Source organism: Edaphobacter flagellatus, from assembly GCF_025264665.1.
GTDB classification, from domain to species: Bacteria; Acidobacteriota; Terriglobia; order Terriglobales; family Acidobacteriaceae; genus Edaphobacter; species Edaphobacter flagellatus.
Genome location: NZ_CP073697.1, coordinates 3,669,029 through 3,784,371 on the forward strand (window position 1 = coordinate 3,669,029; position 115,343 = coordinate 3,784,371).

The 115,343-nt window shown below is 55.0% G+C and carries 80 protein-coding genes, 1 tRNA gene and 1 pseudogene (1 of these 82 cut by a window edge); 45 read left to right on the forward strand and 37 right to left on the reverse strand.

The genetic code is table 11. The features are described 5' to 3' along the window. Positions 1–773 carry the 3' portion of a YihY/virulence factor BrkB family protein gene (locus KFE13_RS15395; protein ID WP_260703998.1) on the forward strand. 154 nt of this gene lie to the left of the window's left edge, so 773 of the gene's 927 nt are visible here — the last part of the coding sequence; the start codon falls outside the window, past its left edge; its stop codon occupies positions 771–773. Next, a complete protein-coding gene (locus tag KFE13_RS15400; RefSeq protein ID WP_260704000.1) occupies positions 760–2,940 on the forward strand; it encodes a PP2C family protein-serine/threonine phosphatase in 2,181 nt (726 codons plus the stop codon). The genes KFE13_RS15395 and KFE13_RS15400 overlap by 14 nt, the downstream gene beginning before the upstream one ends. 459 nt (positions 2,941–3,399) lie before the next feature. On the opposite strand, the gene KFE13_RS15405 is transcribed toward KFE13_RS15400, so the two are convergent. Together KFE13_RS15405 and KFE13_RS15410 are read right to left on the reverse strand one after the other, a co-directional pair. Next, entirely contained in the window at positions 3,400–4,389 is a 990-nt protein-coding gene (locus tag KFE13_RS15405; protein ID WP_260704002.1) for a DUF3011 domain-containing protein, read from the reverse strand. A 383-nt stretch (positions 4,390–4,772) separates the two neighbouring features. Continuing rightward, positions 4,773–5,651, reverse strand: a complete 879-nt coding sequence (locus KFE13_RS15410; RefSeq protein ID WP_260706981.1) for an acyl-CoA desaturase — start codon at positions 5,649–5,651, stop codon at positions 4,773–4,775. Between the two features lie 687 nt (positions 5,652–6,338). On the opposite strand from KFE13_RS15410, the gene KFE13_RS15415 reads away from it, so the two are divergent. Together KFE13_RS15415 and KFE13_RS15420 are read left to right on the forward strand one after the other, a co-directional pair. Next, entirely contained in the window at positions 6,339–9,506 is a 3,168-nt protein-coding gene (locus KFE13_RS15415) for a hypothetical protein (protein WP_260704005.1), read from the forward strand. A gap of 17 nt (positions 9,507–9,523) precedes the next feature. Continuing rightward, positions 9,524–10,585, forward strand: coding sequence for a VWA domain-containing protein (locus tag KFE13_RS15420; protein WP_260704006.1), 1,062 nt, complete (start codon positions 9,524–9,526; stop codon positions 10,583–10,585). Between the two features lie 15 nt (positions 10,586–10,600). Here KFE13_RS15420 and KFE13_RS15425 read toward each other — a convergent pair whose 3' ends face one another. From KFE13_RS15425 to KFE13_RS15435, 3 genes are all read right to left on the reverse strand, one after another. Next, positions 10,601–11,560: a quinone oxidoreductase family protein gene (locus tag KFE13_RS15425; protein ID WP_260704008.1), complete on the reverse strand. Its 960-nt coding sequence runs from the start codon at positions 11,558–11,560 to the stop codon at positions 10,601–10,603. 48 nt (positions 11,561–11,608) lie between these two features. After that, positions 11,609–11,764, reverse strand: coding sequence for a hypothetical protein (locus KFE13_RS15430; RefSeq protein ID WP_260704014.1), 156 nt, complete (start codon positions 11,762–11,764; stop codon positions 11,609–11,611). Between the two features lie 144 nt (positions 11,765–11,908). Next, a complete protein-coding gene (locus KFE13_RS15435) occupies positions 11,909–14,461 on the reverse strand; it encodes a glycoside hydrolase family 95 protein (RefSeq protein WP_260704016.1) in 2,553 nt (850 codons plus the stop codon). 303 nt (positions 14,462–14,764) lie between these two features. Between KFE13_RS15435 and KFE13_RS15440 the strand changes: the two genes are divergently transcribed. Next, positions 14,765–14,839 (forward strand) — tRNA-Asn (locus KFE13_RS15440). Positions 14,840–14,899: 60 nt separating this feature from the next. Here the strand turns inward: KFE13_RS15440 and KFE13_RS15445 are convergent. The 9 genes from KFE13_RS15445 to KFE13_RS15485 all read right to left on the reverse strand — a co-directional run bounded on the left by KFE13_RS15445 (position 14,900) and on the right by KFE13_RS15485 (position 25,072). Continuing rightward, positions 14,900–15,280 (reverse strand): site-specific integrase, encoded by a 381-nt coding sequence (locus KFE13_RS15445; protein WP_260704018.1) that lies wholly within the window; start codon positions 15,278–15,280, stop codon positions 14,900–14,902. Between the two features lie 47 nt (positions 15,281–15,327). Continuing rightward, entirely contained in the window at positions 15,328–15,606 is a 279-nt protein-coding gene (locus tag KFE13_RS15450) for a hypothetical protein (protein ID WP_260704019.1), read from the reverse strand. 49 nt (positions 15,607–15,655) lie between these two features. Then, positions 15,656–16,117: an NmrA family NAD(P)-binding protein gene (locus KFE13_RS15455; RefSeq protein WP_260704020.1), complete on the reverse strand. Its 462-nt coding sequence runs from the start codon at positions 16,115–16,117 to the stop codon at positions 15,656–15,658. Further along, entirely contained in the window at positions 16,114–17,454 is a 1,341-nt protein-coding gene (locus KFE13_RS15460) for an epoxide hydrolase family protein (protein WP_260704026.1), read from the reverse strand. Before KFE13_RS15460 ends, KFE13_RS15455 begins: the two co-directional genes overlap by 4 nt. Positions 17,455–17,604: 150 nt before the next feature. Further along, on the reverse strand, positions 17,605–18,201 hold the full coding sequence (locus KFE13_RS15465; protein ID WP_260704029.1) for a TetR/AcrR family transcriptional regulator: 597 nt from the start codon (positions 18,199–18,201) through the stop codon (positions 17,605–17,607). 19 nt (positions 18,202–18,220) lie between these two features. Further along, complete coding sequence (locus tag KFE13_RS15470) at positions 18,221–19,021, reverse strand: SDR family NAD(P)-dependent oxidoreductase (RefSeq protein WP_260704031.1); 801 nt, start codon at positions 19,019–19,021, stop codon at positions 18,221–18,223. 98 nt (positions 19,022–19,119) lie between these two features. Next, complete coding sequence (locus KFE13_RS15475) at positions 19,120–19,761, reverse strand: GNAT family N-acetyltransferase (RefSeq protein ID WP_260704033.1); 642 nt, start codon at positions 19,759–19,761, stop codon at positions 19,120–19,122. A gap of 284 nt (positions 19,762–20,045) precedes the next feature. Further along, positions 20,046–20,864: an SDR family NAD(P)-dependent oxidoreductase gene (locus KFE13_RS15480; RefSeq protein WP_260704034.1), complete on the reverse strand. Its 819-nt coding sequence runs from the start codon at positions 20,862–20,864 to the stop codon at positions 20,046–20,048. A gap of 398 nt (positions 20,865–21,262) precedes the next feature. Then, on the reverse strand, positions 21,263–25,072 hold the full coding sequence (locus tag KFE13_RS15485; protein ID WP_260704036.1) for a beta strand repeat-containing protein: 3,810 nt from the start codon (positions 25,070–25,072) through the stop codon (positions 21,263–21,265). Between the two features lie 379 nt (positions 25,073–25,451). Between KFE13_RS15485 and KFE13_RS15490 the strand changes: the two genes are divergently transcribed. The 3 genes from KFE13_RS15490 (at position 25,452) to KFE13_RS15500 (ending at position 29,865) form a co-directional block, all read left to right on the forward strand. Then, the gene (locus KFE13_RS15490) at positions 25,452–28,490 is read left to right on the forward strand and encodes a CHAT domain-containing tetratricopeptide repeat protein (RefSeq protein WP_260704064.1); all 3,039 of its coding nucleotides are present in this window, start codon (positions 25,452–25,454) and stop codon (positions 28,488–28,490) included. Continuing rightward, the gene (locus KFE13_RS15495; protein ID WP_260704065.1) at positions 28,487–29,083 is read left to right on the forward strand and encodes a hypothetical protein; all 597 of its coding nucleotides are present in this window, start codon (positions 28,487–28,489) and stop codon (positions 29,081–29,083) included. Before KFE13_RS15490 ends, KFE13_RS15495 begins: the two co-directional genes overlap by 4 nt. Before the next feature lie 89 nt (positions 29,084–29,172). Next, a complete protein-coding gene (locus KFE13_RS15500; RefSeq protein ID WP_260704066.1) occupies positions 29,173–29,865 on the forward strand; it encodes an HAD family hydrolase in 693 nt (230 codons plus the stop codon). Positions 29,866–30,137: 272 nt separating this feature from the next. On the opposite strand, the gene KFE13_RS15505 is transcribed toward KFE13_RS15500, so the two are convergent. Continuing rightward, positions 30,138–30,659, reverse strand: a complete 522-nt coding sequence (locus KFE13_RS15505) for an Hsp20/alpha crystallin family protein (RefSeq protein WP_260704067.1) — start codon at positions 30,657–30,659, stop codon at positions 30,138–30,140. Positions 30,660–31,344: 685 nt separating this feature from the next. Further along, entirely contained in the window at positions 31,345–32,628 is a 1,284-nt protein-coding gene (locus tag KFE13_RS15510; RefSeq protein WP_260704068.1) for a hypothetical protein, read from the reverse strand. Positions 32,629–33,106: 478 nt separating this feature from the next. Here KFE13_RS15510 and KFE13_RS15515 point away from each other — a divergent pair, with 478 nt between their 5' ends. The 4 genes from KFE13_RS15515 to KFE13_RS18705 all read left to right on the forward strand — a co-directional run bounded on the left by KFE13_RS15515 (position 33,107) and on the right by KFE13_RS18705 (position 38,651). After that, positions 33,107–36,541: a TonB-dependent receptor gene (locus KFE13_RS15515; RefSeq protein ID WP_260704069.1), complete on the forward strand. Its 3,435-nt coding sequence runs from the start codon at positions 33,107–33,109 to the stop codon at positions 36,539–36,541. A gap of 472 nt (positions 36,542–37,013) precedes the next feature. Then, positions 37,014–37,316 carry a hypothetical protein gene (locus KFE13_RS15520; protein ID WP_260704071.1) on the forward strand — a complete coding sequence of 101 codons (303 nt, stop codon included), beginning with the start codon at positions 37,014–37,016 and terminating at the stop codon, positions 37,314–37,316. Between the two features lie 146 nt (positions 37,317–37,462). Further along, positions 37,463–38,173, forward strand: a complete 711-nt coding sequence (locus KFE13_RS15525; RefSeq protein WP_260704082.1) for a heparinase II/III family protein — start codon at positions 37,463–37,465, stop codon at positions 38,171–38,173. Continuing rightward, positions 38,127–38,651 carry a heparinase II/III domain-containing protein gene (locus KFE13_RS18705; RefSeq protein WP_390891583.1) on the forward strand — a complete coding sequence of 175 codons (525 nt, stop codon included), beginning with the start codon at positions 38,127–38,129 and terminating at the stop codon, positions 38,649–38,651. Before KFE13_RS15525 ends, KFE13_RS18705 begins: the two co-directional genes overlap by 47 nt. Before the next feature lie 198 nt (positions 38,652–38,849). Here the strand turns inward: KFE13_RS18705 and KFE13_RS15530 are convergent, their stop codons facing one another. Continuing rightward, positions 38,850–42,512 (reverse strand): NHL repeat-containing protein, encoded by a 3,663-nt coding sequence (locus KFE13_RS15530; RefSeq protein WP_260704084.1) that lies wholly within the window; start codon positions 42,510–42,512, stop codon positions 38,850–38,852. Positions 42,513–42,783: 271 nt separating this feature from the next. Between KFE13_RS15530 and KFE13_RS18710 the strand changes: the two are divergent. The 6 genes and pseudogenes from KFE13_RS18710 to KFE13_RS15555 form a co-directional block, all read left to right on the forward strand. Beyond that, positions 42,784–42,918 (forward strand): annotated as a pseudogene (locus KFE13_RS18710) (IS481 family transposase); the annotation flags it as partial. Positions 42,919–43,134: 216 nt separating this feature from the next. Then, positions 43,135–44,415 carry a hypothetical protein gene (locus KFE13_RS15535; RefSeq protein ID WP_260704086.1) on the forward strand — a complete coding sequence of 427 codons (1,281 nt, stop codon included), beginning with the start codon at positions 43,135–43,137 and terminating at the stop codon, positions 44,413–44,415. Positions 44,416–44,805: 390 nt separating this feature from the next. Further along, the gene (locus tag KFE13_RS15540; protein WP_260704089.1) at positions 44,806–48,255 is read left to right on the forward strand and encodes a TonB-dependent receptor; all 3,450 of its coding nucleotides are present in this window, start codon (positions 44,806–44,808) and stop codon (positions 48,253–48,255) included. Between the two features lie 81 nt (positions 48,256–48,336). Further along, positions 48,337–50,388, forward strand: coding sequence for an alpha/beta hydrolase (locus tag KFE13_RS15545; protein WP_260704091.1), 2,052 nt, complete (start codon positions 48,337–48,339; stop codon positions 50,386–50,388). Positions 50,389–50,538: 150 nt separating this feature from the next. Continuing rightward, positions 50,539–51,873, forward strand: coding sequence for a right-handed parallel beta-helix repeat-containing protein (locus tag KFE13_RS15550; protein ID WP_260704092.1), 1,335 nt, complete (start codon positions 50,539–50,541; stop codon positions 51,871–51,873). Between the two features lie 528 nt (positions 51,874–52,401). After that, positions 52,402–52,761: a hypothetical protein gene (locus KFE13_RS15555; protein ID WP_260704093.1), complete on the forward strand. Its 360-nt coding sequence runs from the start codon at positions 52,402–52,404 to the stop codon at positions 52,759–52,761. Positions 52,762–52,922: 161 nt separating this feature from the next. Here the strand turns inward: KFE13_RS15555 and KFE13_RS15560 are convergent, their stop codons facing one another. Next, on the reverse strand, positions 52,923–53,402 hold the full coding sequence (locus KFE13_RS15560; protein ID WP_260704095.1) for a metal-dependent transcriptional regulator: 480 nt from the start codon (positions 53,400–53,402) through the stop codon (positions 52,923–52,925). A gap of 101 nt (positions 53,403–53,503) precedes the next feature. On the opposite strand from KFE13_RS15560, the gene KFE13_RS15565 reads away from it, so the two are divergent. From KFE13_RS15565 to KFE13_RS15580, 4 genes are all read left to right on the forward strand, one after another. Then, on the forward strand, positions 53,504–56,074 hold the full coding sequence (locus KFE13_RS15565) for a TonB-dependent receptor (protein ID WP_260704097.1): 2,571 nt from the start codon (positions 53,504–53,506) through the stop codon (positions 56,072–56,074). A 238-nt stretch (positions 56,075–56,312) separates the two neighbouring features. Continuing rightward, positions 56,313–57,092 (forward strand): SGNH/GDSL hydrolase family protein, encoded by a 780-nt coding sequence (locus KFE13_RS15570; RefSeq protein ID WP_260704099.1) that lies wholly within the window; start codon positions 56,313–56,315, stop codon positions 57,090–57,092. Between the two features lie 450 nt (positions 57,093–57,542). Further along, positions 57,543–57,890, forward strand: a complete 348-nt coding sequence (locus KFE13_RS15575; RefSeq protein ID WP_260704101.1) for a PadR family transcriptional regulator — start codon at positions 57,543–57,545, stop codon at positions 57,888–57,890. Beyond that, positions 57,887–60,607 (forward strand): ABC transporter permease, encoded by a 2,721-nt coding sequence (locus tag KFE13_RS15580; protein ID WP_260704103.1) that lies wholly within the window; start codon positions 57,887–57,889, stop codon positions 60,605–60,607. The genes KFE13_RS15575 and KFE13_RS15580 overlap by 4 nt, the downstream gene beginning before the upstream one ends. Before the next feature lie 277 nt (positions 60,608–60,884). Here the strand turns inward: KFE13_RS15580 and KFE13_RS15585 are convergent, their stop codons facing one another. Continuing rightward, entirely contained in the window at positions 60,885–61,274 is a 390-nt protein-coding gene (locus KFE13_RS15585) for an alpha/beta fold hydrolase (RefSeq protein ID WP_260704105.1), read from the reverse strand. Between the two features lie 536 nt (positions 61,275–61,810). Here KFE13_RS15585 and KFE13_RS15590 point away from each other — a divergent pair. The 7 genes from KFE13_RS15590 (at position 61,811) to KFE13_RS15615 (ending at position 73,619) form a co-directional block, all read left to right on the forward strand. Beyond that, on the forward strand, positions 61,811–64,111 hold the full coding sequence (locus KFE13_RS15590) for a TonB-dependent receptor (protein WP_260704107.1): 2,301 nt from the start codon (positions 61,811–61,813) through the stop codon (positions 64,109–64,111). Positions 64,112–64,237: 126 nt separating this feature from the next. After that, on the forward strand, positions 64,238–68,113 hold the full coding sequence (locus KFE13_RS15595; RefSeq protein WP_260704113.1) for a cobaltochelatase subunit CobN: 3,876 nt from the start codon (positions 64,238–64,240) through the stop codon (positions 68,111–68,113). A 197-nt stretch (positions 68,114–68,310) separates the two neighbouring features. Further along, positions 68,311–68,928 carry a cation transporter gene (locus tag KFE13_RS18715; RefSeq protein ID WP_390891585.1) on the forward strand — a complete coding sequence of 206 codons (618 nt, stop codon included), beginning with the start codon at positions 68,311–68,313 and terminating at the stop codon, positions 68,926–68,928. A gap of 710 nt (positions 68,929–69,638) precedes the next feature. Then, on the forward strand, positions 69,639–71,048 hold the full coding sequence (locus KFE13_RS15600; protein ID WP_260704114.1) for an amidohydrolase/deacetylase family metallohydrolase: 1,410 nt from the start codon (positions 69,639–69,641) through the stop codon (positions 71,046–71,048). A 156-nt stretch (positions 71,049–71,204) separates the two neighbouring features. After that, a complete protein-coding gene (locus tag KFE13_RS15605) occupies positions 71,205–71,633 on the forward strand; it encodes a DUF3299 domain-containing protein (RefSeq protein ID WP_260704116.1) in 429 nt (142 codons plus the stop codon). Further along, complete coding sequence (locus tag KFE13_RS15610) at positions 71,611–72,369, forward strand: ABC transporter ATP-binding protein (protein WP_260704118.1); 759 nt, start codon at positions 71,611–71,613, stop codon at positions 72,367–72,369. Before KFE13_RS15605 ends, KFE13_RS15610 begins: the two co-directional genes overlap by 23 nt. Next, a complete protein-coding gene (locus KFE13_RS15615; RefSeq protein WP_260704120.1) occupies positions 72,366–73,619 on the forward strand; it encodes an ABC transporter permease in 1,254 nt (417 codons plus the stop codon). The genes KFE13_RS15610 and KFE13_RS15615 overlap by 4 nt, the downstream gene beginning before the upstream one ends. 276 nt (positions 73,620–73,895) lie before the next feature. On the opposite strand, the gene KFE13_RS15620 is transcribed toward KFE13_RS15615, so the two are convergent. Then, on the reverse strand, positions 73,896–74,300 hold the full coding sequence (locus KFE13_RS15620; protein ID WP_260704122.1) for a MerC domain-containing protein: 405 nt from the start codon (positions 74,298–74,300) through the stop codon (positions 73,896–73,898). A gap of 122 nt (positions 74,301–74,422) precedes the next feature. Beyond that, positions 74,423–77,170: a TonB-dependent receptor gene (locus KFE13_RS15625; protein WP_260704124.1), complete on the reverse strand. Its 2,748-nt coding sequence runs from the start codon at positions 77,168–77,170 to the stop codon at positions 74,423–74,425. Between the two features lie 961 nt (positions 77,171–78,131). Between KFE13_RS15625 and KFE13_RS15630 the strand changes: the two genes are divergently transcribed. Further along, positions 78,132–78,959 carry a hypothetical protein gene (locus KFE13_RS15630; protein ID WP_260704126.1) on the forward strand — a complete coding sequence of 276 codons (828 nt, stop codon included), beginning with the start codon at positions 78,132–78,134 and terminating at the stop codon, positions 78,957–78,959. 638 nt (positions 78,960–79,597) lie between these two features. Here the strand turns inward: KFE13_RS15630 and KFE13_RS15635 are convergent. Next, positions 79,598–82,960, reverse strand: coding sequence for a TonB-dependent receptor (locus KFE13_RS15635; protein ID WP_260704128.1), 3,363 nt, complete (start codon positions 82,958–82,960; stop codon positions 79,598–79,600). Positions 82,961–83,217: 257 nt separating this feature from the next. Between KFE13_RS15635 and KFE13_RS15640 the strand changes: the two genes are divergently transcribed. From KFE13_RS15640 to KFE13_RS15650, 3 genes are all read left to right on the forward strand, one after another. Further along, on the forward strand, positions 83,218–84,660 hold the full coding sequence (locus KFE13_RS15640) for a sensor histidine kinase (protein ID WP_260704130.1): 1,443 nt from the start codon (positions 83,218–83,220) through the stop codon (positions 84,658–84,660). A 2-nt stretch (positions 84,661–84,662) separates the two neighbouring features. Then, complete coding sequence (locus KFE13_RS15645) at positions 84,663–85,358, forward strand: response regulator transcription factor (protein WP_260704132.1); 696 nt, start codon at positions 84,663–84,665, stop codon at positions 85,356–85,358. Between the two features lie 178 nt (positions 85,359–85,536). Then, positions 85,537–86,127 (forward strand): hypothetical protein, encoded by a 591-nt coding sequence (locus tag KFE13_RS15650; protein WP_260704135.1) that lies wholly within the window; start codon positions 85,537–85,539, stop codon positions 86,125–86,127. A gap of 156 nt (positions 86,128–86,283) precedes the next feature. Here KFE13_RS15650 and KFE13_RS15655 read toward each other — a convergent pair whose 3' ends face one another. From KFE13_RS15655 to KFE13_RS15665, 3 genes are read right to left on the reverse strand one after another with little or no spacing between them, the layout of a single operon-like run. Then, positions 86,284–86,736 (reverse strand): hypothetical protein, encoded by a 453-nt coding sequence (locus KFE13_RS15655; protein WP_260704137.1) that lies wholly within the window; start codon positions 86,734–86,736, stop codon positions 86,284–86,286. Positions 86,737–86,740: 4 nt separating this feature from the next. Further along, positions 86,741–87,007 carry a hypothetical protein gene (locus KFE13_RS15660; RefSeq protein WP_260704138.1) on the reverse strand — a complete coding sequence of 89 codons (267 nt, stop codon included), beginning with the start codon at positions 87,005–87,007 and terminating at the stop codon, positions 86,741–86,743. A gap of 21 nt (positions 87,008–87,028) precedes the next feature. Next, positions 87,029–87,310: a hypothetical protein gene (locus KFE13_RS15665; protein ID WP_260704140.1), complete on the reverse strand. Its 282-nt coding sequence runs from the start codon at positions 87,308–87,310 to the stop codon at positions 87,029–87,031. Between the two features lie 142 nt (positions 87,311–87,452). Between KFE13_RS15665 and KFE13_RS15670 the strand changes: the two genes are divergently transcribed. The 5 genes from KFE13_RS15670 (at position 87,453) to KFE13_RS15690 (ending at position 91,706) form a co-directional block, all read left to right on the forward strand. Further along, positions 87,453–87,914, forward strand: a complete 462-nt coding sequence (locus tag KFE13_RS15670; RefSeq protein WP_260704142.1) for a DUF935 domain-containing protein — start codon at positions 87,453–87,455, stop codon at positions 87,912–87,914. Between the two features lie 6 nt (positions 87,915–87,920). Then, positions 87,921–88,046, forward strand: a complete 126-nt coding sequence (locus tag KFE13_RS15675) for a hypothetical protein (RefSeq protein ID WP_260704144.1) — start codon at positions 87,921–87,923, stop codon at positions 88,044–88,046. Between the two features lie 188 nt (positions 88,047–88,234). Further along, positions 88,235–90,349 (forward strand): hypothetical protein, encoded by a 2,115-nt coding sequence (locus KFE13_RS15680; RefSeq protein ID WP_260704146.1) that lies wholly within the window; start codon positions 88,235–88,237, stop codon positions 90,347–90,349. Positions 90,350–90,594: 245 nt separating this feature from the next. Then, entirely contained in the window at positions 90,595–90,978 is a 384-nt protein-coding gene (locus KFE13_RS15685; RefSeq protein WP_260704148.1) for a hypothetical protein, read from the forward strand. Between the two features lie 113 nt (positions 90,979–91,091). Then, on the forward strand, positions 91,092–91,706 hold the full coding sequence (locus tag KFE13_RS15690) for a hypothetical protein (RefSeq protein WP_260704149.1): 615 nt from the start codon (positions 91,092–91,094) through the stop codon (positions 91,704–91,706). 66 nt (positions 91,707–91,772) lie between these two features. Here KFE13_RS15690 and KFE13_RS15695 read toward each other — a convergent pair whose 3' ends face one another. After that, entirely contained in the window at positions 91,773–92,390 is a 618-nt protein-coding gene (locus tag KFE13_RS15695; protein ID WP_260704151.1) for a zeta toxin family protein, read from the reverse strand. Further along, positions 92,390–92,686 carry a hypothetical protein gene (locus KFE13_RS15700; RefSeq protein WP_260704160.1) on the reverse strand — a complete coding sequence of 99 codons (297 nt, stop codon included), beginning with the start codon at positions 92,684–92,686 and terminating at the stop codon, positions 92,390–92,392. Before KFE13_RS15700 ends, KFE13_RS15695 begins: the two co-directional genes overlap by 1 nt. An 849-nt stretch (positions 92,687–93,535) precedes the next feature. Between KFE13_RS15700 and KFE13_RS15705 the strand changes: the two genes are divergently transcribed. Next, positions 93,536–95,122 (forward strand): glycosyltransferase family 39 protein, encoded by a 1,587-nt coding sequence (locus tag KFE13_RS15705; RefSeq protein ID WP_260704162.1) that lies wholly within the window; start codon positions 93,536–93,538, stop codon positions 95,120–95,122. A 91-nt stretch (positions 95,123–95,213) separates the two neighbouring features. On the opposite strand, the gene KFE13_RS15710 is transcribed toward KFE13_RS15705, so the two are convergent. Beyond that, positions 95,214–95,534, reverse strand: coding sequence for a cupin domain-containing protein (locus tag KFE13_RS15710; RefSeq protein WP_260704165.1), 321 nt, complete (start codon positions 95,532–95,534; stop codon positions 95,214–95,216). A gap of 218 nt (positions 95,535–95,752) precedes the next feature. Between KFE13_RS15710 and KFE13_RS15715 the strand changes: the two genes are divergently transcribed. Then, on the forward strand, positions 95,753–96,937 hold the full coding sequence (locus tag KFE13_RS15715; RefSeq protein WP_260704167.1) for an NAD(P)-binding domain-containing protein: 1,185 nt from the start codon (positions 95,753–95,755) through the stop codon (positions 96,935–96,937). 105 nt (positions 96,938–97,042) lie between these two features. Here KFE13_RS15715 and hrpB read toward each other — a convergent pair whose 3' ends face one another. Beyond that, on the reverse strand, positions 97,043–99,334 hold the full coding sequence (gene hrpB / locus KFE13_RS15720) for an ATP-dependent helicase HrpB (RefSeq protein ID WP_260704169.1): 2,292 nt from the start codon (positions 99,332–99,334) through the stop codon (positions 97,043–97,045). Between the two features lie 227 nt (positions 99,335–99,561). On the opposite strand from hrpB, the gene KFE13_RS15725 reads away from it, so the two are divergent. The 3 genes from KFE13_RS15725 (at position 99,562) to katG (ending at position 104,293) form a co-directional block, all read left to right on the forward strand. After that, a complete protein-coding gene (locus KFE13_RS15725) occupies positions 99,562–101,274 on the forward strand; it encodes a 30S ribosomal protein S1 (RefSeq protein ID WP_260704171.1) in 1,713 nt (570 codons plus the stop codon). Between the two features lie 173 nt (positions 101,275–101,447). Continuing rightward, positions 101,448–101,894, forward strand: coding sequence for a Fur family transcriptional regulator (locus KFE13_RS15730; RefSeq protein WP_260704173.1), 447 nt, complete (start codon positions 101,448–101,450; stop codon positions 101,892–101,894). Between the two features lie 119 nt (positions 101,895–102,013). Beyond that, entirely contained in the window at positions 102,014–104,293 is a 2,280-nt protein-coding gene (katG, locus tag KFE13_RS15735) for a catalase/peroxidase HPI (RefSeq protein WP_390891586.1), read from the forward strand. Between the two features lie 120 nt (positions 104,294–104,413). Here katG and KFE13_RS15740 read toward each other — a convergent pair whose 3' ends face one another. The 7 genes from KFE13_RS15740 to KFE13_RS15770 form a co-directional block, all read right to left on the reverse strand. Then, the gene (locus tag KFE13_RS15740; RefSeq protein WP_260704186.1) at positions 104,414–106,741 is read right to left on the reverse strand and encodes a molybdopterin cofactor-binding domain-containing protein; all 2,328 of its coding nucleotides are present in this window, start codon (positions 106,739–106,741) and stop codon (positions 104,414–104,416) included. 12 nt (positions 106,742–106,753) lie between these two features. Beyond that, positions 106,754–107,272: a (2Fe-2S)-binding protein gene (locus KFE13_RS15745; RefSeq protein WP_260704187.1), complete on the reverse strand. Its 519-nt coding sequence runs from the start codon at positions 107,270–107,272 to the stop codon at positions 106,754–106,756. After that, a complete protein-coding gene (locus KFE13_RS15750) occupies positions 107,257–107,976 on the reverse strand; it encodes a hypothetical protein (protein WP_260704189.1) in 720 nt (239 codons plus the stop codon). The genes KFE13_RS15745 and KFE13_RS15750 overlap by 16 nt, the downstream gene beginning before the upstream one ends. Beyond that, the gene (locus KFE13_RS15755) at positions 107,973–108,302 is read right to left on the reverse strand and encodes a PadR family transcriptional regulator (RefSeq protein ID WP_260704190.1); all 330 of its coding nucleotides are present in this window, start codon (positions 108,300–108,302) and stop codon (positions 107,973–107,975) included. Before KFE13_RS15755 ends, KFE13_RS15750 begins: the two co-directional genes overlap by 4 nt. An 80-nt stretch (positions 108,303–108,382) precedes the next feature. Then, complete coding sequence (locus KFE13_RS15760) at positions 108,383–109,036, reverse strand: cytochrome c3 family protein (protein ID WP_260704192.1); 654 nt, start codon at positions 109,034–109,036, stop codon at positions 108,383–108,385. A gap of 110 nt (positions 109,037–109,146) precedes the next feature. Then, positions 109,147–110,718 (reverse strand): GMC oxidoreductase, encoded by a 1,572-nt coding sequence (locus KFE13_RS15765; protein ID WP_260704194.1) that lies wholly within the window; start codon positions 110,716–110,718, stop codon positions 109,147–109,149. A 36-nt stretch (positions 110,719–110,754) separates the two neighbouring features. Beyond that, entirely contained in the window at positions 110,755–111,471 is a 717-nt protein-coding gene (locus KFE13_RS15770; RefSeq protein WP_260704196.1) for a gluconate 2-dehydrogenase subunit 3 family protein, read from the reverse strand. Between the two features lie 357 nt (positions 111,472–111,828). On the opposite strand from KFE13_RS15770, the gene KFE13_RS15775 reads away from it, so the two are divergent. Continuing rightward, complete coding sequence (locus tag KFE13_RS15775; RefSeq protein ID WP_260704198.1) at positions 111,829–113,415, forward strand: flavin monoamine oxidase family protein; 1,587 nt, start codon at positions 111,829–111,831, stop codon at positions 113,413–113,415. Between the two features lie 18 nt (positions 113,416–113,433). Continuing rightward, the gene (locus tag KFE13_RS15780; protein ID WP_260704205.1) at positions 113,434–113,916 is read left to right on the forward strand and encodes a Rid family hydrolase; all 483 of its coding nucleotides are present in this window, start codon (positions 113,434–113,436) and stop codon (positions 113,914–113,916) included. Positions 113,917–113,993: 77 nt separating this feature from the next. Here KFE13_RS15780 and KFE13_RS15785 read toward each other — a convergent pair whose 3' ends face one another. Beyond that, entirely contained in the window at positions 113,994–115,250 is a 1,257-nt protein-coding gene (locus KFE13_RS15785) for a dipeptidase (RefSeq protein WP_260704207.1), read from the reverse strand. Positions 115,251–115,343: the final 93 nt, after the last annotated feature.

Below are 115,343 nucleotides of genomic sequence, written 5' to 3' on the forward strand. Positions count from 1 at the left end.
TGACCCTTAGCCGTCGCGTCTTTCACTCCCGCAACATGGAACAGGTCGTCGGAGAGAGGATGCGCGGGTTCCTTCCTCTCGGGCAGGATTTCGTCATGCGGAACATGCAGTTGCTTGCGCATCCTCGAAAAAATGTTCAGATTCTCTCGCTCGTGATGCTGCTCGTCAGCTCTACCGGCGTCTTCCTGCCGCTCGAGGTGGCCCTCAATCGAGTCTGGGGAGTAGGGAAGAACCGCAACTACCTTCATAACCAGATCGTCTCGCTGGGGCTGGCTTTTGCTGTGGGGGCGCTGGCGTTGATCTCCATTGCCCTCACCTCCAGCTCGAGCGTGGTGCTGCCAAAGCTTTTCTTCGGACATACTCAGGGTTTCGCTTATGGGCTTGTTGCGGCATGGTTTCCTAAGATTTGCGCTGCCGGGGCAAGCGTATTTCTCTTCTTTCTGATCTACTGGATTCTCCCCAACCGCAGAATACCGGCCCGGGCAGTTCTCCCTACCGCGCTCATGGCTGGTCTTCTGTGGGATGTGGCAAAGTACCTGTATGTCCGCGCGCTGCCCTGGCTGGACTTCCAGTCTGTCTACGGGCCGTTCTATATCTCGGTGGGGTTGATGATGTGGGCATTTCTTACCGGCCTGTTGCTTCTGGCTGGTGCGCACGTCTCGGCAACACGCTACACCCTGCGGCTGGCTCGGCAGGTAGAGTACGAGGAGGCACGGAAGACTCAGATGGAGGCTCAGGAGCAGGTGAAGGAGAAGCGCAATGGAGACCGCTAGCAAGTCACGCTGGTCTGAATGGCGTCCTCCATCCGGCCTTGCCGGGGCCGTCTTCTGGCTTGCCGCCTGGTTCTGTCTTCTGTTCCTGTTGCGCATGATTCCCGGATCCGTCGGGACATTTTTTACCGTGATTCAGTGGCTGGTCGGTATTGCACTTGCCGTCACGGTGATTCCCCTGACCTTCCGTTTTGTCCGTCGTCGCATGCTGTGGAGCCTGCGCAATAAGCTGGTGCTCACCTATCTGCTTATCGGACTGGCGCCTGTCGTTCTCTTTGTCGCCTTTGTCCTGATCTCTGCCTACATTGCGGCAGGACAATTTGCGATTCATCTCGCCGACTCTCGTCTGCAGGAAGAGCTGGCGCAGATGAGCAACGACAACTCCCATCGTATTGGCATGGCTGCTCAGCTGATCGAAGGCGTTCCTATTCCGTCTCCGCGAGCATCTTTCGGTACGGACCAGACAATAGTTACGACCGCGCGTCCTCGCCTGCACCGCGAAAGTGTTGTCTACGTGAACGGGGCTCCTACGCAGACTGATATTTCCACGAAGGGCAAGACTCCACTTGGCTTGCCTGCGTGGGCCGCCGAACTCAAGGGAGGACAGTTTCAGGGATTGGTCCTCGATGGTGGAGAGCTCTTTCTTACGGTGGTCAATCAACGCAAGCTCAGCGATGGGCGGCTTCTGAGTCTTGTCACCAGCCTTGAGGTCGATACTCCGGTGATGGATATGATCGCCGCCGGGCTCGGTCGCGTGCAGCTTCGTCCCGAAGACAGGCTCGGCTCAGCGGATACCAATTCAAATGCAACTCCCAATGCCTCCCGCCCGAAGAGCGTCCGGTTTCGTGCTCGCGATCAGGTCGGTAATAAAAATGCCGCTTCTGTCATGGGAGGAGAGCAGCCTCCTGCTGTCAACTGGACCGACATCCAGGTCAACTTCCTCTCCACGGTCGGTGTTACCGATTGGGACACAGGCGAGCATGACACGATTCCTATCAAGGTAGACTCTCGTCCTTCGCGCCTCTACAACCAGCTCTTCGGCGCATCGCTTGGCGGAATCGTTACGAACGTTTACCGCATTGGCCTTATCGTTCTTTGTGTCGTCTTCGGCCTTATCGAGCTGCTGGCTCTTATTATGGCCATTCGACTTAGTCGTACGATTACCACTTCCGTCGCCGACCTCTACGGCGCAACGCAGAAGATCGACAAAGGCGAGCTCGACCATCGCATTGGCGTCACTCGCGAAGACCAGCTCGCAGATTTGAGTCGCTCCTTCAATAAGATGACTGGCTCGCTGCAGCGGCTGATGCATGAGCAGAAGGAGAAAGAACGCCTTCAGAACGAGATCTCCATCGCGCAGGAGGTGCAGGCCAACCTGTTTCCACGCCAGATCACCAGTCTTCCCACGCTGGAACTGCATGGTATTTGCCGGCCAGCACGTTCTGTCTCCGGTGACTACTACGACTTTCTTGTCTTCCATGAAGCTGCGCACAATGGTCATTACAATCGTCGCGAGACCGGTGTTGGCATCGCGATTGGAGACATCAGCGGAAAGGGAATTTCTGCGGCGCTGCTGATGGCCACGTTGCACTCTGCGGTTCGCGCTTACCGCTTTGCCAGCGAGGAGCTGGTTTTTAGCGAGTCGGTTGTCGACGGGTTGCTGGCGAGCCGCGATGAGCGCGGAGGTGATTGTGACGAGCTGTTTCAGTCGCCGGGCAGAATTCTCTCGCTGCTGAATCGGCATCTTTATCGGAGTACGCAGCCGGAAAAGTATGCGACGCTTTTCCTTGCTCACTACGATGCGGGGAACTCTACGCTTACTTATTCCAATGCGGGTCAGCTTCCTCCGCTGGTGCTTGGCAGAGATGGTACTGTTCGCCGTCTGGATCGCGGTGGAACTGTCGTTGGCCTGATGGACGGAATGCGTTATGAGGAAGATCGCTTCAAGATGCGTTCCGGAGACATTCTGGTGGCTTATTCGGACGGTGTAACGGAGCCCGAAAACGACTTTGGCGAGTTTGGGGAAGAGCGTTTGATGGAGGTCGTCAGCCGATATCGCGACCAGCCGTTGCACGTCATTTCGAACCAGGTGATGCAGGCGCTCGACGCATGGATCGGGGCGGATGAGCAGCCGGACGACATCACCCTTGTCCTCGCCCGCCAGGTCTGACCCCCCTCCCCCCCCTGGCTTTTTCATAACCCTTTTCTATTCAGTAATTTGCCGTATTTTGTGTGCGCAAAATATTGAATGCAGGGGAGTTAAGTATCAAAATCCTGAATCTAAAACAGTTAGCCCCGGCAAGAAGCCGGGGCTATTTCGTACTGATTTAAGTGTAGCAAAGTGCAGGGAATGAATCGGCAACTTTATTTGATGATTAATTGCTTTGGAATGATAGGGGAGTTAAGTATCAAAATCCTGAATCTAAAACAGTTAGCCCCGGCAAGAAGCCGGGGCTATTTCGTACTGATTTAAGTGTAGCAAAGTGCAGGGAATGAATCGGCAACTTTATTTGATGATTAATTGCTTTGGAATGATAGAGATGCGATTTTTAAGGGGCTTGACAGGAGCTTTTGCCCCAGAATCCGAGCCAACCGGGCTTCGGGATCGAAGCCCGGTTGGCTGCCGAGATCAGCGTGTGGTCTGAAAGTCGGCGCGGCAGCCCTTGTCGACCCAAACCTGATTGTTGTTCCAGCCCCAGGTCTGGTTCTGGATGCAGGGTGAGCCGCTGCGCTGGTTCGTGAGAACGACATTGCGCGGGTTCGTTCCATTGGGGAAGTTGCAGAAGCGGCGTCCGCCGTCGTCGGAGGAGCAGGTAATGTTGACGCCGGCACCGTTCTTCCAACCGTTGCCGAATCCCCATCCATTCCCATTTCCATTCCCGTTGCCATTTCCGTTGCCTACGGAGAAGTCGGCACGGCAACCTTTGTCGACCCAGATCTGGTTGTTGTTCCAGCCCCAGGTCTGTCCCTGGATGCAAGGCGAGCCGCTGCGTTGATTGACCATCTGGACGCCGCCGCGTGTATTGGCGCTGCAATAGTTGCGTCGACCATCGTCGGAAGAGCAGGTGATGGTCTGGCCGTTGTTGCCGCCGCCATTCCAGCCACCACCGTTCCAACCGCCGCCGTTATTTCCATTGCCTACAGAGAAGTCGGCGCGGCAGCCTTTGTCGACCCAGATCTGGTTGTTGTTCCAGCCCCAGGTCTGCCCTTGAATACAAGGTGAACCGCTGCGCTGATTGACCATCTGGACGCCACCGCGTGTATTGGCATTACAGTAGTTTCGTTTGCCGTCGTCGGAGGAACAGGTGATGGTCTGGCCGTTATTGCCGCCGCCATTCCAGCCGCCACCGTTATTGCCTACAGCGAAGTCGGCGCGGCAGCCTTTGTCGACCCAGATCTGATTGTTGTTCCAACCCCAGGTCTGTCCCTGGATGCAGGGTGAGCCGCTGCGCTGGTTGATCATCTGCACACCGCCACGCGTATTAGCGCTGCAATAGTTGCGTTTGCCGTCGTCGGAGGAACAGGTGATGGTCTGGCCATGCGCGGGAATGCTGCTGAGGACAGCGAGAGCCAGAAGGGAAAAGATGAAGGTGGACAGGAACCGCAGATTCGAACGCATAACGCCTCTTTCGTGGTTAATAGTGCACAGCAAATGAGACAGGGCCTGTGACCAGCCACTGAAACATACGCTTTTGGCTGGGCACTGTCGAGTGGGATGCAGGTTGGCGGGAGGAGGTATATATCGGCAAATGCGCATTTTATTGCGCATAGGAAGAGGACGTTAAATGCAGAGGGCGCGGATGGATTCCGCGCCCTCTGAGGCTTTATTGGCTGGGATGCAAAATGCGGGGTTCCTCGCTTCGCTCGGAATGACACCCTCATCTGCTATAGCTACCCGTATCTTCTACCGTTCGTATCTTCTATAGCTAGCCGTTTGTATCTTCCACCGTTTATATCTTCTGAAGCCGTTTGTATCTTTCGTCTATATCGCTTGTATCTTCCCTACATTCCGGCAGGCTTTGGATTGGCCGGATCGAACTTTGCGATCTGGATCTTTTTGGCGAGCCCGAGCTTGGACATGACCCAGATGCCGTAGTAGTTGATGTCGAACTCGTACCAGGCGAGTCCGTGACGCGCGCTGACGGGGTGGGCATGGTGGTTGTTGTGCCAGCCTTCGCCGCCGGTGAGAATGGCGACCCACCAGGAGTTGCGGGAGTCGTCGTGGGTTTCGAAGCGGCGCGAGCCCCAGAGGTGTGTGGCTGAGTTGACGAGCCAGGTGGCGTGCAGGCCGAGGGTGGTACGGAGGAAGGTTCCCCAGAGAACCATGCCGAGGGCTCCGACGACGCGGTGGCCGGGCGCCGCGAGAGCAGCGCCGAGGGCGATCTGAAGGAAGCCGGCGACGGTCAGCGGCAGCCAGTGGAACTTGGAGAGCCAGACGTGCATGGGATCGCGGGTGAGGTCGGGAGCGTAGCGGCCGAGGAGAGCGGTTTCGGAGTGCAGAGCGCGGCCGGAGATGATCCAGCCGGCGTGTGCCCACCAGGTGCCGTCGTGCGGGGTGTGCGGGTCGCCGTCGTGGTCGGAGTTCTGATGATGGACGCGGTGGGTGGCGACCCAGAAGATCGGTCCTCCCTCGAGCGCCATGGTGCCGCAGGCGGTGAGGAAGTATTCCATCCAGCGGGGGGTCTTATAGCCGCGGTGCGTGAGCAGGCGGTGATAGCACATGCCGATGCCGACATTGATTGCGAAGAAGTACATGACGACGGCGACAGCGAGATTGGTCCAGGAGAAGAAGAACAGCGCGGCGATGGCTCCGACGTGGAAGAGGCCCATGGCGATGGCGGTGATCCAGTTGATACGGCCTTCCTGGTGCTCGCGTCCCATGCGGAGGTCTTCGCGGACCTTGCGGCGTGTGCGTTCGGCGGCAGAAGTTGTGGTCTGCGTTAGATCGATGGCGGGATTCGCCTGGGAGATTTCTTCAGGGGTGATGAGGGAGGGGCTCATGTGTCTTTGTCCGCTTCCTTGGAGCGTCTATCCTGAAGCTAACAGCGGTGCGGCCGGAGTGGGTGTAAGACTTTTGTAATGGCTGATGGCGTTCGATTTACAGGCTGGGATGAGGCCAGAGTTGTATTGCGCGGCGGGGCGAAGCTGTGCGCTGGGAGGGAGAGGAACGCGGGCCGTGGGCGAGGGCGGAGGGCTGAGTTTTGAGGGCGGCTGGAAGCGCAACGAATCCGGTGCGATCTGCCATCTTACGGAGTGCGGAATGCGGCATTTGAGGACGTAGAGCAATGCAGTCGCGTTTCCCGAAGCGCATTTTTTTTATATTTTCTTGACATTCTTCCTGCAAAACCTCTGGTGCGGAGCACGGGGTTTCTATATAGTTGTCGGGCAAAACAAAACCACGGGACATGAATTTCGAGGCGCGGTTCAAGGCTGGAGTTAGGGTTGCTTGCCCTTTTTTCCGGGGTCGCTTCGGCCTGGTTGGACAGAGACAGAGGTTGTAAGAATCATGCCTCGATAAGTCGGCATGGAAGTGCCGCAGGTCTCAAGGGTTCTGACGAGGTGTGTGCGATGAAGTCCCTTCTTCGTTCTCTCGCAGTCCTTTCAGCAGGCATGTTCTGCCTGCTCTCCTGCTCGCGTGTGGCCTGGACGCAGACGAGCTCCACGACGTCAACTCATCGCATTCCGAAGGCTGTGCCGGCGGGCCGGTCGGTGTCGCGTGCGACGGATGGCATTCTGATTCCTGGGCCGCTGCGGTCGTTTCTGCGCATGGCGGGCATCAGCCAGAAGATCTCTCCAGACGATGTGCTGCCGCTGCTTGCACGCAATGTGTATATGCAGGGATATACACGTGCGCAGCCTACGGAGTTTCTGTTGCTGGTTGAGCGTTATGTGCAGCAGGCGCGTGAGCTGCAGATTCTGGCAGGTTCGCAGGGCACGATACACGTGAAGGGCTGCGAGGATGTGGGCACGCTGGTGCAGATACTGGGCTATCGGGTGACGGGAAACTGTCAGCAGAAGAGCCTGACGCTGGCGACGTCGAATCCGGATAGAGCGTTTCTGACGATCGATTCGGGATTTCCGCTGGTGACGCTGGAGGAGTCGCTACAGAAGGGCGTGCCGTTCGACTATGTCTATCCGTCGACGAAGGTGCCGGTGCTGCTGCATGAGTCGGACTGGCTGAGCATCAGCAGGAAAAAAACGTCGAGCGACCTGATTGATCTGTTGATGCGTGAGCCCGAGGTGGCGCGGTTGTACTGGGCGATGGCGCGCAACGATAGCGAGACGAACGATGCGCTGGCCAGGTCGGCAGGGTTGTACAAGCTGTCGTTGTCTGCGCCGGTGCTGGATTTTTACGGTAGCCAGATTGTGATTCGTTCGGGGAAGGTGCTGGTTCCGGGAGGAGATGCGGCGGAGCCGGTATGGAAGGAGCTGGTGGGAGCGAGCCCGGAGGCTTCGGGGGATTTTGTCCTGAAGCTGATCACGAAGGACAATGGCTGGCTGGCTGCGTATTTTGACGCGCTGGCGCGGGTGAATCAGAGACAGCGCGAGCACCTTACAGAGCCTGGGCGTTTGAAGCATGTGTATGAGGCGTTTCGTTCGCCGGACATCGACCCGGGTGCAACGGCGAGCGTGTTTCGTAGAGCGCCCGGGCTGCTCGTGCTGTTTACGCGGGTGGGATGGGATGCTGATGGACAGCCGCATGTGCCTGGTGGTGTGGCGGTGTGGAAGGACATCCTGAATCAGAAGAGTGATTCGAAGCTGGTGCATACGTGGGCGAAGAGGTCGCATAACTGGACGACGGGCGATCAGGTGCTGGAAGCGATGGCCTCGCTGTCGAGGCTGGAGTCGGATACGGGGCCTCTGCAGAGCTATCTGACGATGTCGGAGATCGATGCGGGGCGTCCGGCGGAGAGGAGGCTTTCGGCGGAGACGGTGCGGCTGCTGGCGAGCCGGTTCCAGCGATTTGGAAGCTGGTACATGCTGTTCTCGGAGTTTCCGGAGCTGACGGATGAGTCGATCACGCGATTTATGAATGTTGCCGATGCGATTGGAGGCATCTCGAATCAGACGTTGCGCGGCAATGCCGTAGGAGCATTCCAGGCGAATGTCGGGCTGTGGCAGATTATGGCGCGGCAGGGTGAGATTCCGAAGGCCGAGCTGAACAGCTCGTGGCAGAGCATGGTGGGACCGTTCGCGCAGATTGGATCGCCGTCGCAGTTGTTTGATGTGACGCGGGCTTCGCTGAGCAATCTGCTGGTGGCAGCGGCAGGCAAGCCGACAGTGACACAAGATGAGGTGGTGGAACTGCTGGCAGGGCCTGTGCAGCAGGGAGCTGAGGCGCAACGAACGCATCAGGAGATCGCGGATCGTATTCGCAACGTGCTTGAGGACCAGCGGCTGGTGTCGCTGGATACGCTGTTTGGTTTGGGCGATGGGTTTAGCGCCATGGCGGGCGGAGCGCCTGCTCCGGCGAACATGCTGGCTTTGGCCGGCGGGTTGCGCGAGTTTGAGATGCCGCGGCCGATCTTTACGAACAACGAGAAGATCACGTGGGCTCCAGGTGTTTATACGACGCATCATGCCGAGCTGCAGATCAAGACGGATCTGACGAAGATCATCAAGAGCTCCGGCAATAAGGCACAACTGGATGCGGCGCGAGGACAGCTGACACCGTTTTTGCGCGACACGCTGGTAGGGCTGAACTATGCATACTACGAGCCGCCCGGCGCGCAGGTGCTGCATAACAATTCTCTCTTTGTGCGATCGCACGATTTTTCGGGAATTTCTGTCGTGACTTCAGAGCGGTACTGGCAGGCTCCAGAGCTGATGGGGGTAGGTACGCCAGCAGGCGGAGGCGCGTACCTGATGGGTTCGCTGGCCGACCTGCCGTATGCGTTGGCATCGACGGAGCAGGACTTTATCGCTCCGGAAAATGTGCAGGCGTTGATATGGAAGGAACTGGTGCCAGACCTGATGGTTTCGGCAACGGTGCCGCGATGGTGGAGTGTGACGCCGAGCGAGCTGCATGCAGTAGCGCTGTATCAGCGATCGGGCGAGGAGCTGCTGTCTGCTGCGGCTGCGAATGCGGAACTGCGCGGGCAGGTGACGACCATCCTCGCGGACAGAATGGCTCCGCAGCGTCTTGAGGCGCTGAACCAATCGCTGGCGGATGGTGAGGATGCGGTGGCGGTGTTGTCGCAGACCATGCCTGCAGACACGTTCTATCTGGCAGCAGAGTTCCGGCGGCGGTATCCGGCACAGGCAGCGTCGTACGGTACAGCGAGTAAGCAGTTGGAAGCGTTGCGAATGCAGGACCCGGAGGAGACTTCGCCGGAGAGACTGGCGCGCGATTTTGGCGTGCCGCATCCGGTACTGACGCGCAGCTATGCGTCGGAGCTGCTTTATGTGAAGCCGTTCCCATCGTTTGGCGGAGAGTCGAGCCGGCTGTTTGGCGAATCGTGGGAGTCAAACAATCTTTACTGGGCACGGCTGGTGGATGAGAAGGGATATGCACCGGCGACGCTGAATCATCTGGTGCCGGAGCTGACGCGGAGGATGACGGCGAAGATCTTTGCCACTGATCTTGAAGACTGGCCAGCGTTGAATCGAGCGATGCACGAGGCAGGGGACGAGTTTCTGCAAGGCAAGATCGCTCCGCTGCCGACTACTACGAATTCGGCATTACGCAGCACAGAAGAGATGCGGCCCGAGTCCGCGATTGGAGGAGTACGGTGAGAAAATCTGCTTTCCCTATGCTTCTATTGTTATCCCTGGTGTTGCTGAGCGGACCGCGGAGAACTGCGGCGCAGGATGATTCGCGCATCACGGTCAACGTTGTGCTGGTTCAGTTGAACATTGCCGTCACCGATCGGAAAGGAAACTATGTGACCGGGCTGAAGCCGGAGGATTTTGTCATTACGGAAGACAAAATTCCGGAGAAGATCGCGACGTTTGAAGAGGGCAATGAGCCGACGACGCGTTTGGTGATGAGCGGACCGGAGGGCAGGATGATCTCGCAGCCGGTTATTCCGGAGTCCGTAAGACAGAGTGAGAATGGAACGGCGGTCACGACTGGGTCGGGGCAGGGGATTACGGGTGCGAACGTGTTTATTCTGTTCGACACGAGCAACTATATGTATCGCGGCTTTGTGTTTGCGCAGGATTCGATTGCAGATTTCATCCGTTCGCTGGAAGGCGTAAGCAGCGTGGCTTTTTATTCGTACAGCCGCGATCTATCGCGTGCCGTTCCGCTAACGCCGGAGCGACAGACGGTGCTGCGGGGTGTGCGGAGCACGGTGGCGGGAGATGATGCTGCACTTTACAACAGTCTTTTGCTTACGGTGAAGGATGCGGCGCGCTTGACGGGCCGCAAGGCGATCGTGGTGTTTTCGAACGGGCCCGACAATGCGAGCCTGGTGCCGCCGGAGGATGTCGCGGAGCTGGCGCAATCAACGGGGACGATCATTTATATGATCAGCACGCGGGATGCGCAGGCCGAGCCGATCTCGACGGCGGTCTTCGAGCGCATGAGCAAGGCGACGGGAGGCAAGGCATATTTCGCGAAGAGCTGGAAGGATGAGAAGGACGCCTTTGCATCGATTCGCGAGGATCTGGCGCATCTGTATTCGCTGAGCTATTATCCGGCGGCGAATCCGAACCGTGGGTGGCGAAGCATCTCGGTGAAGCTGGTGGGCGAGGCTGCGCAGAAGTATCGCATTCGTACGAGAGATGGGTATCGCGTGCTGAAACCGGCGCAGGTTGCGACGGCGGGACCGGCTCCGGTGGCGGCTTCGTCGGAGGGGATCCCGCAGTAGCAGGTGAGGAAGGCGTCAGGGTTGAAAGATGAGGCGAGTGTGCTCGCCTGAAGTATTCCAGAGCGCTTCGACATCTTTGAGTGCGACGGGCCGAATGTTTGCCTGAAAGGGCTGCGCTGCCGAAGCCGCGAAAAATTCGGCGAGAGAACGAAAGATTTCTTCCATAGAAGCGCTGCCGAAGCCGCTGCCAAGAAGCTCGAGCCCGGAGCTGCGCAGTGTTGCCGCAGGCAATGTGATGGTAGGGCCAGCGCTGCCGCCGATCTGAACGTAACGCACACGCGGGGCGCTGTGCTGCAGGCCCTTACGCGCGATGGCTTCCAAGACGGCTTCTGCGGGTTCTCCCCAGAGATAATCGAGGACGATGTCGATTCCTGTTTCGGTCCACTCTTTGCGCAGAGCCTCGATGAGGGCGTTGCGATCCTGTTGCAGCGAGATTACGGAGTCGGCGCCGAGGGAATGCAGCGCATCGAAATTGACGTTGCGTCCCACGGCGACGATGTGGCGTGCACCGAGGCGCTTCGCGATCTGGATGGCCAGTTGGCCGGCAGAGCCGGTTGCGCCGAGGATAAGAACACTTTCGCCGGAAATAAACTTTGCTCGTTCTTTGAGAGCTACCCAGGAGGACATTCCCGGGTTAGCGGTTGCGGCAACGACATTGCTGTCGCAACTGCCGGGCAGGGGAACCAGAAAATCTTTGCGCGTCACGGTGCGCTCGGCAAAGGAGCCAAAGGGGCTGCGTGCCACGCCGAAGTAGACGCGAGTGCCGTCCTCAAGATGGCCTACGCCATCTACGCCGGGGACGAAGGGAAGTACACCGGTGCTGCCATAGTGGCTTCCGTTTGCGAGCGATTTAACGATGGGGTGAAGGCCGGCAGCGACGACACGAACGATGAGCTCGCCTTCTGCGGCAGTGGGATCGTTGAAGGTGGTATAGCGTGGCGGCGTGCTGAAGGATTCGACGACGGCTGCGTTCACTGGAAGGCTCTCCCTTGAGACATCTTCTGATGTCGTAGAGCCTGCAGTCTACTCGCCTTCTGTGAAGTAGCAGCGCAGGAGGCCGCAGGCGACGGCCATGAGAGCTCCGACCAGCATCAGGATGGGAGCGAGAGATGCCTTCTCGATGATGTACGGGAGCAGGAAGAGGGCTACGCCTGCATACATCAGGACCGTCAGAAGCATTCTTGCTGTTTGGCGATGCACGCCGTCGGGCTCCCGAGTCATATTCGGAGTCATCCGAGGATGAAAACTCCGTCCGGACATATATACCCGTAAGGTTTGACGTATCGCAAGATGGTTTTGCGCGAACGGCGGTTGGCTGGTGCGTCAGGCAAACCGGACGGTGAAGGTTTCGCCGGCGCGCATGGGAAGAATGAGCTCGCCGGGGTTCTCGCTGGGTATGGGTTGGGTGGTGGTAGGCGAGATGGAGGCGATGTGCTGTCCCTTTGGAGCCAGAATGTGGTGGGTGAGGTCGAGGCGTGCGCGCAGGGTGGCCACAGTCGCTTTGCCGTTCTCCCATTCGAGGTCGATCTCAAGGCCGCCGCGTGCGCGCAGGCCGCGGAAGGTGCCGGTGCTCCAGGCTTTAGGGAGTGCGGGCAAAAGTCGGATGATGTTTGCCGGAGACTCTACACCGCGCTGCATGGAGTTGCCTGATCCTCCAGCATGCGATTGGAGGAGCATTTCGACCATGCCTGTCGGGCCGCCGAGGTTGCCGTCTATCTGGAAGGGGGAGTTTGGTTTCACCCCGCAGATGTCGAAGAGATTGCCGCGCGTGGAATCGGCGAGGAGACGCGTAAGGCTTTCGTAAGCGGCTTCGCCGTCTTCGAGGCGAGCCATGCAGCAAACGATCCATGCACGAGACCAGCCGGTGCTTCCACCACCAGCGGCGAGTCTGCGATCAAGCGTGACACGTGCGGCCTTTGCCAGCTCCGGTGTTCGATGCGGCGTGATCTGGTCTTCGGGGAAGAGCGCGAAGAGGTGAGAGATGTGGCGGTGGCCGGGCTCGTTTTCTGCGTAGTCGGCCTGCCACTCCTGAAGATTGCCAGCCTTGCCGATCTGAAAGGGAGGGAGCTTGATGAGGGCGAGGCGCGCGCGGTTGTGCAACTCGGCGTCGGCGGTAGCATCCCACTCTGGCGTGGTAGCCAGGACAGAGGCGGCTTGCAGAAGACGTGTGAGTACGGCACGCACGATCTCGATATCCATCGTGGGAGCCATGCAGACATTGTGCGCTGTGCCGTCGGGCAGTTTGTACTTGTTCTCGGGCGAGCAGGATGGGCCCGTCACAAATTTTTCGGTGGCAGGGTCGGTGACCATGTAGTCGAGAAGAAAGAGAGCATTCTCTCGGAGGACAGGGTAGCCGCGTTCGCGCAGGAAGGTGGCATTGCCGGTGTAGTCGTAGTGGTCCCACAGATGCAGCGAGAGCCAGGCGGCGCCCATGGGCCATACGCCTCCGCCGAGAGCATCGACGGGGACGCAGTCTCCCCACACGTCGGTGTTGTGATGGGTGACCATGCCGCGTGCGTTGTAGTAGTGCTGCGCTGTGGTGCGGCCGGGAGTTCGTGTGTGGTCGATGAGATCGAAGAGCGGCGCATGGAGCTCGGAGAGATTTGCTCGCTCGGCCAGCCAGTAGATCATCTGAATATTGATGTTGATGGTGTACTTCGATCCCCAGGGCGGATCGACCGATTCGTTCCAGATGCCTTGCAGATTGGCGGCTATCGTTCCGGTACGGGAGCTGCCGATCAGCATGTAGCGGCCGAACTGGAAGTAGATGCCAAGTAGTCCCAGGTCTTCGCCACCGGCTTTGATTTTGGCGAGGCGTTTGTCCGTTGCGATGCCGGCATTCGGATCGGCAGCTGGATTGGTGCTTCCGATCGTGATCGAGGCACGACGGAAAAGACGCTGATGATCGGCGATGTGCCGCGCGCGCAGGTCGGCATACGGTCTGGCCGCGGCACCGAGAAGATTGTTGGTGACAGCCTGGTGCATGGCAGCTTCGCCTGCCTGATAACGCAGGTTTGTCGCGCAGTCGATGAAGAGCGTGACCGCCGTTGCTTTGGAGACGGTGAGTGCACCTTCCTGTGTGGAGGTGGTTCCGTCGGTGGAGACGGCCAGTAGCTCGGCATAATATTTGACGCCAACTTGCCGCTCTTTAATGGGAAGTCCCGGGTTGTCGTTGACGGGAAGCGCTTCGCCGGAGAGTGTCAGGCGATTTTGTGCAATGGCCGCGGTCTTGAAGTTGGCAGGTCGATCCAACGTTGCGCGGAAGCTGATCTTACCGGGGCGGCTGGCGGTGAGGCGGATGACGATAGCTTGATCGGGCTGCGAGGCGAAGACCTCGCGACGGTAGTTGACGTCTTGATGCGTGAAGGTGGTTGTGACGATGGCGGTGTCGAGGTTTAGCTCAAGCCGATAGTTGGCGGTGTCGGTTATATCGCCGAAGTCGAGATGAAGATCACCGAGCGTCTGATAGCAGGGAAGACGTCGTGGAACAGCGAGGAAGTCTGTGAGAACCAATGCCTCGGCTTCAGCGATGCGGCCTGCAAAGAGGAGCTGGCGCATCTTCTGGACAGTGATATTGCCGACGGGGTTATTGCGATCGCGCACCTCGCCGTCCCAGATGGACTCTTCGTTGAGCTGAATGCGCTCCTTGCCGGGCTGGCCAAAAACGCAGGCTCCGAGACGTCCGTTTCCGACGGGCAGAGAGTCTGGCCAGGATGCGGCGGGTTGATCGAAGAAGAGTTTGTATGGAGTGGACTCATCCTCTGTTGCCTGACCCTGCGCGGCCTGCATCGCCCAGCCCAGTGCGCCGGGCTGCGTGGCAGCAGCCGCTGCGGCGGAGGTCGCCAGAAATCGGCGACGGGTGGTGAGGTTCTGCATGATTCAAGCTCCTGAAGTTGGATCCGGTGACGTGCTTCCGGATGATATCTGCAAGTAATGATAGAGCCAGCAAGTGGAGACAGCTCTGAAGATCATAAGCAGACTGCACGGATCATTCTAGGCTGAGTGCGTGCTTTTCAAGATTTTTACTGTCGAAAGTAAAATATCAAATGTGGAATTCTGCTGTCGTGAATGTTACTGATCCTAACCATCGGGAAGGCTTGTGATGTTTTGACCGTAAGGCAGCAATTTGCTATAACTGAATACATCGTAGCGCGTTTCCTCAACGGGCTCTAAAGATGTTCCTGAGTAGCTCAATGGCAGAGCATTCGGCTGTTAACCGAAGGGTTGTAGGTTCGAGTCCTACCTCAGGAGCCAAATAAATCAAGCAATTACAAAACCTCCTCTCCTAGACTTCACCAAATTTCACCAAATTGCTTACGCACCTCGCGATGGAACAGGGAGTAGTCTTATATTCCGCCCTGTCAAGCCCATCGCTCCGACTGCCGGAGACCAGCCTTCCAGCACCGTCGTCGCGTGAGAGTTCACAGCGCGCATCACGTTCTCTTCAACCACCTGCACATACACATTGCCAGTGGTTGTGATGCTCGCGTGACGGAGAGCGCCTTGCGTATCCTTGAGCGTCCCGTGGCCTGAAAGATGGGTGCCCAAGGAACGCCGCATGACCTGAAAGGTCACGAGGTGTTTGGGAATCCCCAGCCTGGCTGCAATCGGACGAACCCGCCAGTTGAGGAAGTTCTTGGCGTGGCGGGGAACGGGTTGTCCTTTTCGCTCGCCGCGTCCGAAGGTCGGAAACATGAGCGCCTCCGGAGACGGATCTGGACAAATCTTTCGCCACGCTTCGATCACCGGTCGTACAGGTTCAGGAACGGCGATCGAGCTCGACTTGCCCTCGTCTTCGTTCGCCCTTCGTAGAGCTGCCCTTCGACAGCAATGCCGTAGGGCATGAGCGAGACACCCGTCCAGGACTTCCATTGCAATGCCATAGCCTCGCTGGCGCGCGGTCCGCTGAAGATGCCAACCAACATAAGACATAGATCACCGAGGTCTCCGATCGCACCCAACAACAAGAGCATCAGGTCGACCGTTAACACCGGCTTCTCTGAAATCTTTGTTATCGGCATGACGACATCTTCTCCCGGGTCCTCAGCCAGGAATTTCTGCTACAGCGACTTAGTTCCACTGATCAAAGGGATGACGATACTCTTGGCTGATGGTTGATCCGGATCGGAATAGATACTCCTGTACTGTTGTGTGATATCTCTTTATCTCGCGTGTTCTCTCTTCATCTGCAAGGATGCGGATTGCGCCGATCTCCCACCTGGCTAACGCGACCCTTGCCCAATATTGGTCGATTGCCCGGTGCATGGAATCGAGATCGAGCAGACTGCCGACCACCACTTCCGCCCCCATGTCGCGCAACACCTGCGCGCGTTCGTCTTCAGTTCGCACCATCGCTCGTACCATCTGGCCTTGCCTCAACAGCAGCTCGGTGATCGTGCGCCCTACGCCGCCGATGCGTCCTGCCGCACCGGTAACTAAGATTGGACTTGCCATCTTTATCTCTCCCATGTGTTCACTTGAAATCTGATAAGGATTCCGGTTAATTACGTGACAGCCCATGGCTACCTTCACGCTTTGCTTCGCAATGATCTGAAGCCGGCGCGTAACTCTTCTGAATAGAGCGTCGGCTGTTCCCAGGCCGCAAAGTGCCCTCCTTTGGGAAGCTTATTGTAGTGAATGAGCTTGGGGTACGCTTTCTCCGCCCAGCTGCGCGGAGCGGTATAAATCTCGTCCGGAAAGGCACTGACGGCAACGGAAACGGTGGCACCCTTGACGTCGAAAAACCCTTTCTTCGCCGTGGAGCTATAGTCCCAATAAGATCGCGCCGCAGATACCGCCGTGTTCGTCAGCCAATAGAGCGTGATGTTGTCGAGGATGTCGTCTCGCGTCAGACCTTCGGTTTTTCCGTCGAAGGCGCGCGTAATAAGCTCCTCGCTGCGTGCATCGTGATCGATCATCCAGGCTGCAAGTCCAATAGGCGAATCCATAAGACCGTAGAGCGTCTGGGGACGGTTGCTCATCTCGATGGCGTAACCGAGTCCTTTCTTGTAGAAGAAGTCGAGCTGGTCCCAGGCGTGCCGTTCTTCGGTAGATAAGCCAGCCGGCGCTGGTTCATGGTTATTGAGTGCTCTGGCAATGTCGGCCGGAACCGTCCCGGGCATGTTTGAGTGAAGGCCAAGCAGTTCCGGAGGTGCCTGCACGCCAAATTCGTCGGCGACCTGCGCCCCCACATCGCCGCCTGCAGCAACAAAGTGCGTATATCCCAGACGCTTCATTAACGTCGTCCAAGCGCGCACAATGTGGGCGATGTCCCAACCCGTAGTCGTCGGCTTGCCCGAGAATCCGTAGCCGGGCAGCGACGGAATCACAACGTCGAATGCATCGGATGCGCTGCCGCCATGGGCGGTCGGATTCGTAAGCGGATCAATGATCTTCAGCTGCTCGATGATTGAGCCGGGCCACCCGTGCGTGACGATGAGTGGCAACGCATTTTCATGTTTCGAGCGAACGTGAATGAAATGAATGTCGAGGCCATCGATCTCGGTGATGAACTGCGGCAGTGTGTTCAATCTTGCTTCGACCTTGCGCCAGTCGTACTCATCTGCCCAATACTGCGCGACCCTCTGCATGGTGTGAAGCTGGACGCCTTGCGACGCATCGGCGACACGTTCCTGCTCAGGCCACCGAGCCGCTTGAATGCGCCGGCGCAGTTCCGTAAGTTCCGCTTCCGGAACGTTCACATGAAACGGGCGAATTGCAATATCTCCGATCTGGCCCGTGTGGGCAGCGATCGGTTGGGAGTCTGCGAATGCCTTGCCGATCATTACCTGACTAAACGTAGCTCCCAGACTCAGCATTGAGCTGGTCTTGAGAAAGTGACGGCGTGATTTGTTGCTTAGTTCTTCCATAACGGTGTTCTCCTTTGAGTAGCTTTTGGAGAGGGGTACTCGCCCTGTTTTTGCGCGAGGCTTCGCATCCAGCTTTGCAGCCGGTTGCCATGGGCCCAGGCTCAAAGCCGCTACTACCGGCCTATATCGACTGGGAGATATGGTGCGAGGTCAGGCTTTCGAGTGTTTCTTCAGCAATTGATCGAATGCGATCTGCATAAAGAGTTCCAGCGGAGCGTCGCTTGCTTCCGCCTGCGAACGCAGTACCGCTCCTTCCCAGCTATTGAGCAGAAAACCCGCCAGCGATTCAGGGTCTGTACCCGCAGGCAGTTCCTTCTGCGCGACCGCTTGCTCAATGACCGTAGCAATCGTGTGCTGCCAGTGCGTAAACGTAGCACTGATCTGTTTTCTCAGTTCTGGATTCGCTGCCGCAATCTCCAGACTGAAACGGCCCATCATACAGCCGGGAATAGCTCCTTTCTGGCCATAGTACTTCACGAGATCCGTGAAGTACTGCTTCAGACGTTTGAGTGGCGCCATCTTCGAGCCCATCAAGACCGAGTCGGCATGCGCAGCCTCGCGCTCGGTATATCTCCCGAGCGCTGCCGCCGCAAAGTCTTCTTTGCTCCCGAAGTGGTGGTAAAACGAGCCCTTCGGCACATCCGCCGCCTTCAGAATCTCTGCTACACCAGTAGCGTTGTATCCATGCTGGTGCATCAGCTTCAGACCTATGTCAATCAGGTGATCCCGCGTCGATTTCGTTGCCATAAAGACTCCTCTTGTGAGATCAGGCCTGGATGCCATACCGGGCTGCGGGCTTCCGACGCGAAAGGTTTGGGCCAAGAGCTTTGCGCGCCGAATCGTACTTCTCCCAGTCGGTGGGATCCGGTAGAGCCGGAATGGTAACCAACTCATGCTGATCGAGACCGGCGAGGGATGCATCGACCATATCCTCAGCGGCCATCACGATCTCGCTCGGCAGGTCCTCCACCGGACGACCGGCCTTCGCCCAGAAGGGTGTTGCCGTTGCGCCGGGCAACACAACCTGGATAGTGACACCTGTGCCTTCCAATTCGGTTTTCAACGCTTGCGTAAAGTTCACGACATACGCCTTGGTACCGCTGTATGTGCCGTTCAGAAGGTCTGGCGCAAGAGCCACGACGGAAGCAATGTTGATCAGCAGACCGTTCTTGCGCGTTACAAAACCTGGTAAAGCGGCAAGAGCCAATCGTGTTAGTGCAGTGACATTGAGATAGATCATCGATTCGAGATCGTCGATGTTCGAATCAAGAAGTTTCCCTGCGCTGCCCAGGCCCGCGTTGTTTACCAGTGCAGTAATTGCAGAGTCGGTACGCAAACGCTCAGCGATCCTCCGAACATCTTCCGCCTTCGTTAGGTCGGCGGCGATCGTTTCGATGCTGCGACCGGTGGACTTCAATCGTGCGGCAACCTCGGAGAGTTTCTCCTGGCTGCGAGCCACGAGAATGAGATCGTAACCGCGCTTGGCAAGGCGATCGGCGTAAACTGCGCCGATGCCGGTGGAAGCACCAGTGACAAGAGCGGTGCCTTTCGATGTGAATGCTGACATGGTGTTGAACCTCCTAGATTCCCGAGGTATTTTCCCTCGCACTTGAATAGATTAGACCGGTCGGTCTATGGATGCATAAAATTGTTTATTGTTAGAAGTTAGGCGTCGAGATTGGACACTCGCTCTTCCAGCATTTTTCGAAGAGCAACTTTGGTTGCTGGCCAGTCCCTAAACGTGAAGGAATAGTTCACGGTGTCGCGAACGAATCCGTCGCGCATAATTGTGTGGCAACGCAAGACTCCGTCACGTATAGCTCCAATTCTCTCCATGGCACGTTGCGATCGAACATTTCTGATATCAGTATTTAGCTCAACTCTGTTCGCCAAGATCCCTTCGAACGCGTGATTGAGCATTAGATACTTAGCCGCAGTATTGATGTGCGTCCGTCGGTATGGCGCACCTAGCCAAGTTTTCCCCAACTCTAGCCTTTTGTGTTCCGGCACGACGCGATAAAAACTCGTTGTCCCGACTGCCGATTGACTCGCTTCGTCGATGATGGCGAAGTTCAGCTCTGTGCCTCGCCTGTTGGCGTCCATTGCCCCGCCAATCCATGCCTCTAATTCGTCCCTCGATTCGAGGTGGGCAAAAGTCATGTAGCGCCAGATGTCCTCCTCTGTCGACCAACGATAGAGCTGTTCGAGATGGCTGTAATCGACGAGAGAAAGGCGCACCGAATAACCCTGGAGAGTTACCGGTTGCAAGGGCCATTGAAATAGCGACTCAGAATTTTGTGTTGCCACGTTGGACTACCTCCAGTCTTGCTCAAACCACGTTGCTTGTGTACTTCCAGATGTCGGGGGCACTCGGACCACTCTATCGGGATCTGCCTTTGCGAAAAAGAAAGATACCTCTCTGATAGACAGGATCAGGTCGCGTACGGGAGAGGTTGGAAGCGGTGGAGATTCCGCTGAAGAGTACGAACCAATCCCAAAGTTGTTGCCAGAGGCTTTTGTTTTCGCCTGAAGGCATCTCACTTCCCCCCAATTTTGTTCGATTTATTCAAAGCTCTGCAGGCACGTAGTGTTCACGCTAAGCGCTGCAACTCAGCTCCGACCTCATAGCGTGCTGCAGGTTTCCGATGAGAGAGGTTAGGTCCGAGCGCTTTGCGGGCCGCTTCGAAATTGTTCCAATCCGCGATGTTTGGCAGAGCGGGAATCGTCACTACCTCGTGTTGATTGAGGCCGGCAAGAGCCGCGTCGACCATGTCTTCAGCACTCATCACGATCTCGCTTGGCAGTTGCTCTACTGGCCGACCGGCCTTTGCCCAGAAAGGGGTTGCGGTCGCGCCGGGCAGGACAACCTGAACAGTGACTCCCATGCTTGCAACCTCCTCATGCAGCGCTTGCGTAAAGTTCACAACATAAGCTTTAGTACCGCTGTAGGTCCCATTCAGACGCTCCGGCGCAAGGGCAACCACCGAAGCAATATTGATCAATAAGCCGCGCTTACGAGCTATAAAACCCGGTAGAGCCGAGAGAGCCAACCGTGTTAGCGCCGTCACGTTGAGGTAGATCATCGACTCCAGATTGTCGATGTTCGAGGCGAGAAGCTTGCCGGCACTACCGAGGCCGGCATTATTGACGAGCGCCGTTATTCGAGAATCGCTTCTCAACCGTTCGGCGATGCGTTCTACATCGACCGCATTCGTCAGATCCGCCGGAATGGTCTCGATGGTGCGGCCGATAGACTTCAATCGCGCGGCAGTCTCGGAAAGCTTCTCGGCGTCGCGTGCAACGAGGATGAGATCGTAGCCACGTTGGGCAAGGCGGTCGGCATAGACCGCACCGATACCGGTCGACGCGCCAGTGATAGGAGCAATATCCTGATGTGTTGATTCAGACATGTATGCTGCCTCCCGGGTGAACGAAGCTTTTCACCCGCGCCTTGATAAGAAGCACTTGCGGTGCCAAAACCCGTCGAGCCGCTAGTACGCACAAAATGAGCAGTTTAGAGTTTTCCGCCCTGTCGAAGATGTGTTGCGTGTTGCAAATGTTGAAAATATAAGTCGACAGAAGCTATCGCAGAGAAGCTCCCACTCTCTGCCCTACGCCGCCATCCGCTCTGTCCGTGGACGAATAGCCAGAACGCTGCATGGCGCATTCTCCTCTAAACCGGCTACCGTACTCCAAAGGCGAGAAATATGGGTACTATGTTGCCGAAGCCCGATGATAAGTAGGTCTGCATGGCTCGAGCGAAGGAAAGAGCATCGACGTGTCTTTGATGTTGCTTATGGCAGCTTGATCAATTAGTTGAGGTAAGAGTGTAACTAGCCGTGCGTGAGAGGCTCCCTGAGGTTGCGGTGATAGTTACGATGGAGGTTGTTGTCTTCGCTCCTGATCCGCCGCAACCTGAAATAGAGTAAAGCGCACCGGCGGCCAGGACTGTCCAGAGGCTCGCAGAGAGCAGACGCCGTGAACGTCCGCGGATCAACAACCATGCTCCGATGCTAAGTGTGAATACTATTCCGGGTGTATAGCGTTGTCCAGGCCCGGAACGGGTTGCAGCAGATGATGTTGCGCTGAAGGTGACGGTCGTAGTCGAAGCTGCACCGCCGGAAGGCGTTACTGTTAACGGGCTGAAAGCGCAGGAAACCCCTGAAGGTAGCCCGGAACAGGAGAAGGCGACGGTTGAGTTAAAGCCGTTGGAAGGTGTGACGGTAACAGTGGCGGAAGCCGGCGAAGATTTTGTCTCAGTTCCACTTGCGGAACTGAGAGAGATTGCAAAGTCGGAAACAGGCGCGGTGATGGTAACGGTGACTGCGGTTGAGGTCGAAGCGCCAAAGGTTGTTGTCCCAGCGTATTTTGCTGTGATGCTGTGGGATCCGGCAACAAGCGAAGACGTGCTGAACGTCCCTTTCCCCGTTCCATCGAGTGTCCCGGTTCCCAATGTGGTGGTGCCATCGAAGAAGGTGACTGTACCTGACGGTATAGCGCTGCCTGAAGCCGCGGTCACGGTTGCCGCCAATGCGATGCTGGTTCCCGTCACGGTGGAAGTGGGCGAAGCGCTCAAGGTTGTTGTTGTCGCAATAGACGCCGCATTGACTGTAATGGAGACGGCAGATGAGGTGCTGCTCGCGAAGCTGGTATCTCCACCATAGACGGCAGTGATGCTGTGGCTTCCACTGGCCGTCAGAGCGGAAGTGGCAAGCGTGGCTGTGCCGGAGGAGAGCGTGCCGGTACCCAGACTGGTTGTTCCGTCGAGGAAGGTGACGGTGCCGGTGGGAGTTCCAGTACTGCCGGAGGCCCCGGTGACGGTGGCGGTGAGGGTAATGCCGGCGCCGGGGTTAATGGTCGTCGCGGACGAGCTGAGCGCGATTGTCGTAGCGTACTGGGTCACTTTCGGCGCAACGATATTGAGCAGAACGGTCTGGCCGACGAGGATGTCCGGCTTGCCATCTTTGTTGAGATCGAGCGCAGTAGCGGTTCCGGAAGTGGCGATAGAGATAAGGTCTTTTGGAATGATGTTGCTGTTGTATGGAACCGAAGTAAAGGTGCCATCCCCGTTGCCGTAGAAGAGGCCGCCGAAGTCATTGGAATCGAGTAAGGCGAGGTCAATTTTGCCGTCGTTATCGAAGTCAGCGGAAGCAAGACCGCTGGAGCGGATGGCGTCGCCGCCTGCGAGGTTGGCGAACTTTGGAGTGGCGAAGGTGCCGTCTCCGTTGCCGAGGGCGATGGCGAGTTGGGCCTGCGAGGAAGACGTCTCGGTGAGAGCAGCGATATCGAGCTTGCCGTCTTTGTTGAAGTCGGCGACGGTAATTTGTCCGAGATAAGTTGTGGTGATGGCAGATACAGGGGCGGCGAAGGTTCCATCCGGCTTGGCGAGAAAGACCTGCACATAGCTGGTGGTCACGCCTACTCCATTGACGACTGCAAAGCTGCTACTGCGGGCGACGATGTCGGTGAGGCCATTGTTATTGACGTCAGCTGTAGAAGAGATCTGCGGAAGGTTTGCGCTGCTGGTGAACGGAGTGCTGCTGGTAGCAGTATAGGTGAGGGCGATAGCGCCAAAGGTACCGTTTCCGTTGCCAGGAAGCACGGCTATGCCGCGGTTGAAGCTGCCGGTAGTGCCGCCGGCGGTCTCGTCGAAGACGGCGGCTAGATCATTTTTGCCGTCATGGTTGAAGTCGGCGATGCGAAGACTGGTGATGCTCGTAGCGTTGTCGTAGGTGGACGCGATCTGTGGGAATCCGGTAGCGGTTGCGGCCGCGAAGGTTCCATCGCCGTTGTTCAGCGCGACAAAGTAGACGCTGTACCCACGGTAGTTGGAGACGTAGACGGCGTCGGCCTTGCCGTCGCCGTTGATATCGCCGAGCGCGTAGCTGCTGGGAGTGAGGTTGGAGGTGTTTTCGGTGACGGGCGAGGTGAACTCACTGACGGTGAAGGTCACGGATGTGGGCACGGTGATGGTGGAACCCTTCGTGAAGACTCCGCTGGCCGAGCCGAGCTGAACAGTGAAGACGGTGTTCTGGCCGTTAACGGTGCCGCTGGTGGGAATGATGAGGTCGGGATAACCGTCGCCGTTGACGTCGGCGAGATTGGCGCCGGTGTAGGCGCCCGGCGCAACGGGCGCACCGACAAGGGTGCCGTCGCCTTTGCCCATCAGGACGTAGGCTGCGGCGTTGGCGCTGTCGTCGCCGGAGAAGAAACCTGAGTTCGAGAGACCGCTGTAGATGTCGAGGTTGCCGTCGCCGTCGAGATCGGTGGCGGTGACAAAGCCGGTGTTGGCGATGGAACTGTAGGAGGCGCCGGGGGCGAAAGTACCGTCACCTTTGCCAAGCCAGATGGAAATGACGTTGCCGGTGTTGAGGACGAGGTCCATCTTGCCGTCTTTGTTGATGTCGCCAGCGGCAAGGTTGGGGCCTTTTCCGGATGTCGCGGTGGCGTAAGGGAAGGCGGGAGTGGAGACGGGAGTGAAGGTGCCATCGCCTTTGCCGAGTAGGACAAGACCGTTGGAGCAAATGATGTCCTTCTTGCCGTCGCCGTTCACGTCGGCCGTGATGAGGTTGACGATCGGCGTGGATGTGGGTGTGGAGCTGCCGGGCAGAGGCGCAGAGAAGCTCTGGGCCGCGTTGAAGGTGCCGTCTCCCTTTCCGGTGAGGACGGAGATGTTCTGGTCATCGGAGGCGACGATGAGATCGGGTTTGCCGTCGTTATTGATGTCGTCGACGACGGCGGCAACGGACATGCTACCTGCGGTGGGATAGGAGACGGGGTTCTGGAAGGTGCCATCGCCATTGCCGATGACGACGGAGACGAAGGCGCTCGAGGCGTTATAAGCGTTGACGACAAGGAGGTCGCCATTGCCGTCTCCGTTGAAGTCCGCGGTGGTGAGTGCGGTGGCGTTGGGGAGCGAGGTTAGAGCATTGAAGCTTGCCGTTGTGAGATCGCTGCTGGGGGTGAGGATAAAGACGGCGTTGCTGCTGGTGTTTCCTGCGATGGCAGCAAAGACGTAGGCGGAGTTGGCTTTCTTGGGCAGAACGACGGCGGGACGTGTGCTTAGGCCGCCTGGTGCTGCTCCGCAGCCGAGAGGGTAGGTATCAGGAGTGGTCGTGAGCTGGGCGAGCTGGTGCAGTGTGCGCTCATAATTTGTTGTGATTCCACTGATGGAGGCTCTGCCGGTGAGAGCAGAGCTGCCGGTGGCGAGATTGAGGGAGCAGTCCGCGGCACGGTTCATGAGGAAGTAGTTGCCGGAGGGCTGGGTGATTGCCGTGAAGTTGCCAAGAAAGCTGGCGGTGCCGGTCTGTGATCCGTCACTGCCTGTGAGTTTGGCAGTAAGACCCGGACGTGCGTTTCCGAAGGGGAGAGCGTAGCCGAGTCCGAAGGCAGTGAAGATACCCAGACGAACGGTGGGTGAATCCGAAAGATCGATGACATCGTTCTTGCCGCAGCTTCCACAGCCTTCGTCGCCCATGATGATGTAAGAGAGGCAGGCGAAGAGAAGTGCCGATGCGATGCGTTGGCGGCGGCTTATATGGGCCGTCGGCTGGAAGTATCCGGACAAGGCGCGGGACAGACCGGAAGAGCGCAGGCAAGAGGTTAGTCGATTGAGCATCCACCTAACTCCACTTCTATGAAGATTCACAGCAAACACTCTGAACCAGGTTGCTGGAGACGCTAGCCGGCAACATAAGGTCCAGAGCACAGACCCACATCCCTGCGGGGTACAGTTGGTTTTCCGCTTCTACAGTTGAGTGATGGAAAGACAGAAAACATCACGCAATTTTCTTTATGCCTCTTCGGAAGGTTGATATGCTGGCTGCACTCTCCCTACTACCCAAGCGAACGGGAAAATTTGTATGGAGCCCCACCGTAGTTTTGTTATCTCCGTTATTTTGTTTGCCATGGGAGCCGGGATAGGACGGTCGCAACCGATGCCGCTCCCCGCGACGAGCCCTGTTTCGATTGCTCTTAGCCCGGGACAAAGGCAAATCTTGGAGATCAGGGGCGAAGCGAATGGGCTTGCAGTAATAGAGGTTCGCCTCGAAGGTGGCTTGGTAGCTCTGCAATCTCCGGATGCACCGAAGAGGCTGCTCGATCTTGGCCGCGGAGGCCATGCCATCTTTGCGGTACCCGTATCGGCAGAAGGAACAGCGGCTCTTGAGCTTAGTTCTGCGGAACAACGACGTGAGGCGCGGGTAACCGTCTCGGATGTAACGAGCAACCACACCCGTGAAGAGCAGGAGCATCTGCACGTTGCAACTGTCGCCTTCGCCCGGGCGGATAGCGCGCGACGGCACCAGGCTGGAGCACCTGATGCGGTAACGGCACTGCGAGAGTACGACCGTGCTGCAAGCGAGGCAGAGGCAGCCCAGGATATTTCCTTTGTCCGCTGGGCGATGATCCAGAAGGCACGCTTTCTGATCTATCAGCAGAGCACCTTCGTTGAAGCACGGGATCTACTCTTGCGAGCAGCCGTACTGCCGCTTGATAGAGACGAAGCCACGTTGGCTCTTACCTATAAAACGCTGAGTACAGTCAACAATTTTCTGGGAGATCTACCGGCAGCTGCAACTTCGGCGGAACAGTCGCTGGCGTTCTATCGCAAGACAGGCGACGTGTACTGGCAGGGAATCGTTCTCGGCAATCTGATCTCCACGTATGGTGATATGGGGCGCGAGGCGGAGGCAATCGCTGCGGGCAGGGAAGCCTTGTCGGATGCAGAGCAGACCCAGGACATGGCTGGCGTGGTCTTTTGTCTCACGGAGCTGGCGAGCCTCTATCGCGAGCAAGGCGAGTACCAGCGCGCCTTCCAGGCATTCCGCGACGCCTTGGTATGGGGGGAGAACATCCACTATGCCCCGGATGTAGAAGCCGAGATCGAAAAGGAACTCGGGGTCTTCTACGCCGACATGGGGCTGTGGGAGGAGGCTCAGGCCCAATTGCAACTCTGTCTTCAACATGCGACTGCAGACGGACCTACCGCTCTAGGTGCGCGCGGTGTGCTGGCTCGCGTGCTGGAGAAGAACGGCAATAGCGCGGCGTCACTGCGCGAATATCAGGCCGCAATCTCGATAGCCGGTAAGCTGCAACTGCAACCCGAAGAGGCGATGTTGCGTCTTGAACGCTCATCCGTACTGCTTCGCGCAGGCAACATCGCGGCAGCGCGAGCAGATACTTCAGCCGCCGGAAAACTTGCTGAGACGCTCGGTATTCCAGCTCTAACGATTCGCGCAACACTCGCGGACGCCTCTATCGAAGCGCAGAGCTGCACGGTATCGGCAAAAGCCTCCTGCGATAGTGCAGTGCAGGACTATGAGAGGGCGCTATCGCTGACTGAAAATACAGGAGAACGAGAAGAAGAGGCCGTCGCATACGCCGGTTTGGCTCGAACGTATGTGTCTCGGCAGGATTATGACGACGCGTTGCGAATGATCGAACGCTGCCTTTATATCGTGGAACATTCTCGCGCAAGTCTGGCGAGCCATAGCCTGGCGGCGAGCTTCTTAACCGAACGCCGCGATCTGTACGACCTCGCGATCGAGATCACCATGAAACTTGCTTTGCAACATCCCAATGAGAGATATGGCGAGACTGCGTTCCTGTATGCCGAACGTGGGCGAATGAGAAACATGCTGGATGTGATCAGCGAAGAGGGCGAGGCCTCTGGTCAACCTGGCCCTCCGGATCTTCGAAGACGTATCCTTGCGAATGACCATCAGATCGAAAATCAAAAAGCTTTGCTCCTGACAAAGAGCGGGGAAAAGAATGCAGCCATCGCGCTGCGCAAACTATACCTGGAACAGGATGCACTGGACGCTGAAGCACGAAGACAAGGAATCTGGTCGCAACAACAAAAAATAGTTGCAGATCCAGATCGAATCGCATCGACGGAAGATGTCCAGCGATTGCTCTTGCGTCCTGATACGGCCTTGATCGCGTTCTCTCTCGGGGCAACGCAGAGCTATCGATGGGAGATTACGCAACGCACGATACACGTTTCGATACTTCCCTCAGCCGCGGAACTTCGCCGGTCGATCCTGCCTTTGCAGCGACTGCTTATCGCGCGAAGCATCGATCTCCACCCCGGCGAAGATGCCGCGCAATATCATTCGCGACGCGATGCATTCGATTCGACAAGAGAACGCGGCCTTGTAGATGCTGGCCGAAAGCTATTACCACAATTACCTCAGAATATTCGCCATCTCTACATCGTCGCTGATGGGCCGCTTTCGTCTCTTTCGTGGAATGCTCTACGGATTCCCTGCGGAGCACGCCGGCTCTGTTACGCCATTGAACGGTTTGCCATTGCGTCGGAGCCTTCTGCTTCGGTTGCGGTTCAGCTGGCTCGGCATCCGACACGTACAGCCGGACAAAATATTCTCATCGTTGCCGACCCGATAACGCAATCGGGCCAGCCTGCGCCGCGATGGGCATCGTTTGCTCCGTTGCCTGGCACGCGCCGCGAAGCCGGCGCTATTGCGCGGCTTATTCCAGCAGAGTCGCTGCAGATCATTCATGGCGAAATGGCGACGGTCGATAATGTACGCGCCTTGTCAAAGAACCTGTCGATTCTTCACTTCGCCACTCACACGTTTTTGGTGCCTGGTCATCCCGAGCTGTCGGGAATCGCTCTGTCACCGGAGCGAGGAAAGTCTGAGGAAAAGAGCATTCTCTGGCTGCATGATATTCCTACGCTCCAAGCGCCATCGTTAGTGGTCCTAAATGGCTGCTCGACTCAGGGGCAGGGTTTGGGTGGCGAGGAATTGAGCGCTCTGACCCAGGCATTCCTTTATGCCGGCTCGCACGAAGTGATCGGAACTATCTGGAGCATAGATGATGAAGTCGCGGCTGTGCTTATGGAGCATTTCTACCGGGAGCTGATCTCGCGCCATAGGAAAGCCGTTGATGCCCTGCGTTCGGCGCAGCTTGGCTTGCTTAAGAGTGGGGCAAATCTCTCCGATTGGGCCGGTTTTGTTATCGATGGGGTTCCAGCTGAAACAGTAAACCCGCAGATGATAGGCAGAAGATGATGCAGCCCGAGCTTCTGAATGTTCTGCTCGAAGTGCTGGGGGAAACCCGGGAAGAAGCCGGCGCAGCGTATCGAGAGATACACGAACGGCTGACTCGTTTTTTTAGCCTGAACAATGGAAGTGATCCGCAGACGCTGGCTGATGAAGTGATGGACCGCCTGGCGAAACGAACGGTCAACGAACCTAAGGAAAAGATCATCTCGCCGCATGCTTTTGCGTTGGGTATCGCACGGCATCTGTTACAAGAAGATCAGCGACGGTATGCCCGAGAGACAAAGGTTGCACGAGACTGGGATGTTCGCTCTGGAGCCTCTGAGAACGATCAAGAGCAGCTACTTGAGGCGCTCGAAGAGTGCATGAGTCATATGTCCAAGGACAAGAGGAAACTACTCCTTGCCTATTACTCGTGGCCAGAAGGAAAGAAGATCGATCATCATCGCGAAATGGCTGATCGTCATGGACTGACGATGAATGCTTTGCGTAATCGCGTGATGCGTGCACGTTCCGAACTGGACAGCTGTGTGCGTAATCGTCAGCGTGATGTTTCACCGAAAAAAGACATAACTAAGCGAAGGACTGTGGGGGACCTCTGAAGGATTTCAACCAAAACGTGCGTCGTGACCTGATTGCGTATATCGGCAAGACAATGTCTGCCGAGCAACGCGAAAGCTTCGAGCAGAGGATGTTCGAGGATGCTTCGTTCTCGGAGGCAATCGAGGCGGTCGAGTTCGACCTGGTGGAAGGGTACGCAGATGGAACACTTTCAGACACAGAACGCCAGCAACTGAAAGCATGGGTCGATTCCTCTGCTGAACGCAGGGCACAGATTCGTATCGCTCAGAGCTTGCGTCGGTCTGTGGCGAGACGCAGGCAAGTGCGCCTCATGAAGGGAGTGGGATGGACTTCGGCAATCGCGGCCTGTTTGATTCTTGCCGTATCGTGGCCGCTGCTGCGCGCCCATCGTTCCTTGCTTTCGAAGGCGCCTGTCACTCACACAACCTCGACCCTTCCATCCATTGCTGAAAACGAGGATGTCATTTTGCTTGTGGTTGAACGTCTTCGCGATCGTGAGAAGAACAACCGCGTTACGACCTACACCATTCATGCCGACGCTCGCATCCGCCTGCAGGTGATCCTGCCTTCGGGCCACACTGAACCCGCCTACTCGATTCGCATCCATCCAATTGACGGGAGATCAAAGTCGGAACTTTATTTTGATGGCCTTATTCTGCAAAGCGAAAAAGGTATGACCTATCTTGATGTGACGTTGGCGCCCGAGTCGCTGAAATCTGGAACGTATGTAGCGGAAATCCGATCACGGAACCTGGTCTATTCTCAGATGTTCAGGGTTGAGTTGGCACAAGGCTCCCGTTGAACCATCGCATGACCATCCGGATGAAGCCGCTCGGAAATGGATGCTGACCCTAGGAAACCAGTCCATCATGTTGTATCGGATCGGCAGAGTCTAAACTTAATCAAGAACATGTATCTCGTGTACTTCTCTACAATCTTGAAGACGCAAGATCCCCTTTGTACTTGCGCCTTCCAGACCGCTGGAGACGGCAAAGCACTCCCGAAGGAGCGCTTTGCCGTCCTCATAAGGGTTTGGGTGAGATTGCTAGCGGCGTCGAGCTATACCAAAGCCTTTCAGGCTGCGTGGGATGCTTCCACTTGTTTAGGGGTCGCCTTCGAATTGCTGTCGGAGCCGATCTCGATCTTCAACTGCTTTGGCTTGGCGGCTTCTTTCTTCTGCAGGGTGATCGAGAGAACGCCATTTTCGTAGCTTGCTCGAGCGGAATCCGTCTCAATCGTAGCGGGTAGCGTGAAGCTGCGGACGAAGCTGCCGTACCGCCGCTCGATCCGGTGAAAGTTCTCTTCTTTTTCGTCCTTCACAAGCTTGCGTTCACCTTTAACCGTCAGGGTCTGGTTCTCTAGATTGATCTGGAGATCCTCCTGCGGAATTCCCGGCACTTCCAGTTTGAGTACAAGCCGGTTTGTGTCCTCATAAATATCGACTGGAGGGATGAAATTACCAGCACTGAGGCTTTCGTTCGGCATATCGCCGTTTGCGCTGGCGAAGTCGTTGAAGATCGAGTTCAACCTGTTCTGGAGTACTGCAACGCCCTCCAGCGGCGAACGGAACGGAACAAAGCGAGTCATCGTGGTCATAGCACTCTCCTTATAACTTCCTCAAAATAGGTTGTGAGGGCAATCCCTCACCTACATTATGACGTAAATCTTCTAAAAAAAAGTTGCAAGTAAATTGATAGAAAACAACTCATATTTTGAAGAAAATATGAACTGATCCACCATAGTCCGCTTGCGGCCACTGGGTGTCGTTCACTAGTGATCTCACTTTGCTTTTGGAACAACGATGTTTGCAGACGGGAGAATTCCCTGTCGAATCCGAGGAAGTGTTCGACGAGATTTGCCATCTCCTCTCGAACCGGCACAGAGTCTCCAATTATGGATCAGGAGGCTCATTCTCGATTCGACTTATAAGGCACTCCAAGTTTTGCGACAGCTAGGCAACACGCATCATCAACCTTGATGAGGAGGTCAGGTGAGAACAACCTTGGCCTCCGATTCAGTTGAATACACCAGTGCATTCGTGAATAAGCAGAGAAAGGTGTATGCCGTCATGAGAGATGGTCACCTCCGGCTTCCGAGGCTCTCTAATTTAGGCAATATCTCGTGTTCAGGATAGCGCTTCGGTTTGGTTCATGATTGGACCCTCTGCAGAACCCCTCTGTGCTTGCCCTTGGTCAGTAAGCAAATTCGAGGCGAATTACTTCAGCACTGTCGAGACAATCCACAGGGCCGGCGATCGTTGCCCCATGCGCGGCACCAATTTCTATGAGACGAGGCGATAGGCGACGATATTTGACTGCGTGACATTGCCGTTGAGACTGTCGGCCTCCAGCAGGACCTCAAAGTGTGGAATAGTGCCATCTGACCGCTGAATCTTACCGAGGAATTCGCTAAACGATTGATTGTTCAACAAAAAATCAACGGCAGCCTGCGTGCCAGGACTAGTGGTGCCTGCCACCAACAGCACATGCCCCTGGTGGTCCAGACTGGGTTGGAAATCAATGACGCCATAAACATGTCTTGTCGCCCCATCTTCGTTTTCGGTATAGAGTGCAGCTTCGCCGCTTTGGGGCGATTTATTGATCACCAGATTCTTATGTTTGTTCCAGTCGTACTCGACATAGAAGTTCATATTGTTAGCGAAGAGTTCAACCCAGGGGTTGGCCCGTGATCCGCCGATGAGGATGAGGTTGTTCTCCTTCGCATCGGTGATGCTGATGTCTCTGGCATAGCGAATCTCGGGCATCTGCTTGACCTCGGGCACACGCACGATTTTTGCAACAAGACTAAGGTCGGCCATGCTCGTGTAGTGGAAGAACTCAAGATCAGCTTGGCCGAAGAGCTGAAGGGCTTCCGACGACTGGATGTCCAACAAATATTCACGGTTTAGATAGCGTTGCAGCGAGACGGGTTTCTTCGTGACCTGCTCAACCAGAATCAGCGTGCTATCTGCTGGGACAATTATTGGATTGCGATGCGGATCGAAGACAGTACCCCAGAACTGGCTTTCTGGGCTTTGAAATTGTTTCCTGCTGTGCCGAAGCAGCAGGAAAGTGCATACACCTAACAAAATGAGAGATCCGGAAAGAATTGCCGCGATCACTCTATGCCGTCGAGAAATCTCAGCGAGTGGGGTTGATATTCGCTCCCCGCCAGAATCCGGTATTGTCTCGGCAAGAGAGCTCGCTTGCGTCAGAGCGAAGTCCCGATTCTGCTCAAACAGCGGAACATAGCTGCCCTTCGGAATGATGATGCGCAACGGCTCTTGCGCGCCAACAGTGCGAAAGTAATCATCCAGGCGTTGGCGCAGTTGGCGGGCCTGCGAACGGACGATGCTATCTTCTCCCGGATTATATGCAGAGGAACGGCCGAAGACTTCAACGCCGATTTGATGCTCGTTGATCTCGGTGCCGCGACCAGTCAACTCCATCTCGCAAATAAACTTCAGAAAATCACGAAGTCGTGACGATTTCTCAAAGAGTTGCGAGTTGAGCACTCTCACGCTCAACTGCCAGCGAGGGTCGTTCGGGTCGGGCAAAGCGGGCATCAGACACCCATCCTACACCCAGCGGTGTCTCGCGACTGGGCTCTCGACTGAAGAGCGGGAAAGAGCCTCAGGGTATGGTGCCTCCAACGTTTTCTTAAGGATTATGAGCCGCAGTAGGAGCTCTAAGCCGTGGTTTTTTTCACGCGATAGTCTCCGCATAACTCACGATCCTACGTGTGCACTGGCAAGTAACTGGCTGAAAATAAAGGGTTGTTATGTGGAAACCGTGAAATACGTTGTGTTTATTTTATGGGGGTGAAAATCTCGCCCAACTTCGCCAAAGGAAATAGCGTCATTGCCCAAATTCGCTGTCCTCAGTTCACTTTGGGATCGCAGCGTAGCAGGGTGCTGGTAAGCAAGGAGAAGGGGCGCAAATATGGCGATCGCGGGTCCAATTTCAGGAGGTATATCGATGTCGTTCGTGTTGCGTTCATTAAAGTCTGTAGGGCATCAGTCAAAGATCTTGCTCGGATGTTTTGTGTTGGCCCTGAGTTGTTCGTTGTCGTTTGCTCAGACCATTACGGGTTCAGTTACCGGCACTGTGATCGACCCTGGCGGGGCTCTGGTGAAGGGTGCCGCGGTGACGGCAATCAACATCGAGACCAAGGTGTCATTTCAGTCACAGACAAATGCCGACGGCGTGTACAGCATCAAATTCCTTCCCATCGGGTCGTATACGCTGGCAATCTCGGCGTCAGGGTTTAAAAGAGTAGACATAGCCCCGTTCAATCTCACGGCTGGCCAGGAGGCGCGATTCGACCAGACTCTCCAACTCGGATCGAGCAATGAAGTTGTGACGGTCACCGATTCAACTCCGCTCATCGACACGCAGGACGCTACGATGAGCGCTACCTTCGACGATAAGCAGATTACCGAACTGCCACTGATTTCGGACAACATCCTTGCTCTGGGAGCACTGGTACCCGGTGCGATTGCCCCCAACTCGTTCGACATATATCCAATTAGCAGCGGCTCCAATGCCAACAAGATGCTCAATATCAACGGCAACCCCGGTCAGACGACCGTCTCCATCTTGGACGGGCAGCAGATATCTTCCGCGGTAAACGATTCGCTGGATTACAACCCCAATCGTGAAGCGATACAGGAGTTCAAGATCCTCACCAACAATGTTTCAGCAGAGTATGGCAACGCTAACGGCGGCACGATTTTGATGACTACCAAGAGCGGAACGAACCAGTTCCATGGAACGGTCTGGGGACAGTTGGGAAACACTCTTTTGGACGCCAATACATATAGCAATAAAAGAGCCAATGCTATCAATCACCCAGCGATTCCTGCGACAAGGCCAGTGCTAAACCGCTACTTCCTTGGCGGTCAGATCGGCGGGCCTATCCTGAAGGACAGGCTCTTCTTCTTCGTTTCTTACAGGGCGGTTCGGTACAAATCAGATGCGACATCTAATCTGGTCGTCCCGGATACGGCATATCAGGGTAATCCACTACTGGACATGACTGGCGCAGCTGGCACAAAACCCGCTTACGATCCCACCACAAATAAGTTCTACACCATTACGAATCCGGCGGCCCTATACCTGCTGCAGCATCCTAACCTCTATCCAACCTGCAATCAGTGCAACCGCACAGGCTCCAACAATCTTGGTGGTTCTCTAGGTTACAACTTCAGTGGTTATCAGAAGAATAGTCTCAACGTCGACCAGGTGGATGCAAGGGGCGACTATCGAATAAACGATAGGAACAATCTCTCCATACGCATCTCAAGATTGCCCGACAATTGGACCCGCGTCACCCATATAGCGGCCCCGATCGTTATTCCGTATAACGGCAATAACCCATGGACAGGAGGAGTCGTCAACTGGTCGCACCAGATTAGTCCGAATCTGGTGAACGAGGCGCGCGCCGGCTTTGGCCGCTTAAGCAGCGATGGACCTCCGCTCGATGTCGATGGTGTGTGGGGCACCACCGGGAACGCAGCGCTCGGCATCCCTGGTGCCCAGAAATTTCCAGGCTTTGCCCAGATGAATTTCCAGGGCGCTGGTCCAGGTCTTACAAGCCCTGGTTCCGTAGGTACTGCCATATTAAGCAGAATCAACACGTTTGAGTATGGCGACAACCTGAGCTGGCAGTTGGGCCGACATTCCATCAAGATGGGCGGCAAGTTTATGCGGGTCCAGAACAATACTTTCTATGCCGGTTCGGCCGGTGCGCTAGGCTCTTTTACCTACACTGGAACGGCCGGGTCTCCCAGTAGTACAGGTAGCAACTGGGCCGACTTCCTTACCAACCAGGCATCGACCTATTCGCAGGGAGCGAACAGTGGAGCGTGGGGGCAACGCGAGTGGAGGGACGGTCTCTTTATCCAGGACGATTATAAGATTTTGCCTAACCTTACCTTCAACATGGGTGTGCGGTGGGAGTATGACCAACCCCGGTATGAGGCTCATGGCAGGCAGGCGAACGTAGATCCCATTACCGGTGTCGTCAGCATTGCTGGCCTCAATGGGGCAAGCCAGGGGTTGATCAATCCGTTCTATGCCGGGTTTATGCCGCGCGTGGGCTTTGCCTATACCCCTGGGTCGGAGCGTTTAGGCAATCGCTTTGTCGTTCGCGGAGGGTATGCCATCACCAGCTTCTTACAGGGTATCGGGGCCACTCTCAATCTTCCTCTGAATCCGCTCTTTGTCTACAACGCTTCACCCAGCCCGTCCCAACTAGCGCCGTTCCGGGTCCAGAACGGCTTTGGGACAGGTGTTCCTGGAACACTCACGGGCAGATTTCCGATCTTTGACAAACATTTGAAGCCGGCCATGGTGCAACAGTTTGATCTTGCTGTCGATTATCAGATCGACAAACTGTCTTCTATAAATGTGGTGTATGCCGGCCAAGTTGGCCACAATCAGGAAAACGTGTTTGCCGGAAACGCTCCCGCCTGCTCGGCCTTTCCTTTGATTGCACCTGCTGATCCAAACACGGCGGGAACCGGACCAACGTGTGTTCCTGCACTGCTGAATATCTTGCCTGGGGTCACTGCGGGTGGTCTTCAAGAGACCGCCTCGGAGGGCACCTTCAGCTACAACGGACTGCAGTCGCACTACCAGAGAAATATGTCTCATGGATTGCAGCTTAGTGCGAACTATACCTACGGCAAGACGCTGTTGAGCGGCAGCACCTCTTTCTATCCGCAGACTCCCAGTTGTATCTCTCGAGAGTGTGGAGAGTGGGGACGGGCGACTTGGGACGCTAGACATAGCGCTTCCGGCCAGGTTACCTATGACCTGCCGGTCGGACGAGGACGGTGGATCGGCACAAACTGGAATCCCTGGCTGGAGACCTTCATCGGAGGCTGGAAGGTAGCGATGACAACCAACTGGCACTCGGGTTTCCCACTCACAATCGGTTCAACCCAGTTCTACAATAACAACGGGGGGATGCCCACTAACTCTACGGTTCGCGCCAACCACTACCGATCGTTCCACGTTGTGAATCGTTCGTCGCAGAACTGGTGGGGGACGGACCCATCGGTAACGAAGCCCTGCTTGAATGCAGGAACTGCTTGGAATACCAGTAGTTCTTTCAAGGAAAGGTGGTCGCTCTATGGAGGAGCGAGTAAGCAATACACTCTCTACACCCAGAATGATAACGGCGTGTGCGCCTATGGCGAGCAGTTGTCGACCATGCAGGGTACTGCCGCCGTTGGCACCGAGCAGGCACCGGGCAATCAGGATGTGAGTGCCTCTGCCAGCAAGGTGTTCAGCCTCCCGAAGGACGAGACGCTGCAGTTCCGGGCGGATTTCTTCAACGTTCTTAACTTCACCGCGCTTGGCGCCCCTGGAACTAGTATCTCCTGCGGCAATAACTGCGCAAACTTTGGACAGATTACAAGTGCCGCAAACACAGAGCGCCGCGGGCAACTGGCGCTGAAGTACACCTTCTAGTCCCATCGTTGGATAGCCAAGGCCGTCGGAGTATCGTGCCTTTCAGCCTTGGCTGCTAACGCTGGACAGCCTTGTGCTAACTTCCGGGGACAAACGGGCTCGGGGTGATAGTGAAGCTGGAATGAAATGAGGCTGCAAAGGCTGCGGGGGTCTTTCCGCAGTCCTCGCAGCTCCTTTAGAGGGGATACTTCCATCCCCTCTTTTTTGCGTTAAACCGGGAGGTTCAATAGTGGCCATTCGTAGGTTCCGCAAGCAACATATTTCTCCGCTTATGTGCGTCGCAACTCTCTTTTCCTTGACCATGGGTTCCTCATCCTCTGCATCAGGCCAGTCTCTCGTTTTGCGTACATTGCGTTCGCAACATCCCAGACTGCTTGTCCTTGATGAGGATTTGCCGGGTATTCGGGCGTCAATTCGCGATGACAAGTTTCTTCGAAACAGCTACCAGAGCATTTTGGCCCGCGGTGAGGGCATGCTTTCCGTCCCGCCACTCGAATACACGATCGCGGGGCCAGAACATACTCTGCTTGCGACAGCCCGCGCAGTAGAGGATCGCATCTTTACTCTCGCAGGACTCTATCGTATTACCGGCGACAAGCGATTCGCCGAGCGTGCTCGGCAAGAGATGTTAGCGAGCGCGAATTTTCCTGACTGGTATCCGAAACATTTTCTCGATACCGCAGAGATGACTGCTGCGCTGGGAGTCGGTTATGACTGGCTGTACAGCTTTCTATTCGCGCGGCCATCGTCAGCAAAGGGATTGATCCCTACTTGAGGTACATCCGTCCGGGTGGAAAGCTGATTCGCGGAACTAATAACTGGACCCAGGTGCTCAGCGGTGGTCTGACGCTGGGAGCATTGGCGCTAGCCGATGAAGAACCTCTCCGCGCGAATGACGTCCTGGAAGACGACGCACGCCCAATGATGGAACAGATCATGAAACTCTTTGCTCCCGATGGCGGGTTTGAAGAGGGGCCAGTCTATTGGAACTACGCAACAATCTATAACGTCCTCTATCTTTCCGCACTGGATACGGCCTTAGGGAATGATTTTGGTCTGTCCCATTCCCAAGGCTTTGCGGAGACTGGAAGTTACCGAATCCAATCGATTGGGCCCACGCGTAAGAGTGCAAACTTTGGCGACGCTGAAGAGGAAGTCTTTCCTTCACCGCAGATGTTTTGGCTTGCAAAGAAATTCAATAGGCCGGAATACGCTCTACATGAAAGAGACTTAGCCTCGGCGCTTGGCAACAAGATGTCTCCGACGACAGCGTGGGAAAGCGGTCGATTTAGTATTTTTGCCCTTTTTTGGGGTACGGCCTCCCTGGGAGCGCATAGCGATTCTGAGCTTACTCTCGTTCACCGCTTCACTCGTATCAATCAGGTATTTTTACGTAGCTCATGGGCTGATAGTAACGCCTGGTACGTGGGCCTAAAAGGCGGTGATGCAAAAGCAAGCCACGGTCATCTGGATCTAGGTAGTTTTGTTCTCGATGCACTCGGACAACGCTGGGCAATCGATCTTGGCCCCGATAACTACGGTTTACCCGGATATTTCGGCCCACAACGTTGGGAACTATTACCGCATGCGCAGCGAAGGACACAATACACTCACCATCGATGGGAACAATGAGGATCTAGACGCTCATGGTGTTATCACTCAAGTTGGGAGCAATAGCTCTAAGCTATTTGCCATTGCGGACCTTAGCCAGGCATATAAAGGAAAACTAAGTTCTTGGAAACGCGGTGTGGCGCTGCTCGACGATGAGAAAATGTTGGTTCAGGATGAGATTGTGCCTGTCACAGCAACCGGAATTATCTGGAACTTTCACACGAGAGCACAAGTTAGACTCAGCCCTGATGGCTCTCTAGCGACACTCACTCAAAATGGATCTGTGCTTTACGCTCATATCCTCTCGCCAGCGGGTGTCCGATTTAGCGCTGAGGATACTAAGCAGTCTTCCGTCGAAGCAATCAACCGAAACGTTACGAATTTGACGCTTCACGTTCAAAGCGGACACGAAGCCATGAACATCGAGGTCCTTTTCACGAAGGACGCAACGAAGTCTTCGATAATCTCCCCTCCACTCACGGACTGGACCCCTCGCTAAAGTTGCGAAGCCATAACACTGGCAAATCGCCGGTTTCAGCGATGCTGCCGGCCCTTTATGGGAGAGTGCACCCTACACGACCTACATGGCGAACCGATGCCAACATACCAACGATAGCTCCTGGCTCAAAGATTCAGAGGTGTTCGATTTTTCCGAACACCCTCTGGATGGAATGCTCTTCAACTGTATTGCTGCCAGTTATTGAAGCTTTACCAGCGCAGCGCTCAGTGGCGGAATTGTGAATGTAACGGCATTCCCCACAACTGGCAACGTGTAGGGAGAGTTCACGGTAAAGGAGCCATCGGTGCCAATGGTGCTTCCTTGGATGCTTACGTCGCTTGCACTGGTGTCAGAAAGCACCGTAGTAATCTGAGCTGTAGTCAGGGGTGCGGTGGTATTTGGAATCGTGGCATTGGTCAGTATCTGCAACGAACCCGTATTGACCGCTCGTCCAGGAGTCAGCGTAATACTGAGTGCCTGCCCGGACTTGTTATCGACCACTACATTCAGAGTTGAACCGGACTGTACGGCATAGGCGCTGATGTTCGCACCCGACGTATTCCCATTAATAATGGTTCGCTGCATGTATCCGTTGCCGGTCTGGGCCGCGAGGACCATTCCGGACAAGATCGGCTGCGGGCCAAGGACCGTGTTTCCGCTGTTATAGATCGGCGAGTAAGAGACTGTATTCCCGCAGTGGAAATTTGAGCCGACCCCACCAAACTGGGCCATGGTGAACACATGGTCGATCGACCATAGCGCAGACGCGTAGGAGTTGCTTACACCGTGTGTGCCCCCGCTGTAGTAGCTGTTGGTCTCCGCCATGCTCCAGTGGGTATCGTTGGTGTATCCGTTGTACTCCAGCAGCGACGCTGTATTTTGCAGATTGGTGTCGGGATAAGAGATTAAGTCAGCAACGGTGTTGGGTGGAGTAGGGCTTGGAGCACCGCGGTAGTAGTGCTGCGTCAGCACGCCCTTCTGGTAAACGTCCGGCACGCGTGCCTGGGCAAAGCTTGGAAACATCCAATCGCCTGCGAACGCACCGCCAGCCAATGGGACGACAGGGAGCGAGTTATTGCTCAATGCGGCCTCGATCGCCGAAGCAACGTTCTTATAAGCGGTCTGGTAGTTAGCGTAGCTCCATCCGGAACCATAACCGTCGGGCTCATTTCCGATCTCAAACGCATACAGGGACGAGCCCAGCTTCTGCGCGACATAGACGGCCTCCGCGGCTGCATTAGCCTCCGCAGTCGCAGCGTTAGCGCCTGTCGAACCGTATGCCTCCAGCGGGATTCCATAGAGAACCTTCCATCCTGTGGCCTCGAGGAACCCAGCCAGGGCGTCTACGTCGGCCGGTGCTATCTGGCCGGATGTCTGCCCGGCACCTGCCGGTGTCCATACGGCGGTCTCCAACGATCCTCCGCCAATCCTCAGGATTCCGCCTGTGTTGGGCGCATGAAGCAGCTTGAAGAGATTGATCAAGGCCGTATCAGAGTTGGTCAACAGACGAATCTGCATCTGTCCCTTTTCATAGCTCAGGCTGTCGAAGCCGGAGGCATTCGCGACCCAGTCGCTCGCAAGCACAGTGCGATTGGTTGTGCTACCAACAGTACTGACGATTGGGTAGGGGCCTGTGGGCGGCACTACAGGCGTGGCGAAGCTATAGGTGACCGTGCTGCCCGTCGTGGATTGCGTGACCGTTGTATACAACTGGGAGTTCACCACGTTGATGCCGAGAGGCAGTGTTGAGGTTCCCGAGGCCAGCGCGGGCTCGGGGTTGGAATTAATCTGCGCCGCAGAGGGGGCCTGCGGTTCGGCAGGATAGCTGCCCGCTACTCCAGTCGCAAAGTACGAGAGGCCCTGCGCGATCGGGGTAACGACTGGGACGGCTGCGCCTACGATCTCTTCGAGCGACGGGCTTGTAGAGCTGCCCTGGTTGGCCACCCAGACGTTACCGGAGGGGTCGATAGCTAGGCCATAGCCGCTGCTGATGCCCGAGTGAGCAAACCCCGTCGAGCTAGCTGGCGAAAGCAGAGTCCCGCCGCTGCTGAACTCTGACACAGACGAGCTACCGTTGTTTGACACCCAGACATTGCCCGCGCCGTCCAAAGCAACGTAACGCGGAGCATTGAGGCCACCGGTGTAGCTGCTACCCGCGGTCACTGAGGTGATATTGCTGATGCTGTTGGTTCCGGATTGGCCATTCGCAACCCAGACCGATCCGCCCGCGCCCGTTGCCAAACCCCATGGTTCAGACATGGATCCGACACCCGATGATGTCCCGGTAAAGGTATTCAGGGTGGTACTCGTTGTCAGTCGGCAGGGATACGTCGAGGCACCGGCACAGGCGGTCATGTTGAGATTGGAGAGCTCGATGATCTGGGTGGAGGAGGGCTGGCCGCTGCTGCTCGACAGCCATAGATTCCCCTTGGTATCGAAGGCTATAGCTTCTGGATTGACGAAGGTGTTGGACGTGCCAGCTGTGCCTGGTGTGCTGCCGGCTATGGGAAATTCATAGGCGGGAATGCCGGTTGTTGAACCGCTGCTGGAAAGCGCAGTGCCGTTGGGAAACGCAATCACCGTATAGGCGGCGGTGGTGCTCTCCTGACTGAAGTACACGTTGTTGCTAGCGTCCACGGCTACGCCATACGGCGTCTTGCCATTGAGGTAGTAGCCACCCGAGCTCGTGGATGGATTGTATTGATAGTAACCACCGCCCGAACCCGCTACCGCGCTGAACCAGACATTGCCGCTGAGATCGACAGCGATGTCCTTGATGTTCTCTCCAAGCGTCTGGCTTCCGAAGGCGGTGCGAAAGACCAGCGGCACTCCAGTAGGACTGATCTCGGACAGCGCACCCGTGTACGTACCGGAACCGTTGCCGGCAACCCAGAGATTACCGCTGGCATCGACCGCCAGCTTGATCGGTTGTACCAGATTCGTAGTGGGGGAGCCGACGTACTGTATGCCCAGAGTCCAGTCCGTTGGCTGAGAAGGCAAGCCAGTAAAGGGCGGGGCAGAACCCTGCAAAGCATACAAAGCGGTGAGGTTCGCCGCAGAACCATTGGAGTTGTTGCTGGTAGGGTTCAGGCTCATGTAAACGGCTGCCTGCAAAGCGTCCGTCGGGAGAATCCCGCTTGAGGTCGCTACGCCCGTCAGCAACGTCAGACACGGTGTCGATCCCGCTCCGCTTGAGGCCACGCAGGCATCCAGAATATTGGCGATGGTGTTAAGCTTTGCAGACTCCGGTATAGCTGTGATGGAGCCAAGGCTGCCAGAGCCGGTTAGGGTAACTGAGGTCTGCGCGTCGCCAGTAGCGACATTCACCAGGTTGTTCACGGTGGCAAAGGCGTTGGCCAAACCGGTCTGGGGCTGCGTCCCGCTGGGCGCGCCGAAGCTGTCGATACTGGAGCTGCCGTAGGTAGTCGTGAAGTACTGCCCCAGTGCAAAAGCGGTGGCAGCCGTGGTGACTTCATTCACAACGAAGCTGGAGCTGGAACTCAGATTGCCGCAGGCTCCGAGCGGTGTCACCAGCATGATGGCGCTATTGCTGCTGGTACCCATTGCGCTACCGCCAGAAGCCGTGAGGTAGACGAGGGTACTGGAAGTGGGACAAGTGTAATCGCCGGTGATGCTGAAACTGCCATCTGATGCCGTTGTCACAATGGTAGAGCCCAACAGGTTGGCGCCGGCGGAGCCGTAACCGGTCGAACCGGTCGTCATCAGCTGGATGTCTGCACCAGATACAGGCTGTTGACCGCCGTAGACGTGGCCGGTCTGGGCGATAGCTCCCAAAGCCTGCAAAAGCACCAAACCGACAAACGTACGTGAGTAAATCTTACTTACACTGATTGCAGACATGTTGGCACCTCTTCTTGCTGGAAGTAAAGCCTAGATAATTTAGATGGTGAAATAATCCACTCTTACGAAGTCGGGTGAGCCTTTCACTCCAATGAATCTTCTGCAACGTATTTCACGGTATTTCACCTCTCACATTCTTGTTTTCAATCAGTTGAAACCATGTGTTTCACAGGATATGGCCCTTACCATCAGGCAGGAGGTATCGCAGAAGCAGAGCGGATGGAAGCAGATCGCGTGCTCAAGGCTGTATGAGCTTCTGGTTTATGCGTTGCGCAGCCGCCGCCCGCATAGTTGCTCCCACGCGACGCTCGAGCCGATCGAGAACGCGATCGTTGCGCTTCGGGCCAAGCATCCGTCCTGGGACGCGCGGAAGCTCAAGGCGAGGCTGGAGATGCTACAGCCAGATACGCCACGTCTTGACTCCCGATGTGCATCAGAAGAGATCTTCGATCAAAACAGCATGAGCACTCGATGGAGGGTAATTTACCTCCCAGATTTTTGCTCAAAGTGGTTTGACGGCGGTATCCTTCACTCTAGATGTGACATTTTTATTTACGATTTGGTGAGAGTTTTCGCGCAAGAGGGTCTCCCCTCTGGACGTTCCATGGCGGGAAGCTGAAAAATGAACAACAACGAGGTGGCGGCCGTCGACCGGGTGACGGAACAGGAAATACGTTTGCAATTGGAGCGGATTCTTCTGAGCCCGCCATTTCGCGGCAGCAAGCGACACCCCAGATTTCTTCGTTTTGTCGTCGATAAAACGCTGTCTGGGGCGGCTCAAGATATCAAAGAGCGCATTATCGGAGCTGAAGTCTTCGACCGCGATATCCACTACGACGTGTCGAGTGACCCAATCGTTCGCGTAGCCGCAGGCGAGATACGAAAACGCCTCGCTCAGTACTATATCCAACCTGGGCATGAGGTTGAACTTCGCATTGAGCTGCCTCCCGGTTCCTACGTTCCCTCGTTCTATATGCCGCACCGGGGTGATGACGTAGCCACAGACGAAAGATCAAAGCCGGATAGGGAACTGCAAGTAGCTTTATTGCCAGGCGAGGGTTTCTTCATCTCTGAACCGGCGGTTCCGGCTTCTGATTCTGCAACCAACACTGTAAATACCGTAAGACGCAATCGCGTCTTGGTAGCCATCGCAGCCGCTCTGGCTGTTCTGCTTCTTATTGCGTTGGGTTATTTTGTATGGTCGCGTGAGCACCGGCATGCCACGAATCTGGAAGTCTTCTGGCAGCCCCTATTGGGCTCGAATTCCGGCACCATCCTATGTATCGGTGATCTCAATTACCTTATTCAGGATCGATCACCGACTCTGCCCAGCGATATCAGCCGCATCCTCGCCGCTCACGATCATATCTCCGGCATAGACGCGGTAGCGATGGCGAGAATAGTGGGATTTATGGGCGAACATAACCGGTATGCCATCGTTTTCCTTGCCGATAACGCTACTCTCACGGATCTGCGCGGTAAACCGGCCATCCACATTGGTGCGTTCAACAATCACTGGACTGGAGAATTACTCTCGAGCTACCGTTTCCAGTTTCAACATGATGCCATCAATAAATTGGGAACAATCCGCGATACTCACAACCCTGCGCAAGCATGGACGATCGATCTACGATCACCACCCGCGGCTGTTCACAAAGACTATGCTTTAATAAGCCGCATCAGAAGTTCGATCACAGAGCAAGCAGAGCTTATGATTGCCGGAATCGGGCCAAGCGGGACTGTGGCTGCGACTGAATTTGTTACCAATCCCCGCTATTTCAATGAATTCACGAAGCTCGCACCCAAGGGATGGGAGAATCGCGAATTACAGATTGTGATTACGACGGACGTCATCGGTGAACGACCTGCCCCACCCCATGTCTTAGCCTTCGATGTTCGCTAATCCAATTTCAAGATAATTCTGCGGGATACCTGACCGTCATCCGTAATGAAATGCACGCAAAACCCATCTAGGGTCTCACTAGATACCTTCAAAAACATGAACGAATAATTGCCTTGAGGAGCAGGTTCCCTCTTAGCACAGAAAAACTGTGGCCAAGCGCATTGGAGGGATCGCCTGAAAATGGCTTATAGACCAGAGAAGGTAAGTTACCTCTCTCTGAGAGGAGATAAACCATTTTATTTCAATGACCTATTCTTTTTGGAGGGAAACCTACCGTTACGCACCTTCCGCAGATGTCCTTTGATCGCTAGTGTGGCAGCACTCTTTGAAAATTGGAGTTTCTCAAATCAGTTGAGTGCTGTAGATGAAGGCTTTGGAGAGGCAGGCTGCATGGATTTGAAGTCATTTTATTCCCTGGCCGTAGTATTTCTGGTTATTTGCGATGTGACAGGCTTTGCGCAGACCATCACGGGCGGAATGAATGGGACGGTTACCGATCCCTCCGGGGCAGTAATCGTTGGCGCACAGGTTACGGCGATGAATGTCTCCACGAATATCGGAACGACCACGAAGAGCAACAAGGACGGTCTATATAGCATTCAGTTCCTGACGGTAGGGCGGTACACCATCAACATTGTGGCCTCAGGCTTCGCTCCCTCCACCCTCGGGCCTTTCACTCTCGAAGCAGGTCAAGTGGCCAAAATTGATGCCAAACTGAACGTCACCCAGACAACCGCCAGCGTTTCGGTCAGCGAGGGTCTGGCACCTCTGCTCAACACTGAGAATGCGGAGCTTGGAACAACATTAGACCCCACAGCGATCGAAAGCATCCCCTTGCAGGATCGCAACTTCGCCACCTTGGCCCTATTCACTCCCGGAGCGGTTTCTACAAATCCGCAGAGCTTCACGGGAGGTTCTGCCATCGGACGCGATAATATTGGCGGTTCGTCCCTTTCGGTAAATGGCAACCGAGCGCAGACCAATAATTACCTGCTCAACGGAATTGAAATCAATGAGACGGTCAATAACACCACTGCATATAACCCCAGTCCGGATGCACTTTCGCAGGTACGCGTTGTTTCTTCCAATGCCCAGGCGGAATATGGCAACGTCAATGGTGGCGACGTCATTGCGCTCTTGAAGGATGGAACGAACAGCTTTCATGGCAGTGCGTTCTATTTTGTGAATGATTACAAGCTCAATGCGAATAGCTGGGCAAATAATTACACCGGAATCCCAAAAACGAGTTCTACCAGTGCAATCTTTGGCGGTACGCTAGGCGGACCGATTGTTCGAAACAAGTTTTTTTTCTTCGTCGACTATTCCGGCAACCGTTTCCATAATGGCGGCGTAGCAACGGCAACTGTAGCGGACGCCCTCATGCGACAGGGCGACTTCTCGGAATTACTCAATCCCGGCATTATGTGCGCTCCAGGTACGTCGTGCACGACAAACAAGCTCATCCAACTCTACGACTCGCAAAACGGCTATGCTCCGTATACGAATAATCGAGGAGTCCCGCTTACCAATCCGGTAGCGATTTACCTTTATTCCCATCCCAACATCTATCCACTACCCAATCATGCGCCAAGTCCTGGATCGCCTATCGCAAATAACTATGTGGGACCTACAAAGTCGCGCATCTATAACGACCAATTCGACGTTCGGCTCGATTACAAGCTCAGCGACAAAGATAGCTTCTTCGGAAGCTATAGCCAAAGCGTTGCCGGTAATACTCAGACGAATCCTCTGGTTATTACATTTCCCGGAGCTTCGACCTATCCGACACGAGGCTTCAGCATTAACTCGGTGCATACCTTCACGTCTTCACTGTTGAATGAACTCCGTGTTGGCTTCTTTCGCGTTGTCTGGAACCAGGGCGTTCCATATGATCCGACGGGCATCTTTGGGATGAACGGAGACTCCGTAGTCGGTATTGAGGGGAAGAATCAGGCCCCAGGCTTCGCGCAGCAGAGTGTCGGAGCGATTACCAATCCAGGAAACGGCGCTACTTATTCCAATAATGTGATGAACAACTTTACCTATGGAGATAATCTAACCTGGCAGAAAAACAGGCACGCCTTCAAGTTCGGAGTACAGTTCATCCGCTACCAGCAGAACATTATCTACAGCGGAGTGAGTGGCGCCGAAGGTGTGCTGGGCTATTCTGGCAACTTCTCATCTAATCCGCTTGTGACTAGCAATGCCAATACACCGCTAGCCTCAGGTTACTCACTGGCCGATTTCAATATGAATCGCGTATACAGCGTCGGCCGGGGCGCGGTTGCCGGCTTTGCCGGGCAGCGCCAATGGCGAGATGCCGTATTCGCACAGGATGACTGGAAACTACTTCCCAACTTCACTCTCAACCTTGGCGTTCGCTGGGAGTACGATCAGCCCATCTATGAGGTGAACAACAAGCAGTCGAATTTGAATCTACAGACTGGACAGTTAGAGATTGCTGGGCAGAATGGAAACAGCCGCGCTCTGTATAACTCGGTATGGACCAACTTTATGCCGCGCATTGGATTTTCCTACAATCCTGTGCCGCGGTTTGTTGTGCGTGGCGGGTTTGGCAGCACCATCTATATGGAAGGCACTGGTGCGAATCTGCGTTTGATCATCAACCCTCCTTTTCAGACCTCGATCAATTACACGGGAGCTCCACCCACCAGCGTTGCTAATACCGGCGCTTTTACTACGGCTCAGGTCGCTTTCTCATCGAATAGCGCAGCCTGTCTCTATGCAACGAACCCTTCCTGTGGTCAGACGATTCGCGCTTGGGATCCGGACCTGCGACCCTCCACGATTAATGAATTCAGTCTCACCACGCAATATCAGTTGAGCAATACGGCTTCTTTTCAAATTGGATATGTCGGCGAAACCGGCATTCACCTTATTAGCGCGAATAACGGCAATCAGCTTTCCACACCATGCTTTTCGGGATCAACTTTGCTGAACTACAACAGCGCGGCCTGCTTTGCAATCAACAAAGCCCCGTTTTATCAGTTGGTCGGCCAAAGCGGACTTGTACGAATTACTCAATCCGAAGGCATGATGAATTACAACGCACTGCAAACCACGTTCCGACAGCGTCTTTCGCATGGATTACAGTTCACTGCAAATTACACCTATAGCAAAGCCATGACCAACGCTACCGGCTACTTCGGAAGCAACCTGAACATCACGAATAACACTTCGTTCCCAGTGAACCCCGCAGATAGAAGTCTGGAGTATGGTCCTGCCCCCACGGATACGACCCACAGTGTTAACTTCCAGGTAGTCTACTCACTTCCGTTCGGGCGCGGACAGCGGTTTGGCGCGAATGTAAATCGCATTCTGGATTTGGCAGTGGGCGGCTGGCGGACGGCGGTCTCCGGTTATGCCTATACCGGTTTCCCAATCACATTGGTCAGCGGAACGAATAACTCCGGTGTCAACACACCGCAACAACGTGCATGGCACTACCGCCGACTTATGATCCGGCACCGTAATATCAACCAGTGGTTCGGCGATGATCCTTCGGCAACAGCCTGTAGCACAGCAGGCCAGGATAACGGCATCTGCGCGTACGGTGTACCTGCCAACGGTGTCATCTCCCCAGCGCGCCCATTCTCTGAGCGCGTTCCAGGATATCAGCAGTATGATGCAGCGGCCTTTAAGGATTTCGCGATCGTGAGAGAACAGAGGCTCTCGTTCCGTGTCGAAGCCTTCAACCTATTCAACATCGCCAGTTATAACAACCCTGTAGCTACCGTACCAAGTACAACATTCGGTCAGATTACGAGTACCCGCTCTGGCCCGAGGACCTTACAACTATCTGCAAAGTACAGCTTCTAGCTGTAGGGCATTGTATTTTGCTCAACGACTACCGTGGCAAGACAGCCGCGATTGATAGCCACATGGATGGGAGCTTAGGGTTTGAGAATTTTTACGACGAATCGCCGCTATGTATGTTTTCTATTTGCTTTTTTGGTGACGCCAACCATCTCGTGGAGCCAGACAACTGATGCCCCAGCAATCGACTATGCAGCACAGACGGATGCATATCTAACGAACATTGCTAAGCAGAAACTTGCAGAGCGGCAGGAACAGATAGCCGGAATAAAAAAGGCAGACGATATGCATATTCGTCAGGAATATATCCGGCACACCTTGCTTCAGGAGATAGGAGGGTTTCCTGCCCGGACGCCCTTACATGCAGAAATAACCGGAACCATTGATCATCCTGACTACGTTGTACAGAAATTGATTTATCAAAGCCTGCCTGGCTTTTACGTTACAGCAAACGTCTATGTTCCCAAGAATGCACATAAACCGTTCCCAGCAGTGTTAGGACTTGCGGGACATAGCGGGGAAGGAAAATCGTTTGCTCTCTATCAGGCTGTTTGGGTGTCTCTGGCCAGGAGAGGATTTCTTGTCCTGGCCATCGATCCTGTCGGCCAGGGTGAACGAATGGAGCATCTTGATCCAGCAACCCACAAGCCGCTGCTGCAGATCGGGGGCACACCTGAGCACATGGCCGATGGCCTGCCTGTGCTGCTTACCGGCACAAACATTGGACGCTACTTCATCTGGGATGGCATACGCGGCATTGATTATCTTCAATCAAGAGACGATGTCGATAAAACTAGGATTGGTGTAGCTGGAAATTCGGGAGGTGGCACGCAGTCCGCCTACATCTCGACATTAGATACGCGAGTCGCCGCTGCTGTCATCTCGTGTTATCTGAGTGCCTGGAGTGCAATGTGGGCAGATCCAGGACCGCAAGATTCCGAGCAGATATTCGACCACTTCCTTTCTGATCATCTCGACTACGCCGATTTCCTGAATGAAATCGCTCCGCGGCCGGTTGAGATGGAAGTCGCAACGCGTGATTTCTTTCCAATCCAGGGTGCTCATGCGACGTTCCGTGAGGCAGAACATACGTTTGAGCTTCTGGACGCGAAGGACCATCTGGCGTTATTTGAAGCGGATGATACTCATGGATGGTCAAAGCCACGGCGTATCGCTGCATATACATGGCTTTCACGCTGGCTACAAGGAAATGCCGGATCTTCCGAGGAAGCAGCAGTACAGACCGATAGTTCAGCCAGCTTGAATGCTACTTCGACAGGTCAAGTTCTCACGACATATCCCCATGCACAAACGGTGCAATCCCTGAACGCCTCTTTGGCGCAGCAACTTCGGTCTAAACCTTTTCGCGGCAATCTGACGCAACTTGCCGAACGCGTGCGATCCCGTCTGGATCTTCCGGCATCCGTAACTGCAGCAAAAGTAGAGACAGCGGGCAGTTATGTATCAGGAGCACTCAAAGCAGAGAAGCTGAATCTCCACCCGGAGCCAGGCATCACCGTGCCAGGCCTGTTGTTCACGCCTGCAGGCACGGCAGCGCGTAGATCCGCCATCCTGTACCTCGATTCCTCTGGCATGACAGCGGATGCTGTTCCCGGTGGGCTCATTCAACAGCTTGTTGAACTGGGCAACGTTGTGCTGGCAATCGACCCGCGTGGTTGGGGCGAAAGCGCACCGCCCAACCGGATGATTTCCGGATATCGAAGCGATTATCAACTTGCGATGCATGCAATTCTGGTGGGCAAATCCATTCCAGGCATGCAGACACTCGATGTATTAAGCGCGTTTCGATATCTCGCGACGAGATCGGATATCAATCCTGGCGCAATCTCGCTGCATACCGTTGGCTTTGCCTGCAACATTGGACTCTTCGCCGCAACCATCGAGCCGCACATCCGCACAGTAGTATGCGACAAACAGCCGATGTCGTATCTCGCAATCACAGAGCTGCCACTCTACAACCTTCCTCCTGAAGTAATTGTTCCTGGCGTATTGCGCGACTTTGATATTCCGGACATTACCCGCCTACTGGGCTCGCGATTGCATATAGAATCCCGACTTCAAACCTCCATGTTTAGACAACGCAGCACAGTATCTCTAGGAGCTGGTGGGCAATGACCACAGCTTCATATGCGGTAAACCTGCAATTCTCGGCATTGACCTGTTTCTTTTGTCCCAGGAATGTCATTACGAACGCATCGCTGATCTGAAGACGTCGGCAAGTAATACGAAATGATCCATACAAATGATTCATCCAGGAGACATAAGATGAATACGCTTAAAACATCTCGGAGAAAGTTCCTCGGTCGGTCCGGTTCGCTGGCCGTAGCCCTACCTTTAGCGGCGGCAATTCCTGCCGCGATCGAAGTCGCCTCCCCGAAAAAAGTGGAGGCGGCATCGGCAGACGATATTCGCCAGCCCATTCCCAACAGGACGTTACTGACACTTGCAATCGGTTCGTTTAGCTATAAGGTTCCTAATATGCCAACTGATGGAACCGATTGTTCGAAGGCTATAAACGATGCAATTACCTATGTAGTTCAGAACGGCGGCGGAACGGTTTTTATTCCCTGGCAGGCTACACCCCTTCCCAATTCGCTTACTCCCGCGCAATGCGTCTATTGGATCGATTCGCAGGCCAATGGAGACGGAACCAGTACGCCCTACTATGGCGTTTTATTGCAGTCTGGCGTCCGCATCGAGTGCCAGCCTGGAGTGAAGTTGCAGGCCATGACGATCAATACCAATTCCAGCAAGCTAACCAACCGGGCTTATATGTTCTACGGCGCCAACCCGGTTTCCAACGTCGAAATGGCCAATTGCTGGCTGGTCGGCGAGCGCTACACCCATATTTATTCCACTAGTACATCGACAGATGAGCACTGCTATGGAATCGCTCTCCTCGGAGTAAGCAATGTGAATATCCGAGGAACAATTATTTCTGATTGCACTGGAGATGGCATCTGTATTGGTAGCTCGAATAACGTTGCGCCATCCAATATCACTCTCTGCGACGTGATTTCTACCGGCAACCGTCGGCAGGGGTTGAGCATTACTGCCGGTAACTCCATTTCTATTTATGATTCCGAGTTTAGCTATACCTCTGGAACGGCTCCTGGTGACGGTATCGATATCGAGCCAGACGCAGCAGCCGACAGCGTTAGTAATGTCACGATAGAGAATTGTGTTCTTCGGGGGAATGCAGGCGATGGTATTCAGGTGAATGCACATGCAGCGAGCGTAACCGGTATTAACGTGGTCAATTGCCTGATTGACTACAACTCCTATGCTGGTTTTGCGACGCAAAGCAGCAATGGCTACGTCGTCAATACGGGAACAGTCTACGGCAATGCATTTTTCCAGAACGGCTGGTATGGCATTCTGCTGGGGGACACCACCACGAACTATATTGTTGGCGGATACAGTTCCGGCGGCTATGACAGTAATTCTTTCGCTAACAATGCAATCCATAGTTCTGGGATCACTTACCCAAACTCAACGCAGACGAACAGCGTTGGTTATGTTTCGGCGAGCGGCGCTATGAATATGACCTCCGGCTCTCAAGCTAACAATACAATCCAGTGGAACCTCTACTGCACCTAGTAGCAATGGTTTTGGGGGAGGAACCCACTGGCTATAACAGCGCAAGGACGCTCATCGACCAGCTTGAATGAGAAATTGAAAACTGAGTCCATCATTCACCGGCCCCCACAAGCCTACTAGGACCTAGCACCGGAAGACTATTTTAGTATGGCTTTCCAGCCGCTCTTGAAGCAGCGAATAGTTTCGCTTCGCAGTACGGAGGGTGAGTTTTTCACTTCCACATTGGAGGACAAGCCCGAAGCGTCTTCCGTTTCCCTGGAAGCAGCAGAAAAGGAATTGATGAGTCGGATGGAGTCTGTTCAGACAAATCATGCTCCTCGTCCGTCCATTCATCCGACAAATGGTGGGACCAGCGATTGCAGCTTCCGTTGTGGGTTTAGCGTGCCTGTGGGTGGTATTTCAATCGTTCCAGATCGGCATCTGAACCGCAGCCGCTGCCATCCTGAGTAAACCTCTATATTGCCGTCGTCTTGGCGGGCCGATGCGACGATCCGTAGGCTTGCAGGGATAGTTCAAGAGGTGTACGTCATGGTTCTTTACGATGTGTCGATGGGCCGAACGGCGTTTCCCTCCCAGAGCGCCATGATCTACAGCATTCCTGTATCGCAACAGGGCAGTCAGGCCCTAATCGTGATGTTCTCCGTCAACGGCGATAGCGGGGAAGCATCGGAGCTTCTGCCGCACGTCGCGAATATGTATGAGGGTCCTCTGATGCTGAACGCACGCTCGCTGGCGAAAGTGGCAGACGGCGCGTTTCCATGGATCGAAGTGAGTTTCCGGCTCCATGGACTAGCGGAACCCTTCATGATGATGCTCGTCACCACCCACTCACATAGCGCAGAGCCAAGTTCAGCCTCGCCGTCGAGCGGGCGGGAGACCTCGGTGTGAATCACGGATCAGATCGAGGTCTGTTGTAGAACGCCATAGTGACATTGCTTCTTAACTTCCGACATTTGCATCGGATAAGCCCTGATCGAGGCGCTCGGCCGCTCGCTGATCTCTTCCGACAAGCTGACCTTTCTGAGGACCCATCAGAGCAAGCCTTTTGCCTATTCACAGTTGCAGCTTACCCCGTGAATTTCAGGCATGGATCCGTCGAAAGATGGGATGCAATGACCATGTGGGTCCAACTGAGGATTGCCAAGTTTATCGGCAACGCGCTTCTCGAAGCTTTCAGAGATGAAGTGCTCCAGACGTTCGGCTTCATCGTGAATTTCATCAATGGGATAGCTAAGGACCTCATAAAGAAAGGTCTCGATCAGCCGATGATGACGAATAATCTCCAGAGCACGTCTCCTCCCAGCGCGGGACAGGCGGACGCCGTAGTGCCTTTCATATTCGACAAGAGGTGGGGTGGACGCTGCGAGCTTTTGGATCATGTTTGTTACGGATGCAGGTGCGACTCCAAGCCGCTCTGCTAGTTCTCCACTACTGATGCGTTCCTTCTGACCGCCTCCCAAATGGAAGATCGCCTTCAGGTAGTTATCCACGGATTCCGTGTTCGCAAGCTGTTCTCGGCTCCGCGCCATCTCTGATGTACTCCCTCTTTTAGTTTGACCCAAAGTTTGTTTTTAGACTAGACTAAATTTATTTTAGACATGACTAAAATTGGCTTTCCTTGGAGCCTACCATGAAATGGACACGTAAAACATTCAGCATCCTGCCGCTTTTTATTGTATTAGCCAGCAGTCACGTCGTTTTGATGGCTCAGAGTGGCACAGCGGCAGCCCTCTCCGGTACCGTAGCGGATTTAAGCGGAGCAGTGCTGTCCGACGCCAATGTCCTCCTAACCTTCGTGAATAGCGGAGCCCAGCGGACAATCAAGACAGGACCTGAAGGAGGCTTCCTCTTTTTCCAACTCAGCACCGGCGACTATCGCATTACCATCGACGCGCCTGGCTTCGCTAGCGAAACCCAGCAGATAACGTACTTGGGCGTTCCCATCCGGCTACATATCGCTCTCTCTGCGGCGGCCTCGAAGACTGAGGTCACGGTGACAGCCACAAACAGTGATCCGACAGAGCCTGCACACGTCGACATCACGCCAGAGCAGATCGACCGCATGCCAACCCAAAGTGTGAGTTCGCCGTTCAGTTCGCTGATCACGATGACGACTCCCGGCGTGTCCGCCGACTCGAATGGCTCCTTTCATCCGCTCGGCGACCATGCTGAAGCATCGTTTGTTGTGGACGGGCAGCCGATCACCGACCAACAGAGCCGTACTTTCTCTACTCAGGTCTCTCTGAATGCTCTGCAATCCGTGGAGGTCCGCGAGGGAGCGCCGGGATCTGACGTAGGAGACAAGACGAGCATGGTCATCGTCGCCCAGACCCGCTCCGGCCTCGATCAACGCAAGCCTCATGGTGAGTTCTCGTTCACCCGCGGCTCCTTCGCCACTTCGACAGGAAGCGGCAACCTGGCCTTCGGGTCGGCGAAGGTTGGCTCCTTCACCGCCATTGATGCCCTGAACAGTGGCCGCTTTCTAGATACACCAGAGATCGAGGTTCTCCATGCTAATGGCAATGCTGAGAATGCCATCGAGCGTTTCGATTACAAGGCAACCGATAAAACAAGCCTGCAGCTCAATACCAGTCTGAGTCGCTCCTGGTTTCAGACTCCTAACACCCATGACCAGAATGCGCTCGGGCAGAACCAGCGTCAGACGGTGGTCAGTTTTAACGTTGCGCCGCAATTCCTCCATACCTTCAACGATCATGCTTTCAACCAGACGAACTTCTGGGTGCGGCAGGATAAGGTCCGCTATCGCCCCTCGGACGATCCATTTGCAGACACACCAGCATATTTGCAACAGGGGCGTCGACTGACCAATGCTGGCCTGCGTTCGGAGTTTACCTACAATCAGGGTCGCCATAGCGTGATCGGCGGTATCGAATTCAAACACACTTTTCTGGCTGAGCAGTTCGCCACGGGCCTCACCGATCCAAGCTTCAATAGTCCTTGTCTCGGTGCAGACGGTGCGCCGTCGCCGATCACCACCGTGACCAATCCATCGCAATGCGTGGCTGCTGGTCTTACTCCGAACAGTGCTTTCTTGCCCGGCCTGCTCAACATCGACCTTACGCGTGGCGGCAGTATCTATGCTTTTCAGGGATCAACGGACATCAAGCAGGTTGCCCTCTTCGGCCAAGACTACGTGAAATTGGGTAACTTCAAGATCGACCTCGGCCTTCGCTATGACAAGTACAACGGCTTGGCAAGAAACCACGGCGTGCAACCACGCGTCGGTTTCGTCTACAGCTCGTCACCTTTGCACACTAACTTCCATCTCAACTATTCACGGGTATTCATCACCCCCTATAACGAGAATCTGATTGTAGCCAGCTCCGCCGGGCCTGGATCGATATCGGCTGCACTTGGAGCGACGGACTCCGCAATTCTCAATACAGGGCATCGTAACCAGTTCAATGTCGGATTCGAGACGCCGATCAAGTACTTCTCGCTGAGTGGCGAATATCTCTGGAAATTCACGTATGGTGCTTACGATTTCGACGTCCTGCTTAATAGCCCTCTGACCTTCCCGACACAGTTCCGCAAATCGAAGATCGATGGCGGTCTTGTACGCCTAACCCTCACTCCAACCCATGGAGTCAATGGATTCTTCACCATCAGCCACGTACGCTCGCGCCTCTTCGGGCCAGAGCTTGGCGGCATCAGCTTCAGCGCTCCTTATAGCAACGTCGCCCGTCCTGACCATGATGAGGGGTTGGCGATGAATCTGAATCTTCGTTACCAGTTTGGCCGACGTGGTCCCTGGATCAACAGCTCCTATCGCTACGATGGTGGATTGGTAGCTGTTGCTGTACCGGATATTCCAACGGCTCTCCAACTTACCGGAGATGAACAGCAACAGATGGGTCTTCACTGTGGCTCAGTCTTCGCAACGGTTTCCAGGCCTCTCCGTTCCTGCGCTGGGCCGATTGCGGCAACGCGCATCCGCATTCCGCCACCCGGAACGGAGAACGACGACAGGAATCCGCCGCGAATCGCCGTGCGCAATACTGTAGATCTATCGATAGGAGAAGACAATTTGATTCATCACGAAAACCAGAGCCTCGGCATCCGCGTTGCGGTTGTGAACCTGAACAACACGAAGGCGCTCTATAACTTCCTCTCGACCTTCTCGGGCACGCACTTTCTGACTACACGGGCGGTCACCGTCGGGCTTCGCTATGGATTCTGAATGGTCATCTGGGAGTGTGAACGCCATCCGTAACGATTTGCCTCGGATGCGGGAATCGAACTGTGCTGGAGAAGCGAGTGGTACCACTGCGCGAACTGCATATTCACCCGGAGGGATGGGATCACCGGACAATTGTCCGAGGTGAGGGCAATCATCATGGCGTTGCAGAAAACGGGAGAAAGTCCATTCAGAGCACACCTACGATACAGCAGCGCATCTTAATCACGGGTTCTACCAGATGAATACTTCATCCGCGCGCGAAACGATAGCTTGCCTCGGCTCCAGCAGCACTGCCGGTAGAGGGCAGGCATTCGACTGGATTGGCGAGCTCTCCCGACGTCCCCGTAACGCGCGGTTCAAATTCCTCAATTTCGGCGTTGGTGGGGACCTAGCATATGACGTCCTTAAGCGCGTAGATACCGTCCTGGTCTGTCAACCCGACAGTGTGATTGTTTGGGTGGGTGGTAATGATGCGCTTGCAATGGTCTCCTCTAAGGCGCGACGTCTTTTCGGGGTCATGAAGTTCGCATCCAGAGCCGCTTCGGGGACGCGGTTTGACGACTGCTTTGGGACTCTTGTTCGACGTCTGAAATCCAGCGGTGCCCGCGTCGCCGCCTGTTCGCTCGCTCCGATCGGGGAGTCAACAATGTCCGATCAGCCGTTTCAGGCTGCGCTCAACTCCGCAATCCACGACTTAAGTGCCAGTATCAAGCGCATCGCCTGTGACGAAGCCGTCGATTACGTCCCGATTTTCGAGACGTTTCAGGTTGCCATCAACGCCGATCCAGGCCGGGCGCTTACGAGTCTCCGGTTCCTGCCGATGTACCGCGATGCCTTTCGCACGATAGTGCTGCGGATGTCCCCCGACGACGTGGGGCGTCTGAACGGCTGGAAATTCCATAGCGATGGCATCCATCTGAACAGCCGAGGCGGGTTGATGGCTGCGGACCTCATCCAATCCCAGTTGGACAATCATGGACCCCCGCGCTCCAACAATGCGCTCACCGAACCAGACTAGTACCAATATGCAGGACGACCTGAGACATTTCGAAACCCCTTACGCCGTTCGCCCACCTCATTCTAGATATTCGTCTTTTAGATATGATGTTGTAGCCGATGCGTGGGGAATATGTGAATCCTAAAGGGATTTCCTCGCCTTCTAAGGCGGGTCTTTTCCATTGGATTCGCGCGAAACTTCTTATCTGACCAAAAGCACGTTTATGAGGCTAATCCAGGCTCAATGAGTGCATCGGCCAATTGGCGTCCACTGAAGGTCACGTCTAGACAGATCGGCAGATACCAGCCTACTTTTCGTTGAAAATCAAACTACATCTTCTCCGATGAACAGTGTCCCGCGGCTTCCTGACAACTTCTTCTGGATTTATCGTCGAAGAAACTCAAACCTCCTGTTGCTTTCCAAAAGAAAGCATGTCATGATTCCTGTTGGAAACCTAAAGGTTTATTCACCATGAAGGAAAAGCTGGATGTTTTGCAAGGCACGCTTGCACTGATGGTCCTCAAGACACTGGATGTTCTGGGATCGCAGCACGGCTGGGGAATCGCGCGACGCATTGAGCAGATCAGCGGAGACCTTCTGGCTGTCAACCAGGGTACGCTTTATCCCTTGCTGCTCAAGCTCGAGCATGAAGGCTCGATTGCCTCCGAGTGGGGCATATCGGAGAACAACCGCCGTGCCCGCTTCTATCGGCTTACTGCGGCTGGTCGTAAGCAGCTGCAGACGGAGACCAGTGAATGGGAGCGAACCGCTCAAATCATAGAGCGCTTTTTCAAAGTCAAAGCGGAGGATTTACCGTGAAATTCCTGCGACGCTCGCTAATACGCCTCAAGAATCTTGTAACAGGGCAGAGTGCCGACCAACGCCTGCGGGAAGAGATTGCCGAACATCTTGCGTTCCAGACAGAAGAGAACATACGCGCCGGCATGTCGCCTACCGAGGCGCGGCGGCAGGCCGTGCTCAAGCTGGGCGCGACCCAGGCAATCCGCGAAGACCACCATGCAGAGCACAGTATTCCGTTTATTGAGAATCTGCTCTTGGACCTGAAGTACGCGGTACGCATGCTTCTGAGATCTCCTGGATTCTCTTTCATTGCAATCGCCACAATCGCATTGGGCATTGGAGCCACGACTGCAATCTATAGCGTGATTGACGCCACGCTGCTGCATCCATTGCCGTATCCAAATCCTGCCGAACTGGTGCGCATCCAGGACGATCTTCCCGGCGTAGGCGCGCAGGATGTCGGCATCTCCGTTCCTGAGTGGAGAGACCTCGAGAGCTCAGGGATATTCCAGTCCGTGTCGGTTTCCGGAACCGGCGCAGACGTGAACCTCACCGGCAGTGCGCAGCCCAAGCGTCTCAGCTACAAGCATGTTTCGCCGAATTACTTCGCGGTCCCCGGTGTAGATGCGCAGTTGGGCCGCACCTTCGATCCGCACGATGCGACTCCCGGCTTCAACCTGGAGGCCGTGATCAGCGATGGGCTCTGGAGGAGAGACTTCGGAGCCGATCCGCACCTTATTGGCAAAGCTCTGCGCCTGGACAACGACGTTTATCACGTCATAGGCATTATGCCGCCCGGTTTTCGCGATCTGGGTTCAACCAGCGAGGAGCGGAATACGGAGGTGTGGCTGGCGGCTGGCATGGCCGGTCTGCCATTTCCGCCTCCGTTGCGCGGTACACGTCTGCACGGTCGAACGGTCGCCCGCCTGAGGCCCGGTCTCTCAATTGCAGCCGCACAGGAGCGCCTCGATGCGCTGGTTGTATCGCTGAAGAAGCAATATCCGGCGGAGTATCCCGCTCAGACCTCATGGACCGTGCGCCTGACTCCGCTCAGCGAAAGCGTGGTCGGCAGCGTTCGCCAATCTCTCATTCTGCTGTTCGGCGCGGTAGCATTGGTACTCCTCATCAGTTGCGTCAATGTCGCCAATCTCCTGCTTGCCCGCGCCAGTCTGCGAGGTCGCGAGATCGCGGTGCGCCAAGCTCTGGGAGCGCAAAGAATGCGGTTGATCCGCCAGTTCCTCGCCGAGAGTCTGCTGCTCTTCCTGCTTGGCGGGATTGCCGCTTTCGCGATTCTCTTCTCCACGAGGAAGTTCCTGCTGCAGTTGGTTCCGGAGAGTCTGCCGCATATGAACGACATCTCGATCAACTGGGGCGTGCTGGCGTTCGGTCTTGCCCTCTCTGTCATAGCCGGAACTGTCTTTGGTCTTGCTCCCGCATGGCTCATGAGCCGCTTCGATCTGATGGGTACGCTTCGGCAGGAGGGGCGCGGCTCCAGCGGCTCACGGGAAGGCTCGCGCGCCCGCCAGATACTGGTCGTCAGTGAACTGGCGCTCTCCCTGGTGCTCATGGTCGCCGCGGGCCTTCTGTTGCGCAGTTTTTGGGACTTGTTCACGTTGCCGCCCGGTTTCAATCCTGACCGCGTCATGGCTATTCAGACCTGGCTGCCGGGGCCTAATGATCCCACTGCGGATATGTACCGAACCGCCACGCAGGAATCGGTCCTGGTGCGCGAGATCCTTCGTCGCAACCGAACCCTGCCGGGCGTAGAAGAAGCGGCTGTCGGCGACGTGGACGCGCTTCCGCTGGGCCACAGCGTTCCCAACCCGCTGCCTTTGATCCGCGAAGGCATCGAGACGATGGACAATCAGGCTCCTGCGATCGACGGCCCCATCGTTTCGCCTGAATACTTCCACTTGTTGGGGATGTCGCTCGAGCGTGGACGCCTTTTCGGTGACCACGATCTTGAGGATACGCCTAACGTTGCGGTCATCAATGAGGCCGCGGCTCGTACCTACTGGCCAAACCAGGACCCGCTGGGCAAACGCGTCCGTTTGCGCTTGGATACTCGCGAGCCGTTGAGCCCTGCCAAGCCGACCTGGACCACGATCATCGGCGTGATTGCGGATGCCCGCATGGAATCGTTGGCCGACGCGGCAGTTCCGCAGATCTACCGCAGCGTGTACCAGCACCCCGCCAAGGATCTGGTCATCTTTCTTCATGGACAACTCGATCCCAGCGCCATCCTCGCGCAGGAGCGAAGCCAGGTCCAGTCCATCGATCCGGAACTTCCCGTCTTCCACGCAGAGACCCTGAAGGAGGTGCTCTCCGATTCGCTTTCCGTGAAGCGATTCTCGATGGAGATGGTGGCGTTGTTTGCAGGTACAGCCTTGCTGCTGGCCGGGCTTGGAATCTACGGGACTATTTCCTATGTCGTGAATGAACAAAGACGGGAGATCGCCATCCGCCTCGCGCTGGGAGCTCAAAGAGGCAATATCCTCAAGATGGTCCTGCGCCGGGGACTCGGTTTGGCCGCTGCTGGGGCCGGGCTGGGTGTGGCCGGTGCGATCATCGTCTCTCACCTTATGGCCGGACTGCTCTACGGCGTGTCGCCTTCCGATCTGCCCACCTTCGCTGGCGTCACCCTTGTACTTACCGCTGTCGCGTTCGCCGCCAGCTATATCCCGGCGCTGCGCGCCATGCGTTTCGATCCAATAACTACACTCCACTCCGAATGACTCCTTGGCGCCGAACTTGTCTTCGCAAGTTGTGGCCCTCCCGATAGCGTCCCTTCAGGATGCCCAAAAAACGCCTATGTAGCCAGGAAGAGTTCTGGATTCGCACGAAATCGTCAAGGCACTCATTGAGGCAGGAATTCGCAATGAGAAGTCGGTTTGTCGTCACTCATCTTATTGCCGACCAGAGCGGTGTTTTATCAGAACCTCTCGCACGAGATACATGAAAACGACAGACTGCCTGCCGACGGTCTGTCGAGGATGCGAAGTCTGCAACTCCTTAGGCTGTTTTGTTTCCTTGAATCGCTTTCGCCGCTTGTCGTATTACGTCAATGACAACCTCGGGCTTGGAGAGCATCGGCACATGACTGCTTTCCACCTCGATTACAGTCGCTCCCATGCGTTTCGAGACGCACCGTTGGAGATCGGGATGAACGGTATGATCTTGCAGGCACAAGATGTACCAGCTTGGCTTCGACTTCCACGGAGTGCTCTGGAGACGCTGCTGCGTAAAGAGGTCGGCAGTCAAGAATATTTTTAAGTTATCCCCCAATCCGAGAAGAATCCCAGCAGGAGCGGCGTCGCGGATTGATTTCGCTATGTCGGCAAAATGCTTCACTCTCGCAAACATGCTGTCCAGCCAGGTTGAGGCTCTGAATCCACGCAGCAATTTGGCGATTCCTCGAGTTGGGTCCGCACATGCACTGTTTGCGGCTCGCGGTCCTTGCGAACTAGCGTTCTGCGGTGCTAGGCTGCCAGAATGCCGCAGATTCTTAAACAGCTTCGCGCATCTTCGCGAGTTCTGTTGGTTGTAGCTTTGCTTGCGACCTTCATAGCGGCTGTGCTGATGTCGGCTGGTCATGTTCATTTACATGGAAGTCATGACCACTGCGTGAATTGCCAGATGGCCTTCCAGCTTCTGTGCATTCTCGTCGTCTGCGCCGGTTTGCTCATTGCACAGATTCAGTCGCCTCCACAGCCTGAAGAGGTTACCCTCTACCGGCGCAGTAGCTATCGCAGTAACCTTTGGGTTCGCCCTCCCCCCCGCTAGGCCCTTCTCCATTCAATCTCCGTCGTTGAACCGAACGCTGCATGAAGTTCATTTGCAGCGAAGAAGCGTCGCTGCCTGATCTGTCAGGCAGTAAATGATCGCATTCGTTCTGGCGATGGACTGATTTCTATTCTTCCAACCATAGAAGGGTCTACATGTCTCGTACGCATATTTTTGCGGGCGGCCGCCGCCTTGCATATCTATCCTTGTCTGTTTGCCTGTATCTCCTGCCGGTCTACGCGATAGCGCAAGCTGCTACGCAGGAGCAGAGTAACGATTCTGCAAAATCTACCTCCGTCACACCCATTCGAGAAGAGATCACTGTCACCGGCACGCGAACACCGATAGAGCTTGAAAGCTCTCCGGTATCCCAGGATCTCGTCTCCCGTCAGGAGATCGAGAGACGCGACATTCGTCTCATCGACAAAGCCCTGGAGCAGGTCCCAGGCGTTATCAGCCTGAGGGCGCGTGGAGCCTCTGACAACGATTTTGGACTGGGTTTGCGTGGCTTTGCTGGCCGTGGTGGCCAGGTCCGCACGCTGATTCTGCTTGATGACCAGCCCATCAACAACTCCTTCAATGGCTCGATCAATTGGGCGATCTTTTCGCCAAGCGACATCCAGCGTATTGAAGTTGCGCGCGGCCCGTTTTCGTCGCTCTATGGTGGTAATGCCATGGGCGGCGTCATCAACCTGATCAGCCGCAGACCCGACTCACGTCATGCCGATCTGTTTTATCAGTACGGCAGTCGAGCAACGGATAACTACAACGTTCATCTGACGGATCGCTACTTCGATCGACTCGGCGTGACCGCCGGCTACAGCCGCTATAAGACTGGAGGTTATTCGCCTCAGGGTGTCTTTGGCACGCTAAGCACGTCGAGTGCGGCAGCGATTGCTGTGAATGGAGTGCAGCAGTGGCTGACAACGACAGGAGGAAATCAGTATCAGATCGGAGCGCGAGGCGCCCAATGGTTCAAGAGCGAAGATCTGCGCCTTCGATTTGAGTACACGTTCAGCCCCAAGGTCTTTGCCTATGTGCAAATGCTGCATATGCACCGAGGAGACGGTTACGGTCCCTACCGAAATGATCTAGTGAGCTCAGCCGGAGCCGCAGTACCCAGCGGCCCTGTCAGTTTTGTCGACAACTCTGGCACTACACGCAAACTGAGCTTCACGCCGTCGACGTTTCTGGGAGGTCCTTCCGGCGCTACCACAAACTACTACCATACTCAAGTTACCGGCGAGCTGACGCCTCACTGGACGTTGCGCATCACCAGCGGCCTCAACATCAATCCAACCTTTTGGTATGTCACACCGGGGGCCGCCGCCACTTTGTCGGCTGGTGCAGGTACGTCGGCGAAACAGTTCGGCCAGTCGCTCTACGGCAACATCCTTGCGACCCACACGACCAACTGGGGAACACTTCTCTTTGGTACAGAGACCCGAGCGGACCGAGCCTCATCGGTGACTCGCAATATGACCAACTGGCTCAGCCGCGACACGATGACCAATGTCACTCTGAACGCAGCAGGCAAGACGATTGATCAATCAGCTTATATGCAGTACCAGAGCAACCTCGGCGATCGGTTGAATCTTATCGCAGGCGGACGGTTCGATTTTTGGAAGACCTATGACGGAAGCAATCTCGCGAGTGCAACAGCCCCGGTATTGACATACGGTGATCGCTCGCAGCATGCGCTAACAGGCAAAGTCGCGATGAACTATCGGCTACCGGGACATTGGCATCTGCGTGCCAGCGTCGGTAACGCGTTTCGTGGCCCATCCGTCTACGAGCTTTATTACAACTTCGTCATCACGACCACGAAATACATTGCCAACCCTGATGAAAAACCCGAACGCCTGTTGGCGTATGAGGCAGGTGTACAGCACACCTTCAAGGACAAGTACTCCATTGAAGCGACGGGATACACCAACCGCGTGTCGGATCTGATCTATCGCACTACCGACTACGCACTCGATCCAACAGGGAATACCAGGGTTCTCACAAACGCGGGCAAAAGCCGGACCTGGGGGGTGGAGCTGTCATCGCGCGAACGCGTGCTGCCGTGGCTGGAGTTACGTCAGGGCTATACCTATACCAACTCCATCATCCTCGATAACCCAAGCCTTCCCGCGACCGTAGGTAAGAGGCTGCCCTATGTGCCTGCGCACATGCTGACTTATCAAGCCAATCTGACTCCAAAGCGTTTTTCGATCAACTGGACAGGCCGCTATATCAGTCCGGTCTATTCGACCGATACCAACACGGATACGATTCGCCGCGTGCCAGGAAGCTATGACCTCTTCTTTGAGATGGATGGCACCGTGAGCTATCGCGCTACCAAGAACGTCTCGTTCGTGGCGAACGCCGACAACATGCTCGATCGTCGCTACTTCCTTTACTACAACAGCCTCGGCCGCTCTGTCTTTGGTGGCGTGCGACTGCACTTCTAGGGGATGCATATGAAGAGATATATCGTTTTATTGGTATCGCTATTAGTCCCCGTGTTAGGCCATGCTCAGGGCACTAAGCCAAATGTGGTTATTGTGCTGCACAGCTCGCAAACCATACCTGCAGCAATGCAAAGGTTCAAGACCTTCGTCGGCACTGAAGCCTGCGATTGCTCCATTCTGGAAGAGAACCAACTCACTCCGCAACGGCTGAAACAGGCTCGTGCCATCTTTATGCAGCACCCTTCACAAGAGACGCTGGAACGTTTGAAGTCCGCCGGACTTGAAGCGTTGAAGAACGGAACCCAGATCGCTACAGACGTCCCGGAGTTTATCGTTCGCAACTGGGGAGTTGATCCGAGTGCTAGGTTAGTCGGTCGACTTATGCCCTATTGGTCCTACGGTGGCGAAGACAATATGCTCAGTTTCCTGCTGGTGTTGTACCAGGCAGCGGGAGGCGATCTGAAGCAACCGATCCCGGCTCCCATCAAAATAGCAAACAAAGGTATCTATCATCCCGATGCACCAAAGCTCTTCGGAACGATGAGTGAGTACCTTGCCTGGTATCGAAAAACAAAACCAAACCAGGGAGCCATGGTTACAGTCAACTTCTTCTACACCTACCTGAAGGACAAAGATACGGCTGTAGTCGATGCGCTCATTCGTGAGTTGGAGAGGCAAGGACTAGCCGCAGCTGGAATTGTGGGATCGCCACACTCCAGCCTGGCGTCCGCCTTCGATCAGCCTGCCAACGATCCGATCCGGGTCATGATGATGTTTACTCTGGCCCTTGCCAAACCGGACGATCTACATCTGCTGGAAAAGCAGAACATCCACGTAATAGACCTGATGCTAAGTCACCAGACACGTGTGGAGTGGGCGGCAGCGGACCGTGGCGTGACTCCCGATCGCATCACGCCTATGCTGTCGTCACCAGAAGCCTACGGAGCAACCGAACCGATTCTCGTGGGAACAACGGAGGGCGGAAGCAAGGGAGTTCCATCGCATCTTGAACCGATTCCGGAACGCGTGCACGCAGCCGCGATGCGGGCTAAGCGCTGGGTTGCTCTGGCGGAAAAGCAGAACGCTCAAAAGAAGCTGGCAATCATTTACTTCAACAACCCCCCGGGAAAAGGCAATATCGGCGCGAGCTATCTGAATCTTGCGCCTAGCATCCGAGCCGTTCTGCAGACTCTGCACGAAGCGGGTTACAGCACAGGGGATCATCTTCCAACCACAGACGAAATCCTGGATCAGCTTGCGACCGTGGGCCACAACACGGAGAACTGGGAGCCGGGCGAACTTGATCAGATGGCTCGGACAGGCCGAGTCGTGCTTGTGCCTATGGATGAGTACGAGCACTGGTTCGCGGATTTGCCGAAGCAGTTCCGCGACCAGGTTGTTGAGCGCTGGGGTAGCCCGCGCGATGCCAAACTCATGGTGTGGACCGCACGTGATGGTAAGAAGTCCTTCGTGATTCCAGGAGTAAAACTGGGCAATGTCTTTCTCGGTCCACAGCTCCTGCGTGCTTCCGCCGACCAATATACCTCTGTGCAACACAGCGCCACACTTCCGCCGCACCACGGCTACATCGCGTCGTTTCTTTATTACCGCAAGGTGCTCGGGGCCGACGCGATGATCCAAATGGGGCGACATGGAACGCTCGAATGGCTGCCGGGTAAGAACGCCGGTCAAGCCGGGTGGGACACAGCAGAGGTATTACTGGGAGATCTGCCGAATATCAACTATTACATTATGGATGGTGATGCTGAGGCGATTCAGGCACGGCGCCGAGGCGCGGCAGTGCTTATCTCGCATCTAACACCGATGCTCGTTCGAGCTGGAGGCGAAGAACGTTTCGCTGCACTTAACGAAGCGCTCAACAGATGGCAGGAATCGCATGAAACCGCACCGGCACTCGCAGGCGAATATGCGAAGACAGCACTCGCGGAGATGGACCGACTCGGATTGATCAAACAGTTGTCGATCGATACGTCCAAAGCCGATGAAGCAATGGAGAAGGGGATCGCTTTTCTCGACAGCGTTGAGGAGTCGCCGCTACCTCTTGGACTACCGACACTCGGACAGATGCCATCGGAGGACCGCATGCGCGCAGGCCTGAAGACCTTTCTTGCAAATGGCTTTCTCCAGGATGAGATGAACTCCGTGAAGCCTCATCTCGATACCTGGACGGAGGCGATCTTTAGCGGTCAATCCATTACGGTTCCAACGGATCTTTCCGCGAAGGTTCGTGAAAAGTCGGAGCGCAGCATCGGCGAAGCCCGTCAGTGGATCGCGAATCTTCGCATCTCGCCTGAACGCGAGTTAAACGAACTACCGAAGATCCTCCAAGCCGAATTTCTCGCGAGCGGTCCTGTTGGCGATCCTCTAAACAATCCTGACTCTCTGCCAACTGGACGCAATCTGAACCAGGGAGATCCGAATCTTCTTCCCACACGCGCTGCATGGGAGCTCGGCAAGCGCATGGGAGACGAGTTGATGGCGCAATACAAAAAACAGCACGGCGCCTTTCCCGATCACATCTCGATGGTGCTGTGGCAAGGCGAGTCCGGGCGAAACCAGGGAGCCATGGAAGCAGAAGCCATGTACCTGATGGGTGTGCGCCCGGAATGGAACAATCGCAATGCGGTCGATCGCCTCTCGCTGGTTCCTGACAGCGAGATGAAGTATCCGCGTGTGAACGTCCTGTTCACCGCAAGCGGCCTTTATCGCGATGGCATGGCCGAGAAGATCATCATGCTTGATCGAGCCGCGCGCATGGCCGCTGCGGCAGGAGAGAATGCATTATCTCGCCAGAACCGCGACACCATCAGGGCACTCGTCACTTCGGGTATGAAGGAAGAAGACGCGGCCGAGATTGCAGGCGGCCGCGTTTTCGCGGAAGCTCCCGGCAGCTACGGCACAGGCTTGTCAAACTTTGTCGAGCAATCGCGCGATGTCGACGAACACCAGACTATGGCTGAACTTTACATGGCCAAAGTCAACTATGTTTACACCGAGAAGACGTGGGGCAAGACTGTGCCCAAGCTACTGCAGCATCAGCTCAAAGGGAACGAGATAGTCATGCACAGTCGCTCGTCGAATCTGTATGGTGCCGTCGACAACGACGATGTCTATCAGGCGATGGGTGGCCTCCGCCTCGCTTCGGAGGCGGCGGGAGCAAAGCCCGATCTAGTCGTCAATAATCTGCGTCACGCGGGTCATGAGAAAGTAGAGAACGCCCGCGACTTCATCGCCACCGAACTCAACGCAAGAAACTGGAATCCACAATGGATTCGCGAGATGCAAAAGGAAGGATATGCAGGCGCTCGCGAGATGATGCGCGCAAATGAGTATCTCTATGGGTGGAAGGCCACAGCACCCGAAACTGTAGCACCTGAAGTGTGGAAGAAAATGTATGACGTCTATGTAAACGATGAATACAACCTTGGCCTGAAACAGTTCATGGAAAGGGTCAATCCGGCAGCGCGCCAAGCTATGCTTGGACGCCTCCTCGAGGTTGATCGGCAAGGAACCTATAAATTCACCAATGCGCAACGGAAGCAGATGGTGGAAGAGTATGCCCGAAACGTCGCTCGCAATGGATTAGCCTGCACGGCAAATACTTGTGGTAATCAGACATTCAAAACAGATATCGCGAAACAGGTGCAAAGATTAGCGAAGGAACAGCAGAATCCGATCTTAAGTAAGCAGTTTGCACGAGCCGAGCTGAAGGTGACCAAAACGCCGCCGAAACCGCCTGCAGCAATGCCTGCTCCAGACAGATTGTCGCCCCGTTCGAATTCACTACCGGCTTCGCTGAACGGCTACAGGGTTACTTACGTCAAAACAGTGAATCTGATCGACAGCTCGCGAAAGTTTATCGAAGAGCATTTCATCGGCTTCCTGCTTCTCTGGTTTGGCTCCGTCGGTCTCGGCACGATTGCCGGCCTGATTCGCTGGAAGTGGAGCAGGATGCGACTACTTTCTCTCATCCCGCGGTGATTCAGCACCGGGACGGGCTGTTTCGGTGAACCCATTGGAGACCCAATCGAGAAATCGGCATTGGGAACAACTTGATTGAGTTCATCGGTGCTGGTGCTTTGCACACCGATCTACCGTTGTGGGCTACCGCAAGCCTGCGTGAACTGTGCTATGTCAAATGGGATGGGGGGAGGGTGTCTGGAATGGGAACCACTACAATGAGTTCAGTTGATCGGGTGTTGGTGGCGCGGAGGGGCCGTCAGTTGGAGTTACTGACGATTCTTTGGGGTACGTGTGAAGCGGGCGTCGCAATCGTGGCAGCCATCCGCGGACACAGCATCTCTCTGACGGGATTTGGAATTGACAGCGTCATCGAGGTCGTCTCCGCTTCGGTTCTTATGTGGCGTATGTCACAGGAGTTGGACTCCCGAAAGCGGCATCACGCCGAGTACGTGAGCCAGTGTGTCGCCGGGACATGTCTGGTTTTGCTAGGGGTGTATATCTTGATGGAGTCTTTGTGGTCACTCGCCCACCATTCGTCATCTCAGCCAACTAAGTTGGGCATCGCGGTGACCTCCGCGGCATTAGTTGGCATGCCCATGTTAGCTCGAGCAAAGAAGAGGGTCGGCAGAACACTGAATAGCAATGCCATGATGTCGGACGCACGCCAAACCGACTTCTGCTCGTACCAGGCGGCCATCGTGTTATTAGGTCTCTCGGTTCAAGCAGTCTTTGGTTGGGCATGGGCAGACAGTATCGCAGGACTTTTCTTGGTGCCGATCATCCTCCATGCAGCGATCCTCTCGTTTCAGGGAAAGAATTGCTGCAACCATTAGAGACCTCCGGATCTGCATAGTAATGCAAAATCTGCCTATCGAGGGTCGATTCACGTCAGAGAAGCTGGCGCTGTAGTCTTAGAACGTCAACAGATGCCAAACCTTGTGTTGTGGCCGCACATGTCTGATTGATTTTCGTCCCGTAATCCAATGGAGTCTTCGTGCAAACGAGGAGACAGACGCAATAAGAAGTGACCGAAGGAGTGTCTATTGACTCAGCCAAATGGAGCGACAATAATCACAGCCAGATGAATGATTTAACCAGGACATCGATGCAATGGCGAACCCTAATTGCGGTTCTTGTCGTTGTGTTATGCATCGTATTGGCCGGTACGGCAGCAGCGAGCCACATTCATCGCTCATCCTCGATCGAACAGCATTGCGGATTTTGCGATCTATCCGCAGACTTTCTGGCGCTGGTGATCTTCATTTCGTTCTGCGCCGTCCCTGCTGCCTCCAGCAGGTTTCATGATCACGGATCGCATGATGTCTACGAGCATCGAATTTTGTGGACTTCCTCCATCAGGCCTCCGCCCGTTCTCTGATCGGTTCCCAACGGATGCTGATTTCAGTCTCATATGACTTGCGATCTCCAAGCCTGTTTGGTCACAGAGTAGAGACGCAAGCCAGGTGATATTAATGGCTCTTTCCTACAAGGGCGCCGCTGCTATCTCTGCTGACGTCCAATGAAAGCGGATTCTGAGGTACTCATGGCAAACACAAATCGATGCCGCGCCATTCTCTGCGTATTTCTTGCTTTACCATGCCTCGTTGCCGGCCAGGAGGGACGTCGCGGACAGCCCCTTCCTCCAAATCCACTGCCATACGATCTCTTAATCAAGGGTGGTCATCTTGTCGACGACAAGAACAAGATCGATGCCGTGCGTGATCTGGGCATCAAGGATGGTAAGGTCGCGGCGGTCGCGGAGCACCTTGATTCAAACGATGCACTCAAAACGATCGATGTCACGGGGCTCTATGTTACGCCAGGGCTCATCGATATCCATACTCATGTCTACGCGGGAACGGGGGAGCGCGGTTCTTATGCCGGTGATCTTTCCGTATATCCGGATGGCTTCACTTTGCGCAACGGTGTTACGACCATTGTCGATGCGGGAAGTTCAGGCTGGCGAAACTTTGACGACTTCAAGGCCAAGGTTATCGATCGATCCAAGACCCGGGTTCTTGCAGAATTGAATATCGTCGGAGCAGGGATGCGTGGCTCGAAATATGAGGACAACCTCGATGATATGGACGGACAGCTCACTGGGGAAAAAGCTAAGCAATTTCCCGGTGTCATCGTGGGGGTAAAGAGCGCCCACTTTACCGGTCCGGAATGGAAGCCTTACGATCAAGCCGTAATCGCCGGTAACCTTGCCAACATTCCGGTGATGATTGACTACGGCGCCCGCCGCATCGAACGTCCACTGTTGGAACTGGTTTCCACACACCTTCGGCCCGGCGACATCTACACACACTGTTTTTCCGGTCTCCGGGGCGAACAGGATCCGCAGACAGGCCTCGCCTCGCAGGCGCTTCTCACTATGAAAAAGCGGGGCATCTACTGTGACGTTGGTCATGGTGGCGGCTCATTCGCGTGGACAGTGGCGGCACCTATCGTCAGGAGCGGCTATCTGCCGGACTCCATCTCCACCGATCTTCACGTTGGCTCGATGAACAACGGTATGAAAGACCTCTTAAACGTAGCCGATAAGTTGATGGCGCTCGGTGAGACAATGCCGGAGGTCATTGCGCAGATGACCTCGCATCCCGCGCACGAGATCAAGCAAGAACAACTCGGCAATCTGTCTGTCGGCTCGGTGGCTGACGTGGCGGTGCTTTCCGTGGAATCGGGAAGATTCGGTTTCGTCGATATGTACAACACGAAGATGATGGGGACGAAGAAGCTTGTCTGCGAACTAACCCTTCGCAGTGGCAAAGTCGTCTACGACCTGAACGGTATTTCGGCGGATATGTGGGACGCCACGGAGCACTCGGCGGATGACCGCCAGTCATCGCGCTGGACAACGTTCAACGAGCGACCCTTCGGCGCAACTCATGGACAGCGGTTTCCGCCGTCAACACCGGTTGGGCAGCCAGTACCATCGCCCAGAAAATAGATCCAGAAAGCCCTACGGCGACAGATGAATGGCAGAATTGCATTCGCCTTTGGGCCAGTCAATGTTCCAAGTGTCATGTATGACTAAGATGTGAACTCGTCGGAAGTGAGGAGTCATCATGTCAACAGACTCAGGAAGCACGGTTAGGAGGAAACGTTGAAAAGAATCGCTCGCATCCTCGCTACTGTTCTCTTAGCCGATCTGCTTCTGGCTGCCCCGCCCGGGGCAGTTACAGTCGGCTGGTCTACTCTCAAGACGCTCACTTCCGCGCAAACAAGCTCTCCTGCGCGGGCCTTGGATAACAAACTGGTCTCCGTCCCCGGTTTCATGGTTCCACTCGAGGATGATGCAGATCAGGTGACAGAGTTCATCCTGGTCCCCTTTGCAGGTGCCTGTATCCATGTTCCGCCCCCACCCCCGAATCAGATGATCTACGTCAAACTGCAACACAACAAGAAGACGAAGATGTCATTCACCGAGCCGATCTCCGTCACGGGCAGACTTCATGTCACCACGGTCGACAGCCCGTATGGCGACATCTCATTTTCTATGGATGGCGAGAGTGTCGGCCCCTACACCGAATAGCGAAGACATGACGACCACGCCAGCCATCTCCTTGGAGAACGTCCAATTTGCATATAAGCCCAAGGAGCCCATTCTGCGCATCGATCAACTGAGGATCGCACGCGGTCGACACGTATTCTTGCATGGTCCTTCTGGCAGCGGAAAGACCACGCTGCTCTCGCTCATCTCCGGAGTTCTTGTTCCGCAAAAAGGAAGCATTACGGTCCTGGGACAGGATCTTACGCAGCTATCCGGTTCCGCGCGAGACAAGCTGCGCGGTTCGCAGATGGGGTATATCTTCCAGGGTTTCAATCTCCTTCCGTACCTCACGGTGGCGGAAAATATTGCTCTGCCTTGCTATCTGCACGCTGCGCGCCGTGGACGCATTACCGCGCCGAGCGTGTCGGAAGAGGTCGTCCGACTCGCCTACTATCTAGATATTCATCATCAGCTCCAGGAGCCGGTCGCCCATTTGTCCACTGGAGAACAACAGCGTGTGGCGATTGCCCGCGCCGTCATCGGTGCGCCTGCGCTCGTGATTGCCGATGAACCCACCTCTTCGCTCGACCCTGACCGTCGCGATGCCTTCCTCGCGCTTCTTATGGAGATGATTGGCGCGGCCCGAAAACATAACGATGTCGGAACGACGCTTTTGTTTGTATCGCACGATCCGGCTCTCCGTGCACACTTCGACGAGGCGTTGTCACTCGCAACAATAACCGGGAGAGAAAGAATGGAAGAGGCGCCAACCGTATGACTCCGCTTCATATAGCCGTCAAATCCTTGTGTGCTCGCAAGCTCAGTACCATTCTTGCGATCTTCTCTATCGCGTTGTCGGTCATGCTTCTGGTTGGTGTCGACCGTCTGAGAGAGGCCACACAGCTTGGATTTTCCGGAACGCTCTCTCATACAGATCTCATCGTCGGCGCACGTGGTGGCGGTCTGCCTCTTCTGCTCTCCAGCATCTTCCACATCGGAAACGCCTCAAACAACGTCTCATGGGAATCGTACCAACACTTCGCACATCATCCTGCGGTCGCCTGGACCATCCCCATGTCAATGGGAGACTCGTATCACGGATACCGCGTTGTGGCGACGGATGATAACTTCTACGCACACTATCAATATCGCGGGGATAAATCTCTACATTTCGTAGAGGGGCATCGCCCAGGCGGGATCTTCGATATCGTTCTGGGCGCGGACGTCAGCCGACGTCTTCGCATTCCGATAGGACAACGGATTGTAGTCGCACACGGCATCGAGGAAAGATCGATATTCAATCACCGCACGACTCCTTTCACCGTAGTCGGCATCCTTGCGTCAACCGGGACGCCCGTCGATCGCGCCGTTTACATTCCGTTGCTTGGAGAGGAGGCCATGCACTTCGGCTGGACTGGCGGTACGCCGCCAGCCATTGGCGAAGATGTGCCGCCACTCGATCCTTACAAGCTCAAAGTCGACACGATTACCTGCTTTCTGGTTGGTCTGCACTCCCGAGTAAGCACTCTCTATCTGCAGCGGGAGATAAACAACTATAAAGGTGAACCGCTCACCGCTATTATTCCGGCTTACACGCTGCAGGAACTTTGGGGTCTCTTCGATTACGCAGACACAGCGCTCTCGCTCGTCTCCGGAGCCGTCCTTGTTGTCGGTCTACTCGCCATGCTCATCGCACTTTACACGAGCCTCAACGAGCGTCGTCGCGAGATCGCCATCCTAAGGGCGGTTGGTTTGCCGATGCGTCAAATCTTTGCGCTCTTCATCCTCGAATCCACACTGATCGCAGCTGCTGGCACAGCTTTTGGCATAGCCGCGGTTTACCTCTTGCTTCTTGGTTTGCACAGTTGCATCGAGAGCCGCCTAGGCCTGCCAATCGCATTTGTCGGTCTATCCACTCGGGTGGAAGTCTATGCTCTTTGTGCCATCTTGTGCGGCGCTCTGCTCGGTATAGTCCCCGCATGTCGTGCCTATCGCAACTCGCTGATCGATGGGCTAAATGCACCTTAAATTCGTCCCGTAAAGTTAGAGTCAACGCCTCTGTTCCCGCGGAGGCTCTGGCAACTAATCGGTATACAGATACCCCAGCCATCCTCCGGCCACAGCAGACAGTAGAATTAAAAGCGCCAAAAGCACAGCAAACCACTTATCCAAAACCGTCCATCGAATCCGCTTGATCCGCTTGCGGGTACCCTTGAATCTCCGGTTTTGTGACGAGAAGTTCATGTTCTTCACGCTCAGGCAAAGCGGGTCGGTCGGCCCATATCGTTTCCTACACGGTGATCCTTAGGTGCATCTTTTGCAGTTCCGGCAAAACGTATGATTCTTGTGGTGAGCAAAGATCATGCAGCAACTTCCTAAAAGCGTGATGGCAACCTCGCATGCGTGCGAAGGCAGGCGATCTCCGAAGTAGGCGGCACTGCAAACGAAGGTCATCCCCAACCCAAGCAGTCCAAGAACGAGCCTTCTCTTATGTCTGCGGTATCCAAGTCCAAGAACGATGGCTCCAAGTGACACGACGAGGACGGCGAGAAAACGGTGGGTGTTCTCGTCGGAAGGAACAAAGTGTGAAGAGACGCTCGAAAGAGAAAGCAGCACAGGTGCTGCGATGCAATGGACGAAGCATGCAGCTGATGCGACTATTCCCACGCGATCTATATTCTCTATCCAGAGCTCTTGAATTTCAGACATACCTGGAGTCCTGATTGCATTGCGCAAGGGTTCGTCATCTCTCGAAGTTGTGGCTGACGGAAAAAGGAAGGGAAGCGCACTGCCGCACGGTGTGCGGCCGCACGCTTCCCCTTAGCGGGACATTAGAAGTGGAAGCCTAGTTCCGCAGTTAACGCTCGCGGCGTAACGTAATGCGTTCCGCTGAACGTCGAGAGGAAGTTGTACAGGGCGTATTTGTTGGTGATGTTGACGCCCGTCAACCGCAAACTCCACTTGTGTTTATCAGTGTTGAAGAGGTTGTCCTCTCCCACGGAAACATCGAAGAGGCTTCGCGCTTGGATACGCGGAGGACTCTTGTCATCGTTTTCCGTTCCCGGCGCCGGAATGGCAACCAATTTGGACGTGAGCTGAGATGCCAGACACTGGCCGAGACCGGCAGTGGGAGTAGCCCTGACTCCGTTACACGTGAGGCCCGCCTGGAACTGTTGATCCGGCGTGAGGCCACTCAGATCGATGCCGGGTTGTCCGTTGATGGTGATGGATGGGCCGCCGTTGTCGGGATTGCAGCGGCTGTTCGGATCGGTGACGTTGTAGCAGGGCACGGACCCGGCGGTGAGTCCGCTGTCGAACCTCCAATTGAACCCAATCCACGGACCATGCTTCCCAGGCATCTGATACTGCACGTGCGTTGTCTGATTAAATCTCTCGTCGTGATCGATACGGAAAGGGTATCCACCGTTTCCAACTGTCGCTCCTGCCCCGGCGATCTGCGGTGGGAAGAAACGAGCCGCAACCGACGACATGACCACAAACGCGGAGATATGGTGGAAGTTAGGAACATCCGCCCGTAGGGCGAAGCCGGGGATCTTCGAGTTGTGCCAGTTAATCGGAAACGTGATGGGAGTGTTTCCGAGCACACTGAAATCGAAGGCGTTGTGTGTGTACTTCCAGATGTAATCACCGCTCAAAACCAGGTTCTTGCCGATCGCCTGCTGGAGTCCAGCATGAAATTCATTGCGGAAACCCGGGGTGAGCGTCGTTGAGACACCAGGAGTGCAGGCGAGAAGCGGGGAGAGAACGTTGTTTCCGCAGCCCTCGCTCGAAAGCACGAGGTTTTCGTTGAAAGGACTCTCGAGCGTGCGAGCATACGAGAGACGCAGTACAGTTCCGGTCTGTTTGATGGTGTACGCAACTCCCAGCCTTGGCTGAGCCTGACGGGCGACCGCCAGGCCGTTGTAGAGGTCGCCGCGAATGCCAACGTTGAACAGCCAGTTTCCGGTCTTGATCTGATCCTGAACGTAGAGCGCGAGTTCCTTGACATCAGTGTGGCCAAAATACCTATAAAGCGTCCCTCCTCGCGTAAGGTCGTAGGGCCCAAGATCCGGGTTGTAGGTTCCACCCACGGAAGGATCGTTGGATACGAAGCCCGCTCCTGCGCATTGAGAGGGGTCCGTAAATCCAGGCAGGGATGCGCCAGTGGTGTCAACGCATGGAGAGTTGAACGCCGAGTCGACGATGCCCAGATTGTCGTGTTCGCGCAGGAACGTGTGTTGATACACAGCTCCCATTTTTAGATTATGAATTCCCTTGACATAGGAGTAATCCGTCCGTAAGCCAGCGTTCGTGAGCGAACGGTCCTGCGAGATGGACTGACCCTGAATTGGCCCCAAATCTGCAAGAGGGTTGTTGCTGGGGTAATAGTTGTATGCATCGCGCCGAACGTAGCCGCCGAAATTGAAGACTGAGTTGGCTCCGACGATATGGGTGTAGGTCGGAGCGATGTTGTAAGTGACAATCTTGGACCGCTGATCTGCATTACCAACGTTGCCGAAGACGGGGTCGCTGGTAGTTCCCCCGCTCACTATATTCATGACGTTCAGATTGTCGTAGGCACTCGGCGTTTGAAACCACGAGCGGCTTACTCCAAGATTGAGGTGAATAGAGTCTTTGGACGAAAGTTGACGGTCAATACGATCAAAGACATTGAACTCATTTCCCTTGTCATGGAAGACGGCGTACTCCGGCGGATCGAGAAAGCGTCCCGTATTGAGTCCGTCAACTTCGATGAAATTTCCCCAGTTCTTTCCGCCATAGCTCAAATCAACCGAACCAGTAGCTGAACCGAAGGTTCCATACGACGCCGTAATGGCTCCCGTGGGCGTGGTCACGCCTTGGCCGGATCGCGTCGTAACCTGAATGACGAGGCTGGTCTTGCCGCCAAACTCTGCGGGGGGCGCCCCCGAAATTACTTCGAGAGACTGGACCGAATTGGAGGGTATCTGATTCGAGAAGACTTTGCTCTGTTGATCAGTGATCGGCTGGCCGTCGATGGAGAAGGAGTTCGAAGCATGGTCACCTAGGCCATGAAACAGTCCGTTTGAGTCGGCGGCGACGCCGGGAGATGCCAGTGTCACGAGCGAACTGAGAGAGGATGACTGGCTTTCAAGTGGTAGCTTCTGGAAGAGGCCGCGGTCGACGTCGGTGTGAAAGGTGGAGTCGTTTTCGATTAGATCTCCAGTCTCCACCGTGACAACAGTCGAAGCGGCGCCGACCTTGAGGCCGATCGTCAGGGTGATCGGGACAAACGACCGAACGTCCACATCCTGTGCATAGCTTGCAAACCCAGTCGACGAGACTTGCAGGTGATACGGATTAAGTGGGAGATTGGTGAACTGATAAGAGCCGGCGCGATCTGTCTGCGCCTCCCTCCTGTAACCGCTCACAACGTTTTGAATGGTGACTGTCGCGCCCGGTAACACTGCACCTGAAGCATCGGTAACAGTTCCATAGATTGCACCGGAGTTGCCAGCAGACTGAGCTGAAAGACTGGTTCCACTCAACGAAAAAACCATGAATAGCAACGCGAAACCGCGTCGAATTGACGTGTTCATACACTACCTCCCCAAAATTGTTGACCTAATCGAAACGCTATCTACGCGAGACGGTCGTTTGCAGGCGGGGGGCGTGTGAAGAGTGCGAACGGAGAGATCTTCTGAGAAGAAGGTGCGGATCGCAGGACGTAGACCGCAGCGAAAATCTGCACGATGAAGATGAACAGATAGATTGCCGCGGGTTGTACTACCGCATGAGCCGTTACGCAGAGAGCGCAATCGGGATGCGTGACATTTCCTTGATCGTGTGAGTGAGAAACGGATAACGTGCCACCAACGATGACCAAACCCAAGCAAAGGAGGCCGAGGAGGAATCTCCACGACACTCTTTGAGCGACGGGTGTCACTTTGGTGTACATTCCACCGACTATACTGCGACTTTTCCTAAATTGAAAGCCTATCGCGTTCCGGAGGGATACGGCTTTGGAAAAGGGAAGACATAGCTTCTACCGCCAAGCCTTCTCTGAGGAGAAGACGTGTACGAGACCCGAAACTCAAGTTTCGGGCCGCCGGTCGTGCTTGAAATGACACGAAAGAGTATTCTGGCGAGTGAATGACAGCGGTCGACGACACCAGGTCACAATATTCGGTTGTGCTGCTCATCGCTACTATAGCGATCATAAGCATCTTGTCGCCGCTCTGCGGCGTATGCGATGACACTAGAGTTGTTTCAGGTAGCTCCCATTCCGTCTGCCATCAGCTAAGAGCGATACCGCATTCTGCTCCATTCGATCAGTGCAACGGCGTGTGCAGTTGTTGCGGTTTCCAGTGGACTTCAACGTTGAGCCCCTGGACGAGACCTATCGCCTCGGTGCACGCCGTGCCCGCTCCTCAGCGGTGGCGGCCGATTGAGCGTTTGGCCGAGCCTCCGGTCGAACCGCCCCGCATCTAGTTCCCCGACACCGTGAGCTGACACGCGCTTTTTGTGCATGTGTCCAAGTGCCCACCCCCGGAGACATTTATGCGATTTTTCTTTGGCAGTGCCCTGCTGAGTGGGGCGACATTTCTCTATTCCTTCGCTGTTCTCGCGCAGTGCAATTCATCCCAATTGCCGCTTGCAAATCCTGGAAGGCCCACCGTCTCAACGCCGGCGACGCTGACGCCAGTGGGATATTTACAGTTTGAAAATGGTGGGCTCTACGCAAACGAGTCCCCGGAGTTCTCCAATAGGCTTGCCATTAATCAAGTCACGAAGCTTGCAATCACCTCACGCATCCAGCTGTTGGCGCTCTCGGAGCCGTTCACGCATAGCACGGGTGCTGAGGTAAGCGGAAATCGATCGGGCGAAGTCTTTGTTGGCCTACAGACTGTCCTAATCAAGGGTGAGGGATATCACCCCACCGTCTCTGTCAGCTACATTCGACGCCTTTATGAGAGTCTTGCTCCAGAGATCGACATAGGCACGTTTCGCCAAAGCGCATTTGTGTTAGTGAGTAACGACATCGGTGGATTTCATTTCGACCTCAACGGAATCGTGACAGAACAGGCCGAGGACAGAGTTCGCCGCGCACAATTTGGAGAAACCCTTTCGATCTCACATTCCATTGGACCATTCACGCTTTCGGGCGAACTATGGCACTTCTCTCAGCCTTTGACCAACGCAAATGCGGTTGGGAACCTGTGGGCTCTCTCCTATCCGATGAAGAGGAACCTCGTCTTCGACGCCGGATTCAATCATGGCCTCACGAGTACGTCGACTCATTGGGAGGGTTTTGCAGGCTTCACGTATGTCCTGCCACGTCGCCTTTGGAAGGCAAGAGAACAGCTGAGGGCTACTAAGGGCTTCTAAAAACCGTCCGCATTTCAGCTCTTTGTGAATATGAAGAGGAGGGCGGAAACCCCTACTACGACCCCGTGAAGGACTGAAGCTGGATTACTCCTCGTAAGGCTGTTTGTCGTCAGCGAGCGCCTTTTGGATATCTTGTCGACGACTGGCCGAATGACGCCCGATTCAATCAGGGACGTGATCTCGCTCGACTGCTGCCCCGGCGCGCATGAACCGGAATGAGAAGGGAACCCCAAGGGACTTGGCTTTCTTGCGAACTCCTCTGCTGAGCAGATCTATATGGCCAGCTTCAGGAAGAGGTTGAAGCCAATTTCCTTGGCGAGAGCGGAATCGGGTGGACATGAGATAGAAATCAACTTTGCCGAAGGTAGACCCACTCCGACCTGAGACGCAGCGTGAACTCAGTCTTCCGCGAGAGTATCTAGGGATTGCTTGATAAGCAAATCTGTGTCCCATTCAGTCGAGTTCCGCGTAAAAAGCGGCGATACTCCCGCATCCGGTTCCAGCCTATTTTCAATAGGAGTGGTTTCCGCGGCGAGATTGGGAGCGAAGCTCGCGGCTCACGATGCTGGACCAGTGCATTTGCGCTGGCCGCGAGATCGCAAACACGATGTCGCGGCCAGCGGCTCTTTCATCTCAGTTTAGAAGTCGACCCGCAGGGCAAGCTGTCCCGTACGGTTGCCGGCATTGTCGGCTGTCTGCACCGAAGTGATCTGCCCGAACGATGCTGGAGCCGAGACGTTGGTCGCCGGCGCCGCGAAGTTTGGATGATTCGGTAGGTTGGTGAAAGTCGCCTCGAAGCGCAGCCTCAGCGACTCGCGCAGTGGGAAGATCTTTGCGAGTCCTCCTGCTACAGCGGCAGTGCCCGGCCCGACCAGGCTGCCGACAGCGCAGTTGCCGATGCGTCCCGGAGCGGGAGTGGCGTTGTAGGCGTTGACGTCGAAGTAGTTGTTGAGCGTGCGGTTGGCTGGCACAGGGTTGCCGATGCAGTCCGGCCGGAGCGCCGCGCCGCGAAAGACCAGATTGAGGTTCGCGCTGTCGTTGCTTGGGCTGGTGGTCGGCGTGAGGTACGGCCCAGTCTGCCACAGTGAGACGGTGCTGATCTCCCAGCCGCCGAGGAGCGCATCCTCCACGCGATTCATGTTACTCAGGTACTGGCGATTGCTGCCGAAGGGCAACTGATAGATCGCCGAGATCAGGAAGCGCTGGCGTCGCGTTCCCACAACGTTGCCGCGATTGGCGCGGAGGTTGAAGCGATCGGCGACGGGCGTTCCGTAGTTGACCTCGGGCGCAAAGACTGACGGAGCGTCACCGGCGGCGTTGCTCAGGTTCTTGGCCCAGGTGTGATTTACCTGGAAGAGCAGGCCGTGGTGCAGCCTCTGGTTGAACTCGGTCTGCAGTGCCTGGTAGTTCGCGTTGCCCTGGTTCTCGCTGGAGAGGATGCGTCCCCAGTTGGGATACGGCCGCTGGCTGTAGTCATTCGGCGTAACGCTGGCATGCTGTTGGTTGAGATCGACGGTCTGACCCATACGGTAGGAGTTCATGCCGACGTAGCTGACACGCAAACTCAGGTCGTTGGTGAGCTCCCGCTCGACGGTTAGATTCCACTGCGCCGCCTGTGGATCGCGAAAGTTCAGGTTGACGTTCTGGTAGAAGTCGCCCGTACCTGCGACCTGCGACGGCGTGAGCGGGGCCGCCACGTTCGGGAACTGGAACGCCGCCTGACCGTTCGGGAGCAGGTTCGCGGTCGTCTGCACTACGCCAACGTTGATGTTAGTGGTGTTGAAGGAGAGCTGGCCGAGGCTGGTCATGGTGAAGATGCCGAAGCCGGCGCGCAGCACCGTCTTGTTGTCGCCAAACGGACGATACGCCACACCTAGCCGCGGCTGGAAGTTCTTCTTGTAGAAGATACGCAAGCCGTTGCCCACACCCACATCGGAGGCACGCTCGACAGGTGCGCAGGCTATGCTCGGATTCACTCCCGGGCAGGGAGCGTTGATCGTGTTCAGCATCTCCTGCCTAGCCACGCCGTTGTTCGCCAGAATGAAGCCGCCATTGCGCGGATCGAAGGCGCCCAGGTTGTTGTTCTCGCTGATGAATGGAGGCAGCCCCTGCCAGCGCAGTCCGGCGCTCAGCGTGATGTAGCGCGTCATGTGCCACTCGTCCTGCGCGTAGAGTCCGGTCTGCCAGGCGTGCAGCTTCGTATCGGGCCCGGAGCGCGCGATGTAGCTCTTCGAAGGCAGCCCTAGCAGAAGATCGGAGAAGGCGTTGCCACTGAAGGTGGCCGCATTGAAGGTGAAGGCGCCGAAGTCGTTCGATCCACCGAAGCTCTCAAGGTCTGTATAACGCACGCGGCGAATATCCACACCGAACTTCACGGTGTGGTTGCCCTTCACCCACGACAGATTGTCGGTGAACTGAAGAGTCTGCGACCGTGTCGTCCCCGTCTTGTCGCGTCCAATAGGAGTGAAGTTGGTCCCATCGCTGAAATCGAACGTTGGAAATGCATTCACGTTGGGTACATCACTGAGGTTCAGTCCCTGCAGCCCAAGTGTCCCTACCGCGCTCGCACCGCTAATAGGGAAGTCGACCTTGGCGGTGTAGAAGGTCAATCCGAAACGTGCCTCGTTCAGCAGCGTCGGGCGAATCGTGTAGTTGTGCGAGAAGATCAGGTTGCGGTTCGTCTCGCGATGTACCTCGGTCGGCAGCAGGTTGTTGGTCGCCGTCGTGTCGACGTTCTTCCAGCTCCAACGGCCGTATATTTGTTGCTTGTCGCTGATCGTGCGGTCGATGCGCATATCGTAGCCATTAATGTTAGCCGGCGAAGGCGCCTGCACACGATAGTTGCCCGTCAGGTCGGTGCCGGTATCAACATTAGGCAGTGGGACGTATCTATTGAGCAGCGACTGGGAAACAGCGCTCAACTGGCCCGATGGAATCTGGTTGTTCGCGAACGGGTGTCCCGTCGTAGGATCGACCGCAGCCTGCCCGGGAAGATCGTTCAGATTACCCGAGCGCATTGCGGCTGTAGGCACGCTCAGCACAAGCGGAGTTGTGAAACGCCGCCGGTTTCCCTCATAGTCGCCGAAGAAGAATGTCTTATCTGCGCCGGCTTTTACATGTGGCAGATGCAGAGGTCCGCTCAGACTTCCGCCAAAGGTATTGTAGGCCTTGTGCGCCTTGCTGTCGAAGTCCCAGGTCTTTGCATCGAATGCGCTGTTCTGCATGTACTCGAACATGCTGCCGTGAAAGTTCTTCGTTCCGCTCTTGGTGATGATGGTCACATCCGCCATCTGCGAGAACTCGGCGTTGTTATTGAACTGTGTCACCTTCATCTCGCTGATCAGCTCCGACGAAGGATTCATGTTGTTCAGCGCGCCGTTCTGGCGGATATTCACCGTCGATGTGCCGTCCACCGAGTACTGGATCTGCGCCGACGTTCCTCCGCCGATCGAAAGGTTGCCGTTCGAGTCCTGCTGAACGCCCGGCACCGCCGCAAGCGCCGTCAGCGGGCTGTCGTTGCCTCCACGGTAGTTCATCGGAAGCTCCACCACCTGTTCGAAGATCTTGGTGTCGCCGATCGTCCCATTCTCTGTATTCACGGTCGACGCGTCGGCTGCTTCCACGGAGACGGCCTGCTGCGATCCGCCAATCGACAGCTTCAGGTCGGCGCGCAGCTGCTGCCGTGCGGCGAGTGCCATCCCGGTTAGCGTTCTATCGACAAAGTTCGGCGCAGAGGCCGTCACCGCGTAGGTGCCGGGGTTCAGGTTCAACACCAGGTACTCGCCGTTATCGTTCGTGGTCGCATCCCGTGAAGAGTTGTCGTTCAGGTTCGTCACATGAACATGAGCCCCGGGAATTACCGCGCCCGAAGGGTCTTCGACAGTTCCGAGAATGCTTCCGAAAGTCGATTGAGCATGGGCAGCGATTCCCTCGCACACGAACACGAGGCACAGAACGGCCAGCAGATAGAGCTGCTTGGCCGTCCACTTTTGCGTTGCCAATACACGCTTGGAATTCTTTTGAGAGGCGCTGGAAACACTTGCATCGCCCTGTTTGGGATATGTGCTGGGTTCTGTCGTGGAAAGTGAATCAGATTGAGAAAGGCCTCGAATGTACATCATTGGAATCACCTCATGGGGCCGAAATTTTCCGGCCTCACTTAGTGAATCGAGAAATCCGTAAGATACGCATAAGACCGTTACTTATGGGTTCTTTATGGGTTTCGAGATAAAATTTCCCTTCACTGGACCACAAGAGAATGACCAAGAGAACAATTCGCGAAGGTACGACGAGGATCGCGGTTGGCATAGCCGTGGGCCTGTCTATCACTTGGCTTGCCTACCGATTTCATTTCAATCTCGCCTCTGCGACTTCGATTCATCTCTTTCTGGTAACCGCCATTGCGTTGCGGTGGGGCCTTCTTGAAGCGAGCATCGTGTCGTTGGTGTCAGTGGCCTGCCTCGATTACTTTTTCACTCAACCGTTGTTTCAGTTTTATATGACGGACTCCCATGATTGGGTAGCTCTAGTTACCTTTGAAAGTGTCGCTTTGCTTGTAAGTCGCCTTTCAAATCAAGTCAGCCGCCATGCTCGCGAAGTCGAGATACATCAATTGCAACTGCAGAAGTTGTATGAACTGAGCCAGAATATCCTTCTACTGGATCAACAGAAGCTAGTCGATCAGCAACTCGCGGATCTGATTCTGGCTACACTCCAAGCGAAGGGAGTGGCACTGTGGAACGATTATGACCTGCATTTGAGTAAAAGTGGCACCTGTGAGGTCACAGACGATGAGGTGCGTTCCACATACTTTTCAGAGCGCAACGAAGATGACCCTCTAACAGCGACCTCGCGACGCGTTCTTCGCTCAGGTACGCGAGCCATTGGTTCGTTGGTCATCTGCGGCCATTCGCTCGATGATGCCTCGATCATTGCAACCGCTTCGTTGACGGCTGTCGCGATTGAGAGGGCACGCTCGTTCTCTGCGGAAAGCAGTGCAGAAGCAGCCCGGCAAAGCGAGCAACTTCGCTCTGCAGTACTGGATGGTCTTGCGCATGCCTTCAAAACCCCGCTGACAACCATTCGAAGTTCCAGCTCGGGCCTACTCGAAATGGATACATTGTCTGGTGCAGAGAAAAGGCTCGTGGCGCTGATCGACCAGCAGGCCGATCACCTTAACGATCTCACCACGCGCCTGCTCCGCACGGCCAGGATTGACACTGTCGATCTTAAGCTGAAGCGGGAAGCAATTGATCTCACTCAGCTCCTACAAAGCAGCGCCGAAGCATCCACGCAGGACCTCGGTGCACATCCCATCCGCCTTCTCGCCGGGACGAAACACAGCACGGTCTGGGCCGACAGGCAACTCCTGGAGATGGCGCTTTTTCAGCTACTCGATAATGCCGCGAAATATGGGAGTTCTGAGTCATCGATCACTATTGACGTTCAGGAAGATCCGGCGGAGACGCTTATCAGTATCAAGAACGAGGGTTCCTTCATCCCACCTCATGAGAGGGAGAATATCTTCAAGCGCTTTTATCGCAGCCCCGGCTCAGATCGCAAGGCCCCGGGAACAGGCATCGGTTTATCCGTAGTCAAGCGCATAGCGGAAGCGCATCAAGGACGTGCATGGGTAAATAGCGGCGAGCACACGGGAACCACTTTCTTTCTTTCGCTACCGCGAACGGCAAAGGAGATGTAGTCGTGACACAGCGATTGAATGTGCTCATCGTAGAAGATGATGCGGGAATCCGGCAGAGCCTGTTTGAGACCTTGACTGCATTGGGATTCATGATTGGAGAAGCAGGCAATGGAGAGCAAGCCCTGTTGCGTCTGCGGATGATCGACTATGACGCAGTGCTGCTTGATATCAATATGCCTGGGATGGGAGGGATCGAAACATGTCGGTCAATCTACCATACCTACCCTCACATTCCAATCATTATGCTAACGGTACGAGACGGAGAAGACGATAAAGTGGAAGCGCTCGATGCAGGCGCCGATGACTATGTAACCAAGCCCTTTCAGATTAGGGAGCTGACTGCGAGGTTGCGGTCGGCAATCCGGCGTTCGAAGACATCGACAGCTCCCTCCGAGTCTACTATCGTAGTTGGCGCTTTACGGCTCGACTCGGATCGTCATCGTGTCGAGAAGATGGGCCAAGAGGTTCGCCTCACTCCGAAAGAGTTCGCGATGTTGCGCTTTCTTATGGAACATGCAGGCCGCCCTATCCCCCACAGCCGTCTACTGACTTCTATATGGGGACCGGACTATGGTAACGAGCGCGAATACCTACGCGTCCTTATCAATCAGCTTCGTAAGAAGATCGAAGACGATCCGTCGCGCCCGTCATATATCTTGACAGAGAGTCATGTCGGTTATCGGTTTCGTGAGGCTTAGTGTACGCGCCCGTTCGAAGGTCAGGATCGTTCTAAGTACAGGGATTGCTTGATGCTCACTGTCATCACTCACCGTACATCAGATTCTGAGTGAGGGTTACCTGGTTCAAACCGGTCGCTGGCACGAATTGCGTCACATCGTGATAACGGTCTAGTCTAGACTGTCGCTGGAATCACAAATGCGCGTATCCGAATTATCCAGGCCGAGCCCCGAACGACTCCTCAAGCAAGTAGAAGCAGAGGAGAGTAAGCAGTTAGGCGCAAAACTCAAGATTTTCCTGGGCTACGCTCCTGCAGTTGGTAAATCCTATCGGATGCTCGACGAAGCCCGTCGTAGAGCCGGGCGCGGAGAAGACGTGGTCGTCGCTGCTATCCAGGGACGGCAATCTGAAGATGTTCAAGCCCTTCTGCGCGAGCTGGAACTGATTCCGCCGCATGAGACGGCTGGCGGGCAGGCGGTTGACTTGGACGCTGTTCTTCGTCGCGCGCCGCAAGTGTGCGTCATCGATCCCCTTGCCGCTCAAAATCCTCCTGGAAGCCGGAACCAGTATCGATGGCAGGACGTGCAGGAGCTCTTGCGCAACGGGATCTCGGTGTTGTCAAGCGTCAATCTGCTACATGTCGAGGAGTACAAAGAAAAAGTTCAGGCGATTACCGGGAAGAACACTACCGAGACGATTCCGAAATCGTTCTTGCTCGCGCGTAATCTCAGAGATCATAGGATTCTCCTCGCATTGCGTTGTCGACCCATGATGAGTGTGCCGGTGTGAGTACAGAAAGTATATGAGAGCAGCGGGATAGTGCGGGCGATGGCGGGATATCGTGGGATTGGCGCGGGTTTTGAGGGTATTTCGGGCGTCGCGCGCGGCCAGAACGTACAGGCTTTATTTGAGAGCGACAGGAAGCAGTTCGCTTAGATGCTGAGGCTAAATAGCTGATTTTTCGTCGCGCCGCGATGCATCCAAGCGAACTCCTAGCGAACTACATGGCCCGGCCCTTGTACCGGATGCCTTGAAATCCACAAAACCCGCGCCAATAGCGACCGCAGACGGTTCTTTCAATCCAAGCGAACTGCCTATTTTGAGGCCGTGCAGCCGCCGATCCAAGCGAACTACCCAAGCGAACCCTATCGCTGGGAATTTTTTGGCGATTGCGGCCGCCATTGCGGCCGTCTTTGCCGCTTCGTCAGCCTTCCTTGCCTCGGCCTGCTTTGCTTCTTTGCTGGCAGTCGTGGGCGGCACGGCGGCCTTCGCTGTCTCAGCAGCTTTCGCGGCCTCGATCTGCTGTGACGAGACCGGGGGCAGAGGCAGTTCGACTTTTTCGTGTCTAACAGCTACGCCATCTTTCTTCACGAAATTAGATTCCTGCTCGTTCCACATATAGTCAGGATTTGCGGCAAGTACCTTTTTGATCAGCTCTGCCCGAGCGGCTTTTATCTTCGGAAACAGCCTCGTTATAGAGCGCATCTGCTCGGCCATACACAACGAGGTAGTTATTCGCCATTCGCAAGCTCTTGTTTTCCAGATCCAGTGCACCGGCGGGTGTCATTTTCACGCCGCGAAAATTCTCCTGCGGTACAGGTTTGTCGGCCTGAGCCAGCGCTGAGCTGACGGCTGCGGTAAGGATGATGGCTGCTGCAATCTTTCGCATGGATTCCTTCTTTCTGTTGAACTACCACGTTGTGAGTTGCACCCTGACGATCTGGTTAGTCGCAGAGCAGTAGAAGTGATATGGCGTGCCTCCAGAGACGGCATCCCACGAATCGCCTTGCGTGCAGGTATCGGAGGACGTGGCCGCTGGAGCACGAGTGAAACGCATATTTCCGAGCGCAATTACGCCATCTGTGCCGTTGCGGCTCCTGCCAAGATTCATCAGCCCGTTGCCGCCACTCATCATCCACAGGCTTGCGGACGCATAGCTGCGATCAAGAGCATTGCTTCGGAATGCAAGCATCTCCGCAGTACTCGACTTTCAACGCGACATTCGCAGATGGGGAGTCGGTACGGCGTGGCTCACGGTGAGCGACAAGCAGGATCAAAAGCTGAGAACGAAATGCTAACCTTGTCGCCACGAACGACGAGTGGACAATCTGAATATGGCTAAGAGCAAACAATCCGGTCTGCCGCCGTCCGCAGGCGATAAGGTCACATATCGCGGCCAAGATACCGTGTACGAAATTACGCATGCGCTGGGCAACATTCATGCGGCCACGAAGGAGGAGAGGAGCGTCGACCTAGCGCTTCAGATCGACGCTGTGCTCAATCGCCAGCTCGTGCGCCGCCTCGTGCTCTGGAACTTCGGGCCGGAATGCCCTATGCCGACGCTGAAGCACGATGTCTCGAACGAAGAGGATCTCGGAAAACGAATCACTGTCGACGACACACTGCAACAAATGGGGCTGCCGATCTCGAAGAAGTATGCCTATGAGCGTTACGGCGTGGAGGTTCCAGATGAGCATGAGGAGCTGCTGACGCGCCCTGCAGGTCCTGCAACGGGTATCAACACACCAGCAGGACCGCCTGATTGTCCACAGTTCAACTCGGAACGCGAGCGATAGGTAGAAATGGAGATCAAAGCCTTCGACAATCTTTTCAAGCAGATGAGCGCAGAGGCTCGCGCCGAATACCGCGAGCGCATCGCGCAGATTGCAAAGGGCGCGGAGCGAGCTCATGTGGGGCTTGGTTCGTGAGGCGGAACATTTTTGCGGGGCCAGATCATTTCGAGCGATTGAGCCTTGACATTCCACAAATACTGGTCATAATTCTTGTCACGGTTCTGCCCACGATTGGCAACCAGTTTCCTCCCCCGAAAAACAACTAAATATTGAATTCGGCTTTGTTAGCAAATCCTTTACCGGTGACTAGCATGAGGAGATTCTTGTTTCTGTGTTTGGTTTTTCAGTTCATTTGCTTTGGAACATTCTCTGCACTGGCTCAGCAACACGTTGTCTATCCAACAGTGCCGCCTCCACCTCACACGCCTCAAGAAATTCTTCTTCTATTTACGGGTAATACTGCTGATGAACGGATTTTGCTCACGTTAAACAACAACCGGCCAAACACGTTGAAGGCGATGATTACCGTCTTTACGTCATCAGGAGTTTCGACCTCTCTTCCCGATGTTGATCTTGTCCCGCAAGAAAGCAAATTGATCGAACTCAGCCCGGTCCTTAAGGCCGCTGGTTTATCGCATCAGGAGCTCGGTTGGCTGAAAATAGACTATAGCGGTGTTCGGCTGGAGCTTGGCGCGCAACTGACGCTGTACCCAACATCGAATAGTCCAGGTGTGGATTCGCCAAGGAGCCTTAGCGGCGATTTCAAGAGTGTAGAGCGAGATGCCGTCTTCTGGATGCCGGAACGGGGCAAAGCATATCTTGCGTTGACGAATAGTTCGACTGGAAACATTGATGTAAAGATGAAATGCGGTCCGCTCTCGGATGAGTTTGTTATTCCTTCCAAAACTACAACAATACGTCGGGTAGAACTTCACGATGCATCGATCGTCCATGTAGGAAGGTTTCCTGTTTCGTGCGATATGACTTCGGACGGGGCTATCGACGCCTTACGTCCTGTGGGCACAGTCATTGCAGATGGGTATTCAGCTCCAATACGCTTTTATGACCCTAAAACGGCGACATTTCCCAGCCTGACAGCTGTGGGCCTGGATCCGTCTGCTGAAACACATGTCACTGTTCACAACGTCTCAGATGCACCGGTCGACATTACGCCGATTGTGCGTGAAGCAGCGTTATCTAATCCACTTACGAAGAATCTCGCCACTCAAACACTTGCTCCGCACGAATCGCGTGAGGTCTCGATTGGCGATTCGCTTTCATCCTTTCGTGCTGCTGGAATCTCCCGCGTCACCTTAACGCTGAAAACATTGTCTCCGAACGGATCGATTGTCGGTTCCGTGACCCAAATCAGTCTTTCAGATCACTTGGTTGAAGATATACCGTTGCGAACGAGCAATCCACCAGCATTCGCGCGTGGTTCCTATCCGCTGCGGTGGGATGAAGACTATACAAATTTGGTTACTGTTACGAACACTGCCGACGAGACACTCCGCATCGGAGGGCAGATCACTGCTGGCGATACAACCTACGTTTTCAAACGCACCGACATCGAACCAGGAGCAACGATAGTATTCGATGTTGACAAATGGAAAAAGGACGCTGTTCCAGATGTGAATGGCAAAGTTATTCCACAGGATGCGAAGTACGGCAAATTCCACTGGATAGAAATGTCTAATGGCAAAAAGGCAGGCTTATTAGGACGCACTTCTCTTTCCAGCGTTGCGAATAGGAGAAAGAGTAGCTTCAGCTGCGGATCTACCTGCGAATATAACTTCACGAAGCATCCATACTTCGATCCAACAGTGTTTGCCTTAATGGGTGTTGGAGATAATGCAGCAATCGGAGCAACTGAATTTGACAGCATGCTGAACGGTAATAACTATCACTATCCAGCTGACGTCCCCAACGGGGATGTATGGGCGGATTCAAGTGTGGTTGGCTTTGCATTGGGCTCGCCCAACATCACCGAAGCAGCAAATTCATTGGGTACTACCAATGTTACTTACAATTTTTACGATGCAGAGTTCTCATACGATCCAGATTACGAGACCTGCAATGAAAACGATCTTCCTTCCCAACCTACTGGCGCTTCAACCGTGGGAGCACGATTGGATTTGGAGATCTCTAGTTGCCAAAATAACGGAGGTACATTTCGGCTGACGGGGGGTTGGGGAAATACGTCTAATCCAGCAAATGCGTGCAGGCTAAGTGACAGTAAAGATTTACCAAACGCTTATGGAGGGTCTTGCGGTCAGATCGCTGGAGGTGTTTGGTGCTTCAATTCAAACGCCGATTCGAACGGGAAGTCCTACAGCTATTGCACATCTGGCCCACGATATGCAGATAAGCCGGACAGTACTTGCACAAGATTTGTTGATAAGGGCTACCCGTTCACCACTACCGCCATCACACCATAACTATCGGACGACATCAAATGATCAAACAATCAATACGATCTCTCATTTCTAGAATCTCGGTAGCTTTCGTCAGCCTGATAATTATCCCTGTCTCAATCCATAGCCAGCAGGTAAGCACTGCTCCGTTCCCTCTGACTCTCAATTGGGTTGAAAATGACATCTCAAGCGAGGGCGGCGGTATAACAGCTGGTTGTGTCCTCGTTTTCGCTACGGGCGAGTTTCATCTTGAGCGAAAGAGGCAGCTGATGTCTTCTCATCAAGCGACAATCAATGTATACACTGGCACCCTCTCAGAGGCACAGCTAAGCAATGTGAAGGCTTTATTGTCCGATAAAGGTCTTCTATCCCTTCCAGATTTCAAGAAGCCTGAATTCTCTCGGGGAAGTAACTATCTAGAAAGTGCTTCTTTGAGGTTCTATCAAGAAAATAGACCGAAAGATGTTGGTTACTTCATTTGGCGCGGACTCCGCCCGGAAGATTCAATTGAGGGCGCGTCGGAAGAAGTCAAGAATGAACAATACAAAGCAAAGACTGCAATAGTCCCTTTCATTCAGTGGCAAAAATCACTCACCGGTAAAAGTGTCGATATCACCAAAAGCAAGTATAAAGGTTGCAACTACGAAAGCTAATTTCGCAGACTACGATATGGAAATGGAAGTATTTCCCAAAGCATGGCTAAGGTGATCAACATCGGCGGCTGGCAGAGTATCAGGCAGGCTTCAATCTGTTTGGACGGCTGACGGTGCTGCGAGGCGCTGTCCAGAAGACGAAGAAGCCGCTGCAGCTCTACACCAGCACGCATCTCTTCGCCGATCAGCAGCAGAGCAATGGCGACATCCAGATTTACACCAGATTCGATCTGCCATCGGCAGGCGCGCTCGAATACCTTCGCAACCTGACTCCTCTCACACGCGATATCTTCGAGGGCCTGACGAAGCAATACAAGCACGATGCCTTCACCATCGCGGGCGTCAATGATCAGCGGATCATAGAGAAGGTGCGCGATGTGCTTGGCGAGGTCGTCACCAGTGGCGGCACGGCTGAGGACTTCCGCAACGCCGTCAACTCGATCACTGATGAAGCTGATGCAGATCGGCTCTCGGCATTTAAGATTCAGATCTCGGTTAGGAACGCCGTGATCCGCTCACATACATTACGACGACCTGCCGTAGCGCATGTTTGTCGTCAATGGCGGGAGATCCTAAATGAGCGAAGCAGCCATTATCGTCAGCTTGTTTGTGATCTTCTGGACCGGCTTTCAGATGCTGGTGCAATCTATCTAGCGCAGAGGGGAACGTCTAAGGGCGCTACCTTGTCGAGCCAGGGTCGAGAAACCGCAAGAAGATTCTTCTCCTGACGTTCAGCGGTTCTACAGTCGTACAGCACATTCGTCTTTGCCTGAGCACGAACCAAAACGAAGGCCTTATCGGAGCTTCTGGCTGTTATCAAACATCAGAGTCAGATCAGCGATACCTGCGGCAACCTTAATGGCGCGTTGCGTGCGCGGAAACCGAGAGAGGAGCTTATCTTCGGGTACCGCATGTCCACCCATCTGTTGTCTTGTGCGGACGCGCAGAACAGACAGTCCTTCATGCGTGAGTCCGACGAATAAGAGTGCTACGGAATATCCGGCAGCTTGGAACTTGTGAATCAGATCGATCTTCGACTCAACTGTCCCGTCAGGTAGTTCACGCCAATGTGAAAAGACTGTTTCGTAGGCGAACGAGACTTGCTGACGAACGACCTGCTCGACCAGAGAGGTGACAGCTGCTTGAGAGATGCGCTGCCATCTCTCGTCATCGTCACGCAGTTCCTTAGCCCATGTTGGGAGGTTGGCCAGATCTCCGCCATCGGGCTCCGGAAGAATCGACAACGTTAATCGGTCGGCGTTGAGTAAAGGAATTCGGAGCGCTTGCGAGAGACGTTGATTCCAGAGCGTAGACTTGCCCGACCCGTTGTGACCAGCGACGATGATCGCAAGAGGACGATCTCGTGGAATATTTTGGAGCAGGGACTCTGCGTCCGGCGGCGCTGCCGACATCAGGCGTTCTTAGTCTTGACAACCCGAAACTGACCGTTAGAGAACCGCCCGATGGTCCGAGTGCCATCCGCCGATTCACGAACAATCTTTGAGGTGTCGGATGGAAGAACAGAGTAGGCGTAGACCTTCTTCGCAGAAGTTGCCTTCGTCACAAAAACGGCATCGCGCCGAATTCCAACTTTGCGGATGGCCTTCGAGATGTTGGCCACAAGAGTTTCGCTGTCGTCACGGTTCACGAGACGCTTGCTCCGGCCGTTGGCCCTAATCATCTGCGCGGGTGCCGCTGGTGTGGCCATGTGTATTCTCCTCTTCGAGAAGTGCCCTCAAAGACCTTTCCATAAGTATACCGCTGGCCCAAGGGACATTTGACTTCGAGGTGACGGATCATTCGATACCTAAACCATGCTGGCTGGCTCCCCGCGGGCCAGCCAATACGCCCACTGTGATTGCGATGGCTTTGTGGCATTTTTGTGGCAAATACCGCCGTTTGGGCCGGTTTTGCCGGTTTATCCGTCAGATATCTCCTTTACCGTCAACAGTTTAGGTTTGACGCGGCACCTTCACACGGTGGAAGTCGTAGGTTCGAATCCGATTGTCCCCCACGGCCAAGTGGCATATACCGGTTCTTCGTCAAAACCTTCGTCAAATTGTGCGCCGTAAAGGCTCCAAAAATGCCTCTCGGCTCCCACCTATCCTACAGAAAACAAACGTACTCTATGCTGTACCCGCCGCCTGTTAACCGAAGGGTTGTAGGTTCGAGTCCTACCTCAGGAGCCATACTTTTCAAAGACATACAATTTCACTGGTTCACAAGTTGGGCATAGTCGAATGGATGCCCTCTTCTGTCTCTTCGTGACAGTTGTCTCCCCCTCTGAGTTGCCCGCATCATCGCGTTTGTCGAATATCGGACCTTAGCTCTCCGTCCACAAATGGCTTGTGACAATACATTGGTGTGAGCTACCGGATGTCCTGGTTAGATTGCTAACGTGCATCACGAACGCAGGGCGCTAGCTATCTATGTAAGTAAGTTATGAGGCGAAAAGGGCGTCAGCCGTCGCGGCTCGGAGAAGAGATAGGATGATCTGTTTCGTATGGAATAATGTGTCGGGTGAACACATGACATTTCTGCGTAAGGATCCTCTTTAATGCGTCTGCTAAGTGCATTGCGCCAGAAACTCTATCTGCTCGGTTTTATTGCTATTTTCCTAAGCGCGTGGTGCAAGCTTTCAATACTGAATTCGCGGGAATTATGGCTGGATGAGACCTATTCTGCATACGTCGCAAACCTGCCCTTTCATCATCTTTTGCGGTTTACGACGGGAGATGTTCATCCTCAACTATTCTCGATTGTTCTTTGGGGATGGGTTCATCTCGTCGGGGATGCTCAGGTTCGGCTAAGGCTTTTCAGCGCCCTAGTGAATATCTGTTGCATGCTTGCAATGTTCTTCCTTGCCCAACGAGTGCTTGGAGCAAGATGGGGAAGCTTTGCTTCAGCCCTTTTTGCTTTTTCGCCGATGTTGCTTGTCTATTCGCTGGAAGTAAGAAGCTACATGCTGTTCATGTTCGCTTTTGTCTGCGCCTTAATCATCCATTGGCGGGTTGTCATCGAAGAAGATGATCGTAAGGGGCTTCTGCTTGCATACAGCTTGCTATTGGCATTGTTGTTTTATATTCACTATCTTGGCGTCTTTTTCGTAGCGGGGTTATTTATTCACTGGGTTCTTCGCAAAAACCATATCAGAGCAAAAATTTCCAGTATTCTTACGGTCGGCATACTGACGCTTCTGTTTGTTTCTCCAGGTATTCCTCTTCTCCTGTCGCAACATGCATTGAAAGTACAGTTAAATCGGCAACTAGAACGCAGTCATAGTGATCCTCAAGCTCTTTCATTTGGGTCGACAGGGGTCGATCCAAATGAAAGTCATGGAATCGGAGCTATGGCGCGAAATACCGCGGTGATGGCAGGTTTTTATCCTGCAACATCCCATACGATCCTTCTGATCTGCGCGATTCCTCTAACGTGTGCACTCGCCGGAGTAGTGCTTTTGGGCCTATTTAAAGGGGATGAAATTTGTCGCCTTTTTCTGATCCTCTCGATCCTACTCTACGGTGCAGTCGTTGCATTCCATCTTGGCAGTACCCGCTACCTTCTATTTCTGATTCCTGTACTGGTCCTGGCTATGGCTCGAACGCTTCAGTTCTCGACGACCTCACTGAAATGGTCCCAGTTAGGTGCCGTTATGGGAGTTGTACTCCTCGCAACTTATTGCGCAGGCTTTATCAGACAGGCGACGAGGCCCCATGGAAGACCGTGGGAAAATGTAGTGCGTGCTATCCAAACCGACTACCAGCCCGGAGACAAAGTCATCTTCGATGCTCTCTATTCCCAAGTACCCTTTGACTACTTCGCCAGCCATCGAAACTTTCATCCAGTTGAAGCGGGATTTCCTATCGATATCTATACATGGTGGGATATGCAGAGACACACTGGTTGGGGTGGACCCGTAATAACACAATCAGATTTGAATAATTTTACCTCTGATCTTTTGCCTTCTGATGGTAAAACGATTTGGCTCGTTTCATACGAAACGTATTACTACGATCCGAATAATGCCCTTTTGAAACGACTTAGTGAGTTAGGGCACTCGACCTTGGTTCCACTCCCGGAGAATCCAGATGATCATGCTGGTTCGAATGATTCTCAGCTACGTTTGTACCGCATTGCTCGGTAGCAATCATTTTCATGGGACATCTGATTGCAGAGATTCAAACAGATTAAGAGATGTGCCATAGTTTCATCCGTGCTGGAGTACAGCGTTCAACCTAGTTGAAATCCGGACGGGAAGGGTGGTCCACGACAATCAAGCGCCCGTCTGTCAATGCTTTGACTGAGTGACGGCTGTTCGCGGGCACAATGGCAACCACGCCTGGCTTCGCGGTCTGAGATTCTCCGTCGATGGTCACTTCGATTTCCCCCTCAATCACTTCGTAGACCTCTTCCTCGGGATGGAAGTGCTCATGGATGGACGAGCCGGCGGCGAACTCGTAGTGAGCGAATGTCATGCTGGCCGAGTGAAAATAGCGTCCCTTCCATCCCGGAAGCCGTTCGATAACCTTAAGTCCGTTCGTTTCCACAAAGGGCATGAGAACTCTCTTTCTGCGGTGTCCGCGAGGAATTGGATCGTACTCCAGCTGCTATTGTAGGGTTATTCATAACGGCAGCTCATGTAGGCTATCAACAAGGATGCATGCATTTCTGCACACGGCAGAGTCATCGATGCCGCGCAGCCTGATCGTGCTAGCTCGCGCTGGTTCTCTAGCTTGCTCTTCGTGTGTCATGTCAAATGCGTAAGAAGAGGCATATGATATCGGTCGCCATTGTCGGTTCGGGCCCATACGCTCTGTCGCTTGCCGCACATCTCAATCCTTTGGATGTGGACTACCGTATCTTTGGTCCTGTGATGGAGGCTTGGGATAAGCATATGCCTCCAGGAATGTTTCTAAAGTCGGACGGCTTTGCCTCGGACTTGTACGCTCCGGGCGACGGATACAGACTCGAAGAATACTGCCGTGAAAACGATATTCCGTATGCGCCCGTAGGTCCGCCAGTAAAGCGCACGACCTTTGTGGATTACGGCAAAGAGTTTCAGCGCCGCTTTGCACCGGGACTTGAAGAGACGATGATCGTACGCATCAGTCAGATTCCGGGCGGCTATGAGCTAGAGACAGCCGAAGGTGACATGGTGCAGGCGAAGCAGGTTGTGCTGGCAGTCGGCATCAGCCATTTTCCATATCTCCCTAAAGTGATGGACGGACTGCCGCGCGAGGCAGTGAGCCACACGTTTCATCATGGCCCTTTTGATGCCTTTCGCGGTAAACGTGTGCTGGTGATTGGGGCTGGCGCGTCGGCGGTAAATGCGGCGGTAGCCTTGAACGAGACTGGTGCTGAGACAGAGCTGATGGCGCGTGCTGCGAAGATCAGCTTCCATGATCGTTCGCCCGACTATCGTCCTCTGATAGATCGCATCAAGAATCCCCGCTCGGTGATCGGTTTGGGGTGGCGTTCGAAAGTTGCAGTGGACCTGCCTCTGCTCTTTCACGTGATGCCGCAAAAGTTGCGCCACAAGGTAGTGGCCAAGCATCTTGGGCCTGCGCCTGGATGGTTCTCGCGCGATGGCTTTGTGGGCCATGTGAAGCCTTATATGAGCTGCCGCCTTGAAGAGGTGGCCATAGTCGGCTCGAAGGTTCGGGTGTGTTATCGCGATGCGGATGGCGTGGCGCAGGAGTTGCAGGTCGACCACGTGATGGGCGGTACCGGCTTCAAGCCATATCTCAAATCGTTGAAGTTCCTCGACCCAAAGCTTGCGGCGAAGATTCGGACGGCAGAAGAGACGCCGGTGCTCGATTCGAACTTTAGCACCTCGGTCGATGGCCTCTACATGACCGGGCTTGCTTCGGCGAACAACTTCGGTCCCATGTGCCGCTTTGCCTGCGGAGCGAAGTTCACTGCGCGCCGCCTGTCTCGCCGACTGGCCAGGAAAGCCTGAGTAGTCTCCATATCGTGCTGCACCGTATCGTTTGGAGTGCCAAGCCGCCAGACAGAGAAACATCCGAATTTTCCTGGAGCTCAACAATATGTGGAGTCATTGTTTCTAGCGACTGCGCGCTAAATTAGGCATCTCTGGCCATTCGTGCCTCGGATAACGGCGCATGAGTTCCCGTCGGACTTGCGGGTAAAGGCGCTTCCAGAATCCAGCAAGGTCTGTTGTCGTTTGTACGGCACGATGGTTTGGAGCGAGAAGATGAATAACGAGCGGTATTTTGTCCGGACCGATCCTTGGAGTCTCCTGCATCCCGAAGAAATCTTGCAGGCGAGATGAAATCCATGGTGGTTTGCCTTCTTCGTAGTGAATCCTGGTTTGACGTCCATTCTTCAAGCGAATACTGAGAGGGGCGATCTCATCGAGGAGTTTCTTGTTTACCTTCTCTTCCAGCAGTGGGATGAAGTTCCTGGCAACATTTCTCAGATCTTCAAAACTTTGAAATCCCAAGCATAGATTTCGCAGAGCCTCAGAGAGATCAGGTGATGCAACGTGCGCAAAACTCAGTCGAGCCAGGAAATATTCCAGAGCCTGCTTGTCTACGAAGTGATCGATGCCAGTCTCTAATGCCTTCTGAGCGAGTAGATCAGCCGCTTCCGCTTCGGGTGCCATACCGCGCGACTCCTCAATGACAAGGTTGTCGTAGAGCAACGCACTTACTTTCTCAACCCGCTCTGAAACGCGATTCCACACCACGCTTGATCGCTCTTGAATGCGATCAGGAAAGAGATCAAGCAGCCACTCCGGCTCAACTCGCGCGAACATGCGGATGAGCGGCAAGGGATTTTCCTGGCGATCCTCGGCATCGAGCGCGAGCATAAATTCATAGGGCGGGAGTTCGCCAGCAACTTCTGCCGAGACGCCTGTCGATAGCAGCACCCTGTTGCCTGATCGCCGCCGGGCTACGCGGTCGGGAAAACCCGCCAGCACAGAGAGGAGCAATGCCTCATCATCATGTCGCGTTTGTTTTGGAGGCCGAGCTATCCTGAGCAACTGGTCCGTGTCCTGCTTCAAGCGGTACTGCTGAGGCAAGTCCATGGCAGCTAACAGATCATTCTTTTCGCTGTGTACGCTGCTGCCGAGCAACGCGGCAGCACGACATCCATCTTCTCCGACGCCTCGGTCCAATGCTTCAACCACGATGCGGGATAAGCGTGGAGATAATGGAAACCGCGCCAGTCGCTGCCCCATATCGCCGTGTACCCCGAGGCGATCCAGGAGCAATTCGGCGCTTTCAACATGCTGCTTCGGCGGAGCATCCAGCCAATCGAGATCATCGAGATGCTCAATATTCATTGCTCTCATGTTGAGCAAAAGATGTGCGAGATCGGCACGTGCGATCTCAGGAATATCCTGCTCAGGGCTGAGCAAATAATCTTTTTCGGAATAAAGGCGTATCACCCGTCCGGGAGCTGTACGAGCTGCGCGACCGGCCCGTTGAGTTGCCGAGGCCCTGCTGATCCGACCGACCTGTCGTGTCGGCAATCCCGTCCAGGGCGAGTAGGTGGCGATCCGTGCCAGACCACTATCAATAACCGCAGTCACTCCTTCGACGGTAACGGAGCTTTCAGCAACATTCGTCGCGAGAATAAGTTTTCTTTCAGCAGACGGCAGCACAGCGCGGTCCTGCTCGGCAAGTGATAAATCGCCATGCAGGGGGAGAACGAGGAGGCCTGTCTGGCGAGCGATCGTTTCACACTCGCGCATGGTTCGCCTGATCTCTGCAATACCTGGAAGGAAAGCGAGAATACTGCCGGAGAGCTGCGCCGCATTCAGCAGTTCCACACCCTTTCTCGTCTGAATGTGAAGCGGTTCAGGGGAATAGGGCAGATAGCCAATCGATAATTCAAACAACTTTCCCTCAGATCGCAGGATCGGGCAGTTGTTGAGGTATCGCGCGATCGGCGCTGCGTCGAGCGTGGCCGACATCACAACGATGCGTATCTCTGGTCGTGTGCGTTGGAGGCGCTTCAGAAGGGCCAGTGCAAGATCGCTTTCAAGGTGGCGCTCGTGAAATTCGTCAAGAACAATTGCGTCGATGCCTTTGAGGGCTGGATCTGTCAGCAGACGCCGGATCAGAATGCCCTCTGTAACAAACCGGAGCCGCGTGCATGGGCCGATTCTCTCTTCGAAGCGAACCTGATAGCCAACCGTTCCGCCAATCTCTTCGCCGATTTCCCATGCAACCCTTTGTGCTGCCAGTCGGGCGGCAATCCTGCGCGGCTCCAGCACGATGACTTCGCCTTTGACGAGGCCGAGAAGGGCTGGCGGAATCCGCGTAGTCTTCCCGGTTCCTGGGGGCGCTTCGATAACAAGATTGGACGTATGCCGGAGGGTTGCCAAGACCTCCGGCAGAATCGCATCGACCGGAAGTGCAGGCTTTCGACTCACTGCATCGATCGGAACATAGCGTTTCAGGAGCCGTCAATACGCTGGCGTGGGGACGCCGGTACGTTTTCTAAAAAACCTGTTCAGGCGGAATAGCATGGCTTACGCGCTTTCGTGTGCGGCATTCGGTTGCTCAAGATCCTCTACAGCGCCGATCATGGCTACAATGTTAGTCAACTGTTATGGCAAACGAAGGTATCCCAGGCACCACTCCCAACTCCCTCGACTCATCCGACGTCCTTGACGATTCCGCGGAATCGTTTGGTTCGCTTCTTTCCCAATTTGAAAAGACTCATGCTAATCCATCGAAAACGGAGGCGGCCCAGAAAGAGGGCGTCGTGATTTCGATCTCATCGGATTCAGTATTCGTGGATATAGGCCTCAAAGTTGAGGGTGTACTTTCTCGAGGGGAATTTGAGAACAATGCCGAGGGGATTAAGATTGGAGACCGGTTTCCTGTATCGGTCAAAGGGCGTAACGAAGAGGGATACTATGCTCTATCTCGTTTGAAGATTGCTCAGGCTACTGACTGGTCTTCACTGGAAGAAGCCTACGCGCAGAAAGCTGCTGTCACGGGAATAGTGACAGGCATCGTGAAGGGTGGCTTGACGGTCGACCTGGGTGTACGAGCTTTTATGCCGGCTTCCCGCAGTGGAACCCGTGACGCTGCCGATCTGGAGAAGCTTGTTGGCCAGGAGATCATCTGCCGCATCGTCAAGCTCGATGCTGCTGAGGAGGACATTGTCGTTGACCGCCGTGTCATTCTCGAAGAGCAAGCCCGTCAACTTGAGCAAAAACGCTATTCGGAGGTGAGCGAAGGAGATATCGTTCGTGGTCAGGTTCGAAGCCTTACTAGTTACGGTGCCTTTGTCGATCTTGGTGGAGTCGATGGTTTGCTGCACGTAAGCGATATTTCATGGAGTCGCGTCAATAGTCCCGAGGAAGTTCTTGCTATCGGTCAGGAGCTACAGGTCAAGATTCTGAAAATCGATCCCCAGAGCAGGCGCATCTCTCTTGGGCTCAAGCAACTGCAACCAGAACCATGGGACTCTGCTGCTGATCGGTATCAGTTGGGACAGCGCGTGACTGGCTCTGTAAAACGTCTTACGGACTTTGGAGCGTTCATCGAAGTTGAGCCTGGGATTGAGGGGCTGATTCATGTTTCTGAGATGTCGTGGGTCAGCAAGGTGCGAAAGCCGGGTGATCTCCTGAAACTCGATGACACGGTTGAGGCGGTCATCCTTTCAATCAGCCCTGCCGAGCGCCGTCTTTCTTTAGGGCTCAAGCAGGCGCTCGGCGATCCATGGGCTGTGGTCCCGCAAAAATTTCCTGCAGGTTCTGTTATCGAAGGCCCGGTCACACGGTTAACAAAATTTGGCGCCTTTGTGCAGTTGGCAGAGGGGATTGAAGGATTGGTCCACATTAGCGAGATCAGCGCCGAAAAGCGGATCAATCACCCTCAGGACGCGCTTAAGACAGGACAGATTGTCAGAGCCCAGGTTCTCGCCATAGATTTGGAAAAGCGTCAGATCAGACTGAGCATAAAGCAACTGATTCCTAGCGACCTCGACGTGTATATCGAGGAGCATTCGATTGGCGATGTCGTATCAGGTCGCCTGGTTGAGCACAAAGGCGACAGCGCGATCGTAGAACTTGGCGAAGGTATTCACGCCAATTGCCTCGTAAACGTAAAGACCGACCAGACCACACCGAGTCAAAGCGAAACAAAGCTTGATCTCTCAGCATTGTCCTCAATGTTGAACTCCCGGTGGAAAGGTGAGACGAAAGGGTTGGGTGTGCAGCCTGAGCCACTTCATGTTGGTCAAATGCGCAACTTCAAAATCGTTGGGCTTGATCGCGACACCAAGCAAATCTCCCTGGAGTTAACGTCGTAAGCTCAGGAGCGCTCCATATTTGCATCGGTAACATGCTCCATGCTTTGCCCCCTTACAAGGGAAGCTGAGGATCGACCTCCGGGCGATCTAACATCCGCTATTTGATTGACCGGAATCGGAACCGGCATCCGTCGCTTGACGAAACAATAAAAATTATCGTTTACTAGCTATTCATGACGGCCTCTCCCAATGTTAAGGCGCGTAGTTTCCGTGAACTTTGCGAAGATCATGGGATCCCGGCAACTCACCAGCGCCAGGTTCTTTATGAGGTTATGCAGACGATGCATGGCCATCCCAGCCCGGAAGAGATTTACGCACGCGTCAAGAAGCGTGTACCTGCAATCTCCCTGGCGACGGTTTACAAGAACATTCATCTGTTTCTCGATAGAGGCGTGCTAAAAGAACTGAGCATGCATCACGGCTCCCTGCGAGTCGAAATGAACAGCCACGATCATCACCATATGGTGTGCTCGTATTGCAAGGCGATCACCGACATTGAAGAGAAGGATCTCGGGGCTCTTCCGGCACTACAGGAGTTGCCCGGAGGTTTTAAGGTGGAACGCTATTCAATCGATGTCATCGGAATCTGTGCCGCGTGCCAGAAAGTGAAACGCAGCTAAACCCACTCACGAAACCGTAACTCGCCCTAATACTACCGTCGACGACAGCGAGATCTGATCGGCGTTGGACATCGAAAACGAGCCGCTAGAAGAGAACACGACAAGTCAAGGAGAAAACAATGGCCGAACAGACAGAACACACGTCCCAAGGAAAGTCCGAACCCAACGCGCAAGCAACGGGGGAAGCGAAGTGCCCGTTTGATCATGCCGCAGCGTCTAACGGCGCTGCACCTGGCAATGGCGCAGATCGTCACGCGCCGATGACCAATCGTGACTGGTGGCCAAATCACCTTCGGCTTGATCTGCTTCATCAGCACTCGAGACTGTCGAACCCGATGGAAGAGGAGTTCAACTACGCCGAGGAGTTTAAGAAGCTGGACTACTGGCAGCTCAAAAAAGACCTCGCGGCCGTGATGACCGATTCGCAGGACTGGTGGCCGGCAGACTTCGGCCACTACGGTCCATTGATGATTCGCATGGCCTGGCACTCGGCTGGCACCTATCGCACCTTCGACGGCCGTGGCGGTGGTGGACGCGGTCAGCAGCGCTTTGCTCCGCTGAACAGTTGGCCTGACAACGTGAACCTTGATCGCGCGCGGCGTTTGCTGTGGCCGGTCAAGCAGAAGTACGGCAAGCAGATTTCCTGGGCCGACCTGCTCATCCTGGCAGGCAACGTTGCGCTGGAGACGATGGGCTTTAAGACGTTTGGCTTTGCTGGCGGACGCCCTGACGTGTGGGAGCCGGACCAGGACGTGAACTGGGGTGTTGAGAATACCTGGCTCGGTACCGATAAGCGGTACTCCGGCGAACGAGACCTGGCGAATCCTTTTGGCGCAACAACGATGGGTCTTATCTATGTGAATCCTGAAGGGCCGGAAGGAAAGCCCGACCCGATTGCCGCTGCGCACGATATCCGTGTCACCTTCGGCCGCATGGCGATGAACGATGAGGAGACCGTGGCCCTTATCGCTGGCGGTCATACCTTCGGCAAGACTCATGGCGCCAGCGCAGGAAGCCATCTTGCGCACGAGCCCGAAGGTGCGCCAATCGAAAACCAGGGTCTTGGCTGGTCCAGCGCATACAAGACCGGCATCGCCGGTGATGCTATCGGCAGTGGTATCGAAGTGACATGGACAACGACACCCCGACAGTGGAGCAACGGCTTCTTCGAGAGCCTCTTCAAGTACGAGTGGGAGCTGACCAAGGGCCCTGGCGGCGCGTACCAGTGGAAGCCCAAAGGTGATTCTGGCGCGAACACTGTGCCTGACGCACATGATCCCGGCAAGAAGCATCTGCCGGGCATGCTGACTACGGACATCTCCTTAATCAAGGACCCCATCTATCGTGAGATCTCCGAGCGTTTCTACAAGAACCCGGATCAGTTCGCAGATGCTTTTGCTCGCGCCTGGTTTAAGCTGACCCACCGCGATATGGGACCGCGTGCTCGTTACATAGGACCCGAGGTTCCGAAAGAAGAGCTGATCTGGCAGGATCCGATTCCTGCAGTCGATTACGCGCTGATCGAGGAATCAGACGTCAAGGCTCTCAAAGAGAAGGTGCTGTCCTCCGGACTTTCGGTTGCGGATCTGGTCTCAACGGCGTGGGCCTCGGCCTCGAGCTTCCGCGGCTCCGACAAGCGCGGTGGGGCCAATGGCGCTCGCATCCGTTTATCCCCGCAGAAGGACTGGGAGGTCAATCAGCCGCAACAGCTAGCGCGCGTGCTGAAAGTGCTGGAGCAAATCCAGGGCGACTTTAACCAGTCAGCCACCGGCGGAAAGAAGATCTCGTTGGCTGACTTGATCGTGCTTGCTGGTGACGCAGCAATCGAAAAGGCAGCAAAGGACGCCGGCATCGACGTGACGGTACCCTTTACGGCAGGTCGCAACGACGCCTCGCAGGAGCAGACCGATGTTGTATCCTTCGAGCCGCTTGAACCCAAGGTGGACGGATTCCGCTCATACGGTTACAAGTCTCCGGAGCCGGCCGAGGTAGCGCTGTTGGACAAGGCTCAATTGCTGCAGCTGACAGCGCCAGAACTGACGGTGCTGATCGGTGGTCTGCGCGTGCTGAATACGAACTTCGGTGGCACGAAGTTCGGCGTCTTCACCGATCGTCCGGGGAAACTGACCAACGACTTCTTCGTCAATCTGTTAGACATGAAGTACGTGTGGAAAGCGTCGGACGAAGAGGAGAACACCTTTGAAGGCCGTGAGCGAAATTCGGGCAACGCCAAGTGGGTAGCTACGCGCGCCGACTTGATCTTCGGCTCGAACGCACAGCTTCGGGCGCTTTCCGAGGTCTACGCGTGCTCTGATTCACATGCGAAGTTCGTTCACGACTTTGTGAACGCATGGCACAAGGTTATGAACCTCGACCGCTTCGACATCCATACGGCATAATCCTGCTTCGCAGGCATCAGTGGTAGAAGCCCCATATTCAATCTTTCTTTATTGATTGAATATGGGGCTTTGTTATGTAGTGCTACATTGCAGGGGAGTTAGCGCTTCCCAGAACAAAGCTCAAGCTCGAGCATGAAGTAGCCGGTTGACATAGGCAGGCGTCAGCGGGATACGTCGCGCATGAATTCCAGTGGCATCATGGAAAGCCGCCGCGATTGCTGGCGGGCAGATAGCATTGGCAGCCTCAGACCCACCTCCGTAGCCTTTGTCATCGTGGGATATCTGTACAGTCTTGATTTCGGGCATCTCCGCCATGGTGAGAATCTTGTAGCTGCTCCAAAGCGTGCTTGTGATTTTGCCCGTATCAAAGGTAACTTCTTCTTTCAAAGCTTCGCTTATCCCCATGACGACTCCGCTGAGCATGCAGCGCTCAAGCTGGCGTGGGTTGATGATCTTGCCAGGATCGGCACCAATAGTGAACTTTTCAACCTGAATAGCACCAGTGGAGCGCGTAACGATGATCTCAGCGATGCCTACCCAGCAGGCGTTTTGACGAACCATGAGGCACATGCCGCGACCGTGCAGTTGGTCATTGTTGCCATGCGCATCTGGGTTTGGTGAAGGACGTGACTGCCACTCGGCAGCCTTCGCGGTAGCGTGAATGAGCTCGATGAGCCGTTGGTCCGTTGTGTGTGCCAGCCGAAACGCGATGGGATCGGTACCCGTAGCTGCAGCTGCTTCGTTGATGAGGGATTCGAGCGCGAAATTCTGTTGACGCTGCCCAGGAGTGCGCATAATAAGTCCGCGCAGACCCACGCCGCTTGGCGAATCGGAGCCGAGTGTCGGCATGCCGTACACTTCTTCGCGACGATGTGGAATGCGATCGTAGGGCCACTCCGTAGCAATCCAGTAACCGCTCTGCGGTTTACAAGTTGGCATTCCTGCAAGGATGGCCCCGACCATACGCATGTCATTCGATTGCAGTGAATAAAACGAGCTCTTCACTGCTGTGATGCGATGATTGCTGTCCAGGCTGCAGGAGATATCTTCAGCCCAACCGGGCGAGTTCGCAGACCACGCGAGATCATCGGGCAGCATCCATTGCACACGCACCGGACGACCGGTTATTTGCGAAAGAATCGCAGCGTCGCTTTCTGCGCCATCTCCACCGAACGTCGTACGGCCGAATTGTGCCGCGTGGTCAAGCCAGCGCACGACAACTTTATCGATGGAAGTTGAGAGCGTATAGGCGATCTGCGCACGAAGACCTTGTGAGTTGGCGGAATGAGACCAGACCGTAACGGAGCCATCCGGACGGACATCGGCGACAGCCACGAAGGGCCCAATAGGGGCATGCTTCATGAAGGGCTGCTCGTAGGAGGAGTCGATCTTTTGCGCGGCCGTGTTGAATGCCGCTGCTGTCTCCTCTGCATTACCCTTGCCCTCAGACGGTGCACCCCATTTATAACTACGTAGAGTCTCCGTTAGCTTGTCACTTGTTGGAAGGCCAGCCCACTCGGTCCACTTGGTATCGGCTGCAACGGTTTGTGCTGCATTAATTGCTTCCCATTCGTTTGGCGAAAGGACGGCGACAAGGTTTTTCTTAACTACAAGCTGAGCCGTGGGGAAGGTTGTTTTGTCGAGCTTGCCTGCCGAGATAAGCGTTCCGCCAAGCGTAGAGGGGCGTACCATGCGGGCGTGCAGCATGTTTGGAAGTGCAACGTCGCAAGTCCATTGTGTCCTGCCTGTCACCTTGTCAGGAATGCCAGGCATGGGGTTCGAGGAGCCGATGAACTTGTATTGACTCATCGGACGCGTCGGAGGATTGCCCAGAACAACGAGACCGTCCAACCCTGCGACACCATTCGGCGACTTGGAATCGACCGCTGCAGGATCTCCCGAGACGGGAATCGTAAGATCGAGGTGTTGATTACGGACTAAATCCGTATAACGAATCTTCTGCCCATTGCCGGAGACAATGCCATCTTCGACAGTGAGCGATTCGATGGGCGTGCGCAGTTTTTTTGCCGCTAGACGCAGCAAAGCCTGATAGGTATAAGCACCGACTTTGCGCAGATTGTCTGCGCCTGTAAGGAAACCGGCAGAGTAGCCGCCGTCTGGCGTGCGGTCGGTATCACCCATAATCAGACGGATCGTACTGGGGTGCACGCAGAGCTCTTCCGCGATGACCTGTGGGTAGTACCCACTCATGCCGGTGCCAATCTCCGTGCGACCTGTGCGGACGATGATCGTTCCGTCATCTCGAAGTTCGAGCCATGAAGCGATGGAAATGGAGAGAGGAGATGAAGTGTCCGCGCGTGCCGAGAGACGTGGTGTAGCAAACGATACAACAAGGACGCCGCCGCTTTTAAGGAAGCCACGACGTGTGAGACGCGGAAGCAGAAGTCGTGACGAATAAGGAATCGAAGAGGGAAGCGTGATATTCATGGCGATACCTCGTCAAGTTTTCATGGCGGCGGAGGCGCGCTGCACAGCGCGAATAATTGCGGCATACGTACCGCAGCGGCAGAGGTGCGGTGATGGCGGCTTGTTCGTATAAGCGTTCTTAATCTCGGCTACGGTTGGCGCTGGGTTTGTTGCGAGCAGGTCGGCAGCTGCGATCATCATGCCGCTCTGACAGTAGCCACATTGTGGTACCTGTTCCTCGATCCATGCCTGCTGCACGGGGTGCAGGGTGTCCGTATTGGCAGGCAGTCCTTTGGACTGTGTCCAAAGGGCAGAGAGGCCTTCAATGGTCGTAACTTTTTTGCCGGCAACCGCCGCAAGAGGGGTAATGCAAGAGCGTATCTCCGCGCCATCAAGAAGCACTGCACACGCACCACATTGTGCCAGACCGCAGCCATAGCGAGGACCGGTAAGATGACACTCGTTGCGCAGCACATAAAGAAGTGGCGTCTCGGGAGGAGAGCTGATCGCACGATCATGCCCATTGAGATTGACTGTCAGCTTATCTGCCATGGCCACCTCTTGAGCGATTGCGTTTTGCGGGCGGCAGTCGCCACCAGATACCATGCTGGCCAGCTCAGAGCCCAGTTAGGCAGCCAGGCTCCTTTGCTGCTCCAGGTGGGGATGGTGAGCACGGTGATGAGCGTTGCCAGAAAGATTGCTGAGCGAAGACGAATATAGGCGAAGCGCACTCCATGAATCAGTCCCCATGCTGCTGGAATCATGAAGAGGAGAAGACAAAATCGCGAGAGCGATTCAATGCGGAAGCGCGCAAGGCAGAAGGTGCATGGCATAAAGGAGAGTGCCACGCTCAGTAAGACCGTGCGACGCGAGATCGAACCGATGACAAATGCTCCAGTCCACGACCAGGCAATGAATAGGATGAGGTTTGAAAACAGCAAAGCTAAGCCCGGGCCAAGGGAGAGGTGTGTTCCGCTAAGAGCCGTGGAGCTGGTCCATCGCTGGAAGGACTGCGCGATGGAGATGGAAAGGCCCATAAGAAGAAGGCTGAATGGAATGGCAATGCCAAATGCCGCAAGCCATGGTTTCCAGCTTTTCCAGATGGAAAGATGACGACGAGCGCATAAGCCAATGACATCGGCAACACCGTGCCATCCCGTATCATCGATCTCTTCGAGATCACCCAGAACAGCCTCGCGCTCCCACGGAGTAAGCAAACGCGAAGTAGCTTCGAGAATAGTAGAAGGCAGACTCATGCAGTCTCCTTTCCACGTTCAGAGGCCCAGGACACGTTATGGCTAACGCGCATGATGGTGTTATAGAAGTCTTTTGCAGCGCACTGGCCCTGTGGAGTCAGGCGAACCATACGTTTGGCGCGGCCGCCGCGCTCCGCCGTAGCTTCACCCATCCAGGTCGTAAGAAGCCCCTTGGACTCAAGGCGATCTATCGTGGTGTAGAGCGCTCCGATGGAACAGCGTCGCGTGGTGACAGTTTCAATGTGTTCACGGATCGCAGCGCCGTAGGCATTGTCGCCAAGGGACGAAGCCGCAGTGAGGAGGACGTATTCAAACTCTCCGATCATTAGCTACACATTGTGCTGGTAATAGAGAAACGCTGTCAATAGCGTTCGTCACTTCATTTTGAATGTGGGAAGCTGTGTAGCTACAACGTGGGTGCGTGCAGGAAGCTTGCAATCGCAGCGAGCTGGGGGGCGGCGGGGTGGAATCGATTGTCCCGCGGCTGGAGGCGAAGGCGGGCCAGAATCGAACGATCCACGTCAAAGGGGGAGTGTCCGTTCTTCGACATGATGGCGTGGCAGGTGTCGCAGGTAGCTGGCGCTCCCTTGGCTTGATGACATCCAATGCAGGTCCCCATGCTGGTATCTTTTTCAAGAGCGATCGCGGTGCGCTCAGCAACGGGGCCGTGGCACTCCTCGCATTTGTTGCCTGCTGAGGTATGCGTTTTATGGCTGAAGGTTACAAACGAGGGCACACGATAGACGCGAACCCACTCAATCGGATCTTCATTTTTTGCGGCTTCAGCAAGACGTTTGATATCTGGTTTATCGGTTGCGATACCGACATGGCACTGCATGCACTTTGGGGGCTGAGGTATGGCCAGCGTCGAACCATTGCCACGCGGTTCGTGGCAGTCTTTGCAGGTCATATTCGCAGTTTGAATGTGCAGCTTGTGATTGAAGGCGATGGGTTGTGCCGGGGCAGTCGCAGTCGGAGCCGTTCCGGAAGAGGGCTTCGCGGCAGCAGGTGCTGAAGTGCCAGCGTCCTGCGCATGGATTGCGGCAGTGAACCCAAACACCAGAGCAAATATTAGAAGGAACCTCTGCACGCGAAAACCTCCACCCTCAGAAATACGTGCCGTCTCCCTGAGGAAACGGCACCTTGATTCGTTCAGACTGCGCAGGAGCGTTAGACGTTGCCCTTGCGCATCTCCTCGGCCAGATATTCCGATGCGCGCATGGCAAGTGCGCACATGGTGATTGTTGGGTTCTGCCATCCCGCGCTGACAAAGACGCTGGCATCGGTAATGAACAGGTTCTTCATATCATGGCTCTGGCTCCACTTATTGACGACACCCTTCTTCGGATCGTCGCTCATGCGTGCCGTGCCCTGCTCGTGAATGGAGTAACCCGGCGGGTTGAACTCGTAGTTCTTCACCAGAATATCGAAGCCTGCCGACTCAGCCATGGCCGACATGGTGTCGATATAGTCTTTCGCCATGTTGGTTTCATTGCTGGTGTACTTCGTATAGATGTTCAACGTCGGAATACCCCAGGCATCGACCACCTGCTTATTCAGCGTGACGTGATTTTCATAATGGCCCAGCGTCTCGCCCATGATGTTGGTCGAGAAGTGGCTGCCATTGTAGCTCTGCAGCTTCTGCTCGAGTTCCTTGCCATAGTAGGGCAGTGCGCGCGGGTCAAACGGTCCGTTGCTGCACGAGACATTGACGGCGTAGCCACGGAGGAAACCATTACTCTTCGTCTCCAGATTGCGGAAGCGAGGAATCAGAGCGCCGCCCCCCATCAGGCCACGCGTTGCCTTGCCATCACGCGCCTCCGGAACGGAGCAGATGATGCCTGCTCCATAGATTTGATCGGTCAGGTAATGGCCGAGCGCGCCGCTGGAATTGCAAATCTCCGAAAGCATCAGCAGGCGAGTCGTCTCCAGCGTGCCGGCGGCAACCACGACGACACGAGCCTTCAGCACCATCTCCCGGTGTGAGTGACGATCGAGGAAGATGACGCCATCGGCCAGGCCCGTCTTCTTGTCGACCGTGATCTTCCGCACAATAGCGTTCGGGATCGTCGTGAGCTTGCCGGTAGCAACCGCATCCGGCAGAAGCAGATTGAGCGATGATGCCAGTCCATCCTTGCCGAGCGACGAGCGCGGCTTCGTGACCGGTACGCCAAGCTTCTTGCCGGCATCGACGAAGCGCTGCATGGCGCCAGACCATGGTGCATCGTCTTCAATAAAGTTGCCGTCCGGATATTGTGGCAGGTTATCCGTATGACCCGTCACGCGGAAGATCTCTTCGACGCGCGAATAGTAAGGTGCGAGATCTTTCAGCGTGATCGGCCAGTTTTCTCCGAAGCCGTCATGGTCCTTGCTCTTGAACTCATAATCACTCAGGCGGAAGGACTGGCGTCCCCACACAGGAGAGCGTCCACCCATGCTGCGCACACGAACCCAGTTGTATGGCTGGTCGGGTGGATGAGTATAAGGATTCGCTTTCTCATCCAGCCAGAAGTTGGCATTAAACTCACTTGCCTGATACACATGCGGCAAACGGCCGGGCGCAATAAAGCCGCGAAAGGGAAGTTCGTACGCTGGCTTCAGTTCGCGATACCGTTCGAAATTCAGCATCGGTCCCGCATCCAGCATCGTGCAGGCAATGCCTTTTTCCGTCAGAATCTTTGCGGCCATGCCGCCAGTATGTCCCGAACCGATGATCAGGACGTCCACCTTCTTCTGTGCCATGTCTCTCTGTTTCCTTCTCTCTGAGGGGGAAATATCCTATGCCTGCTTATGAGCAGTCATCGATGCGGCATGGGGCGTGCTGCGGTTTACCCATGTCTCGATACCGGGCTCGATCGGATACCAGTACAGGCCCACGCCTGGCGTACGCTCACCCACGGCTTCTGCCGCTGCAGCCCATGCCGGTGAATTCATGGTGGCCATCCGAATGTCACGGTGAGCCAGATTGATGAAGCGCTCCTGACCTTCGCGAGGCGGGTGGTCGTTCATCCATCCTTTAAGGTGCGGGCGAATCACGGCGTCGGCCTGCTTCGCATCGGCCTTCGCAAACGGAACGTTGAACTGCTTCATGCAGTCGGCGTTCAGACGGTCAAGGCCGTTGTTGTACATGGTCTGCTGCGCAGCAGGTGAGGCGCCAATATAGAAATCGAGAAACTCCGGTGTGCCGGCTTTGACGGCGCTCGGATAATCGTCGCCAGCGGGCATCAGGATCTCGCACAGGTGAAGCAGGGTGGCATAACGTACCGGCGTAAAGTAACGCACGTCCGTTATGGCGACAACATCAGGCTGTGAAAGCGGGATGTTCGGCGTATGGAACTGCGCCATCCTCTGTTCGCGAGACACCGCCTGCGGACTGGCCGCGGGTGCAGCAGCAGGTGGATTCTGGGTTTGCGGTGCAGGTTGTTGTTCTCCAAGCGCAGTGCTCGCTGTTGCCGTAGCGACTGCCAGGCCCTTTACAAAGTCACGCCGTCTCATGAGCGAAATCCTACGGGTTACCGATAACTACGTCAATCGCTCGCAGGTAGCGGCGATAATGAGGATAAATTTATCCGCAAATTTGTGAATTCTGGGCAAAGCATCAGGAGAGGACGGGAATTGTGATGAGTGCGTACGGATTTTCCTCTGGCGTCCATTAATTTTTGAGTTAGAGTGAAAGAAACGACTCATCCAGTCACTCTTCCTCTCAGCCCATTGGCCGTGACGCCAGTTGGCAAATCCCGTTCGTTCTATGTATGCAGTCCATATTGTCATCGCCTGGCGTTTGCCATGGGTGGTGACGAGACGGCAACCTTATTTTAAATAACGCTTATTACGGTACGAGGTGTCTTTTCAATGGGAATCACCAGGCGCGATTTTCTGATGCGTGTCGGGCAGGCTGGAGGCTACAGCGCTGCGTTTACAACGATGCAGTCCTTAGGGCTAATGCCGATGAAGGCGGAAACTGCATCCGCAATCGCCGCGGCACCGGGAAGCGGTAAAGGCGTAAAAATTGTGGTCCTCGGTGGCGGAGTGAGCGGCCTTGTCACCGCATACGAGGCCAAAAAACTCGGCTACGATGTAACTCTGCTGGAGGCACGTCACCGTCCCGGCGGCCGCGCATGGAGCGCGCGCAACGGGGATGTCGTTGAATTTGTCGACGGTACGAAGCAGCCGATTACGTGGAGCGAAGGGCTCTATCAGAACATGGGTCCAGCGCGTCTACCCTCGGTGCATGGAACCATGCTGGGCTATTGTCGTGAGCTCAAGGTTCCGCTCGAAGTCGAAGTGAATACATCGCGTTCTACACTGCTGCAAAACGACAAGGTGAACGGCGGTAAGCCCGTACTGCAGCGCAAGGCGATCAACGATACCCGTGGCCACGTCAGCGAGCTGCTTTCAAAAGCCGTTGCGGGCGGCGCTCTCGATCAGGAGCTCAGTACCGAGGACAGGCAGCGCATAATCGATGTCCTCAAAATCTATGGTCCATTGGATAAGAGCGGCAAATATGTAGGATCGGATCGCGCCGATATCAAGCGTTATCCCGGCGCAGGGCCGCAGACGATGCAGGTGGATGATCATCCGCTAAGCATGCACGACTTACTCGATGCGAATTTTTGGGGGGCCGAGCTCTACGAAGAGGCTTGGGACTGGCAGGCGACGATGTTCCAGCCTGTTAATGGTATGCAGCAGATCTCGATCGCCTTCGCGCGGGCACTCGGCTCGACCGTTGTCTATGATGCTCCCGTAACGGAGATCGCGAAGACCTCAAAGGGCGTTCGAGTCGGCTATAGCAAAGGCGGTACGACCAAGTACATTGAGGCCGACTACGCAGTGTGCGCCATGCCTTTATCGATCCTCACGAAGATCAAAGCAGACCTGGACCCGGCGCACAAAGGCGCAGTCGATCGTGGAGGAGCATCCTACCGGGGTTCCTGCAAGGTCCCGTGGGAGTCGCGCCGCTTCTGGGAAACGGACTACAACATCTACGGCGGCCTGTCCTTTCTTTCGCAGGGGCCAAGCCCGATCTGGTATCCCAGTGCCAATCTGTTCTCCGAGCGAGGCATCGTCGTCGCCGGTTACATGGATGAGACGAACGAAGGCTTCGACAAACTTTCCTTGCAGCAGAAATTTGAAGCATCACGCGCATCCATTGAGAAACTCCATCCCGGGCATGGCAAGGAGCTTGAGAAACCCATCTACTGTGGCTGGAAACACATCAAGTGGAATGAAGGCTCATGGATCGGCATGCTCTCTCAAGCGGACTATGACGTCATTACAGAACCGGATGGTCCCATCTACTTTGCCGGTGATCACACCAGCCACGTCGTTGGCTGGCAAGAGGGAGCTGCGCTGAGTGGCCGCCGTGCCGTACAGATGATCAGCGACAAGGTGAAAGCCGCACGCCTTGGAGGCAACCACCGCAACGCAGTTACCGCATAACGACAGGAGCTTTGGTCCATGAGGAAAGCAATACTAGTTCTAACGATCATGACAGGGTCTGCTCTGTCCATACAGGCGCAGACCGTTGTAAAGCATATTCAAGACGATAAGGCGGCCATCGCCAAAGGTGTATGGGCTGGAGACACTTTTTATCTAAGCGGTCAGCTCGCCTCACCTGTAAAGCCTGCTGATCCTGCTAAAGGCACACAGGCAGAATACGGTGATACGAAAGTGCAGGCAGCCAGCGTCTTTGCGAAAATTCAGGCAGCTTTACAGGAGCAGGGGCTCGATATGAAAGACGTCGTTAAGATGACCGTCTTTCTTGGCCCCGACCCAAAGACCGGCAAGCTGGATTTTGCGGGGATGCAATCGGAATATGTGAAGTTCTTCGGCACGAAAGAGCAACCGAACAAACCAGCACGGTCGGCCTTTCAGGTAGCTGCACTCGCCGCACCCTGGGCGCTGCTGGAGATCGAAGTAATAGCCGTCAAAAGCAAATAGATCCAACAGCGAAACGATATAAAAGGGACCCAATTGGGTCCCTTTATGCATAGGCAATTTTTCTACTCATAACGATGCTACTTCTTGGATATGTCTGAGTGAATTGCTGGCGTCGAGCTCAATTCCTTCGCTCGTTGTTCCACCGCGCGCATCACCCGCAGCAAGTTGCCGCCGTAGATCTTCTTGATGTCGTCGGCGGAGTAGCCCTTTTCCAGCAACGCGCGTGTAAGCGCAGGAAATTTATTGTAGGAATCGAGATCCGGTGGCACACAACCCACGCCATCAAAATCCGTGCCAATGCCTACATGGTCCACCCCGCCAGTCTTTACCGCGTGATCAATCTGCGCAACAACATCTGCCAGTGTTGCTGGCGGCAGCTTCTCTGCGAAATCGGCACGGAGCTTCTCAATGGCGGCGGCCTTAGCGGTTGGATCCTCGATCTTCATCGCAGCCATATACTGCTCGCGCATGGCTGCCTGCAGCGGCTTCGATTCATTGAAGTATCGCTGCGAAAGGAACTCGCACCCGAAGTTGATCTGCATAACACCGCCTTTTGCGGCCAGCGCCTTGATCATCTCGTCGGTCATATTGCGCGTATAGCTTGCGACGGCGCGGCAACCTGAGTGCGATGCAATAATCGGAGCCGACGATGTCTCCAGAGCATCCCAGAACGTCTTGTCGGCCGTGTGCGAGATGTCGACCATCATGCCCAGCCGGTTCATCTCCCGTACCACATCCTTCCCAAACGGGGTCAATCCGTTGTGGTGTGCAACCTTGGGATTATCCGCATCTCCCTGCGAATCGGCCCAGTTGTTCGTGTTGAAGTGCGTCAACGTCATATAGCGAACACCGAGCGCATAATAGTCGCGCAGCAGGCGAAGCGAATCTTCAATCGCGTGCCCGCCCTCGATCCCCATTAGGGCAGCAATCTTATGCTCGTTATGTGCGTGAACAATATCATCCGCTGTGGTCGCAAAGACAAACTCATTCGGATGCGCCGCGACGATGTCCGTGCGCACTGTGTCGATCATCTGGAGAGCGCGATTAGCCGAATGGTTGCCATTCACATAATCGGCCCCCACATACACCGCAAAAAACTCCGCGCCAAGAAAGCCTTTCATGCGAGCCAGGTCTGTCTGTCCGTGCTTATTCGGGGTGGAGATGTCATAGCCCTCGACAGTGCGCGAAGTCACATCATCGTGGGTATCGATAAGAATGGCCTCGCGCGTTATGCGATCCACCTCGGCTTGAGTAACTTTATGTTGTTGCGCAGCAAGTGGAAGCGTAAGCAGTGTGAGCGTAGCAAAGCAGGACACGTAGCGTGAGAACGGCACGGTGAACCTCATCGTTTGAAGTGAGCTTATTCTTTCCACAATAACCGCAAACTAGCGAAGTGGCTCTAATTCAAGCCGCAGAAATGCGAAAAG

Coding starts and splice junctions, on each gene's coding strand:
- KFE13_RS15400 (WP_260704000.1), top strand. CDS start 760: ATGGAGACCGCTAGCAAGTCACGCTGGTCTGAATGGCGTCCTCCATCC.
- KFE13_RS15405 (WP_260704002.1), bottom strand. CDS start 4,389: ATGCGTTCGAATCTGCGGTTCCTGTCCACCTTCATCTTTTCCCTTCTG.
- KFE13_RS15410 (WP_260706981.1), bottom strand. CDS start 5,651: ATGGGACGCGAGCACCAGGAAGGCCGTATCAACTGGATCACCGCCATC.
- KFE13_RS15415 (WP_260704005.1), top strand. CDS start 6,339: ATGAAGTCCCTTCTTCGTTCTCTCGCAGTCCTTTCAGCAGGCATGTTC.
- KFE13_RS15420 (WP_260704006.1), top strand. CDS start 9,524: ATGCTTCTATTGTTATCCCTGGTGTTGCTGAGCGGACCGCGGAGAACT.
- KFE13_RS15430 (WP_260704014.1), bottom strand. CDS start 11,764: ATGCTTCTGACGGTCCTGATGTATGCAGGCGTAGCCCTCTTCCTGCTC.
- KFE13_RS15435 (WP_260704016.1), bottom strand. CDS start 14,461: ATGCAGAACCTCACCACCCGTCGCCGATTTCTGGCGACCTCCGCCGCA.
- KFE13_RS15445 (WP_260704018.1), bottom strand. CDS start 15,280: ATGTTTCCGACCTTCGGACGCGGCGAGCGAAAAGGACAACCCGTTCCC.
- KFE13_RS15450 (WP_260704019.1), bottom strand. CDS start 15,606: ATGCCGATAACAAAGATTTCAGAGAAGCCGGTGTTAACGGTCGACCTG.
- KFE13_RS15460 (WP_260704026.1), bottom strand. CDS start 17,454: ATGGAAGAACTAAGCAACAAATCACGCCGTCACTTTCTCAAGACCAGC.
- KFE13_RS15465 (WP_260704029.1), bottom strand. CDS start 18,201: ATGGCAACGAAATCGACGCGGGATCACCTGATTGACATAGGTCTGAAG.
- KFE13_RS15470 (WP_260704031.1), bottom strand. CDS start 19,021: ATGTCAGCATTCACATCGAAAGGCACCGCTCTTGTCACTGGTGCTTCC.
- KFE13_RS15480 (WP_260704034.1), bottom strand. CDS start 20,864: ATGTCTGAATCAACACATCAGGATATTGCTCCTATCACTGGCGCGTCG.
- KFE13_RS15485 (WP_260704036.1), bottom strand. CDS start 25,072: ATGCTCAATCGACTAACCTCTTGCCTGCGCTCTTCCGGTCTGTCCCGC.
- KFE13_RS15495 (WP_260704065.1), top strand. CDS start 28,487: ATGATGCAGCCCGAGCTTCTGAATGTTCTGCTCGAAGTGCTGGGGGAA.
- KFE13_RS15500 (WP_260704066.1), top strand. CDS start 29,173: ATGTTCGAGGATGCTTCGTTCTCGGAGGCAATCGAGGCGGTCGAGTTC.
- KFE13_RS15505 (WP_260704067.1), bottom strand. CDS start 30,659: ATGACCACGATGACTCGCTTTGTTCCGTTCCGTTCGCCGCTGGAGGGC.
- KFE13_RS15510 (WP_260704068.1), bottom strand. CDS start 32,628: ATGCCCGCTTTGCCCGACCCGAACGACCCTCGCTGGCAGTTGAGCGTG.
- KFE13_RS15520 (WP_260704071.1), top strand. CDS start 37,014: ATGCTTTCCGTCCCGCCACTCGAATACACGATCGCGGGGCCAGAACAT.
- KFE13_RS15525 (WP_260704082.1), top strand. CDS start 37,463: ATGATGGAACAGATCATGAAACTCTTTGCTCCCGATGGCGGGTTTGAA.
- KFE13_RS18705 (WP_390891583.1), top strand. CDS start 38,127: ATGCGCAGCGAAGGACACAATACACTCACCATCGATGGGAACAATGAG.
- KFE13_RS15530 (WP_260704084.1), bottom strand. CDS start 42,512: ATGTCTGCAATCAGTGTAAGTAAGATTTACTCACGTACGTTTGTCGGT.
- KFE13_RS15535 (WP_260704086.1), top strand. CDS start 43,135: ATGAACAACAACGAGGTGGCGGCCGTCGACCGGGTGACGGAACAGGAA.
- KFE13_RS15540 (WP_260704089.1), top strand. CDS start 44,806: ATGGATTTGAAGTCATTTTATTCCCTGGCCGTAGTATTTCTGGTTATT.
- KFE13_RS15550 (WP_260704092.1), top strand. CDS start 50,539: ATGAATACGCTTAAAACATCTCGGAGAAAGTTCCTCGGTCGGTCCGGT.
- KFE13_RS15555 (WP_260704093.1), top strand. CDS start 52,402: ATGGTTCTTTACGATGTGTCGATGGGCCGAACGGCGTTTCCCTCCCAG.
- KFE13_RS15560 (WP_260704095.1), bottom strand. CDS start 53,402: ATGGCGCGGAGCCGAGAACAGCTTGCGAACACGGAATCCGTGGATAAC.
- KFE13_RS15565 (WP_260704097.1), top strand. CDS start 53,504: ATGAAATGGACACGTAAAACATTCAGCATCCTGCCGCTTTTTATTGTA.
- KFE13_RS15570 (WP_260704099.1), top strand. CDS start 56,313: ATGAATACTTCATCCGCGCGCGAAACGATAGCTTGCCTCGGCTCCAGC.
- KFE13_RS15575 (WP_260704101.1), top strand. CDS start 57,543: ATGAAGGAAAAGCTGGATGTTTTGCAAGGCACGCTTGCACTGATGGTC.
- KFE13_RS15590 (WP_260704107.1), top strand. CDS start 61,811: ATGTCTCGTACGCATATTTTTGCGGGCGGCCGCCGCCTTGCATATCTA.
- KFE13_RS15595 (WP_260704113.1), top strand. CDS start 64,238: ATGCAAAGGTTCAAGACCTTCGTCGGCACTGAAGCCTGCGATTGCTCC.
- KFE13_RS18715 (WP_390891585.1), top strand. CDS start 68,311: ATGAGTTCAGTTGATCGGGTGTTGGTGGCGCGGAGGGGCCGTCAGTTG.
- KFE13_RS15600 (WP_260704114.1), top strand. CDS start 69,639: ATGGCAAACACAAATCGATGCCGCGCCATTCTCTGCGTATTTCTTGCT.
- KFE13_RS15615 (WP_260704120.1), top strand. CDS start 72,366: ATGACTCCGCTTCATATAGCCGTCAAATCCTTGTGTGCTCGCAAGCTC.
- KFE13_RS15620 (WP_260704122.1), bottom strand. CDS start 74,300: ATGTCTGAAATTCAAGAGCTCTGGATAGAGAATATAGATCGCGTGGGA.
- KFE13_RS15625 (WP_260704124.1), bottom strand. CDS start 77,170: ATGAACACGTCAATTCGACGCGGTTTCGCGTTGCTATTCATGGTTTTT.
- KFE13_RS15630 (WP_260704126.1), top strand. CDS start 78,132: ATGCGATTTTTCTTTGGCAGTGCCCTGCTGAGTGGGGCGACATTTCTC.
- KFE13_RS15640 (WP_260704130.1), top strand. CDS start 83,218: ATGACCAAGAGAACAATTCGCGAAGGTACGACGAGGATCGCGGTTGGC.
- KFE13_RS15650 (WP_260704135.1), top strand. CDS start 85,537: ATGCGCGTATCCGAATTATCCAGGCCGAGCCCCGAACGACTCCTCAAG.
- KFE13_RS15655 (WP_260704137.1), bottom strand. CDS start 86,736: ATGTGGAACGAGCAGGAATCTAATTTCGTGAAGAAAGATGGCGTAGCT.
- KFE13_RS15660 (WP_260704138.1), bottom strand. CDS start 87,007: ATGCGAAAGATTGCAGCAGCCATCATCCTTACCGCAGCCGTCAGCTCA.
- KFE13_RS15665 (WP_260704140.1), bottom strand. CDS start 87,310: ATGCTTGCATTCCGAAGCAATGCTCTTGATCGCAGCTATGCGTCCGCA.
- KFE13_RS15670 (WP_260704142.1), top strand. CDS start 87,453: ATGGCTAAGAGCAAACAATCCGGTCTGCCGCCGTCCGCAGGCGATAAG.
- KFE13_RS15675 (WP_260704144.1), top strand. CDS start 87,921: ATGGAGATCAAAGCCTTCGACAATCTTTTCAAGCAGATGAGCGCAGAG.
- KFE13_RS15685 (WP_260704148.1), top strand. CDS start 90,595: ATGTCTTCTCATCAAGCGACAATCAATGTATACACTGGCACCCTCTCA.
- KFE13_RS15695 (WP_260704151.1), bottom strand. CDS start 92,390: ATGTCGGCAGCGCCGCCGGACGCAGAGTCCCTGCTCCAAAATATTCCA.
- KFE13_RS15700 (WP_260704160.1), bottom strand. CDS start 92,686: ATGGCCACACCAGCGGCACCCGCGCAGATGATTAGGGCCAACGGCCGG.
- KFE13_RS15705 (WP_260704162.1), top strand. CDS start 93,536: ATGCGTCTGCTAAGTGCATTGCGCCAGAAACTCTATCTGCTCGGTTTT.
- KFE13_RS15710 (WP_260704165.1), bottom strand. CDS start 95,534: ATGCCCTTTGTGGAAACGAACGGACTTAAGGTTATCGAACGGCTTCCG.
- KFE13_RS15715 (WP_260704167.1), top strand. CDS start 95,753: ATGATATCGGTCGCCATTGTCGGTTCGGGCCCATACGCTCTGTCGCTT.
- KFE13_RS15725 (WP_260704171.1), top strand. CDS start 99,562: ATGGCAAACGAAGGTATCCCAGGCACCACTCCCAACTCCCTCGACTCA.
- KFE13_RS15730 (WP_260704173.1), top strand. CDS start 101,448: ATGACGGCCTCTCCCAATGTTAAGGCGCGTAGTTTCCGTGAACTTTGC.
- katG (WP_390891586.1), top strand. CDS start 102,014: ATGGCCGAACAGACAGAACACACGTCCCAAGGAAAGTCCGAACCCAAC.
- KFE13_RS15740 (WP_260704186.1), bottom strand. CDS start 106,741: ATGAATATCACGCTTCCCTCTTCGATTCCTTATTCGTCACGACTTCTG.
- KFE13_RS15745 (WP_260704187.1), bottom strand. CDS start 107,272: ATGGCAGATAAGCTGACAGTCAATCTCAATGGGCATGATCGTGCGATC.
- KFE13_RS15750 (WP_260704189.1), bottom strand. CDS start 107,976: ATGAGTCTGCCTTCTACTATTCTCGAAGCTACTTCGCGTTTGCTTACT.
- KFE13_RS15755 (WP_260704190.1), bottom strand. CDS start 108,302: ATGATCGGAGAGTTTGAATACGTCCTCCTCACTGCGGCTTCGTCCCTT.
- KFE13_RS15765 (WP_260704194.1), bottom strand. CDS start 110,718: ATGGCACAGAAGAAGGTGGACGTCCTGATCATCGGTTCGGGACATACT.
- KFE13_RS15770 (WP_260704196.1), bottom strand. CDS start 111,471: ATGAGACGGCGTGACTTTGTAAAGGGCCTGGCAGTCGCTACGGCAACA.
- KFE13_RS15775 (WP_260704198.1), top strand. CDS start 111,829: ATGGGAATCACCAGGCGCGATTTTCTGATGCGTGTCGGGCAGGCTGGA.
- KFE13_RS15780 (WP_260704205.1), top strand. CDS start 113,434: ATGAGGAAAGCAATACTAGTTCTAACGATCATGACAGGGTCTGCTCTG.